The 115,343-nt window shown below is 59.8% G+C and carries 109 protein-coding genes and 1 tRNA gene (2 of these 110 cut by a window edge); 35 read left to right on the top strand and 75 right to left on the bottom strand.

Features of this window, described 5'->3' with window-relative positions; genetic code table 11:
- Positions 1-38 carry the 3' portion of a MerR family transcriptional regulator gene (locus ACUY2T_RS04420; protein ID WP_034967731.1) on the top strand. 475 nt of this gene lie to the left of the window's left edge, so 38 of the gene's 513 nt are visible here — the last part of the coding sequence; its start codon lies off the left edge, out of view; the stop codon is at positions 36-38.
- On the opposite strand, the gene ACUY2T_RS04415 is transcribed toward ACUY2T_RS04420, so the two are convergent.
- The 6 genes from ACUY2T_RS04415 to gndA are packed head-to-tail and all read right to left on the bottom strand — an operon-like array spanning position 35 to position 6,419.
- On the bottom strand, positions 35-538 hold the full coding sequence (locus ACUY2T_RS04415) for a hypothetical protein (RefSeq protein ID WP_448307713.1): 504 nt from the start codon (positions 536-538) through the stop codon (positions 35-37). The two genes, ACUY2T_RS04420 and ACUY2T_RS04415, sit on opposite strands and share 4 nt — an antisense overlap.
- Before the next feature lie 23 nt (positions 539-561).
- Entirely contained in the window at positions 562-1,401 is an 840-nt protein-coding gene (locus ACUY2T_RS04410; RefSeq protein ID WP_448307712.1) for a 3-methyladenine DNA glycosylase, read from the bottom strand.
- Positions 1,394-2,437 (bottom strand): hemolysin family protein, encoded by a 1,044-nt coding sequence (locus tag ACUY2T_RS04405; RefSeq protein ID WP_448307737.1) that lies wholly within the window; start codon positions 2,435-2,437, stop codon positions 1,394-1,396. Before ACUY2T_RS04405 ends, ACUY2T_RS04410 begins: the two co-directional genes overlap by 8 nt.
- A 3-nt stretch (positions 2,438-2,440) precedes the next feature.
- Complete coding sequence (locus ACUY2T_RS04400; RefSeq protein WP_448307711.1) at positions 2,441-3,808, bottom strand: hemolysin family protein; 1,368 nt, start codon at positions 3,806-3,808, stop codon at positions 2,441-2,443.
- 16 nt (positions 3,809-3,824) lie between these two features.
- Positions 3,825-4,973, bottom strand: coding sequence for a DEAD/DEAH box helicase (locus ACUY2T_RS04395; RefSeq protein ID WP_448307710.1), 1,149 nt, complete (start codon positions 4,971-4,973; stop codon positions 3,825-3,827).
- The gene (gndA, locus tag ACUY2T_RS04390; protein ID WP_448307709.1) at positions 4,974-6,419 is read right to left on the bottom strand and encodes an NADP-dependent phosphogluconate dehydrogenase; all 1,446 of its coding nucleotides are present in this window, start codon (positions 6,417-6,419) and stop codon (positions 4,974-4,976) included.
- A 44-nt stretch (positions 6,420-6,463) separates the two neighbouring features.
- On the opposite strand from gndA, the gene ACUY2T_RS04385 reads away from it, so the two are divergent.
- On the top strand, positions 6,464-6,943 hold the full coding sequence (locus tag ACUY2T_RS04385; protein WP_293791195.1) for a PaaI family thioesterase: 480 nt from the start codon (positions 6,464-6,466) through the stop codon (positions 6,941-6,943).
- Here the strand turns inward: ACUY2T_RS04385 and ACUY2T_RS04380 are convergent.
- Positions 6,940-8,355 (bottom strand): NAD(P)/FAD-dependent oxidoreductase, encoded by a 1,416-nt coding sequence (locus tag ACUY2T_RS04380; RefSeq protein WP_448307708.1) that lies wholly within the window; start codon positions 8,353-8,355, stop codon positions 6,940-6,942. The genes ACUY2T_RS04385 and ACUY2T_RS04380 overlap by 4 nt on opposite strands.
- A 181-nt stretch (positions 8,356-8,536) precedes the next feature.
- Between ACUY2T_RS04380 and ACUY2T_RS04375 the strand changes: the two genes are divergently transcribed.
- The 3 genes from ACUY2T_RS04375 to ACUY2T_RS04365 all read left to right on the top strand — a co-directional run bounded on the left by ACUY2T_RS04375 (position 8,537) and on the right by ACUY2T_RS04365 (position 12,640).
- On the top strand, positions 8,537-9,769 hold the full coding sequence (locus ACUY2T_RS04375) for a class I SAM-dependent methyltransferase (protein ID WP_448307707.1): 1,233 nt from the start codon (positions 8,537-8,539) through the stop codon (positions 9,767-9,769).
- 85 nt (positions 9,770-9,854) lie between these two features.
- On the top strand, positions 9,855-11,534 hold the full coding sequence (locus ACUY2T_RS04370; RefSeq protein WP_448307706.1) for an FAD-binding dehydrogenase: 1,680 nt from the start codon (positions 9,855-9,857) through the stop codon (positions 11,532-11,534).
- A 14-nt stretch (positions 11,535-11,548) separates the two neighbouring features.
- On the top strand, positions 11,549-12,640 hold the full coding sequence (locus tag ACUY2T_RS04365; RefSeq protein WP_448307736.1) for an amidase family protein: 1,092 nt from the start codon (positions 11,549-11,551) through the stop codon (positions 12,638-12,640).
- Here the strand turns inward: ACUY2T_RS04365 and ACUY2T_RS04360 are convergent.
- On the bottom strand, positions 12,609-13,409 hold the full coding sequence (locus ACUY2T_RS04360) for an SDR family NAD(P)-dependent oxidoreductase (protein ID WP_448307705.1): 801 nt from the start codon (positions 13,407-13,409) through the stop codon (positions 12,609-12,611). The genes ACUY2T_RS04365 and ACUY2T_RS04360 overlap by 32 nt on opposite strands.
- A gap of 162 nt (positions 13,410-13,571) precedes the next feature.
- Between ACUY2T_RS04360 and ACUY2T_RS04355 the strand changes: the two genes are divergently transcribed.
- On the top strand, positions 13,572-14,750 hold the full coding sequence (locus ACUY2T_RS04355) for an HNH endonuclease signature motif containing protein (protein WP_448307704.1): 1,179 nt from the start codon (positions 13,572-13,574) through the stop codon (positions 14,748-14,750).
- A 3-nt stretch (positions 14,751-14,753) separates the two neighbouring features.
- On the opposite strand, the gene ACUY2T_RS04350 is transcribed toward ACUY2T_RS04355, so the two are convergent.
- Together ACUY2T_RS04350 and ACUY2T_RS04345 are read right to left on the bottom strand one after the other, a co-directional pair.
- The gene (locus tag ACUY2T_RS04350) at positions 14,754-15,965 is read right to left on the bottom strand and encodes an MFS transporter (RefSeq protein WP_287863208.1); all 1,212 of its coding nucleotides are present in this window, start codon (positions 15,963-15,965) and stop codon (positions 14,754-14,756) included.
- Positions 15,965-17,191 carry a glycoside hydrolase family 1 protein gene (locus ACUY2T_RS04345; RefSeq protein ID WP_448307703.1) on the bottom strand — a complete coding sequence of 409 codons (1,227 nt, stop codon included), beginning with the start codon at positions 17,189-17,191 and terminating at the stop codon, positions 15,965-15,967. Before ACUY2T_RS04345 ends, ACUY2T_RS04350 begins: the two co-directional genes overlap by 1 nt.
- A gap of 89 nt (positions 17,192-17,280) precedes the next feature.
- On the opposite strand from ACUY2T_RS04345, the gene ACUY2T_RS04340 reads away from it, so the two are divergent.
- Positions 17,281-18,540: an alpha/beta fold hydrolase gene (locus ACUY2T_RS04340; protein ID WP_448307702.1), complete on the top strand. Its 1,260-nt coding sequence runs from the start codon at positions 17,281-17,283 to the stop codon at positions 18,538-18,540.
- A 16-nt stretch (positions 18,541-18,556) separates the two neighbouring features.
- Here the strand turns inward: ACUY2T_RS04340 and ACUY2T_RS04335 are convergent, their stop codons facing one another.
- From ACUY2T_RS04335 to ACUY2T_RS04325, 3 genes are read right to left on the bottom strand one after another with little or no spacing between them, the layout of a single operon-like run.
- Entirely contained in the window at positions 18,557-18,730 is a 174-nt protein-coding gene (locus tag ACUY2T_RS04335) for a hypothetical protein (protein ID WP_448307701.1), read from the bottom strand.
- Between the two features lie 11 nt (positions 18,731-18,741).
- On the bottom strand, positions 18,742-19,425 hold the full coding sequence (locus ACUY2T_RS04330; RefSeq protein WP_448307700.1) for a YceI family protein: 684 nt from the start codon (positions 19,423-19,425) through the stop codon (positions 18,742-18,744).
- Positions 19,426-19,442: 17 nt separating this feature from the next.
- Positions 19,443-19,775, bottom strand: coding sequence for a hypothetical protein (locus ACUY2T_RS04325; RefSeq protein ID WP_293791207.1), 333 nt, complete (start codon positions 19,773-19,775; stop codon positions 19,443-19,445).
- A gap of 69 nt (positions 19,776-19,844) precedes the next feature.
- Here ACUY2T_RS04325 and ACUY2T_RS04320 point away from each other — a divergent pair, with 69 nt between their 5' ends.
- Positions 19,845-20,219 carry an RNA polymerase-binding protein RbpA gene (locus ACUY2T_RS04320; RefSeq protein ID WP_293791209.1) on the top strand — a complete coding sequence of 125 codons (375 nt, stop codon included), beginning with the start codon at positions 19,845-19,847 and terminating at the stop codon, positions 20,217-20,219.
- Here the strand turns inward: ACUY2T_RS04320 and ACUY2T_RS04315 are convergent.
- Genes ACUY2T_RS04315 through ACUY2T_RS04305 form a run of 3 tightly spaced genes read right to left on the bottom strand, consistent with a single transcriptional unit; the run spans position 20,210 to position 22,855 of the window.
- Positions 20,210-21,001, bottom strand: a complete 792-nt coding sequence (locus ACUY2T_RS04315) for a polyprenol monophosphomannose synthase (protein WP_448307699.1) — start codon at positions 20,999-21,001, stop codon at positions 20,210-20,212. The two genes, ACUY2T_RS04320 and ACUY2T_RS04315, sit on opposite strands and share 10 nt — an antisense overlap.
- Positions 20,994-22,421, bottom strand: a complete 1,428-nt coding sequence (gene lnt, locus ACUY2T_RS04310) for an apolipoprotein N-acyltransferase (protein WP_448307698.1) — start codon at positions 22,419-22,421, stop codon at positions 20,994-20,996. Before lnt ends, ACUY2T_RS04315 begins: the two co-directional genes overlap by 8 nt.
- Positions 22,418-22,855, bottom strand: a complete 438-nt coding sequence (locus ACUY2T_RS04305) for an FxsA family protein (protein ID WP_448307697.1) — start codon at positions 22,853-22,855, stop codon at positions 22,418-22,420. The genes lnt and ACUY2T_RS04305 overlap by 4 nt, the downstream gene beginning before the upstream one ends.
- A gap of 152 nt (positions 22,856-23,007) precedes the next feature.
- Between ACUY2T_RS04305 and ACUY2T_RS04300 the strand changes: the two genes are divergently transcribed.
- Positions 23,008-23,271 carry a hypothetical protein gene (locus tag ACUY2T_RS04300; protein ID WP_448307696.1) on the top strand — a complete coding sequence of 88 codons (264 nt, stop codon included), beginning with the start codon at positions 23,008-23,010 and terminating at the stop codon, positions 23,269-23,271.
- 12 nt (positions 23,272-23,283) lie between these two features.
- Here the strand turns inward: ACUY2T_RS04300 and ACUY2T_RS04295 are convergent, their stop codons facing one another.
- From ACUY2T_RS04295 to ACUY2T_RS04245, 11 genes are read right to left on the bottom strand one after another with little or no spacing between them, the layout of a single operon-like run.
- A complete protein-coding gene (locus tag ACUY2T_RS04295) occupies positions 23,284-24,012 on the bottom strand; it encodes an SDR family NAD(P)-dependent oxidoreductase (protein ID WP_448307695.1) in 729 nt (242 codons plus the stop codon).
- Entirely contained in the window at positions 24,005-26,677 is a 2,673-nt protein-coding gene (locus tag ACUY2T_RS04290) for a DEAD/DEAH box helicase (RefSeq protein ID WP_293791215.1), read from the bottom strand. The genes ACUY2T_RS04295 and ACUY2T_RS04290 overlap by 8 nt, the downstream gene beginning before the upstream one ends.
- Positions 26,664-27,605: a twin-arginine translocase subunit TatC gene (gene tatC, locus ACUY2T_RS04285; protein ID WP_448307735.1), complete on the bottom strand. Its 942-nt coding sequence runs from the start codon at positions 27,603-27,605 to the stop codon at positions 26,664-26,666. The genes ACUY2T_RS04290 and tatC overlap by 14 nt, the downstream gene beginning before the upstream one ends.
- A 36-nt stretch (positions 27,606-27,641) precedes the next feature.
- A complete protein-coding gene (tatA, locus tag ACUY2T_RS04280; protein ID WP_293791216.1) occupies positions 27,642-27,911 on the bottom strand; it encodes a Sec-independent protein translocase subunit TatA in 270 nt (89 codons plus the stop codon).
- A 38-nt stretch (positions 27,912-27,949) separates the two neighbouring features.
- Positions 27,950-28,918 carry a helix-turn-helix transcriptional regulator gene (locus tag ACUY2T_RS04275; protein ID WP_448307694.1) on the bottom strand — a complete coding sequence of 323 codons (969 nt, stop codon included), beginning with the start codon at positions 28,916-28,918 and terminating at the stop codon, positions 27,950-27,952.
- Positions 28,915-29,850: a helix-turn-helix transcriptional regulator gene (locus tag ACUY2T_RS04270; protein WP_448307693.1), complete on the bottom strand. Its 936-nt coding sequence runs from the start codon at positions 29,848-29,850 to the stop codon at positions 28,915-28,917. The genes ACUY2T_RS04275 and ACUY2T_RS04270 overlap by 4 nt, the downstream gene beginning before the upstream one ends.
- On the bottom strand, positions 29,847-31,250 hold the full coding sequence (pafA, locus tag ACUY2T_RS04265) for a Pup--protein ligase (RefSeq protein ID WP_293791219.1): 1,404 nt from the start codon (positions 31,248-31,250) through the stop codon (positions 29,847-29,849). Before pafA ends, ACUY2T_RS04270 begins: the two co-directional genes overlap by 4 nt.
- Positions 31,247-31,441: a ubiquitin-like protein Pup gene (locus tag ACUY2T_RS04260; protein ID WP_296214563.1), complete on the bottom strand. Its 195-nt coding sequence runs from the start codon at positions 31,439-31,441 to the stop codon at positions 31,247-31,249. Before ACUY2T_RS04260 ends, pafA begins: the two co-directional genes overlap by 4 nt.
- 2 nt (positions 31,442-31,443) lie before the next feature.
- Positions 31,444-32,967 carry a depupylase/deamidase Dop gene (gene dop / locus ACUY2T_RS04255; protein WP_448307692.1) on the bottom strand — a complete coding sequence of 508 codons (1,524 nt, stop codon included), beginning with the start codon at positions 32,965-32,967 and terminating at the stop codon, positions 31,444-31,446.
- Positions 32,968-32,990: 23 nt separating this feature from the next.
- Positions 32,991-34,535 (bottom strand): proteasome ATPase, encoded by a 1,545-nt coding sequence (arc, locus tag ACUY2T_RS04250; RefSeq protein WP_448307691.1) that lies wholly within the window; start codon positions 34,533-34,535, stop codon positions 32,991-32,993.
- A gap of 13 nt (positions 34,536-34,548) precedes the next feature.
- The gene (locus tag ACUY2T_RS04245) at positions 34,549-35,382 is read right to left on the bottom strand and encodes a tRNA (adenine-N1)-methyltransferase (RefSeq protein ID WP_293791223.1); all 834 of its coding nucleotides are present in this window, start codon (positions 35,380-35,382) and stop codon (positions 34,549-34,551) included.
- A 56-nt stretch (positions 35,383-35,438) separates the two neighbouring features.
- Here ACUY2T_RS04245 and ACUY2T_RS04240 point away from each other — a divergent pair, with 56 nt between their 5' ends.
- Positions 35,439-36,239 carry a RecB family exonuclease gene (locus ACUY2T_RS04240; protein WP_448307690.1) on the top strand — a complete coding sequence of 267 codons (801 nt, stop codon included), beginning with the start codon at positions 35,439-35,441 and terminating at the stop codon, positions 36,237-36,239.
- On the opposite strand, the gene aspA is transcribed toward ACUY2T_RS04240, so the two are convergent.
- Genes aspA through ACUY2T_RS04225 form a run of 3 tightly spaced genes read right to left on the bottom strand, consistent with a single transcriptional unit; the run spans position 36,212 to position 39,707 of the window.
- Positions 36,212-37,771 (bottom strand): aspartate ammonia-lyase, encoded by a 1,560-nt coding sequence (gene aspA / locus ACUY2T_RS04235; protein WP_293791225.1) that lies wholly within the window; start codon positions 37,769-37,771, stop codon positions 36,212-36,214. The genes ACUY2T_RS04240 and aspA overlap by 28 nt on opposite strands.
- Before the next feature lie 58 nt (positions 37,772-37,829).
- Positions 37,830-38,675 (bottom strand): ATP phosphoribosyltransferase, encoded by an 846-nt coding sequence (gene hisG / locus ACUY2T_RS04230; protein WP_293791226.1) that lies wholly within the window; start codon positions 38,673-38,675, stop codon positions 37,830-37,832.
- 24 nt (positions 38,676-38,699) lie between these two features.
- Positions 38,700-39,707, bottom strand: a complete 1,008-nt coding sequence (locus ACUY2T_RS04225) for a phosphoribosyl-ATP diphosphatase (RefSeq protein ID WP_448307689.1) — start codon at positions 39,705-39,707, stop codon at positions 38,700-38,702.
- A gap of 89 nt (positions 39,708-39,796) precedes the next feature.
- On the opposite strand from ACUY2T_RS04225, the gene ACUY2T_RS04220 reads away from it, so the two are divergent.
- Complete coding sequence (locus ACUY2T_RS04220) at positions 39,797-40,642, top strand: thioesterase family protein (RefSeq protein ID WP_448307688.1); 846 nt, start codon at positions 39,797-39,799, stop codon at positions 40,640-40,642.
- Here ACUY2T_RS04220 and ACUY2T_RS04215 read toward each other — a convergent pair.
- Genes ACUY2T_RS04215 through ACUY2T_RS04205 form a run of 3 tightly spaced genes read right to left on the bottom strand, consistent with a single transcriptional unit; the run spans position 40,639 to position 43,271 of the window.
- The gene (locus ACUY2T_RS04215) at positions 40,639-41,115 is read right to left on the bottom strand and encodes a hypothetical protein (RefSeq protein ID WP_293791229.1); all 477 of its coding nucleotides are present in this window, start codon (positions 41,113-41,115) and stop codon (positions 40,639-40,641) included. The two genes, ACUY2T_RS04220 and ACUY2T_RS04215, sit on opposite strands and share 4 nt — an antisense overlap.
- A gap of 24 nt (positions 41,116-41,139) precedes the next feature.
- A complete protein-coding gene (gene mshC, locus ACUY2T_RS04210) occupies positions 41,140-42,387 on the bottom strand; it encodes a cysteine--1-D-myo-inosityl 2-amino-2-deoxy-alpha-D-glucopyranoside ligase (RefSeq protein WP_448307687.1) in 1,248 nt (415 codons plus the stop codon).
- A gap of 11 nt (positions 42,388-42,398) precedes the next feature.
- Entirely contained in the window at positions 42,399-43,271 is an 873-nt protein-coding gene (locus ACUY2T_RS04205) for an undecaprenyl-diphosphate phosphatase (RefSeq protein WP_448307686.1), read from the bottom strand.
- Between the two features lie 70 nt (positions 43,272-43,341).
- Here ACUY2T_RS04205 and ACUY2T_RS04200 point away from each other — a divergent pair, with 70 nt between their 5' ends.
- Positions 43,342-44,460, top strand: coding sequence for a hypothetical protein (locus ACUY2T_RS04200; RefSeq protein ID WP_293791232.1), 1,119 nt, complete (start codon positions 43,342-43,344; stop codon positions 44,458-44,460).
- Positions 44,461-44,487: 27 nt separating this feature from the next.
- Positions 44,488-45,591 carry a quinone-dependent dihydroorotate dehydrogenase gene (locus tag ACUY2T_RS04195; protein ID WP_448307685.1) on the top strand — a complete coding sequence of 368 codons (1,104 nt, stop codon included), beginning with the start codon at positions 44,488-44,490 and terminating at the stop codon, positions 45,589-45,591.
- On the opposite strand, the gene ACUY2T_RS04190 is transcribed toward ACUY2T_RS04195, so the two are convergent.
- On the bottom strand, positions 45,588-46,145 hold the full coding sequence (locus ACUY2T_RS04190; protein ID WP_293791234.1) for a YbhB/YbcL family Raf kinase inhibitor-like protein: 558 nt from the start codon (positions 46,143-46,145) through the stop codon (positions 45,588-45,590). The two genes, ACUY2T_RS04195 and ACUY2T_RS04190, sit on opposite strands and share 4 nt — an antisense overlap.
- A gap of 151 nt (positions 46,146-46,296) precedes the next feature.
- On the opposite strand from ACUY2T_RS04190, the gene ACUY2T_RS04185 reads away from it, so the two are divergent.
- The 3 genes from ACUY2T_RS04185 to ACUY2T_RS04175 all read left to right on the top strand — a co-directional run bounded on the left by ACUY2T_RS04185 (position 46,297) and on the right by ACUY2T_RS04175 (position 47,726).
- Positions 46,297-46,382, top strand: a tRNA-Leu gene (locus tag ACUY2T_RS04185).
- A 100-nt stretch (positions 46,383-46,482) separates the two neighbouring features.
- Complete coding sequence (locus ACUY2T_RS04180) at positions 46,483-47,100, top strand: TVP38/TMEM64 family protein (RefSeq protein WP_448307684.1); 618 nt, start codon at positions 46,483-46,485, stop codon at positions 47,098-47,100.
- A gap of 5 nt (positions 47,101-47,105) precedes the next feature.
- Positions 47,106-47,726 carry a DNA-binding protein gene (locus ACUY2T_RS04175; RefSeq protein ID WP_448307683.1) on the top strand — a complete coding sequence of 207 codons (621 nt, stop codon included), beginning with the start codon at positions 47,106-47,108 and terminating at the stop codon, positions 47,724-47,726.
- Here the strand turns inward: ACUY2T_RS04175 and ACUY2T_RS04170 are convergent.
- From ACUY2T_RS04170 to ACUY2T_RS04160, 3 genes are read right to left on the bottom strand one after another with little or no spacing between them, the layout of a single operon-like run.
- Positions 47,723-48,898 (bottom strand): SPFH domain-containing protein, encoded by a 1,176-nt coding sequence (locus tag ACUY2T_RS04170; protein WP_293791237.1) that lies wholly within the window; start codon positions 48,896-48,898, stop codon positions 47,723-47,725. The genes ACUY2T_RS04175 and ACUY2T_RS04170 overlap by 4 nt on opposite strands.
- A gap of 17 nt (positions 48,899-48,915) precedes the next feature.
- On the bottom strand, positions 48,916-49,356 hold the full coding sequence (locus ACUY2T_RS04165) for an NfeD family protein (RefSeq protein ID WP_448307682.1): 441 nt from the start codon (positions 49,354-49,356) through the stop codon (positions 48,916-48,918).
- Positions 49,357-49,378: 22 nt separating this feature from the next.
- Positions 49,379-50,209, bottom strand: a complete 831-nt coding sequence (locus tag ACUY2T_RS04160; protein WP_448307681.1) for a DUF3097 domain-containing protein — start codon at positions 50,207-50,209, stop codon at positions 49,379-49,381.
- Between the two features lie 25 nt (positions 50,210-50,234).
- On the opposite strand from ACUY2T_RS04160, the gene ACUY2T_RS04155 reads away from it, so the two are divergent.
- Positions 50,235-51,011, top strand: a complete 777-nt coding sequence (locus tag ACUY2T_RS04155) for a hypothetical protein (protein ID WP_448307680.1) — start codon at positions 50,235-50,237, stop codon at positions 51,009-51,011.
- 6 nt (positions 51,012-51,017) lie between these two features.
- Here the strand turns inward: ACUY2T_RS04155 and ACUY2T_RS04150 are convergent, their stop codons facing one another.
- Positions 51,018-52,919, bottom strand: a complete 1,902-nt coding sequence (locus ACUY2T_RS04150; RefSeq protein ID WP_448307679.1) for a DIP1281 family NlpC/P60 protein — start codon at positions 52,917-52,919, stop codon at positions 51,018-51,020.
- A gap of 401 nt (positions 52,920-53,320) precedes the next feature.
- Positions 53,321-53,848: an Rv1476 family membrane protein gene (locus ACUY2T_RS04145; RefSeq protein WP_448307678.1), complete on the bottom strand. Its 528-nt coding sequence runs from the start codon at positions 53,846-53,848 to the stop codon at positions 53,321-53,323.
- A 249-nt stretch (positions 53,849-54,097) separates the two neighbouring features.
- On the opposite strand from ACUY2T_RS04145, the gene acnA reads away from it, so the two are divergent.
- The 5 genes from acnA to ACUY2T_RS04120 all read left to right on the top strand — a co-directional run bounded on the left by acnA (position 54,098) and on the right by ACUY2T_RS04120 (position 60,121).
- Positions 54,098-56,908: an aconitate hydratase AcnA gene (gene acnA / locus ACUY2T_RS04140; RefSeq protein ID WP_448307677.1), complete on the top strand. Its 2,811-nt coding sequence runs from the start codon at positions 54,098-54,100 to the stop codon at positions 56,906-56,908.
- A 132-nt stretch (positions 56,909-57,040) separates the two neighbouring features.
- Positions 57,041-57,610 carry a TetR/AcrR family transcriptional regulator gene (locus tag ACUY2T_RS04135; RefSeq protein WP_448307676.1) on the top strand — a complete coding sequence of 190 codons (570 nt, stop codon included), beginning with the start codon at positions 57,041-57,043 and terminating at the stop codon, positions 57,608-57,610.
- Positions 57,611-57,641: 31 nt separating this feature from the next.
- Positions 57,642-57,911 carry an ACT domain-containing protein gene (locus tag ACUY2T_RS04130; RefSeq protein ID WP_293791245.1) on the top strand — a complete coding sequence of 90 codons (270 nt, stop codon included), beginning with the start codon at positions 57,642-57,644 and terminating at the stop codon, positions 57,909-57,911.
- Positions 57,912-57,929: 18 nt separating this feature from the next.
- The gene (locus tag ACUY2T_RS04125; protein ID WP_448307675.1) at positions 57,930-59,303 is read left to right on the top strand and encodes a PFL family protein; all 1,374 of its coding nucleotides are present in this window, start codon (positions 57,930-57,932) and stop codon (positions 59,301-59,303) included.
- 59 nt (positions 59,304-59,362) lie between these two features.
- Complete coding sequence (locus tag ACUY2T_RS04120) at positions 59,363-60,121, top strand: hypothetical protein (protein WP_448307674.1); 759 nt, start codon at positions 59,363-59,365, stop codon at positions 60,119-60,121.
- Here ACUY2T_RS04120 and ACUY2T_RS04115 read toward each other — a convergent pair.
- Complete coding sequence (locus ACUY2T_RS04115; RefSeq protein WP_448307673.1) at positions 60,098-60,577, bottom strand: Lrp/AsnC family transcriptional regulator; 480 nt, start codon at positions 60,575-60,577, stop codon at positions 60,098-60,100. The two genes, ACUY2T_RS04120 and ACUY2T_RS04115, sit on opposite strands and share 24 nt — an antisense overlap.
- 238 nt (positions 60,578-60,815) lie before the next feature.
- On the opposite strand from ACUY2T_RS04115, the gene ACUY2T_RS04110 reads away from it, so the two are divergent.
- Entirely contained in the window at positions 60,816-64,199 is a 3,384-nt protein-coding gene (locus ACUY2T_RS04110) for an indolepyruvate ferredoxin oxidoreductase family protein (protein WP_448307672.1), read from the top strand.
- A gap of 37 nt (positions 64,200-64,236) precedes the next feature.
- On the top strand, positions 64,237-64,980 hold the full coding sequence (locus ACUY2T_RS04105; protein WP_448307671.1) for a glutamine amidotransferase: 744 nt from the start codon (positions 64,237-64,239) through the stop codon (positions 64,978-64,980).
- Here ACUY2T_RS04105 and ACUY2T_RS04100 read toward each other — a convergent pair.
- Positions 64,977-66,608 carry an ABC-F family ATP-binding cassette domain-containing protein gene (locus ACUY2T_RS04100; protein WP_448307670.1) on the bottom strand — a complete coding sequence of 544 codons (1,632 nt, stop codon included), beginning with the start codon at positions 66,606-66,608 and terminating at the stop codon, positions 64,977-64,979. The genes ACUY2T_RS04105 and ACUY2T_RS04100 overlap by 4 nt on opposite strands.
- A 694-nt stretch (positions 66,609-67,302) precedes the next feature.
- On the opposite strand from ACUY2T_RS04100, the gene ACUY2T_RS04095 reads away from it, so the two are divergent.
- Positions 67,303-68,139: a lycopene cyclase family protein gene (locus ACUY2T_RS04095; protein WP_448307669.1), complete on the top strand. Its 837-nt coding sequence runs from the start codon at positions 67,303-67,305 to the stop codon at positions 68,137-68,139.
- On the opposite strand, the gene ACUY2T_RS04090 is transcribed toward ACUY2T_RS04095, so the two are convergent.
- From ACUY2T_RS04090 to ACUY2T_RS04060, 7 genes are all read right to left on the bottom strand, one after another.
- A complete protein-coding gene (locus tag ACUY2T_RS04090; RefSeq protein WP_448307668.1) occupies positions 68,129-68,545 on the bottom strand; it encodes a metal-sulfur cluster assembly factor in 417 nt (138 codons plus the stop codon). The genes ACUY2T_RS04095 and ACUY2T_RS04090 overlap by 11 nt on opposite strands.
- Before the next feature lie 10 nt (positions 68,546-68,555).
- Positions 68,556-69,020, bottom strand: a complete 465-nt coding sequence (gene sufU / locus ACUY2T_RS04085; protein ID WP_448307667.1) for a Fe-S cluster assembly sulfur transfer protein SufU — start codon at positions 69,018-69,020, stop codon at positions 68,556-68,558.
- Positions 69,021-69,036: 16 nt separating this feature from the next.
- Complete coding sequence (locus tag ACUY2T_RS04080; protein ID WP_448307666.1) at positions 69,037-70,290, bottom strand: cysteine desulfurase; 1,254 nt, start codon at positions 70,288-70,290, stop codon at positions 69,037-69,039.
- A gap of 92 nt (positions 70,291-70,382) precedes the next feature.
- Positions 70,383-71,138, bottom strand: a complete 756-nt coding sequence (gene sufC, locus ACUY2T_RS04075; RefSeq protein ID WP_448307665.1) for a Fe-S cluster assembly ATPase SufC — start codon at positions 71,136-71,138, stop codon at positions 70,383-70,385.
- 50 nt (positions 71,139-71,188) lie between these two features.
- Complete coding sequence (gene sufD, locus ACUY2T_RS04070) at positions 71,189-72,400, bottom strand: Fe-S cluster assembly protein SufD (protein ID WP_448307664.1); 1,212 nt, start codon at positions 72,398-72,400, stop codon at positions 71,189-71,191.
- Between the two features lie 5 nt (positions 72,401-72,405).
- Positions 72,406-73,848, bottom strand: coding sequence for a Fe-S cluster assembly protein SufB (sufB, locus tag ACUY2T_RS04065; protein WP_293791258.1), 1,443 nt, complete (start codon positions 73,846-73,848; stop codon positions 72,406-72,408).
- A 3-nt stretch (positions 73,849-73,851) separates the two neighbouring features.
- Positions 73,852-74,535 (bottom strand): helix-turn-helix transcriptional regulator, encoded by a 684-nt coding sequence (locus tag ACUY2T_RS04060; RefSeq protein WP_448307663.1) that lies wholly within the window; start codon positions 74,533-74,535, stop codon positions 73,852-73,854.
- A 256-nt stretch (positions 74,536-74,791) separates the two neighbouring features.
- On the opposite strand from ACUY2T_RS04060, the gene mptB reads away from it, so the two are divergent.
- The 5 genes from mptB to ACUY2T_RS04035 all read left to right on the top strand — a co-directional run bounded on the left by mptB (position 74,792) and on the right by ACUY2T_RS04035 (position 80,323).
- The gene (gene mptB / locus ACUY2T_RS04055) at positions 74,792-76,585 is read left to right on the top strand and encodes a polyprenol phosphomannose-dependent alpha 1,6 mannosyltransferase MptB (RefSeq protein WP_448307662.1); all 1,794 of its coding nucleotides are present in this window, start codon (positions 74,792-74,794) and stop codon (positions 76,583-76,585) included.
- Positions 76,569-77,549, top strand: coding sequence for an ABC transporter ATP-binding protein (locus ACUY2T_RS04050; RefSeq protein WP_448307661.1), 981 nt, complete (start codon positions 76,569-76,571; stop codon positions 77,547-77,549). Before mptB ends, ACUY2T_RS04050 begins: the two co-directional genes overlap by 17 nt.
- Positions 77,546-78,337, top strand: a complete 792-nt coding sequence (locus tag ACUY2T_RS04045) for an ABC transporter permease (protein ID WP_448307660.1) — start codon at positions 77,546-77,548, stop codon at positions 78,335-78,337. Before ACUY2T_RS04050 ends, ACUY2T_RS04045 begins: the two co-directional genes overlap by 4 nt.
- 69 nt (positions 78,338-78,406) lie before the next feature.
- Positions 78,407-79,477 carry a COX15/CtaA family protein gene (locus ACUY2T_RS04040; RefSeq protein ID WP_448307659.1) on the top strand — a complete coding sequence of 357 codons (1,071 nt, stop codon included), beginning with the start codon at positions 78,407-78,409 and terminating at the stop codon, positions 79,475-79,477.
- 51 nt (positions 79,478-79,528) lie between these two features.
- Positions 79,529-80,323, top strand: a complete 795-nt coding sequence (locus ACUY2T_RS04035) for a hypothetical protein (RefSeq protein WP_448307658.1) — start codon at positions 79,529-79,531, stop codon at positions 80,321-80,323.
- Between the two features lie 27 nt (positions 80,324-80,350).
- Here ACUY2T_RS04035 and ACUY2T_RS04030 read toward each other — a convergent pair whose 3' ends face one another.
- The gene (locus tag ACUY2T_RS04030) at positions 80,351-81,343 is read right to left on the bottom strand and encodes a heme o synthase (RefSeq protein WP_448307657.1); all 993 of its coding nucleotides are present in this window, start codon (positions 81,341-81,343) and stop codon (positions 80,351-80,353) included.
- 277 nt (positions 81,344-81,620) lie between these two features.
- Here ACUY2T_RS04030 and tkt point away from each other — a divergent pair, with 277 nt between their 5' ends.
- The 5 genes from tkt to pgl all read left to right on the top strand — a co-directional run bounded on the left by tkt (position 81,621) and on the right by pgl (position 88,453).
- Positions 81,621-83,711 carry a transketolase gene (gene tkt / locus ACUY2T_RS04025; RefSeq protein WP_448307656.1) on the top strand — a complete coding sequence of 697 codons (2,091 nt, stop codon included), beginning with the start codon at positions 81,621-81,623 and terminating at the stop codon, positions 83,709-83,711.
- A gap of 46 nt (positions 83,712-83,757) precedes the next feature.
- Positions 83,758-84,870, top strand: coding sequence for a transaldolase (gene tal, locus ACUY2T_RS04020; protein WP_448307655.1), 1,113 nt, complete (start codon positions 83,758-83,760; stop codon positions 84,868-84,870).
- A 40-nt stretch (positions 84,871-84,910) separates the two neighbouring features.
- The gene (gene zwf / locus ACUY2T_RS04015; RefSeq protein WP_293791477.1) at positions 84,911-86,473 is read left to right on the top strand and encodes a glucose-6-phosphate dehydrogenase; all 1,563 of its coding nucleotides are present in this window, start codon (positions 84,911-84,913) and stop codon (positions 86,471-86,473) included.
- Between the two features lie 73 nt (positions 86,474-86,546).
- Positions 86,547-87,623: a glucose-6-phosphate dehydrogenase assembly protein OpcA gene (locus ACUY2T_RS04010; RefSeq protein ID WP_293791478.1), complete on the top strand. Its 1,077-nt coding sequence runs from the start codon at positions 86,547-86,549 to the stop codon at positions 87,621-87,623.
- A complete protein-coding gene (pgl, locus tag ACUY2T_RS04005; protein ID WP_448307654.1) occupies positions 87,620-88,453 on the top strand; it encodes a 6-phosphogluconolactonase in 834 nt (277 codons plus the stop codon). The genes ACUY2T_RS04010 and pgl overlap by 4 nt, the downstream gene beginning before the upstream one ends.
- Before the next feature lie 34 nt (positions 88,454-88,487).
- On the opposite strand, the gene secG is transcribed toward pgl, so the two are convergent.
- The 26 genes from secG to carB all read right to left on the bottom strand — a co-directional run.
- On the bottom strand, positions 88,488-88,727 hold the full coding sequence (gene secG / locus ACUY2T_RS04000) for a preprotein translocase subunit SecG (protein ID WP_293791480.1): 240 nt from the start codon (positions 88,725-88,727) through the stop codon (positions 88,488-88,490).
- 108 nt (positions 88,728-88,835) lie between these two features.
- Positions 88,836-91,616, bottom strand: coding sequence for a phosphoenolpyruvate carboxylase (ppc, locus tag ACUY2T_RS03995; protein WP_448307734.1), 2,781 nt, complete (start codon positions 91,614-91,616; stop codon positions 88,836-88,838).
- A 70-nt stretch (positions 91,617-91,686) separates the two neighbouring features.
- A complete protein-coding gene (gene tpiA, locus ACUY2T_RS03990) occupies positions 91,687-92,472 on the bottom strand; it encodes a triose-phosphate isomerase (protein WP_293791481.1) in 786 nt (261 codons plus the stop codon).
- 60 nt (positions 92,473-92,532) lie between these two features.
- The gene (locus ACUY2T_RS03985; protein WP_448307653.1) at positions 92,533-93,744 is read right to left on the bottom strand and encodes a phosphoglycerate kinase; all 1,212 of its coding nucleotides are present in this window, start codon (positions 93,742-93,744) and stop codon (positions 92,533-92,535) included.
- A gap of 155 nt (positions 93,745-93,899) precedes the next feature.
- Positions 93,900-94,907 carry a type I glyceraldehyde-3-phosphate dehydrogenase gene (gene gap, locus ACUY2T_RS03980; RefSeq protein ID WP_293791483.1) on the bottom strand — a complete coding sequence of 336 codons (1,008 nt, stop codon included), beginning with the start codon at positions 94,905-94,907 and terminating at the stop codon, positions 93,900-93,902.
- 186 nt (positions 94,908-95,093) lie between these two features.
- Entirely contained in the window at positions 95,094-96,080 is a 987-nt protein-coding gene (gene whiA, locus ACUY2T_RS03975) for a DNA-binding protein WhiA (protein WP_293791484.1), read from the bottom strand.
- A gap of 55 nt (positions 96,081-96,135) precedes the next feature.
- Complete coding sequence (locus tag ACUY2T_RS03970) at positions 96,136-97,146, bottom strand: gluconeogenesis factor YvcK family protein (protein ID WP_448307652.1); 1,011 nt, start codon at positions 97,144-97,146, stop codon at positions 96,136-96,138.
- A gap of 14 nt (positions 97,147-97,160) precedes the next feature.
- On the bottom strand, positions 97,161-98,036 hold the full coding sequence (gene rapZ, locus ACUY2T_RS03965; protein WP_448307651.1) for an RNase adapter RapZ: 876 nt from the start codon (positions 98,034-98,036) through the stop codon (positions 97,161-97,163).
- Positions 98,037-98,047: 11 nt separating this feature from the next.
- Positions 98,048-100,099: an excinuclease ABC subunit UvrC gene (uvrC, locus tag ACUY2T_RS03960; RefSeq protein ID WP_448307650.1), complete on the bottom strand. Its 2,052-nt coding sequence runs from the start codon at positions 100,097-100,099 to the stop codon at positions 98,048-98,050.
- A 2-nt stretch (positions 100,100-100,101) separates the two neighbouring features.
- Positions 100,102-100,557, bottom strand: coding sequence for a PH domain-containing protein (locus ACUY2T_RS03955; RefSeq protein ID WP_293791488.1), 456 nt, complete (start codon positions 100,555-100,557; stop codon positions 100,102-100,104).
- Positions 100,558-100,592: 35 nt separating this feature from the next.
- Positions 100,593-101,075: a 6,7-dimethyl-8-ribityllumazine synthase gene (gene ribH / locus ACUY2T_RS03950; RefSeq protein WP_448307649.1), complete on the bottom strand. Its 483-nt coding sequence runs from the start codon at positions 101,073-101,075 to the stop codon at positions 100,593-100,595.
- Between the two features lie 37 nt (positions 101,076-101,112).
- Complete coding sequence (locus ACUY2T_RS03945) at positions 101,113-102,357, bottom strand: bifunctional 3,4-dihydroxy-2-butanone-4-phosphate synthase/GTP cyclohydrolase II (RefSeq protein WP_448307648.1); 1,245 nt, start codon at positions 102,355-102,357, stop codon at positions 101,113-101,115.
- Between the two features lie 19 nt (positions 102,358-102,376).
- The gene (locus ACUY2T_RS03940; protein ID WP_448307647.1) at positions 102,377-103,033 is read right to left on the bottom strand and encodes a riboflavin synthase; all 657 of its coding nucleotides are present in this window, start codon (positions 103,031-103,033) and stop codon (positions 102,377-102,379) included.
- A 66-nt stretch (positions 103,034-103,099) separates the two neighbouring features.
- A complete protein-coding gene (ribD, locus tag ACUY2T_RS03935; RefSeq protein WP_448307646.1) occupies positions 103,100-104,164 on the bottom strand; it encodes a bifunctional diaminohydroxyphosphoribosylaminopyrimidine deaminase/5-amino-6-(5-phosphoribosylamino)uracil reductase RibD in 1,065 nt (354 codons plus the stop codon).
- Between the two features lie 4 nt (positions 104,165-104,168).
- Entirely contained in the window at positions 104,169-104,846 is a 678-nt protein-coding gene (gene rpe / locus ACUY2T_RS03930) for a ribulose-phosphate 3-epimerase (protein WP_448307645.1), read from the bottom strand.
- 16 nt (positions 104,847-104,862) lie between these two features.
- Positions 104,863-106,377 (bottom strand): RsmB/NOP family class I SAM-dependent RNA methyltransferase, encoded by a 1,515-nt coding sequence (locus ACUY2T_RS03925; RefSeq protein WP_448307644.1) that lies wholly within the window; start codon positions 106,375-106,377, stop codon positions 104,863-104,865.
- Positions 106,378-106,384: 7 nt separating this feature from the next.
- Positions 106,385-107,389, bottom strand: a complete 1,005-nt coding sequence (fmt, locus tag ACUY2T_RS03920; RefSeq protein WP_448307643.1) for a methionyl-tRNA formyltransferase — start codon at positions 107,387-107,389, stop codon at positions 106,385-106,387.
- Positions 107,386-107,892 (bottom strand): peptide deformylase, encoded by a 507-nt coding sequence (gene def, locus ACUY2T_RS03915; protein WP_293791500.1) that lies wholly within the window; start codon positions 107,890-107,892, stop codon positions 107,386-107,388. The genes fmt and def overlap by 4 nt, the downstream gene beginning before the upstream one ends.
- 11 nt (positions 107,893-107,903) lie before the next feature.
- Positions 107,904-109,967, bottom strand: a complete 2,064-nt coding sequence (locus ACUY2T_RS03910) for a primosomal protein N' (protein ID WP_448307642.1) — start codon at positions 109,965-109,967, stop codon at positions 107,904-107,906.
- A 25-nt stretch (positions 109,968-109,992) separates the two neighbouring features.
- On the bottom strand, positions 109,993-111,219 hold the full coding sequence (metK, locus tag ACUY2T_RS03905; RefSeq protein WP_448307641.1) for a methionine adenosyltransferase: 1,227 nt from the start codon (positions 111,217-111,219) through the stop codon (positions 109,993-109,995).
- 83 nt (positions 111,220-111,302) lie between these two features.
- The gene (gene coaBC, locus ACUY2T_RS03900; protein WP_448307640.1) at positions 111,303-112,571 is read right to left on the bottom strand and encodes a bifunctional phosphopantothenoylcysteine decarboxylase/phosphopantothenate--cysteine ligase CoaBC; all 1,269 of its coding nucleotides are present in this window, start codon (positions 112,569-112,571) and stop codon (positions 111,303-111,305) included.
- 20 nt (positions 112,572-112,591) lie between these two features.
- The gene (rpoZ, locus tag ACUY2T_RS03895; protein ID WP_034988049.1) at positions 112,592-112,873 is read right to left on the bottom strand and encodes a DNA-directed RNA polymerase subunit omega; all 282 of its coding nucleotides are present in this window, start codon (positions 112,871-112,873) and stop codon (positions 112,592-112,594) included.
- An 87-nt stretch (positions 112,874-112,960) separates the two neighbouring features.
- Positions 112,961-113,527 (bottom strand): guanylate kinase, encoded by a 567-nt coding sequence (gene gmk, locus ACUY2T_RS03890; RefSeq protein WP_293791507.1) that lies wholly within the window; start codon positions 113,525-113,527, stop codon positions 112,961-112,963.
- Between the two features lie 2 nt (positions 113,528-113,529).
- The gene (mihF, locus tag ACUY2T_RS03885) at positions 113,530-113,850 is read right to left on the bottom strand and encodes an integration host factor, actinobacterial type (RefSeq protein ID WP_005294871.1); all 321 of its coding nucleotides are present in this window, start codon (positions 113,848-113,850) and stop codon (positions 113,530-113,532) included.
- A 294-nt stretch (positions 113,851-114,144) separates the two neighbouring features.
- On the bottom strand, positions 114,145-114,969 hold the full coding sequence (gene pyrF / locus ACUY2T_RS03880; protein ID WP_448307733.1) for an orotidine-5'-phosphate decarboxylase: 825 nt from the start codon (positions 114,967-114,969) through the stop codon (positions 114,145-114,147).
- A gap of 20 nt (positions 114,970-114,989) precedes the next feature.
- Positions 114,990-115,343 carry the 3' end of a carbamoyl-phosphate synthase large subunit gene (carB, locus tag ACUY2T_RS03875; protein ID WP_448307639.1) on the bottom strand. It continues 3,012 nt past the right edge of the window, so 354 of the gene's 3,366 nt are visible here — the last part of the coding sequence; the start codon falls outside the window, past its right edge — the gene reads right to left on this strand; the stop codon is at positions 114,990-114,992.

Raw genomic sequence — 115,343 nt, 5'->3', positions numbered from 1 at the left:
ACGAGCTGGCCGAGCGCCGCCGTCGCCGTATGGCCTAAAGAATCCTCAAGAAAGCTCCACGCGCCCGCTGATCCAACTCGGGCAGCGACTGGTCCCGCAGCTGCGGAGCCAGCACGTCATTCTTCTCTTCTCCGCTCTCCACCTTGGAGACCGCCAGCGCCTCCTCGGCCTTACTCCGATCAGCCGGCTTCCACAACGGAGCACCTGGCATACCACCCTCACCCCACGCCTTATACGCCGCAATGGCCTCCGCATCCGGCTTTTGCACAGCCTCCGCCTTCAGGCAGTGGTCCAGTTCCACTTCGTTCGCGTCATTGAATTGGCGCACCTTATCCTGCAGCTCCGCCGTATTCTCGGCCCAGATCTTCACCACAAAATCCCCCTGTGGGCACTCCGGTGCTGAGAGCTGATCCTGGTTGTTTCGCGCGAGCATGATCCAACCAGCAACCAGCGCCACAACCAGAATCACGGCCACCAGGGCACCCCAGACCCATCCAGCAACATGATAGTTCTGCTTTCCAGTTGCATGTCGTGCCACGATTGAGTCCTCCCAGTAGTTTTTTATCCAGTGTAGGCCAGCAGCTGCTTGCGGATCTCTTGCCCGCGATCCATTAGCCCCTTTTGTCGTTGGACATACTCGGCCCGCCCCGCCGGAGTCTCGATCCGCACCGGCTCAAAACCCCATTCCTGCAGGTCATAGGGTGAAGCCTCCATATCCAGCCGACGCACATCACAGGCCAGCTCGAAGCAGTCCAGCCACAACTCGCCGGGAACCAGCGGCCCCAATTTCGTAGCCCACTTATACAGATCCATCGTGGCGTGTAGGCAGCCCGGCTGTTCCAACTGAGGCTGTGAGTCGCGGGTGGGGGTGTGGGCGTTTCGCGGCGCGGCGGCGTCGGTAAAAAAGCGATAAGCGTCAAAGTGCGTGCACTTCAACTGCGACTTCTCGACAACCTCGTCCGTACCCCGGGCTCCCAAACGCAGCGGCTCGGGGTGGCGTGGCGCATCCTTGTACACCATCGCCCATTCGTGCAGTCCAAAGCACCCCAGCACTGGCGGGTGCCGGTACGTCGCATCCAACAGCCGCGCGATATAACGCACCGTCTTACCCCTGGCTGCCATGTACCGCTCCACATCCAGGATCCACACATCACCTTGGCGTACATAGTGGTCTTTGTACTGCGGCAAGTCGTCGCCACCATCCCACACCACGGCCTTATTGACGCCCGGATGCCAGTGGCTTAGCTTCCCAGGGGTAGTGGGGTAGTAGCTGAACATAAAGTCCCACACCGGGTGCCTATCACCCTCTGCGCGGCGCCGGCGGTGCCCCTCGGTGAGGCGCTGCACACGCTCCCTATGAGCCGCCTGCCTTTCGCGCCAGTCGTGTAGAACCTCAGTCATGGGTCCAGTCGCGAACGGTACCGACGAGTTCCTCGATGATGTCTTCCAGGGTGATCATGCCAATGATCTGCCCATTTGCATCCACTACCGCGGCAATGTGGCTCGACGTACGACGCATATTGCGCATCGCAACATCAAAGTTCGAACCAGCCTTGACCTCCAGTAGCGGGCGAATATCCGTCGTATCCAGCTGCCCGTCGGGCTCTACCAGGTTGTCCAGCACATCCTTGACGTGTACATAGCCAATCCACTTGCCTGTCGCATCAGTAACGGGGAAGCGAGAGTAGCCCGTCTCCTGCACTGCCTTCTCCACGGCGGCTACCTTCATGCGCGGGCCATCCTGGGGGATGCAGTGCACGTCGCCGAAGGGAATCAGCACTTCGTCTAGCGTACGGCGGGAAGAACCCAGCGCCTTGTTGAGGCGGTTCGCTTCCTCCGGTGCGATAAGCCCCTCAGAGCGGGAATCCTGGATCATACTTGCCAGTTCGGAAGGGGAGACCGTGGAGTCCAGCTCGTCCTTCTGCTCCACACCCACCAGCTTCAACGTTTTGCGCGCGATCCAGTTCAGCAGCTGCATGATGGGGTTCGTCACCTTCACGAACAGCAGGTGCAGCGGCACCACAAATGTTGCCACTGTTTCTGGCCCAGCCAGAGCAATATTCTTCGGCACCATTTCACCGAGAATGATGTGCAGCATCGTCACCAACAGCAGGGAGATGGTAAAGCCCACCGGGTGCAGCAGCTCTGCGGGCATTCCCAGTGCCTCGAATGGCGCTTCGATCAAGTGCGCGATCGCTGGCTCGCCGACCTTACCGAGCAGCAGCGAGGCGATGGTGATGCCAAACTGCGCACCCGCGAGCATGATCGACAGGTGTTCCGTGGCGTATTGCACGCGCTTGGCACGCTTGTTTCCGGCGGCGATCATCGATTCCAGGCGATCTTTTCGCGAGGAAATCAGAGAGAACTCCACCGCCACAAAGTAGCCGTTGAGTGCCAGCAGGAAGATTGCAAGGACGATAGCCCAGATATCACCCATCACTTAAACCTCCTCTTTCTTCAACGGGCGCAGCAAAACCTTGTCCACGCGGCGGTTGTCCATTTCCTTGACGGTCGCTCGCCAACGTCCGGTCATGCCAGTTTCAAATCCCTCCAGAAGTTCATGGTTGCCGACCGGCAGCAGAACCTCATCGCCCTCCTTCGGGATTCGACCCAGTGTGGCCATAATCAGGCCGCCCAGCGTGTCATAGTCGCCTTCTGGGGCGGTGTAGCCCACCGCGTCCGGTAGCTCATCCGTGCGCACCAGTCCGGAAACTTCCCAGCTGGTACCGCTCTTGCGGACTTCCTTGTCCTCTTCCACGTCGTCGTGCTCGTCCCACACTTCGCCGAGGATCTCCTCCACGACATCTTCAATCGTCACGATGCCGGCAGTGCCGCCGTACTCGTCGACAACCATCACCAACTGCGACCCCGCGGCTCGCACCCGGTTCAGCACGTCATCGCCGCTTAAGGAATCCGGCACGGAGGGCACGGACTTCATTAGCTGGTTCAGAGTGGTAGTCCGGCGGACAGCGTGGGGGATAGTTAGCGCGTCCTTCACATGGACAACGCCCGCCGTTTCATCTAGATCACCGCGCGTCACGGGGAAGCGCGAGTGTCCGGTCTCGAGCGCCAGCTCGATGAGATCCTGCGCAGTGTCTTCCACGGTCAGAGATTCGACGGTCGACCGAGGCGTCATAATATCCTCTGCGGTGGCGTCGCTAAATTTCAGCGAAAGATCCAGGATTCGCGCTTTCTGCTCGGTGAACCCGCCGTTGCCCGTCGAGTGCCGCACCAGCGCCGAGAGTTCTTCGGCCGATCGTGCCGACGCCAACTCGTCCGCCGGCTCAATTCCCAGCTTCCGCACAATGGCGTTGGCCAGCTTATTCATACCGTTGATAAACCACTTCAGCGCCACGTTGAACACCCAGACCGGGCGGACAGTCGCACGTGCCGCGTCGAGCGGGTTAGTAATGGCCAGGTTCTTCGGCACAAGTTCGCCGAACACCATGGACAGCACTGTCGCCACGATTAGCGACAGGACCAGTGCAATGGGCATGGCCGCTGCTTCGCTAAGCCCCACGAGCTCCAGCAACGGATTAAAGAACTTCGCCAAAATCGGCTCGGCCAGATAACCGGTGGCCAGGGTTGTGATTGTAATGCCGAGCTGCGCGCCCGACAGCAGGAAAGAGAGCTGCCCATGCGCTTTTTGCACCAACTTCGCGGTGCCATCGCCCTTGGTGCGGGCGTGCTCGTCAATGGTGGATCGCTCCAGACCCGTCATGGCGAACTCCACGGCAACAAACACGCCAGTAAGGCCTGTGAGCAGCACAAAGAGAACTAGCCCAACGACGGAAAGCAGAATTTCCACGGGTGTTCTTCGACTCCTAACTATTCTTCAAATTGGCAACCAACTTGGAACCCGACAGTACGGTCGGGTGCACACCGGCCTTGGCCATCATCTTCTCGGTTGCACGTTGATCCTCTGCGAACGTAAGCGTCACGACCGTGCCACTGGCTCCGGCGCGCGCGGTGCGTCCAGCGCGATGTACATATGCCTTGTGTTCGGCGGGCGGGTCGATATGGACGACCAGCTCCACGTCTTTGACATCGATACCCCGGGCAGCGATGTCTGTGGCGACCAGCACGGAATTTTCGCCTTGCGTGAACTGGTTCAACGCATTTTGACGTGTGTTCTGTCCCTTGTTGCCATGAATGCCCACGGCGGGGACACCTGCCCGCACTAGCTTCTTAACCTGTCGGTCTACCGCATACTTCGTGCGCGTGAACATTACTGTTCGCTTGCGCATTTTTCCAATTGCGATGACCAGCTCGTTTCGCTCTTCACGGCTATTCACCACCCCCAGCAGGTGTCGCATCGTGTCCACACTGGCGGTTGCTTCACCCGTGGAGTGGGTCACCGGATCCCGCATGTAGTTATCCACCAGCACCTGTACATCGCCATCCAACGTGGCGGAAAACAGCAGGTGCTGAGCGTTCTTCGGCATGTCATCCAGAAGCTTAGTCACCTGGGGGAGAAAGCCCATGTCGGCCATCTGGTCGGCTTCGTCGATAGCGACGACCTTCACGTCGCTAAAGTCCAGCATGCCCTGCCGCAGCAGATCCAGTGCGCGCCCCGGCGTCGCCACGAGGATGTCCACGGGTCTCGCCAGAGCAGTGATATTCCGCTGAATCTTCACCCCGCCGACGACTTCCAGCAGACGCTGTCCTGCTGCGTTCGCAATCGGATCCAGCCGCGAACGCACCTGTGTCGCCAACTCTCTGGTCGGCACGAGCACCACACCACGGGGCTTTTTGGGTCGCGACGCCCCCCGCCTCAGAAGCTGAATCATCGGCAGCCCGAACGTGAATGTTTTGCCGGAACCCGTCGGTCCGCGGCCTAGCACGTCCCGCCCCTCGACGGCCGCGGGGATGGCCGCAGCCTGGATAGGGAAGGGCTTAGTTATTCCCTCGGCGGAAAGCTCTTTGGTGATGCAATCATCGAGTCCGAGCTTTCCGAACTCTGATCGGGACAATTACGCTTCGACCTCGCTACGGTCGCCGGACCACAGGGTGTGGAAAGATCCCTCGCGGTCAGTACGGCGGTAGGTGTGCGCGCCGAAGAAATCACGCTGGCCCTGGATTAGCGCCGCCGGAAGACGCTCGGCACGCAGGGAATCGTAGTAAGACAGGGAGGATGCGAATACCGGTACCGGGAGGCCCAGCTGGGTAGCCAGGATGACTACGCGTCGCCAGGAATCAATCAAACCGCCCAGTTCGCCCTTGAAGTAAGGATCCAGCAGCAGGGAGGGTAGCTCCGGGTTGGCATCGTAGGCCTCGCGGATGCGGTTGAGGAACTTCGCGCGGATGATGCAGCCACCACGCCAGATGGTGGCGAGGTCGCGGGGATCCACGCCCCACTTGTGCTCTTCGGAGCCAGCCTTGATCTCGTCGAAGCCCTGCGCGTAGGCCACCAGCTTGGAGGCATAGAGTGCGCGGCGGACATCCTCAATGAACTCTTCCTTCGGAACATCCAGAGTGCTGAGCTCGCCAGCAGGCAGGTTGCCGATAGTGGCGTCGCGCTGCTCGCGAGCGCCGGACAGAGCACGGGCGAAAACGGCTTCGCCGATGCCGGTGGTGGGGATGCCCAGATCCAGAGCGGCCTTTACCGTCCAGCGGCCGGTGCCCTTCTGGCCTGCCGAATCGACAATGACATCGATCAGTGGCTTGCCGGTCTTCTCATCCACCTGGGAGAGCACCTCGGCGGTGATTTCGATCAGGTAGGAGTCGAGGTCGCCCTCGTTCCAATTCTTGAAAACCTCTGCGATCTCCGCCGGCTCCATACCCGCGCCGTAGCGCAGCAGCTGATAAGCCTCGCCAATGACCTGCATATCGGCGTACTCGATGCCATTGTGAACCATCTTCACGAAGTGGCCGGTGCCATCCGGACCAATGTGCGCAACACACGGGGTGCCATCGACCTTCGCAGCTACGGACTCCAGCAGAGGCCCCAGAGCCTCCCAGGATTCCGCCGGGCCACCGGGCATAATAGCCGGGCCATTCAGGGCGCCTTCCTCGCCACCGGAGATGCCTGCGCCAACAAAGTTCAGTCCACGCTCGGACATCTCCGCTTCACGGCGGATCGTGTCGGTGTACAGCGCATTACCACCATCGATGATGATGTCGCCTTCGTCCATTTCCTCGGCGAGCTGGGAAATGACGGCGTCAGTACCAGCACCCGCCTGCACCATAATCAGCGCGCGACGTGGGCGCTCCAGTGACTTAACGAAATCGGCGATCGTCTCGGACGGGACGAAGTTGCCGGTGTCGCCGAAGTCCTCCATGAACTTCTCGGTCTTCGCGGTAGTGCGGTTGTAGACGGCCACGGTGTGACCGTTATTGGCAAAGTTCCGGGCGATGTTGGACCCCATGACGGCCAGGCCAACAACGCCAATCTGGGCGGTTCCTTCAGCAGTAGTCATGGTTTTACATCTTACAGGGCGAAGAGTTGGTTAGGCTTAGGCGCATGTCCAATATTTTCATTGAACTAAGTCGCGAAGCCACCGAGCGGGAACTCACCGGCGAGGAGATTTCTACCCTCAACGAGCTGCTCCAGAAGCATCCGACGCTTGACCGCACCCTAGGTGTGCAATACCGCGCCATTGGTCCGAAGAAGCTGCAGCTGGCACTCGAAGTCACCGAGGATCACCTGCAGCCGTGGGGAGTGACGAACGGTGGTGTTTACGCGAGCCTGGGGGAGACCGCCGGCTCGATGGCCAGCTTCGTCGCCGCTGGTGCCGGACCGGCCGTGGTCGGAACTTCGAATCAGACGCACTTTCTGCGTCCGTCGGTAAAAGGCGACGTCATTGTCTCAACCGCGGAAGCAGAGCATATTGGGCGCACCACGCACCTTTTCCGCATCGAGCACATAAATGAAAAAACCGGCAAATGCTGCGCCTTGACTTTCCTCAAGACGCAGGTTGTGCCGGATATGCCGAAGGCTTAGTCAGAGACCGCGCGGGTATCGCGACCCTCGCCGAAGCGCAGGTTGTCGCGCACCTCGATGGAGCGCGTGCCTTCCTTGTCCTCCAATTCGCGCAGCTTGCGCAGTGCGTTGCGTGCGTGCAGCTGCTGGCGGGTAGCTACCAACTGCCAGCGGCGGCGGGACACGGAGTTAAGACCCCAGCTGAATGCAGCGACTGCACGGTTGCGGAAGCCAACCATGTACAGCAGGTGCAGAACCAGCCACATGACCCAGCCCATGAAGCCGGAAACCTCGGCCTTGTTCATCTTCACCACCGCGTTGAAGCGGGAAACGATGGCCATGGAGCCCTTGTCGAAGTAGTTGAACGGCACGCGACCCTCGTGGGAAGTACCGTTGTTGACCTCGTCCAGGATGGTGGTAGCAGCGTACTGGCCACCCTGCATAGCGACCTGAGCTACGCCCGGCAGGCGATCCTTGCTCATCATGTCGCCCACGATGAAGATGTTGTGGTAATCGCCCAGGGTCAGGTCATCGTTCACCGGCACGCGACCCGCACGGTCGACCTCGATACCTGCCTGCTCGGCAACGTGCTTGCCCAGTGGGGAAGCGGCCACGCCGGCGGACCAGATCTTGGCGTAGGAAGGGACGAAGTACTCCTCTTCGGTCTTCATGTCCTTGTAGCGCACGCCTTCCTTGGAGACGTCGGTCACCAGGGAGTTGAGGATGATCTCTACGCCCAGGTCTTCCAGGCGGCGGGCGGCCTTGCGACCCAGGCGCTTGCCAAACGGCGCCAGCACCTGCGAGCCACCGTCGATCAGCAGAATCCGGGTGTCCTCGGTGTCGATCTCGCGGAACTCGTCGCGCAGGGTGCGGTGGGACATCTCGGCCAGCTGACCGGCCAGCTCCACACCAGTTGGGCCAGCACCGACAACAACGAAGGTCAGCAGACGCTTGCGCGCCTCCGGGTCGGAGGTGATCTCGGCGCGCTCGAAGGCGCCGGTCACGCGGGCACGAATTTCCAGTGCGTCGTCCACGGACTTCATGCCCGGCGCGAACTCTGCAAACTGCTCATTGCCGAAGTAGGACTGGCCAGCGCCCGCGGCGAGGATCAGGGAATCGTACTTCAACACGGCATCCATGCCACCCAGATCGGCGGTAACGGTCTGCTCGTTGATGTCGACGTTGCGAACCTCGCCCTTGACCACACGGACATTGTCCTGGTCAGCCAGGATCTGACGAATGGAGGGCGCGATCTCGCCTTCGGAGAGGATGCCGGTCGCAACCTGGTAAAGCAGCGGCTGGAACAGGTGGTGATTCGTCCGGTCGACGATGGTGACCTTGACGTTTTCGTTCTTAAACTTCTTAGCCGCAAAGAGGCCGCCGAAGCCCGCGCCGATGATTACGACGTGGTGGCGGTTAGATGCGCTGGTCATGTAGTTGCTTCTCCTCAAATATGGTTGTTATCCGGCACCATCTTAATTGGTTCAGGCTTGGCCTTCACACCGAGAGCCCCCGGGTTAAGAAAAAGTTCAACCCATTTCGGTTGCGCCTCGAGAGCAAGAAGTTGTTTTCCTAGTAACTTCGGGGGGAGTTGCAGTGTTAAAGGAAGGCAGGATGACGTCTCCGTACATCGATGAGGAGCGCTGGCCGCACCTCGTGGCCACTCCACAGGCACGCTTTATGGGCCGCCGCGCCGAGGCTGTTACCTCGCGCTTGGAAGCGCTGCTTTCCTCTCATGGTATTTCTCTGGACGCCGGCACGGTGCCGCACATGGTCGTTCGAGACGGCCAGGTGATCGATCGAATGGTTGCGGAGGGGTGGCTCGGTCTAGCGGAGGGCTACATGGCCGGCGAATGGACGGCTGAGCCTCTCCCGGAGGTGCTGGGGGCGCTTCTGGATAGACCCTTCGAGGGCAAAATGGGAGAGTTCCTCGCTCGCCGCACGCCCAGGCGCCGCGGTCCCGTACCGGGCGAATTGCCCGAGGCGCTCGTTGAGCTTTATGCGGGCGCTACCCGGGCCACTGGTGCAGCGCAGTTCAGCAGCGCCTCGCGTACAAGCGCCCACGACCACGGGATCGATTTCACCTGGTTCGGCGACCCCGATGATGTAGATCGCCGGGATCTCGACGACGCCCAGCGGCGTCGTATCACGACCATGCTCGACGAGGCCGAGGTCGGCCCAGGCGACCGCGTATTGGAAATGCCGTCCTCCGGAGGCCAACTGGCAGTACAGGCCGCTCAGCGCGGCGCACGTGTGGATGTGCTGACCAGCGACGAAGACCACGCCGATGCTGTGCATGCCCGTGTGCGGGCCGCCGGGGTAGGGGGTGCGGTGAATGTGGAGGTTATCGCCGGTCCAGTACCTTCCCCCCGACAATGGTCGGGACGCTACGAGGCCATTTTCTCTGTTGAGCGCATGGAGACTTTGGGGCTGGGTGGCCTCAGCCACTACCTGAAGGCAGTGGATCGCATGCTGTCCGACGATGGTCTGGCAGTAATCCAGTCAATCGTCGCCACCGACGAGCTGCGCGAGACTGCCAAGGAATCCCTAGACGTCATGCGCGCATACGTATGGCCTGCACTGGAGTACCCCACAGCCCAGCAAGTGCGCGAAGTTACCGCAGAGCACACTCAACTTGCCGTTGTCGCAGAGAACAACCTGAGCGGCCACCTACGTGCGACCTTGCCACTGTGGCGCGCGAACTTCCTCTCCCGCGAACGCCAAGCCGCCGCAGCGGGCTTCGACCCAGTCTTCCGCAGGCTCTGGGATTACCAGCTGGCGCTGCATGAGGCTCTGGCAATCACGGGGGATATCGGCTGCGTCCAATTTGTTTTCGCGCCGAAGTAGTTTTCCGATTTTCCCTCCGGAGATCACCGGATAGTTTTAGCGTAGTAATAACTATTCGTGTTTGACCTTCGAGAGGATCCCTCCTGTGACTACTCCCACCAACCCCGATGTCATCATCGTCGGCGCCGGTCTAGCCGGCCTTGTCGCTGCCTATGAGGCGCAGAAGTCGGGGCTGAAGGTCCTGATCCTGGATCAGGAAAACCGTAACAACCTGGGCGGACAAGCTTTTTGGTCGCTGGGTGGCCTGTTCTACGTGGGCAGCCCGGAACAGAAGCTGATGGGCGTAAAGGACTCCGAGGAGCTGGCCTGGCGCGACTGGGAGAACTCAGCGCAGTACGACGATTCCAACAACGACTACTGGCCCCGCCGTTGGGGTAGGGAATATGTCCGCTTCGCCGCGACGGAAAAGCGCGACTACCTCAAGGCTCTCGGTCTCAACGTTCTTCCCACCGTCGGTTGGGCCGAGCGCGGCTCCGGCGACGCAAGCGGCCACGGTAACTCCGTACCGCGTTTCCACCTCACCTGGGGTACTGGCCCTGAGGTCGTTCGCGTTTTCCGCGAGCCCATTGAAGCCGCCGAGGCTGAGGGCAAAGTCGAGTTCCGCTTCCGCCACCAGGTCGACGAACTCATCCTAGAAAATGACGCCGTCGTCGGCGTGCGCGGCAGCGTGCTGGAACCGAGCGATTTGGACCGCGGCGTGGCGTCATCGAGAAACACCGTTGGCGAATTTGAGCTGCGCGCACGTGCGGTGGTCGTGACCTCCGGAGGAATCGGCGGCAACCTGGATCTCGTACGCCGCGCTTGGCCGACCGACCAGTGGGGGCCGGTGCCGAATGACATGGTTACCGGCGTGCCCGCCCACGTAGACGGCCGCATGATCCAAATCTCCAATAATGCCGGTGCGAACCTGGTGAACACCGACCGTATGTGGGCGTATACCGAGGGAATGAAGAACTGGAACTCCATCTGGCCTGGCCATGGCATTCGCATCATCCCTGGCCCGTCCTCGCTGTGGATTGATGCGACCGGCAAGCGATTCCCCTCTAACCTCATCCCAGGTGGCGACACAATCTCCACCATGAAGCACATCGGCACCACGGGCCACAGCTACTCTTGGTTCATCCTCAACAAGACGATCGCCGACAAGGAATTCATTTTCTCCGGCTCCGAGCAGAACCCAGATCTGACCATCAAGAAGGTCAAGAACCTGCTGTCCAAGGTAGGCCCCGGCACGCACCCCGCGGTCAAGGCCTTTATGGACCATGGCGAGGACTGGGTGGTCGCCGACGATCTCGGTTCCCTGGTTGAGGGTATGAACGCCATCGCCGATGACGATGCACCCGCCCTTGACGTACACGATCTGCGCCGCATCATCGAAGATCGTGACTCGCAGATCGACAATAACTTCAGCAAGGATGCGCAAATCAACTACATCCGCACTGCCCGCGGGTACCTCGGCGACAAGATTGTCCGCTGTGCCGCGCCGCACCGCCTACTCGACGAGTCGAAGGGGCCGCTTATCGCCGTCAAGCTGCACATCCTGACCCGCAAGACCCTCGGTGGCATCGAGACCGATCTTTCCGGACGGTGCTTGCGCTCTGATGGATCGGTGCTGCCTGGCCTCTATGCCGCAGGCGAGGTCGCCGGTTTCGGTGGCGGCGGTATGCATGGCAAGAATGCCCTTGAAGGCACCTTCCTCGGAGGCTGCATCCACTCCGGCAAGCGTGTTGGCGAGAACCTGAAGGCGACCATTGCTGAGCTCTAGTCAGTGGCGCACCGCTGCATGGCGTGCCGGTGCTCATCAAGGAAGAAGTTGATGTCCGCGGGGTGCCCACGACCTACGGCACCAATGCCAACCCCACGCCCGCGGCCTCCGACGACGAGATCGTCCGCCGACTCCGTGCCAGCGGTGCGATCATCCTGGGCAAAACCACTATGCCTGCCTTTGGCGCTTTCCCTTTCACCGAGTCGGAGGCTCGCGGTATCACCCGCAACCCGCACAACCCACGCTTCACCCCAGGCGGCTCTTCCGGAGGCTCCGCGGCGGCCGTTGCCGCTGGATTGGTGCCCTTCGCCGTTGGTGGCGACGGCGGCGGTTCTATCCGCATCCCCTCGGCCCATTGCGGTCTCTTTGGCCTCAAACCCGCCCGCGGTACTCTCCCCGGTGAACTGTGGTGCCGCCTCGGCACTGCTGGCCCCATCGCCCGTACTGCACGCGACTGCGCCCTTCTTTTTGACGCCCTATCTGGCTCCGAAGCCACCGAATCTGAGGTGGCGTCATTAAGGATTGGCGTAAACCTCCAACCGGCAACGCCACTGACCCCACCACACCGCGACCATGTCCGGGCAGTACGCCGTGTTGCCGATCAGCTGCGAGGGCTGGGACACACCGTGAGCGACTATGCGCTGCGGCACAAGGATCCGACGGCGGCTTTCGTCACGCAGTTTTTCGCGGGGATTCGGGAGGAGATCGCCGGGCTGGAGTATCCCGACCGCATCGAGGGGCGCCACAAGGTTACCCACCTGGCAGGTGCATGGGCACAGGGGCCGGTGCTGCGTTGGGCGGAGAAGTTCTCCGACGAGCTGGGGGAGGAACTGGACCGTGTGTTCGAGGACGTTGACGTGCTCCTTACACCAACGGTGGCCTCGCGCCCGGCGCGCGCTGGTGTGCTTTCCGGGAAGGGGATGTTGGCGGCACAGATCGCGAGTTTGCCCTCGGTTGCCTTCACAGCGCTGTGGAACGTTTCCGGGCATCCGGCGATGAACATCCCCGCAGGTAGAGGAAGAGATGGCCTGCCCGTTGGTGTACAGCTCGTAGCACGCGACGAGCGGCTACTTCTTAACCTTGCCGCTTCATTATCCGCGCCATAGCTTCCGTCATGACGCGCCGTGGCATGCGCTGCGAGATGCTTGTTAGCACCTTGTTGCGCGCGCCCGCGACTACCGACGGCGGCGGCGACTTGCGCAGCAGTGCTTCGATTCCCGCCGTCACGACATCGTGGCTGCTCATGCGCTTGAGCCCGCCGTCGGCTCTGTCACTGCCGGCGACTCGGAAAAACTCCGTCTCGGTTGGCCCCGGGCACAGCGCCATGATTCGTACGCCAGAGCCCTTTCGCTCAGCGTATAGGCCTTCGGTAAACGACAGCACAAACGCCTTCGTCGCACCATAGACCACCATGCCAGGGGAGGGCTGGAACCCTGCAATGGATGACACATTGAGGATGAACCCATTGCCTCGCTCTTCGAATCGTGGCAGAAACATGTGAGTCAGCTCCACTAGTGCGTGGACATTGACCGCGATTTCTGCGCGCAGGCTATCTGTCGGGATATCACTAAAAGACTCGTAGTTCGCGAAGCCTGCGTTGTTGATCAGCGAGGTTACCGTGATCCCGCGCGTGGACAGCTCCCATGAAATCTCGCCGGCCACGCCATGTTCGGATAGATCCTTCGCTATAACTTCGACCTTGACCTTGTGACGCCTCTTAATTTCGGCCGCAATCTTTTGCAGCCGATCCTGACGGCGTGCGACCAGCACGAGATTCGCGCCCTTTGCTGCCAGCTGGGAGGCGAATTCTTTGCCTAGGCCTGAGCTGGCGCCTGTGATGAGGACGGTTTCCTGTGAGAGGTCTAAAGTGCTCATACCTTCATTTGTACATGAATGTCGGCGGGCTGGAAGGTTGGCTTTCTAATTAGAAAACGCGTTCTACTTAAACTAAAGAGTTAGCATTTTTTTTGGTAAAGGTATTGACTAATGTAGAACAGGTGTTCTAAACTATTGTTAGTTCACCAAAAGGGGATGTGTATGACCACCACACTCACCACTGCCAATACAGTCACAAGACCTCCCGATACTGCCGAGCCTTACTACCGCCTTGCGTGTTCCGATGACCCGTTGACTGTCACATCGCGGTCATTGAACCTGACCCATTTGACTATGGTGGAGCAGTCTACTCCGACGCTCGACGACCTCGTTCCGGATCATGTTTCCAAGATTGCGGTGCGCTTCGGTATTAGCAAAGTGGTAGCTACCAACTATGCTGACGCAGGCCTGATGCTTCAGGCTTTCCCGCGTATTCACGAGCTATTCCGGTGCGGAGCATTTTCGATTCGGCACATACAGCAGGTCACCGAAGCGGTCGAGGCAGTCGCGCCCGGCGAAAGGGCTGAGGTGGAAGAAGAGATCCTCAAGGCGTTGAGCCCCACCCGCCCGAATCAGCAAGTGCCCACACCACGAGCGGTTTACAACAAGATCAAAGCAGCCATTGGCAGGCCGGATGACATTCCGCCCATGGATACAAACTCTCCTGAGCTTTTTATAGACCGCAGCAGATGCGAAACAACGGTCTTTACCCTGACCGTTCCGCGGCTGAAGGGCGTGGAGTTGCACAAGGCTGTTAAGGCGGCCTCTAAGAAGCACGGCTGCACAATGGGTGAGGCCTTTCTGGCGATGCTCGAACAGAACATCACCACCGAGGTCACTTTAAACCTATATAAGGCCGTCGACCCACAACCCGGCGGGGTATTCGCTGAAGACCATTGGTTGAGCGACGTTGCCAGCCGTAAGTGGCTCGCGAAGGTCACTCACCTGGCAGCCCCCGGCTATACCGCGACGAAGGGCTACCAGCCGACGGAGCTGCTGCGGGCGTCAGTAACCGGGCGTGATGGGCACTGTCGCTTTCCGGGGTGCGACGTTCCGGGATACGCCTGTGATGTCGATCATGTGCATCGCCACGCGAATGGAGGGGCGACGACCACTGCGAACATGCACCTGCTGTGTCGCACGCATCATCGCTTGAAAACAGCTGGCACTTGGGACGTTGAGCTGCATGCGGATGGCACGGAGGTGTGGACTTCTCATGGAGACGGACACGAGATCGTGACCGTGCCCGGCGGGCCGTTGGCTCGCGAGACTTTCGCCGAACGGGGTGTTCGGAAAGCGCGGGTGGCGCGCACATTCAGCGAAGAGGAACCACCATTCTAGTTTTTACTTTGAGGAGGTCACAGGCAGCACCATCACAGCACCGACGATGCAGATGATGCTGCACATAAGGAACATTCCCGGATAGTCGAAATGTCTTAGGGCAAGGGCGGCCAGACCGCCGCAGAACATGTTGCTCACTCCCTGGGTGAGCGACATGAGTGATACGTCGCGCGCGCGGTTCTTCTTACTGGGCAGCGACTCATTGACCATGGCCTGATCCACGCTGCTGAACACGCCCCAGCTAATCCCCAGCAGTGCCGCCGCGACATACACGAGACCCATGCCGCTGGCGACCGTCATCAAGCCCGTGGCCATGGCGACTCCGAAAGCGGAAGTGATAACCAGAATCTTGCGCCGTCCCAAGCGATCGGAAAGATTGCCGCTGACGATCGCCGTGATGATCGTGAACACCGCATACAAGACGGTGAGCGCCAGCACGCCCGCATCCGGATCCGGTACGCCGATGTGGTCGCGCAGATAATACAGCAGATAAAACAGGCTCGTGTAGTTGGCGAGGTGGATGACAAAGCGACTGCAAAAGACCAGCCAATAGTTGCGATACGACCCCTCATCGCCGACCGTCACGGACAGCGAATTATGCGGTCGGACGTGTACATCAACGCGGCCGCGCCCGACTGCGAATTGGAAGATGAAAAGAAGGGAAATGACGCCGACAGCCCAGTACGCCTGCTGAATCGGCAAAGCCGTCGCAACCGCGGTTCCGCCGACAATTCCAAATGTGTATGTTGCGCCCACGATTCCGGAAACCAAGCCGAACTTCTCCTGCGGCACGACATCAGCGGTGACCGTCATGAGGTTATTCGTTACGAAAGCAACGAACACCTGCACCAGGCACCACAGCCCAGTCAGAACCCAGAAGCTGGGAGTAAAAGACATCAGCAGCAACCCCAGGGTGGCCAGCGGTGCCGCCAATAACACCCATGGCAGGCGCTTACCCCAGCGATTCACCCAAAACCAGCTGCGGTCTGCAATATAGCCGGTCAGCAGGCTGGAAACGACAGCAGTGGCTCCGCCCAGCATCATCATCAGAGCCAGGGAATCTTCCTTGGTATCCGGGCGCAGCTGGATCATCTGCAACCCCAACAAAAGCTGCGTCGGTCCAGCCCAGGAAAACACTGAACCGAAAAAAGCAATGCCGAACTTCCAATAGAACAGCCGCGGCTCGCGTTCGGCGGCGGTGAGTGTTTGCAACATTAGTGGCCTTCCTCCCGGAACTTCGCATCAATTTCTGGGGTAATAGCACCCTCGCGGATCAGTTCCTGCAGCAGTCGCCCCGCGGGTTTGACCTGCCGTTCTATATCCACCACACCGAACTTCTGCGCCATGCCCTCCGACCACTCCCAGTTGTCGACGAAGCACCAGTGGTAGTAGCGCTCGACCTCGGGCATACGGGACAGCTCCGCCAGGTGGTCCAGAATGAAAGCGCAGCGGAAGCGCTCGTGGGCATCGGCAGTGCCGTTTTCCGTGATCCACACGGGCAGCTGGTAGCGGCGTGCCAATTCGCCGGAGACCTCGGCAATCCCCGGCGGGTAGATCTCCCAGCCGAGATCATTGGTTGGGGTGCCGGGGAACGTGGCGTCAGAAAAACCGCGAACCGCAGTGCGCGAGTAGTAGTTAATGGCGACAGCATCGGCGAAGACCCCGCCGCTGGGAACCTCGATGTCTGGGCGGCCGAGTAGGGGGTGGAAACGCCCCTCGAAGAACGCGGGTTCGATTGCGCCCTGGAAAAGCCACTCGACCAGGGGTGTAAGGGCGCGGTGGAGGAGGTTGCGCGGGTTCATGGGGGCGAAGACGCGCCGGTGGTGGGCGAAGGTCACGCGCGGAGACTCGAGGCGGGAGTGGATGCGCTGGTAGGCGAGTAGATGAGCGGCCGCCATATTGCGCAGGCACGGACGGACTTTAGCGAGGCCGCCGCGGCCGGGTGGGGTGGAGCCGAAGAGATAGGCCTCGGTAGCGAAGACATTAGGCTCATTAATGGTGATCCAGTCGCGCACGATGTCGCCGAGATGGTCTAAGACAACGTCGACATAGCGGAGGAAGATCTCCGCATTGGCCTCGCGGGTGAACGCTCCGCTAGCTTCGAACCACGCGGGATGGCCGAAGTGATGCAGCGTAACGAGTGGTTCGATGCCACGTTCCCGCAGGTCCAGGAACTCTTCGCGGTAGCGTTGCAGGGCTTCGTGGTTGTAGCGGCCGGGCTCGGGCTCGACGCGCGACCATTCCACGCCGACGCGCGCGATCTGTAGTCCGAGGTCGCTCATGAGCTGGTTGTCCTCGCGCCAGCGGCGCCAGTGGTCAGTGGTGGGGTGGGGAGTGGTGCCGTCTTTGGCGATCCAATCGCTCCAATTGTTGGGGCGGGGTGATCCTTCGATCTGTAGTCCCGCCGATGCTGTACCGATGCGGATGTGGCTTAGGTCCATGAACTTAACTTATTGACGCCCTTAGTTTCCTTTGGCTAAGTTTTCTGTTTTTACCCCAACGGGGGTAGTTGGTTTGTTAGAACTAAGCAATGATCAAAAAGACGACAGCGCTCGCATGCGCTACAGCTATTGCAATTGCCGGTTTCGCTACGCCTGCTCAGGCGGCGGAAGTGACGAAGAGGGAGAAGGTCGCATATTCCAATGTGTTCGGCGATCTGCATATGAGAATGCCGAAGACGGTGGATCGGATCGAGTACACGACGACCACCTCAGAGGGGGAGGAAGCGCAGGTCAGTGGATATATTGTGGAGCCGGTGGTGGAGTGGAAAGGTAAGGGGCCACGCCCAACGGTCGTCATTGGCCGCGGAACGGTTGGGCAAGGTGACCAATGTGCACCGAGCAAGAACTGGCCTCTGGATGGGCAGCCGGATCCGATCAAGTCGAAGCGTTTGGTGAACCTGGAGGGAATCTACGACTGGGTATTTGCCTCTAAAGGCGTGCGTGTGGTGGTGACCGACTATATCGGTATGGGCACCCCAGGTGTGCACACATATATGAATCGGGATGACCAGGCGCATGCGATGTTGGATGCAGCACGGGCTGCGGGTGTGGGCGATGGTCCGGTGGCGTTTTACGGGCACTCGCAAGGTGGTGGCGCATCTGCAGCGGCTGTGGAAGCAGCAGGTGACTATGCGCCGGAACTGAATGTGGTGGGTGCGTACGCGTCCGCGCCGCCTGCGGACTTGGGGGCCGTGCAGCGCAATATTGACGGTTCGGATCTTATGGGGGCGATCGGCTTTACGATCAATGGCCTGTTGGAGCGTTATCCGCATTTGCGGCCGCTGCTTGATGAACACCTCAACGAAGAGGGCAAGCAGGCGCTAAAGGATCTGTCTACGATGTGCACCGGGGAGATCACGGAGAAGTACGGACACAGGAAGACGAGCGAATGGACGAAGTCTGGTAAGGCGCTCGACGAGCTCTTGAAGGACATGCCGGAGGCGCGGGAGGCTATGGAGGATCAGCGCATTGGACTTAAGCGTCCGGTGGCGCCGGTGATGGTGATATCTGGGCGTCACGACAAGAACGTTGAATACAACCAGGCGAAGGAACTAGCTCGCACGTGGTGCGCGAAAGGTGCGCAGGTGGAATACCGCGACGACATCATGCCACCGGTGGGCGAATACAATCACTTCATTCAGGCGGTGACAGGTGGTGCCTTTGGTATCGACTTCATTCTGAAGCGTTTCCGCGGCGAACCGCTGGGGCGGACATGCGAGGCACCAGTGGGGCAGCTGCAGGGCTCTGTGGAAGGAAGCGCAGCAATGACGAACGTGATTGGAAGCTAAAGTGTCATAATGTATATTATCGGCTTTTGCTGGCTTGCCACAGCTGGAAGCAGGTGCCGGCCAGGAATAGCACGCAGAACGCGGCGAAGACATACGTCAGCGTCGTGCCCTTCCACAGCAGATAGCCGATAAAGAACAACAGCACGACGATGCGCATGATGCGCGAGTATTTCAGTAACTCTGGAGACATAGCTCCTAAGCCTACTTAACTTGTTCTAGTACCAGCAGTACATCCAGAGTGCCTTGGTCTGCAATCGTCGCGGCGACGAACTGTGGAGTCGCGATGTCAAAATCAGAACGCTTAAACGGAATGTTGCCCTGCAGAATTACATGCTCGCCAGTGCGCAGAACCTTCAACTCGGCGGTCATTTCTTTCTTCTTGCCGTGGAGTTCCAGATTGCCGGTGACGCTCACAGTATCGGTCGTGCCATCATCCGGCAGTTTGGAGACATCTGCGGGCTTAGTCAGCGTAAACGAGGCTTCCGGGAACTTATCGGTGTGCAAAATGCTCTTGCGTACGTTGATATCGCGCTTTTCAACGTCACTGCTGATGCTGGCAACATCGACGGTGACTTTACCTTCGGTGAGCTTCTTGTCCTTGACCTTGAAGTCTCCCTTGACGTCCTCCGTGCGACCCGAGGTGGTTTTGGCACCCGCCGGGAGCTTCTCGTCGAACGTGTAGCCAGCCTGCGAGACATTGTCGCCGGCTCCCCTCACCACATGCCAGGTGCCGTCCATGGCTACGGTAGCAGGCTCTCCACCTGCGGTAATGTCCGCGGTGCGGAGCCCGCGGTCGCTAAAGAAATTCACGACCAGTGGCCCGAAGGCCATCAGCACGCCAACGACCATGCCAATAACGGCGAGAGTGATGATTCCCTTACGCATGCTCTATAGCATAACCCTTAGTGTCTGCGACCTCGAAGTTGCTCGACGCGGTGAGCCAGGGCCTCTAGTTCTGACGCCAACTCCTCCACTGTCTCGGCCGGCTCCCCTTCCCGCACCGCGGTGCACAGGTCTTCGGCTGCGCAGCGGAGTTCGAATAGCTGATCGTGAAACTGCTCGACTGCGCTAGCCGGCAGAATGATGGAATCCTTGGGAATCGACGTGCCCGCAAGCTGGGCACGCTGCTCATAAGCGCGCTGGCGACAAGACTGGCCGCAATACTTACGCGGTCGATTCGTCGGACCAGGTGCAACTTCCCTGCCGCACCAGAGGCAGTGCTTTGGTCGAGGCATGGAACAATTCTTCCCGGTTCTTCGTTGTTATGATGGATTAGTTCGAACTAATTGAGGAGTGATGAAAAGATGGCCGATCGCGTACTGCGCGGAAGTCGCATGGGTGCCGTTTCTTATGAGACGGATCGCGACCACGATCTGGCTCCCCGCCAGATGGTGAAGTACCGCACCGAGGCTGGAGAAATCTACGAGGTTCCCTTCGCCGATGACGCGGAAATCCCGCAGGAATGGATGTGCAAGAACGGCCAGCTAGGCACGCTGGTAGAGGGCGAAGGGCAGGAATCCAAGCCCGTCAAGCCCCCACGCACTCACTGGGACATGCTGCGTGAGCGTCGCAGCCTCGAGGAACTCGACGAACTGCTTGACGAGCGCATCGAACTCCTCCGCAAGCGCCGCCGCACCGCGGTGAAGCTCATGAAGGAGCAGGAAGCGGCTCAGAAGTAGCGACGTACGGTGCCAGCGCCGATGCGCCAGGACTCCTGCGCCAGGTTCTTCACCTGGTTGTAACGGTGCGTGGCACCCCACTTCGTCACCTGGACCAAAGCCTCGGAAACGATATTGCCGCTCATCTTGGAATCACCGATTTCACGCTCGGTGAAAGTGATCGGAACCTCGCGGACGTCGAAGCCGGCTTCGACGGCACGCCATGCCAGGTCCACCTGGAAGACATAGCCGGCAGAATCAACGGCATCGAGATCGATGCCCTCCAGCACCTCGCGACGATATGCGCGGTAGCCACCTGTGATATCGGACAGACCCGCGCCCAGAGCCATGGAAGCGTAGACATTGCCACCGCGGGACAAAACCTGTCGGCTGACCGGCCAGTTTACGGTCTTTCCGCCCTTGATATAACGGGAACCCAGAACCATTTCCGCTCCCGCATCGATGCGATCCAGCAGCAGGTACAGCTGCTCGGGAGCGTGAGAACCATCCGCGTCCATTTCACACAGGATCTCGTAGTCACGCTCCAAGCCCCAGTGGAAGCCAGCGATATAAGCGCCACCCAGGCCGCCCTTGCCACCGCGGTGCATCACGTGAATCTTCGGGTTTTCAGCGGCCATCTCGTCGGCCAGCTCACCGGTGCCGTCCGGGCTGGAATCGTCGACGACAAGCACGTCCACACGCTCGGGCTCGGCCTTCAGCAGCCGACCAATAATGAGCGGAAGGTTTTCCTTCTCGTTGTAGGTCGGGATGATGACCAGGGTTTTATCGCTGAGCTTATTCATGAAAAGCTTTCTTACCTCTCCTATATGTAAATGCCACGGACAGCAGCCCCAGGATAGCTAGAATCCGCTCTACCCATGGGCCGACGCGAGCCGACAGTGTCATTGTATCGCTTAGAGGCAACTCGGCCTCGAGGGCGTCAGAGGTGAAGATACCCGTCCGCTGCTCGACGCGCCCGTCGGGAGCGACAATAGCCGAAACGCCCGAGGTCGCGGCAACGACTACGGAACGATCGTATTCCTTTGCTCGCATACGCGACATGGCCAGCTGCTGGTAGGTCATGTCCGTGAAACCAAAAGTGGCGTTGTTCGTGGGGCTTGTCAGAATCTGCGCGCCACCGCGCACTGCCGAGCGGAACGCACCATCGAAGCTAACCTCATAGCATGTGGCCACACCCACCGGAATTCCTGCCATGTGCACCACACCGTTATCGTTTCCAGGCTGGAAGTTACCGGCGCGATCGACATACTCGCTGAACTTCCGCAGGAAATCCCGGAAAGGCATGTACTCGCCGAAGGGCTGCAGATAGTGCTTTACATGCTTCTCCCCCGGCCCGTTTTTGTCCCACACCACCATCGTGTTGTGCTCCGGGCTAACGGTACCTACGAGGATTGGTGCGTCGATGGAGCGTTGCGCTTTCTCGACCTGCTGGCGGGCGGTGGCATCGGTAAACGGATTGACGTCCGCTGAATTCTCCGGCCAGATAACGATGTCCGGGTGGGACTCCACCTTTTCGGTACGACGCACGTGGTTATCCAGTACAGCGCGACGCTGCGCATTGAAATCCAGTCCCAGGCGTGGCACATTGCCCTGCACTGCCACGACATTCACGGTGTGGTCGGCGGAGGGCGCGGGGATCAGCAGCGCATAGGTGCCGACCAGTGCAACAACACCGGCCAGCGCATAGGCGGGAACCACGTGTTTGCGGATGCTGAGTGCGAGGAGCAGACCAACCAGCACAACGGCGAAGGTGACAACCGAGGGACCGCCGAGGCGTATCAGCCAACTCAGCGGGCCACTCGCCTGCCCCCATGCGATGCGTCCCCAGGGAAAACCGCCGAAGGGGAAAGAAGATCGCAGCCACTCCACAGCGACGAACCAGGTCGGAATGCCGACGATGTGGGCCGTGAGGGGGCGTCGAAGCAAATACTTGAGGCCTACGCCGAAGAGCAGGCTATAGAGGGACTGAACAACAGCCAGGGCGATCCACGCGGCAGCGCCGACGAACTCTCCCACCCACGGCAGCAAAAGACCGTAAATGGCTAGACCCTGCACCCAGGCCATCAGCATGGCATGGCGGGAATCAGCAAAGTAGAACAGCAACGCGAACCCGAGCGGCGCGGCCCACCACAGGCCGGTCGGCTCGAAGGAAGCGAAGACCATCACGCCGCTGAAGACAGCGACGAGGATCTTAAGAATCATTCGTTTTCGCCCGCGCGGTGGTCAATAACTTCTCCCCAACCGCCTGAGTTCTGGATGCGATTGACGCGAGTGTAGGTTGTGACGCCGAAGCGCTCCAGAGAACGGCGGGCTGCTTGACCCAACATTTTGCGGATCAGCGTGCGCGTCGGAGGAATAAGGAAGAAGATTCCCAGGAAACTAGAGACAATACCCGGTACTGCAACGCCCACCGCACCTACCATGGACAGCGCCATATCGGCAGTTAGAGCGCCCGGGCGATCATTCTGGCTCAGCGCGCGGACGGTCAGCTCGCGCATCTGCCACGTAGCGAGGGCGAGACCCAGCACAAACAAGCCCAAAAGTATCAGAAGCGCCCAGCCCCAGCCGATCCAGACTCCCAACAGAATGAAGGCGATGAGTTCCACAACCAGATACACGGCAGGTAGAAATTGCATGATGGTTTGGAGGCTCCTATAGTATCCGTCTGAAAAATTGTTATGAAAACGCGATCTTTGTAACAAAAGCGTGCTTACATAACGATAACGAAGGTGTGGAACAAAAGGTTCCTACACGCCAAAGCATTAACTAGGTTTAAGGGAGTACCTCGATGCGTATTCGTCGCACTATTATCGCCGCTGCACTGGCACCCACGATGGCTCTGGCCACCGTTACCCCGGCCGTGGCAGAAACTAATCCCCAGAGTTCCAGCTCTGGTACCACTACCGAGGGCTCCAGCACCAAGGACTCCGACGAGTGGTGGGAGAACCTGAACCCGTTCGCGAAGGTAGCAATCGGCATCGCCGCTGCAACCGGCATTTCCGTGGCATTCGGTGTGTTGCGGACGATCTTCTACAACATCTTCCACGTTTAGATCTTCCACGTATTAGCGAGGAGCACGCCGCCACAGCCAACGCGGAACCACCTGCATAGCAGCGGCCAGCAATTTCAGGGAGCGCGGGATCCACACGGATTCCGCGCTTTCGTCGGTGATAGCGCGAACCGTGGCGGCCGCGACCACATCCGGAGTTGTGGACAAGGGCGCCGGATCCATGCCACGGGTCATACGGCCAATGACGAAGCCCGGGCGGACAATGACCAAGCGCACTCCGGTGCCCTGGAGCGCATCTTGCATGCCCTGGCAGAAACCATCGAGACCCGCTTTCGCTGAGCCATAGACATAGTTCGGCCGGCGCACGCGCGCACCGGCGATGGAGGAATAGGCCACCAGTACTCCCCTGCCACGGGACTTCATCACCTGTGCCAGCTCAGTGAGTAGCACCGCCTGGGCTGTGAAGTCCGTGTGCAACACGCGGTACACCTCAGCGGAATCGCGCTCGGCAAGCTCTTGGTCGCCCAGCACCCCGAACATCGCCAGGGCGACGTCCAAAGGGCCGGTGGCCTCGATCTCCGCTATGAGGCTGGCGTGGGAATCCACGTCGGTGGCGTCGAAAAAGAAGGAGTCAACCTGGGTGGCGCCGAGGTTATACAGCTCTTCGGCGAGATCCGTGGTGCGGCGGCCAGCGAGCACCAGATGGTTGCCGGGAGCCAGCATGCGGGCGATCTCGCCACCGATTTCGCTGGTCGCTCCGAAAATTGCGATCTTCTTAGCCATCGAGGGCCACAACTCCTCGTCTCATCGCGGCGACTGCCTTGCGGGAGGCCGCCTTTACTTCATTGGAATAACCGGTCAACTTGATCTGATCCAACAGGTCGATCACCCGGCGGCACCAGCGTACAAAATCACCCGGGGTGAGGGTGGCGCCGCTAGCCTCCGCCGCGCGCAGGCAGTATTCCAGCGGTGCACCGGCAGTCCACTGGTGCACGGCGGTGGCGAAGCCCAGCTCTGGCGCACGGGTCACGGTGAGGTTGTGGCGCTGTTCATCGGTGGAAAGTTCCTGGTAGATGCGCCAGGTCTGGCTAATTGCGGTGGCCAGGGGTTCCGTCGGCACACCGTCGTCTTTGGAACCGGAATCGCGCCGATTTTCGAACACACACGTGCTTGCCACTGCGGCAAGCTCCGCCGGATCCAGCTCGTCCCACACGCCACGGCGCAGGCACTGGGCAACCAGTAGGTCAGATTCGTGGTGGATCTTAGAAAGCCGCTCGCCCTCCATGGTGATGCGGGCAGTGTTTCCCTCGAGTTCCACGTAGTCCAGCTCCGACAGCAACGCGAGGATGCGGTTGAACTGCGCAGACAAAGAGTCGGACTCCTGTGGCTGCTCCTTTTGCTCGAACTCCAGGCGGCGGGCGGCCTTCAGGTACTGCTCTGCGGCGCGGCAAAGCTCTTCGCGGCCCTCCCAAGCGTGCACCGGGTGTGCGTGTACTTGCTCGCGCAGCTCGAGTGCTCGAAGGGAACGGCGGCGTGCCCGCGGCTTAAGCTTTTTGGGCTTATCCAGCTGCAAACGCCGCAGGTTGGCCGCTACTGCCCTAGCCTGACGCTTCGGGTTGCGTGCCACACCCTTGTGCAAATGCATATGGCCAATATGCACCGGCGTGTTGCCGAACATATCGGGATTCACACGCTCCGCCCAGCCGTCCTCGGTGATAATGGTGGGCCGGCCACGGTGATCCGTCCGGGCGATCACGGCGGTCATCGGGTTCTTACCGGTAGGCAGTGCGATTACATCGCCAGTCTGCAGAGATTGCAGCAGTGATGTCGTTTCCGTTGCGGCCTCGTCGACCACCATGCGCTTGGCACGTCGCTCCTCTTGAGAAAGCTCGCGGCGCAGCTGTCCGTACTCGGTGACCATTTGGAAGTCGGCATTGAGGCTATTGGACGGGCGACGTACCTCGCGGATCGTAGCTTTCAGCTGCTTTTCCTGTTGCGCCAGCTCGCGGCGGCGCTTCTCAATCTGCTCGGCGCTTTCCACCACCGCGCCGTTGGTCTGGTACTGCGCAAAGGAACGCAGCAGCAGCCGATGCGCCTCGTCCAGTCCCATGGTGCCGATGAGGTTCACGGCCATGTTGTAGCCGGGGCGGAAGGTGGAATCCAACGGATAGGTTCTTGTTGACGCCAAGTCTGCGACCCCATAAGGATCCAGCCCCTGGCTCCACAGCACCACTGCGTTGCCCTTCGTGTCGATGCCACGGCGGCCAGCGCGCCCTGTGAGCTGAGTGTATTGGCCGGGGGTGAGGTCGGCGTGCGTCTCACCATTAAACTTCACCAACTTCTCCAGCACCACCGAGCGGGCAGGCATATTGATGCCCAGGGCCAGAGTTTCGGTGGCAAAGCAGACTTTTAGCAGCCCGCGGGAGAATAGATCCTCCACGATGTGGCGGAAGGCCGGCAACATGCCGGCGTGATGGGCGGCGAAGCCGCGGGAAAGTGCGCGCCGCCACTGGCGGAAGCCCAGGACATTTAGGTCTTCTTCCGTCAGGTCGGCCACACCCGCGTCGATCGTGCGCAGGATTTCTTCTCTTTCCGCTGGAGACGAATAGTCCACGCGATCGACCAGCAGGGCGCGAACGGCGGCGTCACAACCAACACGCGAAAAGATAAAGTAAATCGCCGGCAACATCCCGGCGGTGGCCATGTGCTGGATGACGTCGCCGCGCTTAGGACCACGGCGTTTGCCAGTTTCCTCAGCCTTGGCGGCGGCTGCAACAACCTTGCGATTGATGGCACCGAGATGCTGCTCCGAGCCCTCGAAAAGCGGCAGGATCTGGCGGCCCACCATCATGAACTGTGTCAGTGGAACGGGACGCTTTTCAGTGACGATGATTTCGGTATCGCCGCGCACTGCGGAGAGCCAACCGCCGAATTCCTCAACATTGGATACAGTCGCCGACAGCGATACCAGGATCACGCGCGGATCGAGATTGAGGATCGCCTCCTCCCACACCGGCCCGCGGGAACGATCAGCCAAAAAGTGCACCTCGTCCATGACGACGTGCGTGAGCGTTTCCAGGCGCTCGGAATCGGCATAGATCATGTTGCGCAAGACCTCGGTGGTCATCACAACGATGGGTGCATCACCGTTGATGGTGACGTCACCGGTGAGCAAGCCGACGTTCGCCTCGCCGTAGCGAGCGACGAGATCGTGGAACTTTTGGTTACTCAACGCCTTGATAGGCGTGGTGTAGAAACACGTGCCGTCACCGTGGAAGGCAGCGAACACGGCGAACTCGCCGACGATGGTTTTGCCCGCGCCCGTCGGGGCGGCCACGAGAACGCCCCGCCCCCGGTCGATAGCTTCGGCCGCTTGTACCTGAAAGTCGTCCAGAGGGAAATCGTACTGGGCGCAGAAGCGCTCTACCTGGGGGCTAGAGAATGTCATCGAAATCGGTAGTCGAGAAATTCTGCGCCTTGGGATCCTGGCGCTTGGGAGTAGTGATCGGGCGGGCTGCGCTGGTGGACTGCGGAGGTGCGGTGGCGGTCACGGGGCGGATCGGCTCCGGGGCATCGATGTCGGTGGTCGCATCGTCATCGACCTCCAGCCATTCCTCCTGGTTATCCTTCCTGCGCTTGTCGTTGATCCGAGCAATCTGCGTGGCGATTTCCATCATTGCACACAGCGAGATCGCCAGGATCACCATGGAGATCGGATCCTGACCAGGAGTGACGAAGGCAGCGAAGAGGAAAAGGAAAGCCCAGATGAAGCGACGCTTGTCCTTGAGCTGCTGATAGCTCACTACGTGTGCCAGATTTAGCAGCACGGTGATGAGCGGAACCTCAAAGCTCACACCGAAAATCAACAGCAGCGCCATGGCGAAGCTGAAATAGCGCTCGCCGTTAAGCGCGGCGATCTGAGCCTCATCACCAATGGTGAGCAGGAACTCCAAGCCATAAGACAGTACGAAGTAGGCCAACACCGCACCGACGGCAAACAGCAGTCCGGCGGAAATGCCCACGCCGAGAGTCCAACGCTTCTCGTTCTTGTGCAGACCTGGGGTGATATATGCCCAGATCTGTCCCAGCCATATGGGCGAGGAAAACACCATTCCGGCCAGTGCGCCGACCTTCAAGCGCAGCATAAACATCTCAAAAGGCCCGGTGGCCAGCAGTCGGCACTCCCCTGCTTCGGAACCGAAGCGGGCTTCCTCCGGCAGGTTACAGTACGGTCCGCGCAGCACCTCACCCAGTGAAGGGATCGGGCCGACCTCGACGTTGTACCAGATATATCCGATAACGGTGCCGACGGCGATCGCGATCAGGGCAATGAAGACGCGCTTGCGCAGCTCATTGATGTGCTCGACGATGGTCATCGAACCATCGGCGGGTTTCTTTAGCTTCTTAGCCACTTACTCGTTTGGTTGCTGTTCGGTCTTGGGCTGGGACTGCGGCTGAGCCAGATCCTGAGCCTGCTGCTGCTCGGCGGTCGGAGCCTGCTTCTCGGTCAGCTCCTTGCTCTCCTTGCCATCCTTGTCGGTCTTCATCTCGTCCATCTCGGACTTGAAGATGCGCATCGAACGACCCAGGGAGCGCGCAGCATTGGGCAGGCGGGTCGCTCCGAACAGCAGGAAGATGACCAGAGCGATGATAATTAGTTCAGGAACGCCAAGGTTCGGCATTGGTTTCTACAAGCTTTCTGTAGTTGGGATTGGTCTTTCTATCCTAGCCCTCGAGCCTCGTATGCATCGAGGCCACGCCGGGCTAGGACTTTTAAGTTCTCGGCCAATGGTAGCGGTTCCAGCACTCGAATTCCGGGCGAAAAGCCGAGCAGGAAACGCATAAACCACTCGCCCGTGTTGGGCACGTCGACGACCAAGCGGGATTCATCCTCCACCACCCACATAGGGAAGTATTCCAACATCCAACGCAGCGACTCATCCAGCTCTACCCGCGCCCATGCATCGGTCTCCTCAAAGCCGAAGGGATCCTGCGGGTCGATGTCGGGTTGTACTTGAGGGGAGGCGGAACCCTCCTCGCCCAGGTCGAGCGCGTCGATGCGGGATAGCGCAAAGGTTTTTGTGGTGACGCCACCTTCCCGTGCCCAGAGGTAGTACTCACCGTCGACGAGAGCGACATGGTCCGGGTCTGCGATCCGGGACGTGAAGGTATCGCTAGAAAGCGATTGGTAGTTGAAACTCACTTGACGGCGAGTTTGGATGGCTTCGGCAAGGCGACGTCGCAGTGGCAGAAAAGCCGGCGCAGAGGGGGTTGTCTCGGGGGTGAAAGCCTCCGTGTACTCGCGCCGGGCGCGCAGCAGAGTCTGAATCTTATCGCTGGCGGAGTCGATATTCTGCTGCATCTCCGGCGGTGCAGTAGAGCGCAGAGCCTGCAGGTTCAACAACAGCACGCCAGCCTCCAGGCTGTTCAAGGCGACCGGGTGGTCCAAACCGGCGGAGAACTTTACCGATGCACGCATTCGATCCACCGTCACTTCCACCGGCATATCCAAAATGCTCTCGGGCATGCGGCACATGCTGACCTGTCCCAGTTCATGGGTGATCTGCGGGGTGGAAAGGCCCAGGGTGCGCGACGCTTCCATCAGGCTGCCGTCCGGATGATTACGGAACCAGGCCAAGACGGAAAGGGTGCGTAGGAATTGTTCGGCGTTGGAACGTGGTGGCGTCATGAAGCAGCCTCCTTGAGTACCGCGACGATAGCGGCGACAATATCCGGTGGCGAAGTGACCACGACCTGCGGGGCGTAAGCAGCCGCGGTCCGGATCAGCCAGTCGCGATCCACAGGCCCAATGGTGCCCGAGTCGTTAGTGAGGCGGCGGAGCTCCCAGGCTCCTTCGCCAGGAAAATCGACCGTGGCGGTGACCATCTGATGGCTGCTTTCCAGGCCCTGCTCGATCAGCTGCTGCGGGGTACCCTGCGGACGCGGGTGCTGGGCGAACTCCGGCAAAGCGGAAACGGAGTCGATGCGCGCTAACCGGAAAGTGCGCTGTGCGCCACGGTCCGGGTCGAAACCCGTGACGTAAATAAGGCCATCCCGGGCGCCATAGGCCCAGGGCTCGAGGCGACGCTGCTGGGGATTGTCGACCAGCGAGGGATAGTAGTTGAAGGTCAGGACGAGACCGTTATCGAGGGCGCGGAAAATCGCGTCGATGGAGTCCCCATCCAAGGCTGTGTGATCCGGCACGCTTGGAATGGTTACCTCGCCGGAGGCGACACGGCGCTGCAGACCAGCGGCAGCCAATTTGGTGTAAGCGGACTGGGCAGCAGAAAGCATCTCCCCCGACTGTGCCCAACGGCTCGCCGCGGTGATGACAGTGGCTTCCCCATCGGTGAATTCAATGTCCGGTAGGAAGGACTGGGAGGAGTCGAGGGAAAGCAGATCCGTACCTCCGATGTGCACCCCGAGTGCCTCTAGATCCTTCCGGTCGCGCTCTAGCTGCTTTCGCGCGGAGTCCATGTTCACCTGCTGATAGCCTTCAACATTGGCCAAAATCCACTCGGGCGTGCGCGGCTTTTCGGAATTAATAAGTGCGATGACCAGATTAAATAGGCGCGTAGCGCCTGGTATCCAGTGAGTTTCAACGGGGCGGTTGCGATTCATCGGGCTTCCATAGAGGCAATAATACGATCGACATCCTCATCGGTTGTGGCAAAAGGATCGGCCAGCAGGGACTCCGCCCCGTTCTCGCCGTTGACCTTCACCCGCATCCAATCCACCGTATAAGACAACTCCGGGTGGGCACGAACAGCAGAAATGAAGCGTCCACGCACCGCGGCACGGGTGGTTTGTGGTGCCTGGCGTACCGCTTGCTCGATCTCCTCTGTCTCCAGCAATGTGCGAGCCAGGCCGCGGCGGGCCAACACGTGGAATAGGCCACGCGTCGGGTGGATGTCGTGGTACATCAAATCGATCTGTGCCAGGCGCGGGTCAATTGGATCCAGGCCGCGGGCAGCGGCCATGCGATCCAGCAGGGACTTCTTGATAACCCAGTCGATCTCAGTGGAGACCGGGGCGAAGTCGCCCGTGTCGAAGCAGTCCAGCACTCGGCCCCACAGATCCACCACGGGGGCTAGCTCAGCATTGGGGGTGCCCAGCTCCACGTCCTCACGATGAGCGAGATAGGCGCAGGCGGCGTCATAAAAAGCGCGCTGTACCTCCAACGGTGTGGCAGTCGAACCGCTGCGCAAGGCAATGTCCACCTGGCCGGTGAAGTCGCGGGCGATTTCGCGAATCGAGCGGATCTCATTGGCCATCTCGAAATCGGGCAGTGCGACGCCGGCTTCGATCATCTCCAACACCAGCAAGGTCGAGCCGACCTTCAGCGCTGTGGTGACTTCCGACATGTTTGAATCGCCAACGATAACGTGCAGGCGACGGTACTTGGCGGAATCGGCGTGCGGCTCGTCGCGGGTGTTGATGATTGGCCGCGAACGGGTGGTAGCGCTAGAGACGCCCTCCCAGACGTGGTCGGCGCGCTGGCTCATGGTGTAGCCGGGTCCGAAATTCTCGTTCGGCGCGCCGGGGTACGGGATGGCAAGTTTGCCCGCACCGCAGATGAGCTGGCGGGTAACCAAGAAAGGCAATAGCTGCTTACTGAGGCCTTTCAAGGGAATATCGCGGCTGACGAGGTAATTCTCGTGGCAGCCATAGGAGTTTCCCAGCGAGTCCGTGTTGTTCTTGAGCAAATAGACCTTGCCACCGACGGCCTGCTCGGCGCGGTCGGCCAGCTCGTGCATCATGAGATCACCGGAGCGATCATAGGCGATCAGCTGGTGCAGGCTATCGCACTCCGCCGTGGCGAACTCCGGGTGTGCGCCAACGTCTAGATAAAGTCGCGAGGCATTCTCGGTGTAGATGTTCGAGCTGCGGTGCTTTTCCACCACAGGGGCGAAGAGTTTGCGGGCGATCTCGTCTGGGCCGAGGCGACGGGAAGAATCCTGCATGTTGGCGATCCCGTACTCGGTCTCCAGACCCATGATGCGGCGGCGAATAGCTGTCACTGTCCGCCCTTTTGCACGTAGGAGCGAACAAACTCCTCAGCGTTATTCTCTAGCAGTCCGTCGATTTCATCCAGAAGGTCATCGGTGCCGGTGACGTTGACCTGCTGGGTGCCGGCGCCGGTGGTTTGTTCGATCGGTTGGTCGTCGTCACGCCGACCGCCGCCGGCGCTGACCTGTCCGCCCTGTGCCATGTTTAAACTTCCTTTCTGCCAACCCCGGAAACCTTCTCCGGGTTGATTTCCTTCAAGCCTGCCACGAGTTCGGAAATGCCGGGCCTAGTCCCGGATTCCAGCAGCGTTCGCAGCAACAGCTGATTGAACCCGCGCGGATCGTCCATCGTGATCTGCACGGCGCCGTCCGGGGTATCCACGATGACGTTATCCCAGTTCGCGGAGAGGATATCCGCGGAGTAATTCGCCACCAGGTGGCCCCGCAGCCATGCGCGAGTGGCAGCCGGCGGGGTGTCCACCGCGGAGGCGACTTCCGCAGGGTCGATAAAGGTACGCATTCGCCCCTTCTTAACCAGAGCGTGATAGAGCCCGCGGCGCGGGTCGATATCCGAATATTGCAGGTCAACTAGTGCTAGGCGGGGTTCGGTCCACTCTAATCCGCGGTTGCGGTAGGCGTTAATCAGCTGTAGCTTCGCCGTCCAATCCAGGCGGTCGGCGGTAGAGAGCGGATCGGCCTGAAGATCGTCGAGGATCTGGCCCCACAGCTCATAGACCGAAAGATCGTCGCCACGCAGGTCCATGATCTCCCCCACGCGCTTGCGAATCTCCCGCTGCGTCTCGATGGCCGTGCGCTCAGCCTGGCCATAGAAGCGCAGGCGCGTAGTGCAATCCAGGTCGCGAGAAACGCGCTGGACGTCGGACACAGGCTCGAGCAAACGCAGATCACCGAAATAAGCACCCTGCGCCACGGCCGCGAGTACTAACGCAGTGGTTCCGAACTTCAGGTAGTTGGAGAACTCGCTGAGGTTCGCGTCTCCGATAATGACATGCAGGCGACGCCACTTGTCCGCGTCCGCGTGGGGTTCATCGCGGGTGTTGACGATGCCACGGTTGAGCGTGGTCTCTAGTGAAATATCGGTTTCGATATAGTCGGCGCGCTGGCTGATCTGAAAGCCAGGCTGCTCGCCCTGCTGCCCCAGCCCAATGCGCCCGGCCCCACAGAATACTTGGCGGGTGACGAAGTGCGGGATCAGTGCAGCCTGTACATCTTCCACATCCAGATCGCGCGGGTAGAGGTAGTTCTCGTGCGAGCCATAACTGGCGCCCTTGCCATCGACGTTGTTCTTGTAGATCTTCAGTTCCGGCTCTGCGGCCTCGGCCGCGCGGTGCATGATGATGTCGCCGGCTTTGTCCCACACCACGGCGTCGTAAGCGGTCGTGGATTCCGGAGAGGAATACTCGGGGTGTGCATGGTCTACGTAGAAACGCGCGCCATTGGCAGTAATGACGTTCGCTGCCCCCAGCGCATTGGGATCTAAAACCGGTGCGCTCCCCCTGCGGTAGCGGCGCAGGTCAAAGCCGCGAATATCGCGCAAGGGTGATTCGTTTTCATAGTCCCAACGGGTGCGACGGTTCACCCCCTGTCCGCTGTGCTCCGCATAGGCCACGACGGCCTGGGTGGAGGTATGGATCGGGCTGGCTGTCGGATCGTCCACCGCGACAATGCCATACTCCGTTTCGGAGCCAATAATATGCGGTCCAAACAAAGTGCGAGCCTCCTAAACCCTCATTAAACCCTGTGTACGTCGATGTCTACGACGCGCTTCGTCCCATGGCCGTAGATTCGCGCCCACTCCGCCGGGTTCGTGGTGTCCGGCAGGTCCTCGGAATCGGCTACCTCTGCACGCACGGCCTCGGTCACGTGCTCTGGGCGCATGCCGTCGGAACCCTTATGCAGCGCGTCCTTGATAGCCAGCGTCTTCGCCCGATCCACGATGTTTGCCAACATTGCGCCGGAGACGAAATCTGCCCAGTACAGATCATCGCTCGTACCGTCGGCGTAGTGCAGCGTGACATAACGGTGCGTCTCATCCCGGGCGAATAGCTCCTCGACAATGCTGCGTCGCAGGGAGGCGACGGCGGCTTCGTCGGAACCGGCTGCAGCGGAGAAGTCGGCGTCAATAGGAAGAGAAGCGTCGAGATGCTTGGATAGGATCGCTTCCGCGCCTTCCGCATCGGGGCGGGCAATACGGATTTTTACGTCGAGTCGGCCAGGGCGCAGGATGGCCGGGTCGATAAGCTCCTCGCGGTTCGATGCGCCGATGATGATGACATTGCCCGCGGCCTCCACACCGTCGAGCTCGGCGAGGAGCTGCGGAACGACTGTGGACTCCATATCAGAGCTCACACCGGTGCCGCGCGTGCGGAACAGCGCCTCCATCTCGTCGAAAAAGACGATCACCGGACGGCCGGAGCTAGCCACGCGGCGAGCCTGCTCGAAGATCAACCGGATCTGGCGCTCGGTCTCGCCGACGAATTTGTTCAGCAGCTCGGGTCCCTTGATGTTGAGGAAATAAGGGGAATCTGATTGCGCCAGAGAGTTCGCCACGGCCTTGGCAATGAGTGTCTTGCCATTACCGGGCGGGCCATAGAGCAGCACTCCCTTCGGCGGTCGAAGCCCGTAACGAGTGTAGATCTCGGGATGCAGGAACGGCAGTTCGACCGCGTCGCGGATCTGGGTGATCTGCTGGCCCAGGCCACCAATGTCGTCATAGGTGACATCCGGAACTTCCTCCAGGATGAGGTTGTTCGTCTCGGCTCGGGGCACTGCCTCGAAAGCCCAGCCGGATTTGCGATCCACAATGACGGAATCGCCGGTGGCCACGGTGCCAGCCAGTTCTGTGGTGGCCTTGACCACGAACTCCTCGCCCACCTTGTCGGCGATAATTAGGCGGTTACCCGTGACCTCCACTACCTGCGCGATATCGCCGAAGTCCGGTTGCCCCGTGACCTCCACGACCTGCTGGCCCTCCCCGAGGCGCACCATCGCGCCGGGAACTAGCTCGTGCTGTGGCACATGCGGCGAGACCATGAGCCGCATCCGGCGACCAGCCGTAAAGACCTCCGCACTGAGATCGCGGTTGGTTTCCAGCAGGGTGCCGTAGGTACTGGGAGGTTCGGCCAGGGCTTCCAACCGGCCGTTCATTTCCTCCAGCTTCGCACGGCTGGCCTGCAGCAGCTCCACGAGTTTCGCGTTGCGCGCGCCGAGTTGCCGATTGGCGACCTGCAGCTCGCGCAGAGTTTGAGGTCCTTCCGCTGATGTGTGCTCGGTCATACTGACCAGTCTACTAACGGCGGGCGCGGCGTTGCGGTCGAGGTGCGGTGACGCCATCAGCCAGCCTGCGAGCCAGGATCAGAAATGCCGTGTGCGCGTTCATCCGGTGTTCGGGGCGGGTGGCCAGGCCGTCGACCTTCCACTCTCGTACCAGGGATTCCCACGCTTTGGGCTCGGTAAAGCAGCCGGTTTCGCGGATGCCCTCCATGACCTTCATGAGCTGCGGGACGGTGGCGACATAAGTCATAAATACGCCACCGGGAATAAGCACGTCCTTGACGGTATCCAGCATCTCCCAGGGCTCCAGCATGTCCAGCAGCACGCGGTCGACGTCGCCGACATCCTCCTTAGTGACGGTCTTTAAGTCACCCAGACGTAGATCCCAATTATCGGGGTGGCCACCGAAGTAGTCCTCCACATTGTCCTTGGCATAGGCCAGGTGATCTTCGCGGATTTCATAGCTAATGACCTTGCCTTTCGGTCCGACGGCGCGCAGCAGCCACGTACTCATGGCACCGGAGCCCGCGCCGGCCTCCAGTACGGTCGCGCCGGGGAAGATATCGCCTTCCACGAGGATCTGAGCGGCATCCTTTGGATAGATCACCGCTGCGCCACGAGGCATGGAAAGCACGTGGTCAACCAGCAGGTGACGGAAGCACAGGTACTCGCCTGCACCGGAGGACTTCACTACGGTTCCTTCATGCTGACCGATAATGTCGTCATGGCGGATCTCGCCCTTGTGGGTGAAGAAGCTTTCGCCTTGTGCGAGGGTAATTGTGAAGTGCCGGCGCTTGGCGTCGGTGAGCTGCACGCGGTCGCCTTCGGTGAAACGTCCGGAATAAGCCATATGGGATCTTCCTTCCTGCTTTAAGGGATCTGGTTCATTTTACTAGGCTGGTCAGGGTGATTAAGAAACTAGCCCTCTCCCCCTCCCGCGCCAACGACTACAAGCAGTGCCCGCTGCTGTATCGCTTCCGGGCGATTGACAAGTTGGAGGAGCCAAGCACCGTCGCACAGGTAAAGGGAACTCTGGTACATGCGGTGCTGGAGAATCTGCACCAGCTGCCACGGGAGCAGCGGACCTATCCGGCAGCGGTGAAGATGATCCGACCGGAGTGGGAGAAGATGCTGGCCAAAGACGACGAACTGGCCGAGCTGGTGCCGGAGCAATCCACTCTGGAATTTTGGGAGGAATGTCGCGAGCTGGTTAAGGGCTATTTTCAGATGGAAAACCCGGAGGGTTTTGACGCCCACGAGTGCGAACAATACGTGAATCTGACGCTGCCAAACGATGTCCCGGTGCGCGGTTTCATCGACCGGGTTGATATTGCCGAAACCGGTCAGGTGCGCGTGGTGGACTATAAGACCGGTAAGAAACCCGCGCCGCGTTTCGCCGATACTGCCCGATTCCAGATGCTGTTTTACGCCTTAGTGTGGTGGCGCATGACTGGCGAACTACCCACTCAGCTGCGATTGATGTATCTGAAAGTCAGCGACGATATGGTGCTGAGCCCCACTGCTGCGGAACTGGTTGCGTTTGAGCGTGAATTAGGCGAGCTGTGGCAGCGGATTATGTCTGATGTACGCAGCGGAGATTTCCAGCCGCGTACGACCAAGCTATGCGGTTGGTGCCATTTTCAAGACCTCTGCCCGGCCTTTGGTGGCACCCCGCCGGACTATCCCTCGGAGTTTTCCTCGCTGTAGTCCGTGTACAGCTTGCCCTGGAATGTCGGGTTCAGCAGGTTCTCCGGGCTCAAGACCTCGTCGAGGGTCTTTTCGTCAAGCAGGTCCATTTCCAGCACCAGGTCGCGCACGGACTTGCCAGTGCGGGCGGCCTCCTTACCGATCTTGTCACCGTTGTGGTGGCCGATCAGCGGGTTCAAGTAGGTAACGATGCCGATGGAGTTTTCCACGTACTTGCGGCAGACATCGGCGTTGGCGGTGATGTCCACGACGCAAAGGGCACGCAGAGTGGTGCAGGCCCGGGCCAGGAAACGCACAGACTCGAAGACGCACTGTGCGATGACGGGCTCCATGACATTCAGCTGCAACTGACCGGACTCCGCGGCCATGGACACGGTCTGGTCGTTGCCGAAGACCTTGAAGCAGATCTGATTGACGACCTCGGGGATCACTGGGTTGACCTTGGCGGGCATGATGGACGAGCCCGCCTGTCGCTCCGGCAGGTTGATCTCATTGAGGCCAGCGCGTGGGCCAGAGGACAGCAGGCGCAGGTCGTTACAGATCTTGGACAGCTTCATGGCCACGCGCTTCACTGCGGCGTGAGCGTTGACATAGGCGCCGGTGTCGCTGGTTGCCTCGATGAGGTCGCGGGCGGGCTCGATCTTCAGTCCACTGACTTCGCTCAGCGCGCGGATGACAGCGCTCTGGTAACCGGGTGGGGTGTTGACGCCGGTACCGATGGCGGTGGCGCCGAGGTTCATCTCACGGAGCTGAGCCTGCGCGCGTTCCAGCTGTAGGCGCTCCTCGGCGATGTTGTAGCCAAAAGCGCGGAACTCCTGACCGAGGGACATCGGCACCGCATCCTGTAGCTGGGTGCGCCCCATTTTGAGGATGTTGCGGAATTCGTGACCCTTCGCCAGGAAGGCGCGCTCCAGGGCATCGAGGTGCATGATGAGCTGGTCGATGGCGAAGTGCAGACCCAGGCGGAAGCCGGTCGGATACGCATCGTTGGTGGACTGGGACATGTTGACGTCATCGTTGGGGTTGATGATGTCGTAGGAGCCCTTCGGATGGCCGAGGTATTCCAATGCCAGGTTGGCGATGACTTCATTGGTGTTCATGTTCACACTGGTGCCGGCGCCACCCTGGAATACGTCGATCGGGAACTGATCCATGCAACGGTGCTCTTCCAACACCTGATCGCAAGCCCAGATAATGGCCTTCGCCTTCTCATCTGGCAGGGCGAAGACCTCATTGTTGGCAATCGCGGTGGCCTTCTTCACCATCACCATGCCGCGGATAAACTCCGGAATCTGGTTGATAGTGGTGCGGGAAACCTGGAAGTTATCGACCGCGCGGAGGGTGTGCACGCCGTAATAAGCGTGATCCGGAACCTCCATGGTTCCCAGGAGATCTTCCTCGGTGCGGAAGCTCTTTGCAGCTCGCGCCAGCTGGGAGTGTGTTTCAGCCGACGTGATGATATCGGTGGAGCTGACGACATTGTCGCCGTGAACCTTTGCCGCTGCTGCAGAGGGGATTGGTTGATCAGTCACGATTCGTCCTCATGGGTGTTGGGGATAAAGATCTTTCCCCTACCCTAACGAATTGTGACTAGATGCGAGCAATCCGTATGTCGGTGGCCAAAATAGCCTCTGCGCCGAGGGCAGAAAGTTCGTCCATTAGGGAGTTTGCCTGCGTTTTCGGCACCATTGCACGGACGGCTACCCAGCTGTCGTTGGCCAGAGGGGATACGGTTGGAGCGGACAAGCCCGGGGTGATGGCAGCAACCTTCTCAAGGTTCTTGCGATCCACGTTGTAGTCCAGCATTACGTAGTTGTGTGCGTGCAGAATGCCCTGGATACGGTTGATCAACACTTGCTGCTCAGCGGTGACCTCCGCTCCCTTTCGCCCTACAATTACGGCCTCGGAGACACACAGCGCGTCGCCGAAGGGCTTGAGTCCCTGCTGGCGCAAGGTACGACCGGTGGAGACCACATCGGCGATGACATCCGCTACGCCCAGGCGGATAGAAATCTCAACAGCTCCGTCCAGACGGATCACCTGCGCATCTAGACCGCGTGCGGCGAGATCCTTGCGCACCAAGTTTGGGTAACTCGTGGCAATGCGCTTCCCATCAAGCTGCTCCACCGTCCACTCTTCATCCTTCGGGGCGGCGTAGCGGAACGTCGAGGCGCCAAAACCCAGAGCCAGCAGCTCGTCGACCTCTTCTCGGGTATCGGCGGCCAAGTCACGACCGGTAATACCGATGTCCAGGTGTCCGGAGGCAATGTAAATGGCAATGTCCTTAGGGCGCAGGAAGTAAAACTCCACGCCATTGGCCTCGTCGGTGATCGTCAGAGACTTGGAATCACCTCGGGTGGCATAGCCAGCTTCCTTCAGGATGGATGTTGCCTTCTCGGACAGGGAGCCCTTGTTGGGCACTGCGACGCGCAGCATGATCGTCGTGACTGCCTTTCTTGCTTAGAGGAACTTGTAGACGTCAGCGGGAGTCAGGCCCCGGCCAACCATGACTACCTGTAGCCAGTACAGAAGCTGGGAAATCTCCTCGGCCAGCTCCTCATCGGACTCGTACTCCGCGGCTAGCCATACCTCACCAGCCTCCTCAACGATCTTCTTGCCCTGGAAATGCACTCCGGCGTCCAGAGCCTTGACCGTGCCAGACCCTTCCGGGCGCTCCTGGGCGCGGGAAGAAAGCTCAGCGAAAAGGGAATCGAAGGTTTTGAGTTCTTGTTCGTTTACGTCGTCCACGTCATCTATTGTGGCAGATCGCACACCAGCCGGTGCAGTGTGCCCTAGGTCTGCGTAGATCTGGCGCAGATCATGTAGCGTGAAGCCTTCCAGATCCTGCACTCCCCCGCGCAGCTCAGCCAAGGTGTGCACATTATCGGGAATTGCGGTGCCTGCGTCCGTTGGGGCTCCAAGCACTCGGCAGCCAGCATCCCGCGCGGCAGTCATACCGGTTGTGGAATCCTCCACTACCAGGCATTCATCCGGCGAAAAGCCAAAGCGCTCGGCAGCGGTGGCATAGATATCAGGGGCGGGCTTGCCATGTGGAACCTCGTCGCCGCACAGGGTGAAGTCGAAAAATTCCCGTCCGATGGATTCCAGGGAGAGCTCCGTCAACGCGCGGTTGGTATTGGTTACCAACGCCATGGGGAAACCGGTGGCTTTGGCCTCGGTGAGAATGTCCCGGATCCCAGGGCGGAACTCTAATTGCCGCGATAGGAGCTCGCCGACGCGCGTGTACATAAAGTTCAACCACTCCGCCTTGGCGGCGTCATCGAGTACTAACCCCGCATGCTCGGCGCAAATTTCGACGGTTGTGGGGGTTGTCGCGCCCACCGTCCGCTCGCGGACCTCGGGCGTTAGCGGACGCCCCATTTTCTCGCCCATTTCGAAAGTTGCGATGCCCCATAGCGGTTCGGAATCGACCAGGGTGCCGTCCATGTCCCAAAGTATTGCTTTCATGATGAGCCTCAGTTTAGGACAAACCCGTCGCCCGCCCTCGACCATATGCGATAGTAAGTGACGTAGGACACACCTATGAAAGGAACAGCATGAGCGAGCAGTCGGCTTACTTCATACCTGGCGAGGCTAAGGAAGAAGGTGGCCAGATATACCGCAACTATCACCCCACCCGTCACACCGAAAGTCCATGGGGGCCGGGCTTTCAACACGGCTCCCCTCCTGCGGCACTCATCGCCACTGTATTGGAGGACGGTGCGCGCGATGCTGGACTGTCTTTGCAGGAAGGCCGCTTCAGCCGCATGACCGTGGAAATCCTCGGCGCCGTGCCACTGGGCGAGTTGCAAACCACTGCCCGGGTGGTGCGTCCGGGAAAGCGCATCAGCTTCCTCGAGGCAGTCGTCACAGACGTCACGGGCCGTGAGTACATCCGCGGCTCCGGATGGTGGATTCGCCGCGGGGACACCACGGAAATTGAGCGCACCGTCGGTGAGTCCATGCCCGGCCCACACGCTGCCGAGGACGGAACCGAGTTCCTCGAACGCTGGGCAAGCGGCTATATCGATTCGATCGATGTACGCAAGGCAGACCTGGAAGACAGCCAGCTGGAGGTTGCCACAAAGCGCAACCCCGCAATCTACTGGTCGCGTACGCAGCTGCCTGCTGTGGCTGGCAAGGAAGATTCCACCTGGGTACGGCTCATGAAGACCGTGGACATTGCCAATGGCCTGAACAACCTATTGGATACCGACAAGTGGACGTACATGAACGTCGATACCACCGTCTACCTGCACCACGAGATGCGCGGTGACTGGCTGGGGCTAAGCGCCGAGGCGAACTATGGTACCGACGGCATTGGTACGACGGTCACCCGCATCTATGACCAACAGGGGCTCATCGGCACCTGCAACCAGGCAATTATGCTGGCGCCGCGTTAGCTTTCGCAGACGGCCTCGGCCTGGTTGGCCACGAAGATCTCATCGGCATCGAGATCCACGGCCAACTTCTCGACCAGGGCGAGCAGATCCTTGATCTCCTCGTCCTCTAACAGCGCGTCCTCGTGACGGGCGGAAAGCTCCTTGAGCTTCGAAATGTGCTGCGTGATGACAGTGGTGATCGCCAAAGTGGTGGCGTTGGGCTGCTCCTCCGCACTGTCCTCAGTGTTTTGCAGCTGCAAGGTAGCGGCGATCTTGTTCAACTCTGCCTCGTCGCTAGCTGCCACGGACTGTGCAGCCTGCAGCATACCGTCGATGATTCCCTCGGCTTCGTCCACCGCAGACTCCGGGTACGGAGCCTCCCAGAATTCGCGATCCTCGTCACGGAGGTAACTTCCCGTAGCCATTTGGCGCAGGTTGTCGATGAACTCTTCACGGGCATCGGTGGTGGCTGTGCTCAGCTGTGTGGTGCTCATAAGAGATAGTGTGCCCTCTAAACGCTAGAGGCGCACGCCCAACAGCGCATCGATAGCGGTTTTTATTTCTGACGCCGCAGCCTCATCCCCTGCCGCGCCCGGCTTAACTGCCACTGCCCAGTCGTCGAGAGCCTCCAATGCGCCTGCGGTATCGAGGTCATTAGCCAGACAGCGACGCACGGTGGCGACGAGCTCACGAGCCTCATCCAGGCTGGTGGAGCCCGTGGCTAGGGCTTGCCGCCAGAGGGCAATCCGATGTTCGGCTTGTGCCAGCACATCGCCGGTCCAGTCGCGGTCTTGACGATAGTGGCCCGCGTACACCCCGAGGCGAATCGCAGCCGGTTCGTGTCCGGCGGCAGTGAGCTTGGAAACAAAAACGAGGTTGCCCAGGGACTTGCTCATCTTCGTCCCGTTTAGACCGATCATGCCGGTGTGTACATAGTGGTGCGCCATGCGCTCTACCTCGTGGGCTGCTTCTGCATGGGTGGCGGAAAACTCATGGTGTGGAAAGCGTAGGTCGCTGCCACCGCCCTGGATGGCAAATGGTGCGCCCAGACGATTCACCGCAATGGCTGAGCATTCGATGTGCCAGCCGGGGCGTCCAGGGCCAAAGTGCGAATCCCACTTCGGCTCCCCTTCCCGGTGCGCGCGCCACAGGAGCGCGTCCATCGGGTGGCGCTTGCCGGGGCGTTCCGGGTCTCCCCCGCGTTCGGCAAAGAACTCGGCCATCTGCTCCTCGTTATAGCGTGACTCGTAACCAAACTGCGGCAAGAAGGTGTAGTCAGCGTAGATGTCCGGGTACTCGTCATCTTCCAGCTGGTAAGCAGCGCCGACCTCCAGGAGCTTGGCCACCATCTCGATAACCTCGTCGATGGATTCCATCGCGCCAATATAGTCGCGGGGCGGAATGACGGCTAGATCCTTCATATCGGAGCGGAACAGGTCAATTTGGCTGCTTCCCAGATCCTGCCAATCAACCCCGTCACGTTCAGCGCGTTCGAACAACGGATCGTCCACGTCGGTGATGTTTTGTACGAAGTGCACGCTGTGCCCCGCAGTGCGCAGATAGCGGTGAATCAGATCGAAGGTGAGATAAGTCGCGGCATGCCCCAGATGAGTTGAATCGTATGGGGTGATGCCGCAGACATACATACCTACCTCGTCTCCGGAGAGGTCGACGGGCTTGAGAGCATCGTCGGCAGTGTCATACAGGCGAAGCTGTGGGGCTTCGCCCGGCAGCTGTGGGACTTCCGGTTCCGGCCAAGAGTGCATGGGAATCGATTCTAAGCTTGCAGCACGCCGAATGCGAGTAGACCCATTACGGCCAGGCCTAGCGGGATACGCCACAGTGCAAACCAGGCAAAGGAGTGGTGGGCCACGAACTTCAGCAGCCACGCAATAGACGCATAGCCCACTGCAAAGGCAATCGCCGTGCCCACGAACAGCTGGGCGCCCGAGGCGGCCTGACCGGCATCGGGGCTAAAGGCGTCGGGAAGAGAAAAAAGCCCCGAGGCCAGAACGGCAGGGATGGCGAGCAAGAAAGAGTAACGGGTGGCGACCTCACGGTCGAGGTTGAGGAAGAGTCCCGCCGAGACGGTGCCGCCGGAGCGGGAAACACCCGGGATTAGTGCCAGGCACTGAGCGAAACCCATGATGATGGAATCACGCATGGTGAGCTCGCCAAAGCTGCGTTCCCGGCGCCCCATACGCTCGGCGAGGATGAACACGAAGGAGAAAACCACGAGCATGGTCGCGGTGATCCACAGGTTGCGTAGGTTATCCCGGATGAGGTCCTTGCCTAGGTAACCCAGAATGGCTACGGGCAGGGTGCCAACGATGACCATCCAGCCCATGCGATAGTCGAATTGGCTGCGGAACTCACGACGGCCGTGCTTACCGGTAAGGTCGGTGATCCATTCCCACATGCCTCGGCACCACGCGCTGGCGATATTCCAGATGTCCTTGGCGAAGAACACCAACACCGCCAGTTCAGTTCCCAGCTGTATGACGGCGGTAAACGATGCTCCGGCATCCTCGCCCCACAGCAAGGTAGAGAAAATGCGTAGGTGTCCAGACGAAGAAACCGGCAGGAACTCCGTTAGGCCCTGGATGAGCGACAGAATGATTGTCTGCGCCCAAGTCATGTCTGTAGTCATGGGGACAAAGCCTAGTCCTTTCGGCCCGCCTTGACGGTGTGACGTGGCCGGGCTGGTAGCGTTGGTGTTTGTGAATGTGCACGTCAATCGCTTTACCCGTACCTTTTGTATGACCGCCGTGGCTGCTCTGGCCATGGGAACCCTTTCCGCCTGTGGATCCGATGACACTGTCGAGGACGCGCCGGTTGCCGGTGAACCTGCAGAGCCACAGGATGGACCTGATTCCGCGCCCGGATCTGGTGATTCTGTAGACGTGAAGAGCCCGGTACTAGGTGCCGCGCGCGTTGGCCTTTCTGCCGACGAGAACGCACCGGGTGCAAATGCGGTGGCGGTGCTCACGAAGGGCAAAGTGCACTTTATTGACGCCGCGAATCCTAGTGCAGAACCGCGACAGGTAGACGTTGACGATTCCTGTGACAACATCTCCTCCTCCGCCACTGGCGTGGCTGTGGCTTGTCAGGATAAGGCCATTGAGCTGGGCGCAGATGGGAAGGAAAAACGCCACCTGGACGTAGAAGGCAAGGTGACGACCGTGACCTTCCTGGACAATGGCAAGGCCGTGCTGGGCAAAGCGGGAGAAGACAAGGCTCGTTTCTTTGATGACAAGGGTGGAGAGACCGGCAACGCCATTGTGAGCCGCAGCCTGGACCAGGTTGTATTGGTCAAACCGCATGACCGTGGCCAGCGCGCAGCACTGATTGACCGCGGGCAAACCAGCATCAACGATGTGGACGTGGACGATGGTTCGTTGAACGCTTCTCTCCGTATCGGACAGGGTGTGGGGCAGGTTGCCTCTGGGCGTGGCGACGACGGTGTGGTTGTGGCCAGCGATGCTCGTCAAGGACAACTGCTGATCTACACCATGAATGATGTGGTGCGTCTACACCAGGCCACTCCGATCAAGACACCCTGGGGTGTCACATGGGATGCACAGCGGAAGCTGGCGTGGGTGTCCTCCACCAGTAGTAACGACGTCAAGGCCTATCGCATCGACAGTGGCGTGCCAGTAAAGGCTGCCCAGGTAAAGACTCAGAGCAAGGTTCGCGGGGTTTTCGACGCTGCTAATGGGGCGCTGGTGACTGTGGCGGAAAACGGCAAGGTGAACATCCTCAGTGCGAAGGAGATTGAGGAGAACCTCAAGTCGATGAAGAGCCAGGCCAAGGATGACTATCCGGTGAAGCGGGACTAGAAACGGGACGAAAAAGAGGAGCACACAATGTTGAAGAAGATCCGCCACAGCGCTTACCAAGCTGCGCTGAAGGGAATGTTTACGCTGCGCCCCGAGCGCATTCATGGGCTGATGTCCCGAGGCCTGCAGCAGGTGGCCGGCTCCAGGACGGCGCTGTCGGCACTCGATGGGACGCTAGTCGTGCACGATGAATCGCTGAGTCAGAAGATTGCCGGGTTGAATTTCCCCCGGCCGCTTGGCCTAGCCGCGGGCTTCGACAAGAACGCCAAGGAAGTCAACGCGTGGGGGCCGCTGGGCTTCGGCTTCGCAGAGATCGGCACCGTTACCGCATTGGCGCAGCCGGGTAATCCTACCCCACGCCTGTTCCGACTTCCGGCGGACAAGGCAATCCTCAACCGAATGGGGTTCAACAATGAGGGGTCTCGTGCCGCGGCCATGCGCCTACAGAAGCGCAACACTGACATTCCGGTGGGCGCGAACCTGGGTAAGTCCAAGATCGTGGCCGCCGAACTTGCGGATCGCGACTACCGTGAGTCCGCTAAAGCTATCGGTGGGGTGGCCGACTACTTGGTCATCAACGTCTCCTCCCCCAACACCCCGGGTTTGCGGGATCTACAGGCCGTGGAATCACTGCGGCCCATCATCCGCGCTGTACAGGAGGAAAGCTCCAAACCTTTGTTCGTAAAGATCGCCCCAGACCTCAGCGACGAGGATATCGACAAGGTCTGCGACCTGGCGATCGAAATGGGAGTGACCGGGTTGATCGCGACGAACACCACCATTAGCCGCGAGGGGCTGCAAACCCCAGCGCATGAGGTGCAGGCCATGGGAGCTGGCGGTATCTCCGGTGCGCCAGTGGCGGCCCGCGCACTAGAGGTCTTGCGCCGCTTAGCAGCGCGAGCCGACGGAAAACTAGTGCTAATCGGCGTGGGCGGAATCGACTCTCCGCGTGCAGCATGGGAGCGGATCTGCGCCGGCGCGAGCCTGATCCAGGGGTATACGCCGTTCATCTATGGTGGGCCGGATTGGATCCGCGAGATTCACCTGGGCCTTGCCGCGCAGCTTAAAGCCCACGGCCTGCAGAACATTGCAGAGGCCGTGGGCAGCGAGTTGCCGTGGAAGGAAGCCTAGTTTTCGGCCCAGCCCCACAGAATGCCACGAGCGGTGGCCTTAAAGTTCAGGTTAAAACCGAGGACGGTACAGGTCTGACGGTCGTCGATGTCCAGTTCCTCGCCCACTGCGTGGACCGCGAATAGGTAGCGGTGCGGACCATGACCCGCCGGCGGGTTAGCACCGTAGTAACCCCAGGATCGGGAATCGCCGCGTAGCGCCACTGCTCCTTCTGGTAGGCCACTGAGGTCTGCGTCCCCTGCGCCGAGAGGCAGGGAGGTGACATCCGCTGGAATATTAAAGACTGCCCAGTGCCAGAAGCCACTGGCCGTAGGGGCGTCGGGATCAAAACAGGTCACCGCGTACGTCTTGGTGCCCTCTGGCCCCTTAGACCAGCTCAGCTGGGGCGAAACATCGTTGCCGCCCAGTTGATCCTCCGGCAGGCGATCGCCGTCAGCAAAGGTTTCGCTGGTCACCTGCAACGGCGGCAGATCCGTCAGAGGCGCGTAGGGATCGGGGCCGGGGAAGCGATCATCGATGTAGGTGGGCTGGTGTTGTGCATTGTTATCGGACATAGCACCACGCTAGTCAAAGCTTCTCGCGGGTGCACTAAAGTGCTTATTCCAACACAACTATCTCGTTCTGACCTGCGTATTTGTGTAAATCCCGCCCTTGGCATTAAAGTGACGGGAGTTGCTACCACACATGTGGTGAGCGCCTAACCTTGTCCGGGTGGCGGAATGGCAGACGCGCTAGCTTGAGGTGCTAGTGTCCTATTAACGGACGTGGGGGTTCAAGTCCCCCTCCGGACACAACATGAAAATCCCACGCTTTGTAGCCAGCGCCTTCAGCGCGTGGTGGGGGTTGAAGCTACGGTATCGCTTTCTAAGCGTTCTCGTACCCATTCTTCTGGTGGCCTTCGTTTATTTCGTTCCAAAGCCTGCCGTCAGCGATATCCGTGCTTGGGTGGCGTCTACCGGCCCTTGGGCTCCGTTGACCTACCTGCTGCTTATGGTCGGCTTTACACAGCTGCCACTACCCCGCACGATGTGGACTATCGCTGCCGGTGTGATGTTCGGCCCCCTCTGGGGTTCCATTCTGGCTTTAACGGGCGTAGGCATCTCTGGTGCGCTGTCGCTATTTCTGGTGCGTGCAGTGGGAGGCACCTGGGTGGAGAAGAAAACCCGCAGTGATAAGCGCATTCAGCTGCTGCAGGAGCGTATCGCCGAGCGCGGTTGGATTGCTGTTTTGGGCCTGCGTATGGTCCCTCCGATCCCCTTTTCGCTTCTTAACTACGCCTGCGGACTTAGCCTTATACCTTTTGTCCCGTACCTCGCTGCGACGGTTGTGGGATCGGCTCCGAATACGATCGCCACGGCTATGGCCTCTGATGCTCTGGCAACGGGTGGCCGACCCTGGATTCTGCTCGTGAGTTTTGTTGTGGTCTGTGTAGGTTTTGCCCTGGCAGCCAACGAGATTCGGCTCTGGCGACGCCTCAGCAAAGTCAGCAAAGCTAATGAAGTAAATTAATAGTTATGTTTGCCGTGTATGCCGCGTATAGGGGCCGCTCTCAGCGTCGTGGGGAATATGTACGCGATGTCGCGGCGGCGCTGGAGCAGTCCTCGATGGTTGATTCCGTGGAGATGAAGGGCATTGACGACTTCGTCTGTATTGCGCCCGGCCCCGATGAGGCTGGTGGATTGGTGCTCTCTTTACTGCAGGCGGGTGACTTCGCGCTCGGCATTGGCACGGTGGTGTCGGATGTAGATGGTGACGCCCCGTCCTCCGCTGCCGAAGCTATAGGCGCCGCGACGCGCGCGGTTCAGCGCTCTCAGCGCGCAGGCGCAGTCTCGGTACGGATTGAAAAACCTGGGCCGGGAGGAGTTATAGCACCAGGATTGGCTGCGGAAGTGGCCCAGGATATCGCGGCGGCTTTCACCCTTTTGGCGCACGTATTGGCGCGACGTACCAAGGAAGGCCGGGAGGCCACTGCCCTGCTGCGCGCTGGTCATTTGCAGGCCGAGGCCGCGGAGATTGTGGGAATTAGCAAGCAGGCCATGAGCCAGCGGCTGGCCGCCGCCGGGTGGCATGCGGAACAGGCCGGCTGGACTTTGGCGGTGCACATGCTGGCCAGGGCCGATGAGCTAAGAAATTAGCCCTGGTTGTAGGGATTATTGGGGTAATCGCCGGTAGGGTGCTGCTGCTCGGGGGTAGAAGCCGGTGGCTCATCGACCGGATCCACAGGCTTATTTGCCACGGCGTTGGCAGCGGCCACGGCCTCGGCAATCTCCGGCGAAGAAGCAGTGTTGAACCAATCCGAGGAGCTCGACTCGTTGGCCTGCTCGCGAGTGGCGTCATCCACAGGCTTCGGTTCGTAGCGGAACACGCCCTCGTCGTCCTTCTTAGCCAGCGCCTTGGCGAATTGCTCGAGGGAGTCGCCGAATTGCATTGGGATCATCCAGGTCTTGTTGGCCGAGCCCTTCGCCATTTCCGGTAGCTTTTCCAGGTACTGGTAGGCCAGCACCTCCGGAGTTACTTGAGCGGACTTGATGGCAGCATTGACCTTCTGAATTGCCTTGGCTTCGCCCTGTGCCTCGAGGTACCGGGCTGCACGGTTACCTTCGGCACGCAGGATTGCGGCTTGGCGCTCAGCCTCGGCTGCCAGGATGTGTGCGTGCTTCTCGCCTTCGGCGGAAAGAATGCGTGCCTGCTTTTCACCCTCGGCCGTCTTAATGTCCGATTCGCGGCGACCCTCGGCCGTGAGGATCATGGCGCGCTTTTCGCGGTCAGCCTTCATCTGCATCTCCATCGACTGCTGGATGGATGCCGGCGGATCGATGGCTTTTAGTTCAACGCGGGAAATGCGCAGACCCCATTTCGTGGTGGCTGCGTCGAGCTCGCCGCGCAGGCGGCGATTGATGACCTCGCGGGAGGTCAGGGTTTCCTCCAGGGTCATGCCGCCAACCACATCACGCAGGGTAGCCACGGAAATCTGTTCCACGCCCACGATGTAGTTGTTCACGCCGTAAATGGCGCGAGCCGGATCGTTGATCTGGAAGGTCACCACCGTGTCGATGGCGACGGTCAGGTTATCTTGGGTAATTACAGCCTGCGGTGGAAAGCTTACGACCTGCTCACGAGTGTCGACCTTGGCGCGAATACGATCGATAAAGGGGACTAGGAGCGTCAAACCACCAGACACAGTGCGGGTATAAGTACCCAAGCGCTCAATAACGGCCGCCTCGCCCTGCGGGATAAGGGCAACCATTTTGACTACCAGCGTCACGATGATGATCAATAAGACCACCAGGAAAATCGTAAAGTTCATAAGCCTTCAAGCACTCTCTAGTTGTTTTTCCACACGACTGCCGTCGTGCCGTCAATTTCTAACACTTGCACCGTTTCCCCCTGGGTATAGCGATCCCCTGGGTTCGCCGATCGCGCCGACCATAGCTCGCCGGCAACGCGCACCATACCGCCGTGCTGCACTTCGTCCGAGACTGGTTCGATGACTTCGGCCCTTTGGCCCTGCAACTCGTTGACGTCGAAAGTTTGAGCCGAACGAGCGCGGAGGAGGCGCTTGCGCAGAATGGGTCGGATCGCCAGGACAGTTGTCAGAGAGGCGATGCCGAAAACGACAATCTCCAGCCATATGGGAATGCCCGCCAAAGACACGCCGGCTGTGATCAGCGCAGCCGCACTGAGCATCAGCAAAGACATATCAGCTACCAGAAGCTCCCCTAGGGCGAGGAATCCAGCTGCGATTAACCAAATGATCGGACCCATGCTTCCGATCCTAATGGTTGGGTCAGTACTCTGGTGGAACCGTCACGAAATCGATCAGTCGTTCCACTGCCCCGATCAGTGTCGAATCGAGGTCGCGAAACGTCTTAGCTGCACGGGCTACACGACGCCAGCCATCCTGTGGGGTGCCCCACCTCAGTTCCTGGCATACCCCGGTCTTCCAATCTATTCCGCGGGGAATCTGTGGCCACGCGCGGATGCCCACACTGGCGGGCTTCACGGCTTCCCAGATATCGATATATGGGTGGCCGGTTACCATCACATGCGGTCCCAGGGACTCGGTCAGGCGAGCCTCCTTCGTCCCCTCCACGAGGTGATCGGCCAACACGCCGACGCGGCGGGTGGCTGACGGCTGGAACTCGGCCAGGCGTTCAGGAAGGTTATCGAGGCCCTCCAAGTACTCCACAACCACACCTTCCACGCGCAGATCATGCCCCCAGACTTGTTCGACGATGGCGGCGTCGTGGATACCCTCCACCCAGATGCGGGAGGGTGCCGCCACCTTCGCTTGCAAGCCTTCCACGCGCCGTGAACCAGAGTTGGAGGTTCGCTTCTTCGGAGGGAGCGACCTGGGATCTACAAATCGAGTCAAGGTAATTGGCTTGCCTTCAAGCAGAAAAGCGCCCTCGCGGAGCTTGAAAAGGCGGGTCTTTCCATAGCGGTCCTCCAAGCGAATGAAGTCACCGTCGGCAGTCTTCTCCCCGCCCACTACCGCACCGACGAAATCATCGGCAATCACTTCCACCACCATGCCCAACTCCGGAGTTACACGCGGGAAGCTGGGTTTTTGGTTGCGGGCGTGACCCTGCAAGATATCACCGTAATTGAAGCTCATGGGCAACCAGCTTAGGCTAGGAAAAATGACTGATCCGGTACCGACGTGGCTTGGGGCGCAACTGTGGTCGCCCGTCCAGAACACCTCCCTGTGGTTGGCGTGGTGGTTGCACGGGATTATCAGTGCAGACGAGGTGATCGACGCCTTCCATGCCACCCAGGGCAAGCATCATCGTTTGGAGCCGGACGGCGGCGGGCTCGTGGAGTTGTTAGCGCAAGTTCGTGCAGTGACGAACGACGCGCCCATCGGGTTGGACGAGCGTCCACTGATTCAACTGATGCTCTCCGGCCCCGGCGACGCGGCGCTCCTACCGGTGGGGGTCGAGGGGGCGTCACTTATCGTCGCTGATCGCGACCCCTTAGTGAGCCACGTACTGAGCCCTGAAGTTATCGACGCCCACTTGGTCAGTTGGTCGTGGCATCAGGTGGAAGGCCCTACCCCACCCTTGCCGGTCTATTCTCCTGGTGAGGCTGATCAGTTGCTGCGTGAGGCTGCCGACAAGGCGACAGCAATGGTGAGAGCTGTAGGGCATGTGCCGATGGGCGCAGCGGCTTTTCAACGAGCAGAGTTAGCGGTTGGAGCGCTCGATGATGCGTTTGGATTACCGGGGATGCCGCCGGGAGTGCCGAATCGGGCGGCCAAATTGATGGCCAGGGCTGACCATGTGGCGGCGATTGTGGAAGTTACGAAGTGTTCGGCTGTGGGCGCGAGCCTGGACCCCCATATAATGCCAATGCTCCGGGCAGTAAGGACTGCCCGGATGGTGGCTGTGGACTACGCGCAGCGCGAATTGCTGCGGTAGGTTTTCTTACTCGATCATGCGGACGGCCATGGGCTGCATGCCGCCCCAGCGCACGTCCGAGACCTTGACGACATCACCGGACTGCGGTGCCTCAATCATCTTGCCATCACCCAGGTACAGGGCGACGTGGCCGGGCCAGAACAGCATGTCTCCGCGCTTTGCCTGCGAAGACGGTACCTGCCTACCGGCAGTGTACTGGTAGCCGGAGTAGTGCTGAAGCTCGACGCCTACGCTGTAGAAGGCGTACATCATCAAACCAGAGCAGTCGAAGCCGATCTTGTTGTAGTCGCCGTGGGCGTCAGCCACGCCACCGTCACGAATGCCCTTGGTTGGCCCGTAGAAGTTACCGCCACCCCAGGCATAGGGCTGCCCCAGCTGGCTTTCGGCACGCTTGATGACGCGCTCGATCTTTTCCTCTGCACTACCGGAGGTGTCCGGGGCGTTCGGATCCAGAGCGTCGGCAATAGCCTCGGCGGGGTTAGCTGGAGTTTCCGGAGCAGCTGGGGCTTCCGGAGTTTCCGGGGTTGCAGCCTCTTCAGTGCCTGCTTCGGCTTCTTCAGCGTTGGGATCTGCCGGAGTTCCTGCGGCAGCAGGTGCCTGAGGAGCTGCGGGATCCTCAGGAGCAGAAGGAGCTGCGGGGGCTGCTGCGTTGTTCACGGTACCCATAGCGCGGTCGTACTCTTGACCTGCGGTAGTGCGACCCGCTTCAGCAGCGGCGGACAATGCTCCATCCGGGTTTCCGGCGAGTGCGGTGGAGAACCCGGCCATCAGAGCGGATTCACCAGCCTTGCGCAGGCCGTCGATTGCAGCCTGACGCTGCTTATCGCCGCCAGCGTTCAGGTCGTAGGAACCTTGCAGCTCGGCTGGAAGCTCGGGCAAGCCTGCTGGGTTGCCCAGCGAGGAGCTGGCGGGCTTCGATTCAGGTTCGTTGGTCTTGCTGGCTTCACCAGTTTCTTCCGAAGCTGGAGTAGCTTCGGTGCTCTCGGTGGTCTCGGTAGCCGCAGTAGTCTCAGTAGCCTCAGAAGGCTGAGTGGTCTCAGTAGTCTCAGTAGGCTGAGTGGTCTCAGTAGTTCCAGCGGACTCAGGAGCCTTCTCAGAGCTCTTTTCAACCTTCGCACCGGACTTCTCGGCCGCCTTTTCGGCAACCTTGCGCTTGTCCCAGCTGGAAGCATCCGGGTGGAGGTTAGTGAAAGTCTCTACAGCAGCGCGAGCATCGCGCAGCGCCTTCTCTGCCTTCTTCTTCTCCTTGAGCAGTCGCTTGTACTCAGCTTGCTTATCGGAGAGCTTCTTCTGGCTATCGCTCAGCGTGGTGCGGGCAGTGTTGTACTTTTCAACTGCGTCGTCAACTGCGCTGTTTGCTTTGTTGCGGGAGTCGCGCAGGGACGATTCTTCGTTGGCATTCTGCGTGCGAGCGAGATCGAGACGATCTACCTCGCTCTTTTGCTTCTTCGCCGCAGCCTCAATGTAGGAGGATCGATCAAGGGTGTCACCCACAGCATCGCTGCCGCTAGCGGCCAGATTAACAGCGGAAGCGTCGCCACCTTGAGCATAGGCGGAACGTGCAATGTCATTCAGCTTCACCTGAGCCTTCGAGACAGCAGAATCGGAGGACTTCAGACGGTCACGCGCGGAGACAACCTTGTCCTGTGCCTTCTGCGCCGCTCCTTGGCTATTGGTGAGGTCCACGCGAGCCTTGTTGGCATTTTCGCGAAGAGTGCCCATCTCGGTTTCCATATCGGATACCTGAGACTTTGCGCGTGAGACCTGACCGACGAGGTCGGCCAGGAAGCTTTCTACGGTGCGCTTGTCATCGGCGTGGGCAACCATAGTCGTGGATTGCAGCGTCACGCCGGCAGTAACTGCTACTGCCAACGCTGTGCGCTTACGGCTTTGAGGTCGTGGTGTCACGATCGATTCTCCTGATGTTTTTACAACTGGGATTGAAGCGAGCGAAACCCTCGGTCCAGCTGTTCGCACTTCCCCATGCGATCAGTACAGGTCCCGTCGGGCTATTCTCAAAAGTCACTTCGAGTTCAACTCGTTTCAAAAGTTGACACTCGGAACCCTAGGGCACTTGAGTCAAGGCCGTAAACTTTTACAACATATTTCGCACTAACCGCACCAGTCACATAAGTAACGGCAATTGCCTTGACCTGCGAATAGTAACGAAAAAGTTACAAGTGTGAGATGTGTCACATTTTGAAAAACATAGGCGTGTCACATTGCATTACATGGGTCAACCCCGCGATTTTCTGAATCCGCACTTAAAGATAGTCAATCCCCCAGACTTGACTATTTCAAACTGTTATTTAGTTCCGCGGTGAGCGGAGTTTGCATAACGAGGTGATTACGGCCGCAATAATGAGCGAAAGTAAAACCCCAACGTTTGCCATCCCTGTGGGAGCCTCAAAGCCGGTGGCCTGATTGAGGAAGTCCTGCGTTACCTCAGGGTGACTATTAGCCTCGCGGAGAATCTTCGTATTTGACTCGATCGCGTAGCGCGAGAGGTTCTCGGATACGACTGCCGCCTGCCCGGGAGACTTCAGGATGACGGTATCCGCGTCCGTGCCATCGAGAACCTTCTGTGCCTTGTCGCGCAAACTATTATGAAGCGGATCGTCCTGTGTGATGTACCCGATCTTTAGCTTTCCTATTTTTGACGCCGATTCTCCCCCACTGGCGCCCTCGACAATCGAATTGAGACTTTTGGTTAGGCCGGCTGATCCAGACTCCACCTCCGTTGGGAAGTCTTCGGCGACGAACACTGAGGCGTCATCAAGAGAGGCGATGAGCTGTGCGACGTCGTCCGAAGGAGAGGGGGCGTGCGAATCGGTCATGGGGCAGTTTTAGCACCGAAATAGGGGTGAGGGTGCTGACGACACGCTTAAAATCGCAGGATTCGCAGCAGAACGAACGTACTGTTAAAATTCTGAGTGACGTCGCGGGAACAATGCTGCCACAATGGTAAGCAGAGCCTCTTGCGTAGTAGTCGAAGGCATTAGCTGATTAGTGCAGCTGACTAGTGCGCGGCGGCGACCACATCGACGACACATATCGACTAAAAGAAGAGATTAAAGGAGCTCACTGTGGCTGAAAGCATCAACTCCTTCGATTCCAAGAGCACCCTGCAGGTCGGCGAGAAGTCCTATGACTACTTCGCGCTGAGCGCAGTGCCGGGAATGGAGAAGCTTCCCTACTCCCTGAAGGTTCTCGGCGAGAACCTGCTGCGTAACGAGGATGGCCAGAACATCACTCGCGAGCACATCGAGGCAATCGCCAACTGGGATCCCTCCGCAGAGCCCAACTTCGAGATCCAGTTCACCCCGGCCCGCGTCATCATGCAGGACTTCACCGGCGTGGCCTGCATCGTTGACCTGGCAACCATCCGCGACGCTGTCGTGGCTCTGGGCGGCGAGGCTGACGACGTTAACCCGCTGAACCCGGCCGAGATGGTCATCGACCACTCCGTGATTATCGAGGCATTCGGCAATGCAGACGCTCTGGAGAAGAACGTCGAGATCGAGTACCAGCGCAACGACGAGCGTTACAAGTTCCTGCGTTGGGGCACCGGCGCCTTCGAGAACTTCCGCGTTGTTCCTCCGGGAACCGGCATCGTCCACCAGGTGAACATCGAGTACCTGGCTCGCTCTGTCTTCGACAACAACGGCCTGGCTTACCCTGACACCTGTGTCGGTACCGACTCCCACACCACCATGGAAAACGGCCTGGGCATCCTGGGCTGGGGCGTTGGCGGCATCGAGGCTGAGGCTGCAATGCTCGGCCAGCCGATCTCCATGCTGATCCCGCGCGTCGTCGGCTTCAAGCTGACCGGCGAGATCCAGGCAGGCGTCACCTCCACCGACGTCGTTCTGACCATCACCGATATGCTGCGCCAGCATGGCGTAGTTGGTAAGTTCGTCGAGTTCTACGGCAAGGGCGTTGCTGAGCTGCCGCTGGCTAACCGCGCAACCATCGGCAACATGTCTCCGGAGTTTGGCTCCACCGCCGCTATTTTCCCGATCGACGAAGAGACCGTGAAGTACCTGGAGCTGACCGGTCGCGACCAGGAGACCCTGGATCGTGTCGAGGCATACGCCAAGGCACAGGGCATGTGGCTGGATCCGGAGAACGAGGCAGAGTACTCCGAGTACCTCGAGCTGGATCTGTCCACCGTTGTTCCGTCCATCGCTGGCCCGAAGCGTCCGCAGGATCGCATCGAGCTGACTGACGCCAAGTCCCAGTTCCGCAAGGATCTGCACAACTACGTCGACGCTGATGCTTCCGCTGCTACCCCGGACTTCGATGCAGAAGGCCCGGCTACCGAGAACACCTCCTCTCAGACCACCGATGCACCGGCTTCTGCCGCCGATGCGAAGGGCAATGTTGTTTCCGCAGCCGCTGGCGCAGAGGGGCGTCCGTCCAACCCGGTCACCGTCAACTACAACGGTCAGGACGTGGAGCTGGATCACGGTATGGTCGCAATCGCCTCCATTACCTCCTGCACCAACACCTCCAACCCGTCCGTCATGGTCGGCGCTGGTCTGCTGGCTCGCAACGCCGCTGCTAAGGGTCTGAAGGCTGCTCCGTGGGTTAAGACCTCTATGGCTCCGGGCTCCCAGGTTGTTAACGGCTACTACGAGAAGGCTGGCCTGTGGAAGGACCTGGAGGCTATGGGCTTCTACCTGGTCGGCTACGGCTGCACTACCTGTATCGGTAACTCTGGCCCGCTGCCGGAGGAAATCTCCGCAGGCATCAATGAGGGCGACCTGGCCGCTACCGCCGTGCTCTCCGGTAACCGTAACTTCGAGGGTCGTATCAACCCGGACGTCAAGATGAACTACTTGGCTTCCCCGATCCTGGTTATCGCATACGCCATCGCCGGTACGATGGACTTCGATTTCGAGACCCAGCCGCTCGGCCAGGATCAGGATGGCAACGATGTCTTCCTGAAGGACATCTGGCCGTCCACCCAGGACATCGAGGATGTCATCGCTTCCTCCATCACCAAGGACCTGTACACCGAGGACTACGCAAATGTCTTCGAGGGTGACGAGCGCTGGCGCTCCCTGGAGGCTCCGTCCGGCAAGACCTTCGCTTGGGATCCGAACTCCACCTACATCCGCAAGGCTCCGTACTTCGACGGCATGAGCAAGGAGCCGGAGGCTGTCAACGACGTCAAGGGTGCACGCGTTCTGGCTCTGCTGGGCGACTCCGTGACCACCGACCACATCTCCCCCGCATCCACCATTAAGCCCGGCACGCCGGCCGCGCAGTACCTGGATGCCAATGGTGTGGAGCGCAAGGACTACAACTCCCTGGGCGCACGTCGTGGTAACCACGAGGTCATGGTTCGCGGTACCTTCGCCAACATCCGCCTGCAGAACCAGCTGCTGGACGGCGTAAGCGGCGGTTACACCCGCGACTTCACCCAGGAGGGTGGCCCGCAGTCCTTCATCTACGACGCTGCAATGAACTACCAGAAGGAAAACACCCCGCTGGTTGTTCTGGGTGGTAAGGAATACGGCACCGGCTCCTCCCGTGACTGGGCTGCTAAGGGCACCCTGCTGCTGGGCGTTAAGGCCGTCATCGCCGAGTCCTTCGAGCGTATCCACCGCTCCAACCTGATCGGCATGGGTGTTGTTCCGCTGCAGTTCCCGGAGGGCGAGTCCTGGAAGTCCCTGGGTATCGAGGGCACCGAGACCTTCGACATCGAGGGCATCGAGGAGCTCAACAACGGCTCCACCCCGAAGACCGTCAAGGTAACTGCCACCAAGGAAAACGGCGAGAAGATTGAGTTCGATGCCGTCACCCGCATCGATACCCCCGGTGAGGCAGACTACTACCGAAACGGCGGCATCCTGCAGTTCGTTCTGCGCAACATGATGTCCGACAAGTAAGGACTTAAAAACCCTTACGCGCCGTGGCGATAGTCATGACAGGGCGGTGACCATAGCGCCTCTTCCCTAGCGGGAAGACCAGCGTTGGTCACCGCCACTTTTGCTTTTACTCCCACAGAAGGTTAAACCCAGATGCCCAAAGTAAGCGACAGAGATTTGGCAGAGCGAAAGGTCGAGATTCTCGCCGGCGCCCGCCACTGCTTCGCGACCTTCGGCTACGACGGAGCCACCGTCGCCCGCCTAGAGGAAGCCACTGGCAAGTCCCGCGGTGCGATCTTCCACCACTACCAAAACAAGGATCACCTGTTTTTAGAGGTGGCTCATGAGGATATGCGCAAAATGGCCGAGCTCGCTGCAGATGAAGGCCTAATCGGCGCAATCCGCACGCTTGTCAAGTCAAAAGACTTGACAGACTGGTGGGGAATGCGAGTTGAAATCACTCGCCGCGTCAACATTGACCCCTGCTTTGCAGCGAAGTGGGAGTTGGATCAGCTGGCGCTAAAGGAAACCGTGCGCACCCGACTACGGGAGCAGCGCGCCAGCGGCAGGATTCGTGCTGACGTAGAGATCGAGACCATTGCTCAAACCCTGGAGTTGGTGTTGGAGGGCGTTTTGGGCAGACTCGCGCAGCTCCAGGGGACGGAAGGGTTATCTGATGCCCTGGATTTCGTGGAAGGGTCCCTGCGTTCCCCCGGCCAATAAGTCGTCCGGCCCGGTGAGTAGCATGTAGTACATGATCGCAATCATGACCGTGACCGGGCTGGATCACACCGGAATTATCGCTGCCGTGTCCACTGCCCTGGCAGAACTAGACGTCAACATTCTCAACGTCTCCCAGACCATCATGGACGACTACTTCACCATGATTCTGCATGTGCGCATTGACGACACGAAGTTTGGCATCGCCGATGTGCAGGATCGCATGGCGGAGGTCGAGAAGCAGGAAAAGCTGGTTATTAGGGTGCAGTCGGAGTCGATCTTCTCCGCCATGCACGACGTTTAAGGGTTCGGGGGTTAGAACATGAATCCACGTCGTGGCGTCACAAACCAGAGCAACAACATCCTCGAAACCATCGAAATGATCGAGAAGTACCGTCTCGATATTCGAACGGTGACGATGGGCATCAACCTTATGCCGTGTATTCGCGAGACGATGCAGGCGACCGCGGAGGCAGTGTACGAGCGCGTGGTGGACTATGCCCGCAGCCTCGTGCCGGTGTGCCAAGGAATCGAGCGCGAGCTGGGTATTCCGATCGTTAACAAGCGCATCTCTGTCACTCCTGTGGGAATTCTCGCATCCGCAGTGGAAGGCAATCCAGTGCGCATCGCCGAGGCTCTAAACCGGGCTGCAAATGAAGTGGGTGTGAACTTCATCGGTGGCTATTCCGCACTGGTTGATAAGGGCGCAACACGAGGTGAGTTGGATCTGATTCGCTCTCTGCCGGAGGCGCTGAATGAGACCGATGTCGTGTGTGCCTCCGTTAATGTGGGTAGCTCTAAAGCAGGCATCAATATGAATGCTGTTCGCGAGATGGGGCAAGTGATTAAGGACTGCTCTACCTACGGTTCCAGTGGCACACTGGCCTGCGCAAAGCTCGTGGTGTTCGCCAACTCCGTGTCCGATAATCCTTTCATGGCGGGTGCTTACCACGGTGTGGAGGAGCCAGATTGCGTAATCAACGTGGGCGTATCTGGCCCTGGTGTGGTGGATCGCGCAGTAGCCGGGATGACCGGTGCGACGTTGAACGAGGTGTCTGAGGAGATCAAGCGCGCTGCATTTAAGATCACCCGCACGGGTCAGCTGGTGGGTGTCATGGCCGCACAGCGCCTGGGAGTTCCCTTCGGCATTGTCGACCTCTCGTTGGCCCCGACGGCAGAACTTGGCGATTCGGTGGCGCATATCCTGGAGCATATGGGGCTCGGCCAGGTTGGTACGCATGGAACCACTGCTGCCCTGGCGCTGCTCAACGACGCAGTGAAGAAGGGTGGCATGATGGCCTGTTCACGCGTCGGTGGATTGTCCGGATCCTTCATCCCGGTTTCGGAGGACAAGGGAATGATTGACGCAGTGCGCAGCGGTGCGATAAGCATCGACAAGCTGGAAGCGATGACGGCAATCTGCTCTGTGGGGCTGGACATGATCGCTATTCCTGGCGATACGCCCGCGGAATCGATTGCAGGCATGATCGCAGACGAGGCTGCCATTGGCGTGATGAACCACAAGACGACCGCTGTGCGTGTTATCCCCGCGGTGGGAACCAAGGTGGGCGATAACGTGGACTTTGGTGGTCTGCTGGGCTATGCGCCGGTAATCGGCGTCAATCAGGTCAGCAGCGCGGAGTTTATCAACCGCGGTGGCTTTATTCCGGCGCCGTTGCACGGTTATCGGAATTAGGAACTTGCGGAACCTAAAAACTAGCTGAAACATAAAACAAGCAAGGAGTGGTTCGGCACATGGTGGAGATCTTTCAGTACGGTCGCTCGTCGGTCGTAATCGACGACCCAGCGGATGGTCTGGTGCGGGGCGCCCAGGCCGGTACCTTCGACGAGCGTTGCTCTCTGCCTGCGGGTTCGGCGGCAATTAACGCCGCCTTGTCGAATAACGGGCGCATGCCGGTGGCGGGCAACGCCGCGGGTTTTAGCGCGGTGCAAACGGCAGTGCTGTGCGTAGGAGCCTGCCTGGTGCTCTTCAGCGGCTTTTTGGGGCTCCGTGGTGGAACGCAATCCACGGTGATTGGCATTGTGCTTTCAGCTATTGGTCTGTTGATGGCAGGTATTGCCTTTTATAGTGCAAGAAAACGCCGTGGTCGCCTGCAGATTCTAGGTAAGGCTTGGGGAAATGGCTGGCTGCGCTTTGCCCCCGTACGGGTCGGAGGGGTGTGGATCTCGCGAGTGTCGACCCACAACGACAATGGCGATACCACTAACACTGACCGTCGGTTTTATTACAAGGCTATGGCTCAGGCTTATCCAACGGATGGCCTTCAACCCTTCACCTTCCGCACCGGAGAGTTCAATGCTCCTGCCGACTGGAACGGCCACGCCTACAACCTGCGAATGGCAGAAGGGCCGATGGATGTGCTGGAGCCGGAGTACACAAATGGCTGGACCATCTGCCGTTATATCGCTGGCCAGCCAGAGACTGCGACGATTGCCACGGATCTTTCCGCAAAGCAGGTCAAGGCAGCTCTAGAGGTCGCGCAAATCCGATAGGGCCTGCAAGAGCTGGCTGTGCCGGGCGGGGATCCGGTCCCGCAGGATGATCTCCGTCCGGGTTCGTTGAACCCCTTTAACCTCTTGTAGCTTCAGAGTGATTTGTTCGAGGTGGCCATGATCACGTGCCACCACCTTGCAGGTGAGGTCATAAGGACCGGCGAGTGAATGAGCCTCGGTAATCCACGGTATCTTCGCAAACTCGGCCGTGACGCGGTCGAGGGTGCGCTGGTCCAACGTGACATGGACAAAGGCACCTAAAGGAAAACCCAAGGCTCCGGGGTGGAAGTGTGGCGCAAAGCTACTGATCACTCCCCTGTCTATCAACTTTTCCATGCGGCTACTGACGGTCGCACGCGCGACGCCGAGCACACGCGCATACTCTCGCACCCCAGCTTTTGGGCGTTCGCTCAGCAGTACACAGAGTTTGATGTCTGTTTCGTCAAGGTCTCGCATTAGCGCTCTCGTTCCTTGTGACGCCCATTAAGGCCTGTTGTTAAAAAGTATCTACTTTTGTCAGCAAATATGGTTTATGTTGAATGAGATTCTAGGCCATTGGCCTAGTTCTCAAGGCGGGTTAGCTAAAAATATTTGCTAAGTGAAATATCTTGGCGGGGGTACTTAAGTTTGGTCCGCTCATCAACCTAGTGTGATTCGAAACACATTTTCCGCACACATGAAAGGGTGAACAGCGATGACCTCGACCTTCATCCCCACGACTCAGCAACTCCCCGACTACACCCAGTCGCGATACCGCGAGAAAACGGGAAATATCCATCTGACCGGTATCCAGGCTTTGGTACGGACAGTGCTGGATCGTGCAGAGTCAGACCGCGATATGGGGTTAAAGACTTCCAGCTTCATTTCCGGCTACGAGGGATCCCCGCTGGGTGGATACGATCTAGAGCTGGGGCGCCGCGGCTCGTTGCTCAAGGATTTTGACGTGCAGCACTTCCCCGCCGTCAATGAAGAGCTGGGTGTCACCGCTGTCGCGGGATCGCAAATGACTGCACGGGCAACCGTAAGGCCTGGGGTCGATGGCGTGGTCGGTTATTGGTACGGAAAGGCGCCGGGACTCGATCGCGCTGCTGATGCCTTTCGACATGCAAACATGACCGGTACCAGCGGAACGGGTGGAGCGGTGGCCTTCGTAGGCGACGACCCGACTGCGAAGTCCTCCACCATCCCCTCGGCTTCCGGGCGTATCTTGGCCGATCTGGGCATACCCACGTTGGTGCCCGTCGATGCGGGCGACATTCTGCGCCTTGGCGCGCACGCCGCGTGGATGTCTCGCTATAGCGGACTGTGGACGGCGTTGCGGATTACTACACCCGTTGCGGATGGATCAGCCAGTGTGGATCTGGAAGCAATCAAGGAAGCCACGTCTCCCCGTGGGGTAGAACGCGGCGGCGAGCACGAGCCGGAGGCCCGCCTACTCGGCAAGCGGCTTTTGGCCTTGGAAGACACCCGCGTAGGTGAACGTCTGCATCGCGCATTGGACTATGCGCGCGAGCATCGCCTAAATCGCTGGTGGAATGCCAATGACGGCGACCGGGTCGGCGTGATCTGCGCCGGAAATACGTCGCTTGAGGTTGCGGAAGTTGTGGATGAGGCGCAGGTTCGCGTACTACAGCTGGCCATGACTTTTCCATTGGATCCGCAGGAGCTAGAACGATTCTGTGACGGACTGGATACGCTGATTGTCGCAGAGGAACTGGGCACTCACCTGCTGGAATCCGTGCGCGCCTGCCTCTACGATCTGCCGGTGCGCCCCCGGATCGAGCATGTGCAAGACCCACTCAAGCAACTCCCCCGCGTGCTGCGCGCTGACGGTATCGAGGTAGCCGGGCCGACGACGGGGCCAACTCGGATCTCCCTGCCATTGGCCGTACCCAATCGCGTACCGCACTTCTGCTCCGGATGTCCGCACAATCTGTCCACCCGCGCGGACGAGGACACACTGGTGGGGGCTGGAATTGGCTGCCACGCAATGGTGATGCTGATGGACGACAAGCGCGTGGGCAATGTCATGGGCACGGCTCAGATGGGTGGCGAGGGTGCACACTGGATCGGTATGCACAGCTTCGTCACAGAAGAGCACTTTGTGCAAAACATGGGCGACGGAACCTTCCTGCATTCTGGATCACTGGCGCTGCGGGCGCTAGTGGCGTCAAAGGTGAACGTAACCCTTAAGTTGCTGCACAACGGCACCGTGGCAATGACTGGTGGCCAGGATCCTGTGGGGCAGCCGAGCTTGGCTGGGCTGGTGGATATGGTGCGTGCCGAGAATCCAGGCAGAATTATTGTGACCAGTGACGATGTGCAACGCACCCGGAAGATACTGCGCGGTTCCGGGGTACAGGTTCGCCCACGCGAGGAACTGACATCGGTGCAAAAGGAACTCACGGCGCAAAAGGGCGTATCGGTGCTGATCCACGATCAGGAATGTGCCGCGGAAAAGCGCCGTGCCAGAAATCGCAATAAGCGCCGCCGACCAACTGAGAAGATTGTGATCAATGAACGCATCTGCGAGGGCTGTGGTGACTGTGGAGAGAAGTCTGGCTGCCTTTCCCTCCAGCCTGTGGACACACAGTTTGGCCGCAAGACCCGCGTTGACCAGACAAGCTGCAACGTCGACCGCTCGTGCCTGACCGGCGATTGCCCAGCATTTACCACTGTCGTGTCGGAAGAGCGGCCACGTGACGTGCCGCGTGTTGACGCCACCGATCTCGAACCGGCCCCGGCCTGTGACCTCGATGCGAAGCATCCGTGGAATGTACGCATCTCGGGTGTCGGTGGCACAGGAGTTATGACGGCATCTGCGGTGATCGCCACTGCGGCTCACCTCGATGGTCTCGCAGTACGTGGTACGGACATGACCGGACTGGCACAAAAGGGCGGGTCGGTAGTCTCCGATTTGCGTATCTCTAGGACCATCGGCCAGCACACCGGAACGGTGTCGCGCGGTAGTGCAGATCTGTTGATCGCCCTCGATGGAGTGACAGGTGCGGAGGATCCGAGCACCTCGGTGCTCAATGCGGCGCGGACAATCGCGGTGCTTTCGGATTCGACGACTCCGACTGGTCAGATGTGCACGGACGTCACCGCTTCTCGTCCCAACGGGGTGCAGATTGCGGGTGCGTTGGGTCACGCGGCAAGGCGGGCGATTATCACCGACGCAATCCGTGTTTCTACGAAGCTTTTCGGTGAGTCCACATTCCAAATCATGCTGCTAGTCGGTGCCGCAGTGCAGGCGGGTGCTCTGCCGGTGACGCCGGAGTCGATAGAGCAAGCACTGCGAATCAATGGCAAAAAAGCGGAGATGAATATCCAGGCGTTTCGCCGGGGCCGCCAGCTGGTGAGCCGTCCCGAAGCGCTGATCGAGCTGTTGAGCAAAGAACCAGACTACGCCCAGCACATGGAGGTTACTCCCCTGGCGCGTACTCGCGCGAAGATGGAGCGCCTACTGGAGGCCAGCTTGGTGGAACAAGTCGGCGTATACGTCGACGAAATGGGTCGCTGGGGTACGCCGGAGGATGCCGAAAGCTACCTGGCTGACGTACGTGCCGTGTATGCCCATGAGCGACGGGTGAATCCAGATGGCCCGGCCGAGCTCACCCGTAACTTCGCCGCGGGGCTGCACAAGCTCTCGGCTTATAAGGATGAATACGAGGTCGCTCGTCTTGCACTGGATCCCGGCTTCGCCGCTGCACAGGGAAATGCGGAGGTCACTGTCCAATTCCAGCCGCCTCTGCTGCGGGCACTGGGGTTGAATCGGAAGATTGGCCTAGGTCCACGCATGCGTCCGGTTCTACGGGCCCTAGCCAAGGCCAAGCGTCTCCGTGGTACTCGCCTGGATATCTTCGGCTATGCGGAGGTGCGCAAGCTTGAACGCGAGCTGGTGCAGGTATACCGCGATGAAATCCTGCGACGTGCACGTGAACTGCAGACTGCAGAGCAGGTAGCTCCACTGGCTGAACTGGCAGCAGCGGCCGATGGAGTGCGGGGATTCGAGCAGAAGAAGATCGACAGTGCCAACGAGTTGCTGGATAAGTTGGCACGAAATGGCGTCAAATAATAGTAAATAGACTAAGCGGTCTGTAATAGTCGCGTTTGTGACTTTTGTACTGCTTTGCCCCCGCAGCGGCGCCGAGGTGCTCGCGGCGGAATACGCCGACTTCCTGAGCTACAGTGGCCTCACTCCAGCTGAGCTGGAACAAAGGCCGCTGGACAATCCCGGAGCCGATCTGGGCAGCTTCGACGGCGTGGAGGGAGTATTCATCGGCGGCTCGCCTTTTACGATCACCCGCCCAGTCGACGTGGACTGGCAGGAGACCATTTCCCAGAAGCTCGTCGACTTCATCACTATCGAGTCGGAACGGCAGCGCTTCGGAATCTTCTCCACGTGCTACGGCACCTCGATGTTGGCGCATTATCTCGATGGTGAGGTCAATAGTGCGTACTCCGAATCGGCCGGCACTAGCGAGGTTTCACTTACCGACGCCGGACGCATCGACCCGATCACTGGTGGCCTCCCCCAGCGTTTCACCGCGCTGACGGGGCACAAAGATTCCGTGGCCGAGGTGCCAAGTGAAGCTACTTTGCTAGCCACCGGCGAGACCTGCCCCGTGCAGATCTATCGCTATCGTGACAACGTGTGGACTAGCCAATTCCACCCCGAAATGGATGCTGCGGGCATCACACGTCGCCTGAGTTTTTATGAGGACGAGGGCTACTGCGACCCAGCCGAGATCGCAGAAACCTACGCCCACTTTGAAGGGCAGGACACAGCCGCGGCGAACTCGCTACTGCGGCGCTTTGTGGAGTATTCCCGCAGCTCACTGGGTATGGTGGGTTAAGCCAGTTCGACGATCTCCATGTAATCATCGTTCCATAGATCTTCCACACCATCTGGCAAAACGATGACTCGCTCCGGCTCCAGAGCCTTTACCGCGCCTGGGTCATGTGTCACCAGCACGACAGCGCCGGTGTAGGTGCGCAACGCATCGAGAACCTGCTCACGGGACTGCGGATCCAAGTTATTCGTCGGCTCGTCCAGCAGCAGCACATTGGCTCGAGAGCTCACGAGGGTGGCCAGTGCTAGGCGCGTCTTTTCGCCACCTGACAGAGTGCCAGCAGGCTGATCAAGCTGTTCGCCAGAGAACATAAAGGCGCCCAGCAGGCCGCGAAGATCTTGCTCGCCGGCATCGGGACAGGCTTCGATGGCATTGGCCCACACTGACTTATCCGGATCGATCGTGTCGTGTTCCTGGGCAAAGTAGCCGACCTTTAGGCCATGACCGGAGACAATGCCACCCTCGCCGTCGGTGCGTTCGACCCCGGCCAGAAGCTTGAGCAGTGTGGTCTTACCGGCGCCATTGAAGCCCAGCACGACCACGCGCGAGCCCTTGTCAATTGCCAAATCCACTCCGGCAAAGACCTCCAGCGAGCCATACATCTTGGTCAGCCCCTTGGCGAACATGGGGGTTTTGCCACAGGGGGCCGGCTCCGGGAAGCTGATATTGGCTACGCGGTCCTCCACGCGCACCTCATCGAGGCTGCCCAGCATTTTCTCCGCGCGGGCGGCCATCTGCTTGGCAGCCTTCGCCTTGGTAGCCTTTGCGCCAAGCTTGTCGGCCTGCTGCTTCAGTGCGCTGGCCTTCTTCTCGGCATTGACCTTCTCGCGGCGGCGACGCGCCTCATCGGTGGCGCGGGCATCTTTGTACTTCGACCAGCCCATGTTGTACACATCGGCTTCACCCCGTACCGCGTCAAGGAACCAGATCTTGTTGCAAACATCCTCCAACAGTTCCACATCGTGGCTGATCATGATCAGACCACCTTCGTGTTTGGAAAGGAAGCTGCGCAGCCAGGTAATGGAATCGGCATCCAGGTGGTTAGTCGGCTCGTCAAGCAGCAATGTTGTCTGAGAGCGTCCGGATCCGGCGGTGGCTGCAAAGAGGATCTGTGCGAGCTCCACGCGGCGGCGCTGGCCGCCCGAAAGGGTCTTGAGCTGCTGGTCAAGAATGCGACTTGGCAGGCCAAGAGAGTCGCAAATCTGTGCGGCCTCGCTGTCGGCCTCATAGCCACCGAGGGAGTGATATTTCTCCTCCAAACGGCTGTACTTTAGAATCGCCGCATCCCGCTGACTAGCCGATTCGCTCGTCTCCATGATCTCCTGCTGACGCTCCATGGATTGGCGAATACGGTCGAGGCCGCGGGCGGAAAGCACGCGATCGCGCGCGGTCTGCTCAATATCTCCCTCTTTTGAATCCTGTGGAAGATAGCCCATCTCGCCGCTGCGAGTGACAGAGCCGCCGTAGGGTTCGCCTTCGCCAGCTAGGATGCGCATCGTAGTAGTCTTGCCCGCGCCGTTGCGTCCGACCAGGCCGATGCGGTCGCCAGGCTGTACGCGTAGGTGCTGCCCGGGGGCGTTCAGCAGAGTTCGGGCCCCCACCCGAACCTCGAGGTCATTAGTAACAATCACAAGGAAGAAGCCTATCAGTCATCCCCGCCGACGACCCTCCCCACCCCATTAACACTGGCGCTGCGTTACTCGGGATCCCCACAGCCCCCGAGTCGCTGGCCTGTCTGTCGTCGACGGGGCCTGTATTTCATTCCCCCATTCTTCATTGCCCCACTTTAACGGTATGTTCGTACCGAGTAGGACAATGTTTATGTTAGAAACTGTGTTCAGGTTGCGCAGGCTAAGCGTTACATATCCTGCGGTACCTGTCCCCCAAACACTCAACCTAAACCTGAACTACGGCCACTTTAGTTTCTATTAGGTAGTTCTTATAGTTGTAGCTCTCTCGATAACCTAGCGGTGTGTCTTAGAACAATATAAGTAAACCACGGTGCTGTAAGTTCGGGGGTAAACCCAGTAATCTCCGCCACATTTCCACTTCCAGAAAGGAGTTTCTGTGGGTCGGCAGCTAGTGCTTAAAGGGTTCGGCCCCGCTGCGGCTTTGCTTGCTATACGAGCAGTTCAACGTGGGTTCTCAGTTGTTGCATACGATCCCTCTTTTACAGTGGGCAGCCCTACCCCATTTCCGGGTACCTACGGAGTGTTCACCCCACAAATCCCTTCTTGGGCAGACCCCCTATTTGGCCCGCCGACGCCATTAGGAATCGCTGCGGGATCGCCGCCGAGACAACGTGTGCTTGGCTTCACAAACCGCATGCTCGATCAAGAAGCTGTCGTCGAGGCGCTAGACAGGTATGGTGTGCAGATCATTCCAGAGGCACTCCCCGACGGCATGTCAGCCATTGATTGCACCGGTGCTCCGCGCACAGACGCTGCTCTGTGGCAGCTTGCGGTGGGGTGGTTTTTCCCCTTCGATAACTTTGACTTCGCTCCCACACACCCGAAAGCAAACGGAGTTCTCATGGATTGGGGCGTTCCCGATCTGAAAGATCCCTCAGCCCCGCCCAGCTTCTTCTATGCCCAACGCACAAGCGAGGGCTGGCTGTTTGAGGAAACGATCCTGGCGACGCACTGTAATGCAGATCCGGCCAGCCAGCAGGAATTATTCACGCTTCTGAGGGAACGGCTGGCTCAGCGGTGCTCATGGAAACGCCTCACCGAGGAACAGGTGATACGCGAAGAACAGGTGTCGATTCCAATGGGGACGCGGCGGCGTCACAAAGGAAAGAAATTCGGTGCCGCTGCAGGGTTCATTAACCCGGCAACGGGCTATTCGCTAGGCCATGCGTTAGAGGCAGTAGATGAATTCCTGGACGATCGACCGCTCGGCGGTTGGGCCGCCTACACATTGCGACAAATCGGTGGGGAGCTGACTGCGCGAGCTGATGGGGAAACCTTGAAGGACTTCTTCGGGCACTTCTTTGCTCTCGATACACGTCGGCAACTGGCGTACCTCACCGGACGGGATGGCCTAGCGGTGGCACGCACAATGTGGGCGCTGCGGAAGGGAGCGGGGCTGCGGCACAGATTCCTGCGACCGCTGTTTTGCCAACCGTGGTCGGTGGCACAAGCGGTGTGGGCTAGACGGTGAAACCGAGGAAGCGCAGCTGTTCGCGACCCTCTTCGTTAATCATGTGCGGGCCCCAAGCCGGGCTCCACACCCAATTGATCTGCAGGTCGGTAACCTCTTCGACGTTGCTCAGTACAGCATCGCGTGCCTGATCTTCCAGCACATCCTGCAGCGGGCAGGCCGGGGAGGTCAAGGTCATGTTCATCACAGCCTTCTTGTCCTCGATCCAGAGGTCGTAGACCAACCCCAGGTCAATAACGTTGATACCCAGCTCGGGATCGATAACGTCCAGCAGATGCTCTTCCACCTTCCCAGCAATGGCCATGTCTTCCGGGCTGCGCTCGGAGGGACCCTGCGGGGCCTTGTCCAACGGCGAGGGATCCATCTCCGGTGCGGTGGGCTCTGCAGCGTTTGCATTGTCAGTCATGGTAGGTTCCTTACTCTGCGTCGTGGGTTTCGGGGGCTACGCCGGCCTCAGTAGCGGCGGCCTCAAAGGCTTTCCAGCCGAGAAGAGCGCACTTCACTCGTGCCGGGTATTTTGATACGCCCGCGAAGGCGACACCGTCGCCGATGATGTCATCGTCGCCTTCGATCTTGCCGCGAGAAGTCACCATGCGCTCAAACTCGGCGAGCTTGGCGAAGGCCTCTTCGACCGGGCGGCCAACCAATTCCTCCGCCATAACGGACGTGGATGCCTGGCTGATGGAACAACCCACCGCATCATAGGAGATATCCTCCACGGTTTGGTTGTCCTCACTAAGATGCAGGCGCAGTGTCAACTCATCACCACACGACGTGTTGACATGGTGCACCTCAGATTCGAAAGGTTCGCGCAGGCCAGCGTGCTGCGGGTGCTTGTAGTGGTCCAGGATCACTTCCTGGTACATCTGTTCTAGTTTCATGTGACCGTGGATCCCCTTATGCGGTTCCGAAAAATTCCTGTGCCTTTGCGATGGCCGCAACTAGCGCGTCGACCTCCGAGAGGTCATTGTAAATGTAGAAGCTAGCGCGGGCAGTTGCCTGTACTCCCATGCACGTGTGCACCGGCCATGCGCAGTGGTGACCTACGCGAATACATACACCCTGGTCATCGACAACCTGGCCTAGGTCGTGCGGGTGAATGCCCTCGACGACAAAGCTCAGCGCACTACCACGATTCTGAGTGTCAGTGGGGCCGATAATGCGGAGGCCATCGATGGTCTGCAGCTGCTTGAGCGCGTAGGCGGTGATCTCAGCTTCGTGCTCTGTAACCTTGTCCATGCCAAGTTCATTGAGGTAGGCCACCGCTGCACCGAGTCCGACGACCTGTGAAGTCATTTGCGTTCCAGCTTCGAAACGCTGTGGAGCTTCGGTGAACGTGGTGCCTTCCATCGTCACCTTCTCCACCATCGAACCGCCGGTCAAGAAAGGCGGTAGCTGATCCATGTGCTGAGACTTGCCGTAGAGCACGCCGACGCCATTAGGTCCCAGCATCTTGTGGCCTGAGAATGCAGCGAAATCTACATCTAGCTCATGGAAATCCACGGGCATGTGCGGCACGGACTGGCATGCGTCCAATACAAAGATGGCATCCACAGCGCGGGCGCGTCGCACGGCCTCGGCCACGTCCAAAACAGCACCTGTGACATTGGACTGGTGCGTTAGCGCCACGACCTTGGTGCGTTCGCTGAGTTCAAGGCTATCCAGGTCAATTCGACCGTCTGAGGTGGCCGAGTACCACTTCAACGTAGCCCCGGTACGCTGGGCGAGTTCCTGCCACGGCACCAGGTTGGCATGGTGCTCCAGCTCAGAGACGACGATCTCATCGCCAGCGCTGACCTGCAGCTCTCCCGACCTTGGGTCGCCCAACATATACGCGACCTCATTCAATGCCTCTGTAGCATTCTTGGTAAACGCGATCTCGCGATCCTCTGCTCCAACGAAGGCCGCTATAGCCTCTCGCGCGGACTCGTATGCTTCTGTGGCCTCCTCCGCGATTTCGTAGGCACCACGGTGCACAGGGGCGTTGTGGGTGGTCAGGAATTCCCGTTCCGCATCGAGCACCTGCACAGGTCGCTGCGCGGTGGCGCCGGAATCCAGATAGACCAACTTCTTGCCATCGCGCACAGTGCGCGACAGGATCGGGAAGTCGCTGCGGATCTTCGCGGTGTCCAGGGAACCGTTTGAACTCACAAGTTCACACTTTCTGCCAGGTCAAGCTTGGCCGAGCAAGGTTGTAGGGAAAGAATAGGCGGGCGTGGCGAGGAGCGCGGAGGTGGAAGTCGTTATACGAACTTCTCGTAGCCCTCGGACTCCAGCTGCTGAGCCAGCTCCGGGCCACCGCTTTCCACGATGCGGCCCTTGGCAAACACGTGGACATACTCGGGCTTTACGTAGTTAAGGATGCGCTGGTAGTGGGTGATCATCAGCACGCCACCGTTCTCGCGCTCCTTGTAGCGGTTAATACCCTCGGAGACGACGCGCAGGGCGTCGACATCCAGGCCGGAGTCGGTCTCATCCAAGATGGCGAACTTCGGTTTCAGCAGACCCAGCTGGAGGATTTCGTGACGCTTCTTCTCACCACCGGAGAAGCCCTCGTTCACGGAGCGCTCAGAGAACGAAGGATCGATGGACAGCTCCTCCATTGCTGCGCGGGCTTCCTTCACCCACTCGCGGATCTTCGGAGCCTCACCGCGGACGGCTGTGGCGGAGGAACGTAGGAAGTTCGCCATGGATACGCCCGGTACCTCGGTCGGGTACTGCATCGCCAGGAACAGGCCAGCACGAGCGCGCTCGTCAACCTCCATGTCCAGCAGGTTCTCGCCATCGAGCAGCACCTCACCCTCGGTGATCTCGTAACGCGGGTGGCCGGCAATGGCATAGGACAAGGTGGACTTGCCGGAACCGTTCGGGCCCATGATGGCGTGGGTTTCACCGGAGTTGATGGTCAGGTTGACGCCGTGCAGGATCGGCTTCGGATCCTCGTTCTCGTCGGCCGGGACAACCTGCGCGTGCAGGTTCTTAATTTCCAAAGTGCTCATGGTGTGTAAAAGCTTTCTATGGGTTTTGGGAAGTAACTTCTTCGGTGGGGTTAAAGAACGGTGTGCTGGAGCTCTGCCTCGACCTTGTCCTCGAGCAGCTCCCGGATCTGTTCCTCCGGGATGCGCTTGATGACGTCGGTGAAGAAACCACGGACAATCAGCATTTTGGCGCTGGCCGGGTCAATACCGCGGGACTGTAGGTAGAACATGTGCTCGTCGTCGAAGCGACCCACCGTAGCAGCGTGGCCGGCGCCAACGATTTCACCCGTCTGGATCTCCAGGTTTGGCACTGCGTCGGCGCGGGCGCCGGAGGTCAGCAGCAGGTTGTTGTTCTTTTCGTAGGTGTCGGTACCGGTTGCATCCGGGCGGATCAATACGTCGCCGATCCATGCCGTGCGAGCCTCGCGGGCGTCCTTGCCCTTTTCCGGTTCGCCCTGCAAAGCACCCTTGTACAACACATTGGAGCGGCAGTTGCGGATAGAGTGATCCACCAACAGACGCTGCTCGAAATACTGGTTGGCATCGGCGAAGTACAGTCCCAGCAGTTCTGCGTCACCGCCGGTGTCCGTGTAACGCACGTGTGGAACAGAACGCACTACGTGACCACCGAAGGCTGCGTAGTAGTGGCGCACAACCGCATCGCGACCGACCTGAATATGGGAGTTCGACAGGTGTACAGCGTCGTCGTTCCAATCCTCGAAGACCACGGTGGTCAACTTCGCACCATCGCCAACAACAAACTCCACGTTGTCGGAGTGAGCACCGGAACCCTCATAACGGACGAACACCACTGCCTCGGCGTGCGACTCAAGCTCGACGACGAGGGTGCCGTAGGAGACCTCGTCCTCGCCGGGACCGTCGATGGTGACGGTTACCGGAGACTGCAATGCAGCATCCTTGGTAATGCGCAGGTAGTCGGCCTCCTGGGTGTTTTCCCAAGCCTGTGCCGCTGCACGATCCACGGGTGCGCCCGCGCGACCGAGACGCTCATCGCCTTGCTGGAGCTGTTCGATAGCCACGCTGGGGGCGTCGTTATCAGCCACATCGACCGCGACAGCGGCGCGCTTGCCAGCCTTAGCCTTCCCATCGTGTAGGCCGCGCAGTTCACGCAGCGGGGTGAAGCGCCAGTCCTCGTCCTTACCGTGCGGAACGGCGAAGTCCGCAGCCGAGAAAGAGGTGAAACGGTCGCCTTTGGTCTGGTGGCTCGTACCAGCCTTGACGGGCGTGATTGTCGCTTCGGTTTCGTTTAGTGGGGTGGTCATTTGGTTTAACCCACCGATCCTTCCATCTGCAGTTCGATAAGACGGTTGAGCTCCAGGGCATACTCCATGGGCAGCTCCTTGGCAATGGGCTCGACGAAGCCACGGACAATCATCGCCATAGCCTCCTCTTCCTCGATGCCGCGGGACATCAGGTAGAACAGCTGATCCTCGGAGACCTGGGAGACCGTGGCTTCGTGGCCGAGCGTGACATGGTCGTTGCGAATGTCGTTGTACGGATATGTATCCGAACGCGAAATGGAATCGACCAGCAACGCATCACACTCAACGTTCGACGCCGAGTGGTGGGCATCCTTGTTCACCTGCACCAGACCGCGGTAAGCGGCGCGGCCGCCAGCGCGGGCGACGGACTTCGACACGATGTTCGAGCTCGTGTGCGGAGCCATGTGCACCATCTTTGCACCCGTGTCCTGGAACTGTCCCTCGCCAGCGAAGGCCACGGAAAGAACCTCGCCCTTTGCATGCGGGCCGGTCATCCAAACCGCTGGGTACTTCATTGTGACCTTGGAGCCGATGTTGCCGTCGACCCACTCCATGGTGCCGCCCTCTTCGCACTTCGTGCGCTTAGTGACGAGATTGTAGACGTTGTTAGACCAGTTCTGGATCGTGGTGTAGCGGCAGCGGCCACCCTTCTTCACAATGATCTCCACGACGGCAGAGTGCAGCGAGTCGGTCTTGTAAATCGGAGCGGTACAACCCTCGACGTAGTGGACATAAGCGTCCTCGTCGACGATGATCAGGGTGCGCTCGAACTGGCCCATGTTCTCGGTGTTAATACGGAAATAAGCCTGCAGCGGAATATCTACGTGTACGCCCTTCGGCACGTAGATAAAGGAACCACCGGACCACACTGCGGTGTTCAAAGCGGAGAACTTGTTGTCGCCGGCGGGGATGACGCTGCCGAAGTATTCCTCAAACAATTCCGGGTAGTCCCGCAGACCGGTATCCGTGTCAACGAAGATCACACCCTGGCTCTCGAGGTCCTCGCGAATCTGGTGGTAAACAACCTCCGATTCGTACTGCGCGGCCACGCCAGCCACGAGACGCTGCTTCTCAGCCTCCGGGATGCCCAGCTTGTCGTAGGTGTTCTTAATGTCCTCCGGCAGGTCATCCCAGGTCTGAGCTTGCTTCTCGGTGGAGCGAACAAAGTACTTAATGTTGTCGAAGTCGATATCGCTAAGATCCGCACCCCACGTCGGCAGCGGCTTCTTGTCGAAGATCTCCAGAGCCTTCAGGCGACGCTTCAGCATCCACTCCGGCTCATTCTTCTTTGCGGAAATATCGCGGACGACATCCTCATTAAGACCACGGCGGGCAGAGGCGCCGGCAGCATCGGAATCGTGCCAGCCATAGCCATACGCGCCGATGGAATCAATGATCTCTTCGTCTGTCTGGGGTTTGGTTTCAGGTGTTTGTGCAGCTTGAGTCATGGTTTAACTTTCCTTCTTGGGGGAAGGGGCAATGGTTCTAAGCGGAATATGAGTGGTGCAGACACCGTTTCCGTCGGCAATTGTTGCCAACGGTTGAGTGTGCTGACCCAGAAGCTCTGCGACCACTCGGTGCTCCGCCGCGCACAGTTCTGGGAACTCGTGAGCGACATCTTGGATCGGGCAGTGGTGACGGCAAATCTGGACGCCACCGCCTGCACTATCGACAGTGGCTGCATAGCCTCTCTCGGTGAGCACATCGGCAATGGCCTTAGCCCTTGCAGCCACATCTGCGTCGGCGTCCGGCACGTCCTTCAGTAGGTCATGCACACGCTGGGCGGCGAAATCCTCCACCGCCTCTTCCCCACCCGCAGAGCGGAGGGCACGCAGTGCCAGCAAGGCAAGAGTGTCGTAATCATGTCCAAACTCCGCCCGGCCTTCGTCGGTAAGCCGGAAAAGCTTGGCAGGCCGTCCACGTTGCCCGGAGCGAGGCGCTTCGACGACCTCGGCGAGGCCGTCTGACACGATGTTGTCTAAGTGACGCCTAACGCCGGCGGCGCTTAAGCCAAACGCCTCGCTAATGTCCGATGCGCTCACCGGACCGTGACGCAGCACGTGCAACAAAATGCGGTGCCGCGTGTCACGCTCTGTGGTTGGCTGCGATGAGCGTTCCTCAGATGTCCGTGCCACGCTATACCTCCTTCTGTCGCGAATAGTGTGCGTCGGTGCGATTAGTCTGTGCGATCAGTCAGTGCGACTAAACGACTAAAAATGTGCCTACATGATTAGACAACAAAAGTGTGTCGTAAATATTCCGTCTTGTCTACTAAGGTAACCCTGCCTTAGTTGCCACACATCGCTGTGACGTAGCTCAATTAGCTCTGTGGTGCTGGTCACGGCCATGGCTAAGGAGAATTTCCCACGACCTTCGGTAGAATTCCCACCTATGACTACCCCCACTTCGGACGCACCGGACACCCTGGCTAACTCCAGCGGTACCCGCTTCTTGCGACCGTGGCGGAGGTTCAGGGAACAATTGCCTCAACTTGGCCTCGCGGGATCGCGCTCGGCTCAGCTGCACTCTGAATCCGAGGGCGACAACGCTCCGGAAAGCTCTGTACAGCTCCAACCACTCAACCGTGCCCTGTCCATGAGGCTTTACGTCGCCGTCTTCTTGGGCGCCCTGGGCACGATGCTGATCACCGTCGGAGGGCTTGGCGCCGGCGCGTTTCCCGTGGTTCACAATCCCTATTGGGATTTCCCAGGTGTGAACACTTTGGCGAGAATGCTGCACTCCACCACCGTCATGGTTTTCGTAGGCATCGGGTTCCTGGTCTACGGCTGGCTCTTACTGCTGCGTTTCGCTGTCTCCACCCCCGGTAGGCCGAACCACCCGATTCCCGTCCGCACGTATTGGCGCACGTTCTTCGTGTGGGTCACCCCGTTGATGTTCACCCCGCCACTGTTTACTCAGGACATCTACTCCTACCTCGCACAAGGAGCCATCGCCGCCAAAGGCTGGGATCCTTACGGCGGAGGCCCGGTTGACTTGCTGGGAATTGACGATCCCCTGGCTCGCTCCGTGCCTTTGATGTGGGCACACTCCCCTGCGCCCTATGGGCCGGTCGCCCTGGGCTATGGAGAAGTGATCTCCATGCTCACAGGTAACTCGATCATTCTCGGCATCGTACTGCACCGCCTCGTGGCCATCTTGGGTCTTGCTCTGAGTGGTTGGGCACTCGTGCGTTTGGCGCGCCGCTGTGGCGTGTCCAGTGGTGCGGCGCTGTGGCTGGGCGTACTTAACCCACTGGCGATCCTCCACCTTATTGGCGGCATCCATAACGAGGCCGCGTTGATCGGCCTGCTCCTCGCTGGCATGGAATTGGTCTTGCGCGGGGTGGACAAGGAAGATCGCCCCCTTACTAGTCGTTGGATCCTCATCATCGGCGGATTCGTACTGATCACAATGGCTGGCATGGTGAAGGTCACCGCGCTGATCGGTTTGGGATTTGCCGGTGCAGCGCTGGCGCGTTGGTTTGGCGGTCGCCTTGTCGATCTGTGCACCGCCGCCGCGGTTGCTGTGGCGGTCTCCGCGACGGCCGCAGTGGTGATGTCTCTGCTCACTGGTGTGGGCTTTGGCTGGATCACCTCCCAAGGCGGAGCTGCAGAGATCATCTCCTGGATGTCCATCACCACCTCCCTCGGCCTAGCCTCAGGTGCGCTGGGCGGAGTCCTGGGGCTCGGAGATCACATTGACTCCTCCCTAGTTGTCTTCCGTACTTTGGGATTGCTAGTGGGCGGCTTTTGGGTGGTGCGTATGCTCTGGGCCTCATTCCGCGGGCGTATTCACCCCGTGGGCGGTTTGGGAGTGGCCACCCTCATCTTGGTGCTCTTCTTCCCCGTCGTACACCCCTGGTACCTCCTATGGGCGATTCTCCCGCTTGCGGCCTGGGCAAATCGCCGGGCGTTCCACCTCACCGCCATTATCTACTCAGTGGTCTTTAGCTTCTTTATCCTGCCCCGGGGTTTATCGCTTCCGACCTCAACCGTCATTTACATCTACCTGATGAGCCTGGTGTTCTTCTTGGTAGTGGTGTCAATTATGAAGTGGCTGGCGGGTGGAAACGCAGACCTGGCGGAAGCCATGTCGATTCGCGACGGCACTTCTGACGAACAGTGGCGACGCTACGTAATACACCGCCAGCGGACTAGACTCTCTCTACATGACAACAGGACCTGATTCACAGGCACCCGGTAGCGAGCCCATACTGCAACTCCGCGATGTCGTCAAAACTTTTGGCGATCGCCACGCGGTCAACGGCCTCAGCTTCAATCTCGCTGCCGGCCAGGTGCTCGCACTACTCGGCCCCAACGGCGCCGGCAAGACCACGACCGTCGAGATGTGCGAGGGTTTTATTCAACCCACTGAAGGAAGTATTCGAGTCTTCGGTCTGGATCCGGCGCTTCACTCGGACGAGGTTCGCAGCCGCATCGGCGTGATGCTGCAAGGTGGCGGCGCTTATCCCGGTATCCGCGTGGGAGAGATGCTGCGTTTGGTGGCGTCATATTCAAAGAATCCCTTGGATCCGGAATGGTTGCTCCAGACCGTCGGCCTGAAGGGCCACGAGAAGACACCCTATAGGCGCCTTTCGGGTGGCCAACAACAACGACTCAGTCTCGCCTGTGCGCTGGTCGGTCGTCCGGAGCTGGTGTTCCTCGACGAACCCACGGCGGGGCTCGATGCACAGTCCCGACTGGCGGTGTGGGATCTCGTAGCTTCCCTGAAGCGTGACGGTGTGGCTGTCATCTTGACCACGCACCTGATGGATGAAGCCGAAGCACTGGCCGACCAGGTGGTCATTATCGACTCCGGACGGGTAGTTGCAGCAGGCACACCGGAGGAAATGACTTCACACAACGACCCGAATTCTACGGCTGCGTGGCTTTCCGTTCAGGTTGATTCCGACGCCCCACTCCCCGACGTCACCGCGGCCATTGCCAAGCACACACAAGCACAGTTGACAGTGGACGAAATCCGGCCCCGACATTTCAAGCTAGAGGCCCCGGAGTTTTCTCCGCAGACGATTGCCGACGTTGCCGCAGCATTCGCTGAGCTGGGAGTGATGATTAGCCAGCTGGTAGTTAACCGACAGTCGCTGGAGGACGTGTTCCTCTCTATCACCGGAAAGGACATTCGCTCATGAAAAGCACCAGCCGCTTCGAACCCGGTTTCTTCGCTCCGGCGCCGCAACAGGCCAAATCCTTTGACATTGTAAAGGCACAGGCCAAGATCGAATCCTTGCTATTCTTGCGCCACGGCGAGCAGCAACTGCTCTCTATGGTCATTCCGTTGGGACTGCTTATTGGTTTGACGCTGGTTCCCGGCGATGATGCATCCCACGCTGTGACCCGTATCTTCCCCATGGCGCTGGCGATTGCCCTCATGGGCGCCGGTTTCACCGGACAGGCCATCGCCGTAGCCTTCGACCGCCGCTATGGTGCCCTGAAGCGCATCGGCGCTGCAGGTGTGCCGACGTGGGCGCTGATCGCCGGGAAGGTAGTGGCCGTATGCATTGTGGTACTGCTGCAGGTTCTGGTTCTGTCTATCGCAGCTTTTGCCTTGGGCTGGCGCCCGGACATCGTTGGATTTCCAGCGGCGTTGCTGACCGCGGTGGTGGGCGTGGCAGCCTTCACAAGCCTGGGGCTGCTTCTGGGCGGCACTCTCAGCTCTGAACTGGTGCTGGCGCTGGGCAATACGATTTGGTTCGTATTATTGGGCGCAGCGGTGTACGCCACGATGACGACACCCGCCGGCGAGAGCGTCAACGGATTCCTTATGGCCGTCCCCTCGGTAGCTTTGATGGAGGGTTTTCACACGGCAGTCGAAACCGGGGGCTGCAACCTTGTTGCGCTGGCGAGCCTGCTGGCATGGGCGGTTGTAGGCACCGGCCTTGCTCTAAAATTCTTCCGCTTCACCATGGAGAGCGACTAGTACCTTTCTGGTTTAGGCAATTAGCCCCGCGACATGGGGTTACGTTAGTCTTAAGGCGTGCTAGAGACTATGAAACGACGCGCCACGGAGGAGAGTAATCCCTTCGTCAAGGCGCTGCTGAAGCTGTACGCATTCGTTTATGCAGCAGACCGCAAATTCGGTTTCCCCCGCCCCGTCACCGCGCCGACTATCCGCCGTCAGCGTCTATTTGCCATCATCCTGCTGGCTTGCCAGACGGGAATCACCTTCACTGGATCACTGGTGCGCGTGACAGGTTCCGGCCTGGGATGTGACACCTGGCCTCAGTGCCACCCAGGATCGCTGCTTCCCGTGCCGGGTTCGGCTCCGTGGATTCACCAACTGATTGAGTTCGGCAACCGAACGCTGACGTTCGTCCTGATCATCGCCTGCCTCATATGCTTCATTGCGGTAGTGCGAGCCGCGCGCCGCTCCTCAATCCTCCACCTGGCTTTCGTCCAGGGAATCGGCATTATCGCCCAGGCAGTAATTGGTGGAATCACCGTCCACATGGATCTCATGTGGTGGATGGTTGCGCTGCACTTCCTGCCGAGCATGCTGCTGGTATTCCTGGCCGCCAAACTAGTTGTGCGAATCGGCGAACCCGATGACGGCGAAATGCAGCCGCTGATGCCCCGACCGTTGCGCATCCTCACTGATGGCTCTGCGATTAGCTTGGCAGTGGTGCTTATGACCGGCACTTTGGTTACCAGCGCGGGTCCCCATGCTGGCGATGAGGCTATTTTGCCGGAGCACCGACTGCAGGTGCCTCTGATCGACATGGCACACATCCACGCTGGCTTTATGTACCTATACTTGGGGCTCACGATCGGCCTGTTGGCGGGCGTCTTTGCTCTGAATCTTGAGCGCCGCATCAAGACTGCTTCCTACTGGGTTATTGCCGCGATTATCGTACAGGCTGCCATTGGCATCATGCAGTACTGGTTGGGTGTGCCCCGCTGGTCCGTTCCGTTGCACGTCATCGGCTCCGGCCTCACTACCGCCGCCACCGGATTCCTGTGGGCACTGAAGTCCCGCTACAGCGGTGGCAACGCCAGCCACACGGGCACCACCACCGGGGATAGCCAGCGCCACGAGGCTGTCAACGCCAAAGACGGCTAATATACAGAGTCCAGGGTTATTGTCTAGCTGACAGCGACGAGGGGTCGAACCATGACTCAGCCGACGCGCATGCCGCGCACCACACTGAAGTTCAACTCGGGGGTCGATACTCCACTGGTGCCTGAACGGGGCGAACGCTACTACTCCACCCCCAACCCGATGCGGGATAACAGTGGGGCCTTTGAAGCAATAAAGGCAGCGGGTCCGCAGCCTTACGCTCGGGACCTGCCGGGTCGCATGATTATCTTCCTGGTCGTTGGGTTCTTCGGTGCCGTCTTCGCTGCTATTGGTCTCGTGCTGATTCTCAGCAAACTTCGCCGAGGGGTTGCAACGGCCGATAGTCTCCGTCTCACGGATACGGTCTTTTTCATCGTTGGAATAATCTTCGTCGTTGTCGCGGTCTACTCGATCTCCAGCGCCCTAGCACGACGCAGGCGAATCGTCACCGCCTGGAAGAATGGCTGGATCGACTACTACCCAGCGCTGGTTGGGCAGGTCTATCATTGCCGCACCGAAAGGCGAGAAAGCGAATCTTCAGGCTCAACGTTCTATTACTATTATCGGGCGCCTCTCCACGTGCTTTACCCTGATGGCTCGTTCCGGCAGATGCACTCCTTCGAGTTTGAGATGAAGCGCAAGCCCGACTGGTATCGCACCCGTTTTAATATGGCCTCATCGGCGGAAACCGCTGTCGTGGATGGTTTGAACAATAACGGCTGGGCGATCGTCGGTATCAGTCGTCGACCCGGGCAAACCCACGCGGAGCTCGATTCCGGGCTCACGAAGAAACAGTGCGAAGCCGTATTCAACCTCGCCGAACGCGATTGGCTCAGAACGGCTTGGTGATCCTAGCCGTGATCCTAGGTCGTGATCCTAACCGAGCACAGCCTCGGCGAGAGTCTGCCAGCCCAGCACGGCATCAACAGACAGAGCCACGAACAGTAGCGACAGGTAGTTGTTCGACAGGAAGAACAGCTGCATCGGCTTGACCGGGGTGCCGTTTTTCACGCCACGGTGCAGCAGATGCGCCTTGATAATGAACCAGGCGCCGGACAGCACAGCCGCTGCCAGGTAGATCCAGCTAGCGGCGGGAACCAGTAGCAGCGAAGTGACCACGGTCGCCCACGTGTAGGCAAGAATCTGGCGCGTAACCTCCAGCGGAGGTTTAACGACAGGCATCATGGGCACGCCCGCGGCTTCATAGTCCTCGCGGTAACGCATGCCAAGAGCCCAGGTATGCGGTGGCGTCCAAAAGAAAATAACCATGAACAAAATGAGCGCCTGGGCCCATGACAACCAGCCTGCGTGGAACGCCCCGCCGTTGTTATCGGTGATTACGGCCCAGCCAACTACGACGGGCATACAGCCGGCCGCGCCACCCCAGATGACGTTTTGCCAGGTACGGCGCTTCAACCACTTGGTGTAGACATAGACGTAAAACCAGTTCGTCAGCACGATGAACCCGGCGGCCAGCCACGAATGGCAGAGGAAGCCGAGCCACAGCACCGAGATAATGAGCAACACCCAGGCGAAGATGCGCGCTTCGCTGACGGAAACGGTCTGACGAGCCGTCGGACGGCGCCGGGTGCGACGCATCAGCTGATCTATGTCGTGATCGACGACGTTATTGAAGGTGTTAGCAGCCCCGGCTCCCATCCAGCCGCCGATAAGGGTCAGCAGGATAAGACCGAAGTTCACTTCGCCGCGTTGTGCCTGCAACATTGCAGGAATCGTGGCTACCAGCAATAGCTCAATGACCCTAGGTTTGGTCAGTGCTATGTATGCCTTGGCCGTCTCAGCGAATGTCTTCACCGGCTGCCTCGCCTCCAAGTTCAGGTCATGCAGTTCCACCTGCAGTCTATCCATTCCGCGTCTAACGCTACCCGAGCGTTTCATGCTGGCCGAACCGCGCCCTCGGAACAAGTGTCCGTGGCACTGAAAGCCTTGCTAATGCACGGGATTCAGGCGTGCATCTCTATATGGTCGGCTGGAGCGCCGATAAAGTTCCAACTTTCAGTAAAAAGGTTATGGCACACCCTGATACAAAATTGGCGCCCACCATCTGTGCCCACTAGCCACGGCGGTCGGCCGCGACCATTAGTATGTATGGGGTATTCAGCTTGATGAAGAAAGGCAACTGACAGTGACTCTCTCCCCAGAACAGCAGGCACTCACCGTGCGGAATTACCCAGCCGACTGGACGGAGACCGACACGCGCGCGGTCGACCTCGCCCGTGTGCTGGCTGCTGATGCCGTTGAAAAGTGCGGATCCGGTCACCCCGGTACGGCAATGAGCCTGGCACCGCTGGCTTACACCCTGTACCAGCGTGTGTTGCGACACGATCCGAAGGATGTTCACTGGGTAGGTAGGGATCGCTTTGTGCTGTCGGCGGGTCACTCGTCCCTGACGCAGTACATTCAGCTGTTTTTGGGTGGTTTCGGCCTGGAGCTAGAGGATCTGCAGGCGCTACGCACCTGGGGGTCCAAGACCCCAGGCCACCCGGAGGTTCATCACACCGACGGTGTGGAGATCACTACCGGCCCTCTTGGCCAGGGTCTGGCTTCCGCGGTGGGTATGGCTATGGCTTCCCGCCGTGAGCGCGCGCTATTCGACCCGGAGGCACCGGCGGGCGAGTCGCCTTTTGACCACTTCATCTACGTCATTGCTTCCGACGGCGACGTGCAGGAGGGCGTAACCTCTGAGGCTTCGTCGCTGGCCGGTACCCAGCAGCTGGGTAACCTCATTGTCTTCTGGGACGACAACGGCATTTCCATCGAAGACCAGACCCAGATCGCCTTCACCGAGGACGTCGTGGCCCGCTACGCCTCGTACGGCTGGCAGACCCTTGAGGTCACCGGTGAGGACGTCGAGGGCATTCTGGACGCTGTTGAGCGTGCGAAAGCGGACACAACTCGCCCGACCTTCGTCCGACTGAGCAGCGTTATTGCCTACCCGGCACCTACGAAGATGGACACCGGTGCATCCCACGGCGCAGCCCTGGGCGCAGAGGAAATCACCGGCATCAAGCAGGCGCTGGACTTCCCCGACGAGCCGTTCCCGGTAGAGGACAACGTAATCGCCCACACCCGCGGTCTGGTCGAGCGCGGCGCGGAGGCGCACAAGCAGTGGCAGGGTCTTTTCGACGCCTGGGCGGAGAAGAACCCGGAGAACAAGGCTCTGTTTGACCGTCTCTACTCCCGTGAACTTCCGACGGATTTCGATGCCGAGATTCCCAGCTGGGAGGCCGGCGAGTCCCTGGCCACACGTAAAGCCTCGGAGGCTACGCTACAGGCACTGGGCAAGACTCTGCCTGAGCTGTGGGGTGGCTCGGCCGACCTCGCTGGCTCCACAAACACCATCATCAAGGGCTCCCCGAGCTTCGGTCCGGAGGCCATCACCACCCGCAGCTTTACTACGGAACCCGGCGGACGGAACCTGCACTTCGGCATCCGCGAGCACGGCATGGTAGCCATCTTGAACGGCATTGCACTGCACGGGCCGACCCGTCCCTATGGCGCTACCTTCCTGCAGTTTTCTGACTACGCCCGTGGTGCCATTCGCCTGGGCGCGCTGATGAAGTCGGACGTCTATCACGTATGGACCCACGATTCCATCGGCTTGGGCGAGGATGGTCCGACCCACCAGCCGGTCGAGCACCTGGCCTCTCTGCGTGCTATCCCCCACCTGGCAGTAATTCGCCCAGCGGATGCTAACGAGGCCGCCGCTGGGTGGGTTGCCGCCTTGCGCGCCGAGGAATCGCCGAAGGCATTGATTCTGACGCGCCAGAACGTGCCTGTGCTGGAAGGCACGCAGGAAAAAGCTGCCGAAGGTGTGGCCCGCGGAGCCTATGTGCTGGTCGAGGAGTCCACTGACACCCCAGAAGTTATCTTGCTGGCTACGGGCTCTGAGGTACAGCTCGCCGTCGAAGCCGCCAAGGAGCTGGAGAACCAGGGCGTGGGCACTCGTGTTGTATCCATGCCAGTTATGGAGTGGTTCTTGGAGCAGGATGCTGAGTACCAGGAGCAGGTGCTTCCGAGCTCCGTCACCGCCCGTGTTTCCGTCGAGGCTGGCATTGCGATGCCGTGGCACCGTTTCGTAGGCCTCAACGGTCGTACGGTTTCCCTGGAACACTACGGTGCTTCCGCGGACTACCAGACTCTATACCGCGAGTTCGGCATTACCGCAGAGGCTGTCGTCGCAGCGGCTCACGATTCCATTGCCGCCAACAAGTAATTTCTGACCCCGTTTACCCCCGTTTACAAGGACTGATCCTTCACCTATGAGCACTCCCGCCAACATCGAAGCCCTTGCCGCCGCCGGTACCTCCGTGTGGTTGGATGACCTGTCCCGCGACCGCCTGCGCTCCGGTAACCTCGCCGAGGTAATCGAGAACAAGGGCGTAGTTGGTGTAACCACCAACCCGGCGATTTTTGCCAAAGCTATGTCCCAGGGAACCGCCTACGACGAACAGCTACGCGAGCTCGCTGCCGCGGGTACCCCAGCAGATAGCGCCGTGTTCGAAATGGCTGCGGACGATGTTGCGGATGCTTGCGATGTGTTCTTCCCCCTCTACGAACGCACGGAGGGATTCGATGGCCGCGTTTCTTTGGAGGTCGACCCGCGCCTAGCCAATGAGCGCGAGGCCACGGTTACCCAGGCCAAGGAACTGGCTGCCAAGGTCGGACGCGACAATCTTATGATTAAGATTCCCGCCACGGAGGAATGCCTTCCTGCGATCACTGAAGTCTTGGCTGAGGGAATCAGCGTCAACGTCACTTTGATTTTCTCTGTCTCCCGCTACATTCAGGTGATGGAAGCTTTCATTGAGGGCATTAACCGTGCTGCCGAAGAGGGCAAAGATCTCTCCAAGATTCACTCCGTGGCTAGCTTCTTTGTCTCCCGCGTGGATACCGAGATCGACAAGCGCTTAGATAGCATCGGCTCCGAAGCAGCCAAGCAGCTGAAGGGCAAGGCGGGCGTGGCCAATGCCCAACTGGCCTATGCTGCCTTCGAGGAGCAGCTGCTAAACAACCCCGAATGGCAGAAGCTGGCCGACAAGGGAGCTCGAGTACAGCGCCCACTGTGGGCGTCAACCTCAGTAAAGAACCCGGAGTACCCAGATACCTTGTACGTCACCGAGCTGGCCGGCCCGCACACCGTCAACACGATGCCAGAGAACACGCTGGACGCGACGATCGGCCATGGAGAAATCCGTGGCGATTCGCTGTCCGGAACTGCATCCCAGGCACATGTGGTTTTCGCCAGCCTGGACGAGGTCGGAGTGAATCTGGCCGAGGTGTGGGCCGTGCTAGAAGATGAAGGTGTGGAAAAGTTCGTAGCCTCGTGGAACGAACTTTTGGGCACCCTCGCAGAGCAGCTGAACGCAAAATAGCAACCCCCGACTACCCCACGTAACAGAGGACTTTAAACAAGTGCAACTACCTTTTTCCGCCGAGGAATGGCGCAATCCGCTGCGCGATGAATTGGACAAGCGCCTTCCCCGCATCGCCGGGCCCTGTGGCTTGGTGATTTTCGGCGTGACCGGTGACCTAGCACGCAAGAAGCTGCTGCCTGCTGTGTACGACCTTGCCAACCGTGGCCTGCTGCCGCCGGGTTTTAGTCTGATCGGTTACGGTCGTCGTGACTGGTCCAAGGAAGAGTTCGAAGAGCAGGTTCTGCAATCAGTCAAGGAGCGGGCGCGCACCCCGTGGCGCCAGAATGTCTGGGAGCGGCTGGCCGAAGGCATCTTCTTTGTCACTGGTGACTTCACCACGGACGCTGCTTTTGACGCCCTCGCGGAGAAAACCCGTGAGATCGATAACGAACGCGGCACTGCTGGCAACTGGGCTTATTATCTTTCGGTACCCCCGGACCACTTCCCCAGCGTATGCCACCAGCTAGAACGGTCGGGCTTGGCGAAGCCAGATCCGGAACTGGGCGAGCTGCACAATGGCTGGCGACGCGTGGTTATTGAGAAGCCATTCGGCCATGATGAGCAGTCCGCCCACGAGCTCAATGAGATCGTAAACAGCGTGTTCCCGGAATCCAGCGTGTTCCGTATCGACCACTACCTGGGCAAGGAGACAGTGCAGAACATCCTGGCGCTGCGCTTCGCCAACCAGCTTTTCGACCCGATGTTCAATGCGCATTACGTGGATCATGTGCAGATCACCATGGCTGAGGACATCGGTCTGGGAGGCCGTGCGGGTTACTACGACGGCATTGGTGCGGCCCGCGACGTGATCCAAAACCACCTGCTGCAGTTGTTGGCGCTGATTGCTATGGAAGAGCCGGTGACGTTCAACCCGTCCGAGTTGCAGGCAGAGAAGGTTAAGGTTCTCCGCGCCACGAGCCCAGTGGGTCCATTTGCGCAGACCACGGCCCGTGGACAATACACCTCCGGCTGGCAGGGTTCGATTCCGGTGAAGGGGCTGCGCCAGGAGGACGGCTTCGACCCGGAATCCACTACCGAAACGTATGCCGCCGCTACTTTCGAAATCGCTTCGCGCCGTTGGGCGGGTGTTCCCTTCTACCTGCGCACCGGCAAACGCCTGGGGCGCCGCGTGACGGAGATCGCCATTGTTTTCAAGGAAGCCCCTCACCTGCCATTTGGCCCCGGACAAACCACTGCCCAGGGTAACAACATGCTGGTCATCCGCGTGCAGCCCGAAGAGGGCGTGCTGGTGCGTTTCGGCTCCAAGGTCCCGGGATCGGCTATGGAGGTGCGCGATGTCAACATGGACTTCAGCTACTCCGAGGCCTTTACCGAAGAGTCGCCCGAAGCCTATGAACGTTTGATTTTGGATGCCCTATTGGACGAAGCCAGCCTCTTTCCCACCAACGAGGAAGTTGAGCTGTCCTGGAGAATCCTCGATCCGATCCTGGATTACTGGGCGCTGCATGGGCGCCCGGAGGACTACCCCGCCGGCACGTGGGGGCCAAAGGGCGCCGAAGAGATTCTGTCCCGGTCGGGACGGCAGTGGCGTCGTCCGTAGAAGCACCCTAGAAACCGCCAGACCCCTACTCGCACCGTCCCCACCCGCGTGAGGAGCGCGCACTTCAACGCCCATGATTATCGACTTACCGAACACCAAGACCAAAGACATTGAACACCGCATCCGTGCGCTGCGTGAGGAGCGCGGCGACGTTACAAGCGGCCGCGTCCTTACCCTGATCGTGGTAGCTAACGAGGAGGATGATCTCGATCGAATCATTAGCTCCACACATGACGCGTCCCGCGAGCACCCTGCACGTGTCATCGTGTTGGTGATGCACCGCAGCGAAGAGCCATTGCTGGATGCCCAGCTGCGCATCGGCGGAGATGCGGGTGCGTCAGAGATCATCATTATGCACCTGCACGGAGAGCTGTCGGCCAACCGCGCCTCGGTCGTGACTCCGTTGTTGCTGCCCGATACTCCGATTGTGGCCTGGTGGCCTGCGACCGGTCCGCGTAACCCGGCGGCCGATCCCATCGGCGCGCTGGCTACCCGCCGTATCACGGACTCTCTCACGGACGAGGACGAGGATGCCCTCTACCGCCGTCGCATGACGTATACCCGCGGCGATTCCGACATGGTGTGGAGCCGTATCACCCTATGGCGCGGACTATTGGCCTCTGCACTGGATCAGCCTCCGCACCATGCCATTGTTTCCGCAGAGGTCTGGGGGCCGAAGCACGATCCTTCCGTAGACATTGCCGCCGGATGGCTCGCCGAGCGTTTGGACGTTCCGGTGACCAGGCACGTCACGGTCGAAGGTCGGTTCAGTGAGGATGCGGACGGCGATCGACTGATTTCGATCGAAAAGGCGGTGCTGCATCGCCAGGTGGGTGCCATTGAGGTGGAGGTTATTGACGCCAACACGGTCTCGCTGACCGTCGGTGACCAGAATTCCATGGTCACCCTCGGCAGGCGTGCCCTTGCCGATTGCCTGGCCGAAGAGCTGCGCCACCTCGACCCGGATTATGCCTTTGGCCATGCGTTGCGTGGCCTGGTGCGGGTAAACAGGCCCGACCGAGGTCCACGGAATTCCCAGTTCCGCGGTGTTAAGACAACGGATGCACAGGAGGACAAGCTAGATCGCTGGACCTCCCGCGACGCCCGCGATACCTACAACAACTTCGACGGTCAGGAGTCTCTACGATGAAGCCCACACACGATCACAGCCACGACGCAGTTGTCAGTGAGAAGACCGGTATCGAGTTGCGACCCCGTGACAACAAGCAGGATCTCGCTACTGCCGCGGCCCGTGAGTTCATCAACACCGTAGCTGAACTGCAGCGTACCGGGGAAACAGTCACCGGTGATGGCATTGTCCGGGTGGTATTGACCGGCGGTGGCGCGGGCATTGCTACTCTTTCAGAGATTGCTGCACTGGATCACGCGGCAAAGCAGACGGCGGAGGACTTTCCTGTCACCCGGATCGACTGGTCACAGGTGTATGTCTTCTTCGGCGACGAGCGTTTCTTGCCCGCCGGCGACCCGGAGCGCAATGATAAACAAGCTTTTGACGCGTTGCTTCGACACGTGGACATTCCCTCTCTAAATGTGTTCCGCTTCCCCGCCCTGGCGGCAGGCGAGCAGGCGGATGGGCCAGCGCTGGATGCGGCGGCTGAGTTTTATGGGAAGACAGTAGATCAGGTCGCGCCGGAGGGCTTTGACATTCACCTGTTGGGCATGGGGCCAGAAGGGCATATCAACTCGCTATTCCCTCACACTGACGCGCTACTACATGCCGAAGGTTCTGTAGTGTCTGTCCGCGAATGCCCGAAGCCTCCGGCGGAGCGTATTAGCCTGACTATGCGGGCGGTGAACCGTTCCCGAGCAGTGTGGTTGCTGGTCTGTGGTGCGGAAAAGAAAGAGGCTGCGAGCCAGGTGTTTGACGGCGGTAATGGCGCCGAGTGGCCCGCAGCCTTGGCCTCGGGTACCGAGGCAACGCTGCTGTGGGTAGACAAGGAAGCTAACCCACTGCTTTAGATTGTTGCTTCTAGGGGGTTTAGGGGGCTGTGGGTTATCCCAGGCCGTAGTGCAGAACTAGGTTCAGTGCAATCAAAGAGATCAGCCAGATAACGGCGGTACCCACAGTCAGACGATCCAGGTTCTTCTCCGCCACGGTGGAACCGGACAGGTTGGACTGCATGCCGCCACCGAACAGGCTGGACAGGCCTCCACCCTTACCTTTGTGCAGCAAAACGGACAGGCCCATCAGCAAGCTGGTGACAACCAGGATGATCTGTAGCGTTAGGATCAATGCCCTACCCTCAACTCTTCTTCGTAATCGACTTACTAAACCTTTTGTTTAACACCACGAATTTACCCGCTGTGGCCCTGAAGTGACAACCCGCCACGCGGCAGAAGCCTAGCCGGAGTTGCGTAGCGCAGTGGCGAGGCCATTCATGGTCAGCTGAATCCCAGAACGTACGCTATCGGAATCATCACCGGCTCGGTAGCGACGCAGCAGCTCCACCTGCAACAGGTTCAAAGGCACCAGGTATGGGAAGCGGTTGCGCACCGAGCTCACCAGCTCCGGGTTATCTGCCAGCAGGGTGTCCCGTTCAGTGATCTGCAGGAACATCTCCACTGTCAGCTTGTACTCCTCCACGATCACACGGAAGATTCGCTCCGCTGCGTCCTTGTTCGCCACGAGCTCGGAGTAAAGCCGTGCAATCGACAGGTCGGCCTTTGACATCACCTGCGCCATATTGGATAACACCGAGGCGAAGAAAGGCCAACGCTTGTGCAGATCCCGCAGGTAGTTGAGGCGCGAGGTGGCGTCACCAGAGACAGAGGTACCGCCGTCGATCCAGCGCTTTAAGGCACTGCCGACGCCGAACCAACCAGGCAACATTACGCGGGACTGCGACCAGCTGAGTACCCAGGGGATGGCGCGCAGATCCGATACGGCGGTGGTTTGTTTGCGCGACGATGGGCGGGAACCGATGTTCAAACTGCCGATCTCTGTCAATGGCGTGGAGGTGGTGAAGTATTCGATAAAGCCCGGGTCTTCGTGCATAAGCGCGGAGTATGCCTTGCGCGATTCTTCGGCGACCTGGCGCATGGTGGCGAAGGCCTCCTCCGGATTGCCGAGATCGTCGACGGGCAGCAGGCTGGCCTCCAGTGTGGCGGCGACGAGAGCCTCCAGGTTTCGGGCGGCGTTCGCGGGATCGCCGTATTTAGCGGAGATAATCTCGCCCTGTTCAGTGATGCGTACGGCACCTTGCACAGCACCCTGCGGCTGCGCCAGGATCGCGTCGTAGGATGGACCGCCACCGCGACCGACGGTTCCACCGCGTCCGTGGAAGAGACGCAGGAATAGTCCTGCTTCGCGGGAGGCGGCCACAAGCTCCAGTTCGGCGTCGTACAGCGCCCAATTGGCAGCGAAGTAACCACCGTCCTTGTTGGAATCAGAGTAACCCAGCATGATCTCCTGGGTATCTCCGCGTTCCGCGACGTAGTTGCGGTAGAGCGGGAGCTTCCACAGCTCGCGCATGATGTCCGCACCCCCAGCGAGGTCGTCGATGGTCTCAAACAGCGGGATGATATCCACCGAACCCCGGGGGTGATCACCGTTTGCCTGGATAAGTCCCACTTCTTTCAGAAGGATCATCGGCTCGATAACGTCGGAAACAGACGATGCCATAGAGATGATGCAGTGCGGAACCACATCAGTTCCGAACTTCTTTGCTGCTTGTGCCGCTGCGCGGAAAATACCTAGCTCACGTTCAGTTTCCTCGGACCATTCGGCGCCCGGATCCGCTAGTGGACGTGGGCTGGCCAGCTCGCGCAGAAGCAATTTGATCTTGTTGTCTTCATCCAGCTCCGCGTAGTTCTCAGCGACACCGGCGCGGGCAAAGACCTCGGTCAGGACGTTCTCGAAGCTTTCCGAGTTCTGTCGCAGATCCAGTGCGTAGAGGTTAAAGCCGAAAGTTTCAACGGCCTCGCGCAGGTCAGCCAAGGTGTGGTCGGCCAGAAGATCGTCCATCGAGTGGCGTAGCGCAGCATCCACCGTATCGATGTCGGCCAGAAGCTCCTCTGGCCCCGCGTAGGGCTCGTGTCCCTTGTGAATGCCGCCGGAGACCACCGGCTCCCCGAGGGTTTGCTTGGCCGTCGCTGCCACGCGTCCGCGCATGCCGTGTAAGGCACGGCGGAAAGGCTCATCCACGCGGGAAGGAACGTCATTGTGGCCACGATCGGCTAGTTGCTCAAGCGCCTCGGTGGTGTCGATAAACCGCGACGACAGACTGAGCTCGTGCTCGAGCGCGTAAATGGTTTTCTGGTAGTGGTCGAAGACAGTGCGGGCGGCCGCGGTCGTGGCGATACTGACCGTTTCTGCAGTGACATAGGGGTTACCGTCGTGGTCGCCACCGATCCACGAACCGGGGCGCACGATGGCAGTATGGGGCACGGTATCTCCGTACTGCTCTTTCATATGCTCATTGACGCGACGGTTGATCGCCGGAATCTCGTTCAGCAGGCTGATGCCGTAGTAGCGCAATCCCACCTTGATCTCGTCCTCGATACGCGGACGCACGCTACGGATCAAGGAGGTCTGCCACAGTAGCGTCATGCGGCGGCGAATTACCAGCTCAATCTGCGTCAGTTGGCGAGCCGCGCGGACGGAGTCGGGGTTAAGTTTGAGTTCTTTGAGCACGCGTGCGCGCCGACGCATCATCTTCATGATGTCGGTTTGCACATCGAACACGGTCCGGCGGCGGGTCTCTGTTGGGTGCGCCGTGAGGACAGGCGCTACAAGGGCATTCGCCATAGTTTCGGCGACCTTCTCCCCCGGCACCTCCCGGTTGTGAAGTTCTTGCCACGTATACGCCAGGGTGGAGCGCGGGGCGGTATTGCCCCGATCCTCCTCAAGGTCACGAACCCGTTCGACATAGAGATCTTCCGCCAGATTCGCCATCAAAGCAAAGTGCGAAAATGCACGAATCACTGGCAGCGCCTTCTCCGTCGGCAGTGAGTTGAACTGCTCGGCCAGCTGATCAATCTGCATCTCTCCGTAGCGCAGGTCAAAAGCTGCACGCCGGGAGTTTTCGATGAGGTTGAAAGTGTACTCGCCCTCCTGCTCACGGATTACCTCTCCCAGGATCCGTCCCAGGTAACGGGTATCGTCTCGCACCGTGGGGCTGATCTCTGGGTGGGCGATTTCATCAGGAGCGACGGGAATGGCGGTGCCGCGGATCGTGTCGTTGCTCATTGTGTTAGGCTGTCGCCTTTGCTGCGGCCGCTGCCAGGCGTGCAAAGTCTTCGCCGTTTAGCGACGCCCCGCCGACGAGTCCGCCATCCACGTCTGGCTGGCTGACTAGCTCTCCGACGGAATCGGTTTTCACCGAACCACCGTAGAGAATGCGAATACCACCAGCGACCTCCTCGCCAGCTAGCTCGGCGACGAGCTCACGGATCGCGTGGCAGACTTCCTGTGCATCCTCGGCAGAGGCAACCTTGCCAGTGCCAATTGCCCAGACGGGTTCATATGCGATGACGGTCTTGGAAAGGTCCTCAGCGGACAGTCCCGCCAGGGAGGCCTTGGTTTGGTTCTTAACGAACTCGACATGCTCGCCCTTTTCACGGACATCCAGCTGTTCGCCCACGCAGACAATCGGCTGCAGTTCATTATCCAGTGCTGCGCGAGCCTTGGCTGCTACGGTTTCGTCGGTCTCTCCGTGGTACTGGCGACGCTCGGAGTGGCCAATGATGGCCCACGTGCAGCCCAGCTTCTTCAACATTGCGCCGGATACCTCACCGGTGTAAGCACCCGAAGTGTGCTGGGATACGTCTTGGCCACCGTAAGTAATCTCCAGCTTGTCTCCATCCACCAGAGTCTGAACGGAACGGATATCCGTGAACGGCGGGATAAAGGCCACATCCACGGACTCGTAGTACTCCTTCGGCAGTGCGAAGACGAACTTCTGCACGACCTGAATAGCCTCATAGTGGTTCAGGTTCATCTTCCAGTTGCCGGCGATAAGTGGCTTGCGTGCGGTCATTGTGTCAATGCCTCTCTACTGTGCTTACTGCTTAGTACTTCTGGAACGTACGGGGTGCGTTTAGCTTTCCAGGACGGAAACGCCGGGAAGTTCCTTGCCCTCCAGGAACTCCAGGGAGGCACCGCCGCCAGTGGAGATGTGGGAGAAACCTTCCTCTCCCAGGCCCAGGGTGCGAACAGCCGCGGCCGAGTCGCCACCGCCGACGACCGAGAATGCACCGCCGCCGGTGGCGTCGATAATTGCCTCGGCAACACCCCGCGTACCCGCCGCAAAGGCTGGGAACTCGAATACGCCCATCGGGCCGTTCCAGAACACGGTCTTGGACTTCGCCAGGATTTCGGAGAACAGCTGAACGGAGTCCGGGCCGATGTCCAGACCCATCCAACCTTCCGGGATGGAGTTCAGGTCGACGGTGCGGTGGTCGGCGTCTTTGTCGAAACGCTCGGCGACCTCTACATCGGTGGGCAGAACAATGACGTCACCGAAGCGTTCCAGCAGATCCTTGCAGGTGTCGATCATGTCGTCCTGCAGCAAAGAGCCGCCAACCGAGTAGCCCTGTGCCGCGAGGAAGGTGAAGCACATGCCACCGCCGATCAGGAGGTTATCCACGCGCGGTGCAAGTGCCTCGATGACGCCCAACTTGTCAGACACCTTGGAACCACCCAGTACAACGGCGTAGGGCTTTTCCGGGGTCTCCGACACGCGGCGGAGCACGTTCAGCTCGGCCTCGACAAGACCACCTGCGTAGTGCGGCAGCTTCTTGGCCACATCGTAGACGGAGGCCTGCTTGCGGTGAACCACGCCGAAGCCATCGGAGACAAAGGCACCATTGTCACCGGTGAGGGCAGCCAACTCGGCCGCGAATTCAGCGCGTTCTGCCTCGTCCTTAGAGGTCTCGCGGGCATCGAAGCGAACGTTCTCCAGCAGCAGGATGTCACCGTCGTCAAGGCCGTTGGCGCGCTCGTGAGCATCTTCGCCGGTGACGTCAGTGGCTAGCGGTACCCACTGGTCTAGGCGCTCAGCGAGAGCTTCCGCGACGGGAGCCAGGGAGAACTCCTCTTTGAACTCACCCTTGGGGCGACCCAAGTGGGCGGAGACAACGACGCGAGCTCCGGCTTCCAACAGAGCCTTCAACGTAGGTACGGAAGCATCGATACGACCCGGGTCGGTGATATTGCCGTCAGACAGCGGGACATTCAGGTCCGCACGAACCAGAACATGGCGTCCCTGGACGCCCTCGTTGATCAGGTCTTTAACGGTCTTGATGGCCATGGGAAGCTCCTTAAAAAGTTTCTATTTGGGTGGTTAATGAAGGTAGAGAGTGGGGGCTACATGAGAAAACGGGCCGGCTCGACCCCGCGACGCGCGACACGTGCGGCGATCGGAGCCGAACCCGTAATCCTTATAGCTTTGCGGACAAGGCCTAATTAGAGGCGCTCGCCGACGTAGGTTGCCAGGTCGACCAGACGGCAGGAGTAGCCCCACTCGTTGTCGTACCAGGAGACAACCTTGACCTGGTTGTCGATGACCTTGGTCAGGCCAGAGTCGAAAATAGAGGAGTGAGAATCACCCACGATGTCGGTGGAGACTAGCGGAGCGTCATCGGAGTACTTTGCAATCCCCTTCAGCTCATTCTCGGCTGCCTTCTTGAGTGCAGCGTTGACAGCCTCGACGGTGACCGGCTTCTCAGCTTCGAAAGTCAGGTCGGTCAGGGAGCCGGTGATAACCGGAACGCGCACTGCGTAGCCATCCAGCTTGCCCTTCAGCTGCGGCAGAACCAGGGAAACGGCCTTTGCAGCACCAGTGGAGGTCGGAACCAGGTTAACGGCTGCGGCGCGGGCGCGGCGCAGGTCCTTGTGCGGAGCGTCGTGCAGGCGCTGGTCGCCGGTGTAAGCGTGAACGGTGGTCATCAGGCCCTTGACGATGCCGAACTCCTCGTCGAGAGTCTTGGCCAGCGGAGCCAGGCAGTTGGTGGTGCAGGAGGCGTTGGAGATGATGTGGTGGTTCTCCGGGTCGTAGTCGGTGTGGTTTACACCAACGACGAAGGTAGCGTCCTCGTTCTTCGCCGGAGCGGAGATAATGACCTTCTTAGCGCCCGCGTCGATGTGTGCCTTGGCAGCCTCAGCATCGGTGAAGAAACCGGTGGACTCGATAACGATGTCCGCACCCAGCTCGCCCCAGTTCAGGTTCTTCGGGTCGCGCTCAGCAGAAACGGCGATGCGCTTGCCGTCGACGGTGATGGACTCGTCGTCGTACTCGATCTCAGCATCCAGGCGACCCATAACGGAGTCGTTCTTCAGCAGGACAGACAGCGTCTTGTTATCAGTCAGGTCGTTGATGCCCACAACCTCCAGGTCAGCGCCCTGGGAACGGATTGCGCGGAAGAAGTTACGGCCGATTCGGCCGAAACCGTTGATGCCAACACGGATAGTCATAAGTTGAACTCCTAAAAACTGCGTCTATTTTTCTTCGAGCTAGACGCCAAGGCCTACGGCTCAAAACTCCAAGCCCTCGACCCTCACGCCGACACCTCCGAGAGTACCTGCGCCTCCTAGGGTTCGCAGCGATTCTTATCCCATATGCGATGGGGGTATCCGTGCTGACTTCTACGGGGTTAGAAATCAATCAACGTCGTTGAACAACTCCGAGGTGACAGCGGAATGTGTGTCCGGTAATCCCAGTTCCTCGGCGCGTTTATCAGCCATTGAAAGCAGGCGTCGAATGCGACCTGCCACGGCATCCTTGGTCATCGGTGGCTCTGCAAGGCGACCGAGCTCCTCCAGTGAGGCTTCCTTATGTTCCACCCGCAACTGTCCGGCTTCGGCCAGGTGCTGGGGCACATCGTTTTCCAGGATCTCCAAGGCACGCTCCACGCGGGCGGCAGCGGCCACTGCGGCGCGGGCACTGCGGCGCAGATTCGCATCATCGAAGTTCGCCAGGCGGTTCGCTTTTGCCCGATTTTCGCGGTTCCGGCGCTGCTTCTCCCATATTTCGCGGGTCTCTTGAGCACCCATCAGCATGAGGAGCCGTCCGATGGAATCGCCGTCGCGAATCACGACGCGGTTGACTCCCCTGGCTTCCTTCGTCTTTGCAGTCACGTCAATACGGCGTGCGGCGCCGACCAGTGCCAGAGCGGCCTCATTCGACGGCGTCTGCACCTCCAGCGCGGACGAACGTCCCGGGTCCGTAATGTAGCCATGCGCCAGGAAAGCACCTCGCCAGGCGGCTACACATTGATCCTTGGTGCCGCCAATAATGAATCGCGGCAAGCCTCGTACTGGACGCCCTACGCGGTCGATCAACTCGGTGCGACGTGCCAGCTCCATGCCACCTTCAGTCCACCGCAGCACATGCCGAGGGCTGCGACGAAGATTGCCTGCACCGATAATCTGGTGCTCCGGTTCGATCTTGTAGAGCTGCTCCACCATGTCTGTGAGGCGACGAGCCGTATCTGCGGAGTCCACCTCGGACTCCACGACGATCTTCTTGCCCACCAGGTGCAAGGCAGCCGTGTACCGCAGCAGGCTGGCAACCTCCGCGGTCATCACATCATGGCGAGTCACCAGAACTCGATTTAGTTCTGCCTTCACATCGGCCGTCAGTGCCACGGACTGTCCTTCCTTCCCAACTTGCACACAGGGCACCCAATTATAGCCGAGCTAGCTATTCTCGCTCGGGCAGGTCGTGCACGCCGCCTGAAACCTCATGCAGAACCGCAGCGAGTTTGGTCGGATTGTGACGGTCGGTCCATCGCCCGCGGTTGTCGTCCTCCCGCACGTCGCGGTAGATCACTTTCGCGCCCAGTGCTGCCGCTGCCCTTTCGATATGACGCCGAGCGCTGGCCACGGGCATCGTCGACAGATCGACGATGACAACGTCAATCTTCAAGCTGGGGCAATGCTGTCGCACCATATGGATATGGTGTTCCAAGGACATCCCGGCGGTCTCCCCAGGTTCCGGAACCAAGTTCAAGACCAGCGCCTTTACCGCCTTAGTTTGGTTGAGAGCATCCACGATTCCGGGGACGAGAAGGTGCGGGATCACACTGGAAAACCAGGATCCCGGGCCCATGGAGACCAAATCGGCATTAAGAATCGCCTCGACGGCCTCCGGAGACGCTGGCGGATCCACGGGGTAGAGCTTCACTCGGCGCACCTCCCCCAGCGTGGATGCAACGGCAACCTGCCCGCGCACGGCGACAACCTCCCGTGGGTCTTCTTCCAGCCCGAGCACTTCGGCCTCCAGATCCAGCGGCTCGTTGCTCATCGGGATGACTCGCCCTTCGATGCCGAGGAGTCGACCAATCTCGTCCAGCGCCTTTAGCTCACTTCCCATAACCTGCGCCAGACCAGTGATAAGGAAATTGCCGAGTGCGTGGCCTTTGAGCGCGCCAGAACCGCCGAAGCGGTGTTGAATCACGTCTTCCCACATGCGTCCGCGCTCGTTATCGCGAGTGAGCGCCGCCAGCGCCATGCGCAGATCCCCTGGCGGTAGAGAACCCAACTCACGACGAATGCGTCCTGACGATCCTCCGTCGTCGGCCACCGTCACAATGGCGGCAACATAATCCGCGATGGTGCGCGCCGAACGCAGAGTATTGAAAAGGCCATGTCCGCCGCCCAGGCAAGCCATCCGCGCGATTGGTTTCGGGGAAGAGTTTTCGTTATGCGTCATGTTGCTTTTCACCCCTAACGTTCCAAGTCTCGGTGGGAAAGGTTTACGAGTACACCGTCTTTTGCCAGCCGGCGGGTTAGTTCCTCAGCGATCGCCACGCTGCGGTGGTGGCCACCAGTGCAGCCGATGGCTACGGATACGAAGAACTTGCCCTCTTTGCGGTATCCCGGCAGTACGGAGTGGATGAGTCCCACGGTGTGGTCGAGGAAATCTTCGGCCCCGGATTGAGACAGGACAAAGTCGGAGACGGGGGCGTCAATACCTCTAAAAGGGCGCAGCTGCGGATCCCAGTACGGGTTCGGCAGGAAACGAGCGTCCAGCAGTATGTCAATATCCTTGGGCGGTCCGTGCTTAAAGCCGAAACTCTGCAGATTAATGCGGACACTCGAGTGATCCGCAGCTGCGAAGAACTTCTCCAATTCACGGCGCAGATCGTGGATGCTCCGGTCGGTGGTATCCAAAACGATGTCAGCGCGTTCGCGGATGCTGGCGAGCATTTCGCGTTCACGGTCAATACCGTCCTGCAACGTGCCCTTTTGTTGCAGCGGGTGGGTGCGGCGCACAGCGTCAAAGCGCGCAATCAGTGCCTCATCCGTGGCATCCAAATACAGCACTGTAGGGCGACGGCCTCCGGTATGGAGATCGTGCAGGACACTGGTGAGGCTGCCGGCGAAATCGCGGGAGCGGACGTCGGTGACGATGGCCAACTTCTCGATGGGCGAATCCGGGGAGAAACTAAGCTCAACCATTCGCACGATGAGCTCGGGCGGAAGGTTGTCCGCGACGTACCACCCGAGCTCCTCCAGGGCTGCGGCGGTAGCTCGACGCCCTGCCCCAGACATGCCCGTGATCAATATCAAACTGGGCTCTTGCTGCGTTGATGCGCTCATACTTCCCGATCCTACCCAGCATTGAGGGCGTCGTGAATAAGTTGTGCCAACTTCGGCCCAAAGCCCGGAAGCGCGGCGATGTCCTCCACACTGGCCTGTTTCACCTTCGCCACGGAGCCGAACTCCTTAACCAGTTGCTTACGGCGCTTCGGCCCGAGTCCCGGGATGTCGTCCAATTTGCTGCGCCGCATGCGGGCACTGCGTTGTTGGCGGTGGAAATTGATGGCGAAACGGTGGGCTTCGTCGCGGAGATTCTGTACTAGGTATAGAGCTTGCGAGTTGCGGGGAACGATAATGGGATACTCCTCGCCAGGAACCCAGATTTCCTCCAGACGTTTAGCGATGCCTACGAGAGTTACGTCGTTGACTCCAAGCTCATCCAAGACCTTTTGGGCCGCATTCACCTGTGGAAGGCCACCATCCACAATGAATAGCTGGGGCGGGTAAGCGAACTTCTGCTTTGCCGTGTCCGTGTGTTCGAGGTCCGCCTCGCCGTCGAGCAGGTCTCCCCCGTCGTCGCCAGCGGGAACAGCGGATTTGTCCTGGTGATAGCGCTTGAAACGACGACGCACCACCTCCGCAATGGAAGCTACATCGTCGGAATGTCCATCACCGGCGGCCTCGCGGATCTTATAGCGGCGGTAATCGGCCTTCTTAGGCAGACCGTCTTCGAAAACCACCAAGCTGGCCACGACATCAGTGCCCTGGATATGCGAAATATCGGTGCATTCGATACGCAGCGGAGATTCGTCCATCCACAGTGCCTCCTGCAGCTCCTTCAAAGCTGCCGAACGTGCCGTAATGTCGCCCGCCCTCTTCAGCTTGTGCTGCGCCAACGCCTGGGTGGCGTTAGTTTCTGCAGTGGTCATCAGCGCCTTTTTGTCACCGCGCTGTGGCACCCTGATTTCCACATTGGAACCGCGCAGGCTTGTTAGCCATTCAGCCAAATCCGGGGCTTCTTCCGGCAAGACATGTACAAGAATTTCTCGTGGCACAGGCGTGACCTGCACATCACCCACCAGGTCGCCAAGATCCTGTGTGGACGCAGGGTTGATCGCACGGGCAAGTTCCCTATCCACCTCCGGTCCGGATGCGCCACCGACCTGAGTCTCTGTGGCCTTAGCCAGTTCTGCGGTCTCCCCGTAGAACTGGGTAATGAAGTCCGCAACGAGCCGCTCCTCGCTCAGATCCTCGCGCTCGACGACCCACCCCCGCTGGCCATGGATACGTCCCCCTCGGACGTGGAAAATCTGCACCGCCGCCTCCAACTCATCGGCGACGAAAGCGATGAGGTCGGCGTCGGTCTTATCGGAAAATACCACCGCTTGCCGCTCCATGGATTTTTGCATGGCCTGCAGTTGGTCGCGCAGCGCGGCTGCTCGCTCAAAGTCTAGGTTTTCGGCAGCCTCGTCCATCTCCTTGCGCACCCTACGCAGCACTGGTTCGGTGTTGCCAGCCAAGAAGCTGGAGAACTGGTCGACGAGCGCCCGGTGACCTTCGGGAGTGATCTTGTCCACGCACGGGGCACTGCATCGATCGATATAGCCGAGTAGACACGGCCTTCCCAAAGCTTCGTGACGCCTATACACCCCAGCTGAACACGTTCTAATAGGAAAGACACGCGTCAAAGACTCAAGTGTCTCACGGATCGCCCAGGCCTTGGGATAGGGACCAAAGTAACGCACGCCCTTGCGCCGGGGACCGCGGTACATAAATGCCCGCGGAATCTCTTCCTTAACGCTGATCGCCAGCATGGGATAGGTCTTATCGTCCCGGTACATGACGTTAAACCGGGGGTTAAAGCGCTTAATCCAGGTGTATTCGAGGTTCAGTGCCTCCAATTCACTGGAAACAACAGTCCATTGAACATGGCTCGCCGATTGCACCATGGCGCGGGTACGCGGGTGTAGCTGGCTGAGATCCTGGAAATAATTAGACAGACGGGCGCGTAGGTTCTTGGCCTTACCGACGTAGATGACGCGTTCGTCGGCGTCGCGAAAAGTGTAGACGCCAGGATCGGTGGGGATGCTCCCGGGCTCGGGGCGGTAAGAAACGCTGCTCAAAGTTACTCGTCAAATGGCATGTAGCGGTCTTCCAGCTGGCGAAAGTTCTCTACACGCTGCGCGATGAGCTGCTTATCGTAGATGTTAAGTGCCATCATGGGGACGAACTCAAAGTCCGGAAGTTCCAGGCGAGCCCACTTGGCCTCTTGGGGGAAGGACAATCCGTGGATGATTTCCCACGGATAGAACTGTCCGTTGACGATATTGCGAACTTCCACGCCTTGGCTATTTACCTTGACGTGCGGACGCAAGAGGGAGAGGGCAACGAAAGAGAAGACCAGTCCAATGCCGATGAATCCCCACTGATCGGCACGCGTTACCGTCACGCCAGTGTCTCCCACCGCCACGACGATGGCCATGAAAATATGCACAGCCATGACCACAACGACCAGGATCCACGCCAGCTTCTTCAAGAACGGCGAGGAAACCTCCAGCTCCCATTCATCCTTATCGCTCACGGAATTCCACCCTACTCTGTTGACACGGGGCAGCCCTAAACGCCCCGCTCGATCTGTCGCAGTACGAGAGCGGTATGAATCGCCGCAACCGCTGCGTCGCGCCCCTTGTTTTCCTTTGCATCCATGCCACCGGCACGGTCGATCGCCTGCTCATGGGTATCTACAGTAAGCACACCATTGCCAACGGGAGTGCCCGAGTCCAAGCCGGCGCGCGTAAGCCCGTAGGTCACTGCATCACAGACCACGCGGAAATGTTCGGTCTCACCCCGAATCACGCAACCGTTCGCCACCACGGCGTCAAAACGCTTACATGCCGCGGCGACCGCGACAGGCAGCTCGAGTGCCCCGGCGACCCGCCATTCGGTAACCTGCGCACCTGCTTCTTTTGCAGTAGAAATCGAGTGTTCGTGCAGCTGATCGGTAATGTCCGCATTCCACGATGCGCTGATCACTGCGACAGTCATGCCATAAGCAGAACCGGCCTTGATGTGGATATCGGCGACTCCGTTATGCGCCATGGTAGGGGCTCCTCCTTGGTACTTCGATATGAGCTTTTCAGTCCAGCGTATCGAGTTGGTGACCCATCCGGTCCCGTTTCGTGCGAAGGTAGACCACATTGTCTTCATTGGGGTGCAACTCCACCGGAATGCGGGTGGCGACGTTAACACCGTGGCTGGCGAGGTCGTGGATCTTGTCCGGGTTGTTGGAAATCAGAGCAACCGTGTCTACCTTCAGATCCTTGAGAATCTGAGCTGCCGCGCTGTACTCGCGGGCGTCTATTGGAAGCCCCTGCTCGAGATTAGCGTCCACGGTGTCCAGCCCCTCATCCTGCAGCACATACGCGCGGAGCTTCGGCAGTAGACCGATACCCCTACCCTCGTGACCGCGCAGGTAAATCAATACGCCACGCCCCTTCGACTCGATGTAGTCGAGCGCGGCAGAAAGCTGGTCACCGCAGTCGCAGCGGCGCGAACCGAAGATATCGCCGGTAAGGCACTCAGAATGCACCCGAACCGGGACGGGCTGCTCCCCTGCGGTAGAAAGATCGCCCTTGACTAGCGCGATATGCTCTGTGCCATCGATGATGTTGACATAGCCGATCGCCCGGAAGTCTCCGTGCTTGGTCGGCAGCCGCGTTTCCACTGCTCGCTCCAAGGTTTGGGTGTGGTGGCGGCGCCAGTGCTGCAGCTGCTCGATGCTGATGAGAGCCAGTCCGTGTGCGTCGGCGAAGCGTCGCAGCTCGGGCAGGCGGGCCATGGTGGTGGGATCTTCCTCTGAGACGATCTCACACAGCGCCCCTGCGGGAGCCAGGTTCGCCGCCCGTGCCAGATCCACCGCGGCCTCGGTGTGGCCCTGGCGTACCAGCACGCCTCCGCGCTTGGCGCGCAGCGGAACCACGTGGCCTGGGCGGTTGAAGGTCTCTGCGGTGGATGTAGGATCCGCCAACAGCCGCACTGTACGGGCTCGGTCGGTGGCGCTGATGCCGGTGTCCACGCCTTCGGCGGCGTCAACCGTTACCGTATAGGCGGTGCCACGGACGTCCTCGTTCCGGGCAACCATCGGCGGCAGACCTAGGCGGTCGCATTCGGCGCTATCCATGCCTACGCACACATAGCCGGAGCTATGGCGCACCATGAAGGCCATCAGTTCGGGAGTCGCTAGCTCGGCGGCGAAGATGAGGTCGCCCTCGTTTTCCCGGTTCTCGTCGTCGACGACCACTACGGCTTTACCCGAAGCGATGTCGGCGATGGCACGCTCCACGGAGTCCAGCTGAATATCCTGGTTTTCGCTTGTGCTCATCGTGATCTTGCCTCTCGCGTTAGTTTTGCTGGCCGTTGGTGTTCGCGCAATGCTGAGATAGTCGTTCGACGTACTTCGCAAGCACATCGCACTCCACGTTGACGCGGGATCCCGGCTGCAGATCACCCAACATAGTGTCGGCCAGTGTGGTGGGAATCAGGGAGACTTCGAACCAGTCTTCTTCATTTTTCCCTACTGTCGGCACCTCTGAGACCTCAGCAATGGTCAACGACGTGCCATTGATCGCTACCGAGCCCTTCTTGGCGAGGTAACGGGACAGCTCCGGCTGATCCAAACGGAAGCGGAAAACTTCCCAGTGCTCTGAGGGACGCCGCTCGATCAGCTGGGCAGTGCCGTCCACGTGTCCTTGCACGATATGCCCGCCAAAGCGCTGGCCGCTGGCCATCGCACTTTCGACATTCACCCGGTCGCCCACTGAGATGCTTCCCAGGGCACTGTAGTCCAGCGTCACCTGCATCACATCAGCTGTGAACTCTGCGGCCTTTTCGCCCGCGCCGAGCTCCGCGATAGTCAGGCACACGCCATTAATCGCGATGGAATCGCCTCGCTTGGCATCCTCCAGCACGCCGGGGACAGTGAAACGCATCCGCAGCGAGTCTCCCGCTGCGTCAATAGCGGCGACCCGTCCGACCTCCTCGATGATCCCGGTGAACATGCGCGCTCCTAACGTTTTATGTATGTGATTACATACACACTAGCCCACTGTGGGTTATTCCCAGTGTCAGGGGGTACGTCCGGGCGCCGTCATCGTCCAGCGAATATCCCCACCCAATACCTCCAGCTCACGTGGCACAAAGCGCAGGATATCTGCGATTGTCTGGCCGAGGTCGCCTCGCTGCGTGCTTAGCGACGCCACCCCTGCCCCCAACACTGCCGGTGCTGCGTAGTACTGCACTTCGTCCACTACCCCAGCGCCTATAAAAGCCGCAGCTACCTCTGCACCACCCTCCACCAGCAGCGTGCGCACATCGCGCTCCCAGAGGTCTGCAAGGGCAGCGTGTACATCACGAGTGCGCAAGTGGACAGCCTGTCCCGGAGCGTCAAAAATCCGTGTGTCGGTGGGAACGTCACGGGTTCCTAGTACCACTCGCAGGGGCTGGAGGTCCTCTGCAAAGGGCTTTCCTTGTGCATCACGTGCAGATAGGCGAGGGTTATCGGCGGCGACGGTACCAGTTCCGACAAGGATTGCATCACAACGGGTTCTGTCTTCGTGAGCAGCGACACGCGCAGCATCCCCGGTGATCCACTGGCTCGTTTTATCTATCGCAGCTACCCGTCCGTCCACCGTTGAGGCGATCTTGAGACAAACATGCGGACGCTGCTCAGCCATCGCGATAAGCCAGGGTTCCACGCTGTACATCTGGGTCCACGGAACCAGCGTCGCACCACCTGGGGCAGTTGGCTGTGGCAGATAAGGACCAAAAACCTCCACACCGGCCGCGCGCAGAGTCTCGGCGCCCCCAGTCGCAGTGGGGTTCGGGTCGGCGAAGAGAAAGTCAACGCGGCGAATACCCGCCTCAATCAGTGCCTGCGCACACGGACCCGTGCGGCCTGTGTGGTTACAGGGCTCCAAAGTCACAATCGCCCGGCCGCCGCGGGCGCGGTCGCCGGCCTCCTGCAGTGCCATCACTTCAGCGTGTGCTGCGCCAGGGCGTTGTGTATGGCCACGGCCTACCACTACCCCGGCAGAGTCTTCGATCACCGCACCGACCGGCGGGTTCGGGCTAGCTTTCTGGGCCGCCTGCCAACCGAGGCGGTGGGCGTCGGAAAACAGAGAAAGATCCATGTAGCTACTGGGCGCGAGCGCGGATCTCATCAACCGCCGCGGCGGGGTCTTCCTTGCCGAAGACACTGGAGCCGGCAACGTACACGTCCACGCCCGCGGCGGCGGACTCGGCAGCGGTCTCCGGCCCAATGCCTCCATCGATCTCGATGAGAGTATCTAGGCCCAATTCGTCGATACGGCTGCGCAGCGCGCGAACCTTGTCCAGTACCTCGGGCATAAACTTCTGGCCGCCGAAGCCCGGCTCCACACTCATCACCAGAACGAGGTCAAACTTGTCCAGATGATCCAAAAGTGGCTCCACCGGAGTATTCGGCTTGATCGAAATGCCCGCCGCCGTGCCGTGTCCGCGCAACTTGTCGGCCAAGGCAATAGCTGCGTCGACATCCGCCACGGCTTCCAGGTGGAAGGTGACGGACTGGAAGTCATCGGCATAGTCTTCCGCCCACTTCTCCGGGTTCTCAATCATCAGGTGCACATCCAAGTGCTTGTCCGTGTGGGGAAGCAGCGACTTGGCCACTGGAAGACCGAAAGAAAGGTTAGGAACGAAGTGGTTATCCATCACGTCGATGTGCAACCAGTCTGCATTCGGTACTCGGCCGATCTCGCTGGCCAAGGCAGAGAAATCGGCGGCGAGGATCGAAGGGGCGATGAGCGGGGTGCGGGAAGTGCGGGGGTTCGGCATAGGAGCAAAAGCCTTTCTACTTGTCGGCGGGGCGGCTTGCCGGACGCAGCGCGGCGAAGAACATTGCGTCGGTGCCGTGGATATGGGGCCAGAGCTGAACAAAGGGCTTAGTCTGGGCGACGTTCGTGGCGGCCAGCTCAGGCAGGTACTCAGTAACGTCCAGAATCTCCGCACCGGTACGTGCCGCGACCGAGCGAACCACGTCCGTAGTCTCCTTAGGGTGCGGGGAGCACGTGGAGTAGATCAGCACCCCGCCCGGAGCCGTCGCAGCCAGGCCACTGGTCAGCAACTCGCGCTGGAGCGTGACAAGCGGCGGAATATCCTCTGGGGACTTCGTCCACCGAGCCTCAGGGCGGCGACGCAACGCACCGAGACCGGAACACGGGGCGTCGATCAGTACACGAGTAAAACCACCCTCCGGAATATTCAGGCTCTTGATCTCTTCCAACTTCCGCCCGTCGCCCACGTGCACCCGCACTGGCAACTCGCGGACAGTCTGCTCGATCAACGTGGCGCGGTGCTGGGCAATCTCCACCGCATCCACACTCGCCTGCTCGGACAGTGCAGCCGAGGCAATAAACGCAGTCTTACCGCCCGGCCCCGCGCAGAGATCCAGCCACCGGCCAGGCAATTCGGCAGCGACAGGTACGCGGGTAGTAGCCAGGGCAATTAACTGCGAACCTTCATCCTGTACGCTAGCCAGCCCCTCGCGCACCGGGGCGATGTCGCCGGGGGCGCCTTCATCCAAATAGACCGCGTAGGGAGAGAACCTGCCCTCGGTACCACCGGTGATCAGTGCCAACTCCTCGCCGCTAATCTGGCCGGGGCGGGCGGCCAGGTGCACAATCGGGCGCGCGTCATCGGCAGCCAGCGCATATTCGAGTTCGCTGCGCCCTTCTTCGGTAGTGGGATCCACTCCCAGGGACTCAGCGAATACCTGGGCAATCCATTCCGGGTGTGCATTGCGCAAGCTTATATCGGCCAGTTCATTACCTGGCGCCACTCGCTCGATCCATGTTTCGGGCTTCTTCCGGGTCAGCCCTCGCAGCACCCCGTTGACGAACCCGGATGCTTGGTCTGCGCCATGGGCTTTCACCAACTCCACCGATGTGTTGACGGCAGCGTGGTTCTCCACCCGTGTGCGCAGGATCTGGTAGGCGCCCAAGCGGAGGGCATCAAGGGCTACTGAGTCGATCTTTTCAATCGGGCGCCCAGCCGCGTCAGCGATGATTGCGTCCAATAGTCCGCGTGCGCGCAGGGTGCCATAGGTTAGCTCTGTGGCAAATGCGGCGTCGCGTCCCTTTAAACCTGCTTCCCGCAGCGCCTTGGGCAGCACCAAGTTGCCGAAAGCGTCGTCGACTGTGACAGCCCGTAATACGCCAAAGACGACGTCGCGTACCTTGTCCCCGGAGCCCTTTGCACGGCTTTTCCGCTGCCTATGTTCGGGACGGCGTTGCTGGTAGCCCGTAGCCTTTGCGGGTTTATGTTCGCCGCTGCGCGCCGATTCAGAACGCGCCCTGAAGCCTCCCATGTGCCTATTACTCCCCTGTTTCCGCTTCTGTGTTCCGGGCGCTGAAGGTCGGATGCTTCGCCAGCAACTCCTGCTGACCGCGCGCCCAGGCGGCCGCGTCCATCATCTTCTTCCCCGGCGGTTGGATCAGCGTGATCTCTAGCGCGCTGGTGCCCGTGCCTACGAAAACTTTTTTGTTCGACGCCGCAACATCACCTGCACCGAGTTCAGCAAGTTCTGACGCGTCCGTGGGTGAGGTAGGTAGCAGCATGCCGATCTTGAACCGTTGGTCGTCCAACAAAGTCCATGCACCAGGCGCCGGAGTGTGAGCACGGGCAGTGCGCTGAATGACTTCGGCGGGCTGCTTCCAATCGATTTGCGCATCAGCCGGGTGAATCTTCGGCGCGTGTGTAGCCGCCTCATCGTCCTGTGCGGACAGCTCAGCAGAGCCATCATCCATCTCGATGAGGGCATCGGCCAGTAGCTCGCGTCCGGCATAGGTCAGACTTGCCAGCAGGTCGTCTGCCGTATCTTCAATGGCGATCTTCTGGGTCAGTTGGGCGGCGACTGGGCCGGTGTCCAGCCCCTGTTCGATGCGGAAGATGGATGCTCCCGTGTACTCGTCGCCAGCGGCCAGCGCTGCTTGAACGGGCGCTGCACCGCGCCAGCGTGGCAGGAGTGAGTAGTGCAGGTTTACCCATCCATGCTCAAACACGTCGAGGAGGTCGGTAGGAATCAGGTTGCCATAGGCCACTACTGCTGTGGCAGACACACCGCGTTCGGCGAGGTTGGAAAGCACCGCGCGGGCCTCGTCACCGGATTCCGTACCGGCTTTGAGGCTGGGCCATTTGTAGGTGGGGATGGCGGCCTTTTCCGCAACTTCCGCGACCTTCGATGGGCGCAGGCTGCGGCCACGTCCCCGCTTGGCGTCGGGCTGGGTAACCACCGCAACGACCTCGATACGCTCATCGGCGATGAGGTGTTCTAGCGCCACGGCGGCGGGTTCCGGAGTGCCGGCAAAGACGATTTTCACTGTTTAAACCACTCCGATTCGCGAATTTGGCGCATGGCCTCACGGCGCTGGTCTGCCTCTAGGTGTTCGATGAAAAGCACGCCATCAAGATGGTCGGTTTCGTGTTGCACACAACGCGCCAGCAAGTCCGTAACCTCGCGGTCAATCTCCTCGCCATCGACGGTCGTACCACGCAAGCGCACTCGCTGGGCACGGGTGACGTCACCGCCGACGTCCGGGATGGAAAGGCAACCCTCGCCCCCGGTTTGCGTCTCCTCCCCCACGGCCTCCCAAGTCGGGTTGATCACATGTCCGCGATCCCCATCGCAGTCGAAGACGAAAATGCGGCGAGTGATACCCACCTGGTTGGCGGCCAGTCCCACGCCACCGAAGTGATCCATGGTCTCCAGCATGTCCTCGACCAGGCGACGCGTTCCCGCATCCTGAATAAGTTCTGATTTCACTGGGTCCGCCACGGTCTTAAGGACCGGGTCCCCAAAGTAGCGCATGTTCAGCACGGTCATGGTTATCAACACTAACCGATCCGCACAGGATCCATGACAACCCTCAGGGCGTCGGGTTGGGTTGAACGACTGCCCCGCTGGATTGTGCGTACCGATTGGGCGCTGCGCAACGCTTGCCCCAGCGCAATGTGCTGGTCGGCGGGAACCCGCACCAGCATGCGCCTGGCGGCCTGCCGAGCTTGCGGGTCGTGGCTATCAATTCCGGCGGGCAAACGCACTCCGGGTGGAAGCTCCACGGGGCCTAAGGTCTCCGCACCCGGGGGTAACTCCCAGTTGGATTCAAGTCCTTCAATCGCCGTACTGGTGCCGTCGACAGCAGCCACGGCAAAAGCTGGAGGGAAGGCAGCCTCGGCGCGGTGGGCAAGTTCAGCACGAGCTGCCCCAACCGGATCCCAGCGAATAAGCTGTTGAGCCGTGGGGAGGCTGGCCGCGCCGGCGAAGACAACCTTGCCGCCATTCGTTCGGGGCGCCACAAGTGATGCTGCTTCCATCCAATGCCGAAGCGCTGTCTCAGCCGCTCTTAGGTCTTGTCTGCCCAACAGAATCCACGGATCCACCAAAACTGCTGCGCCATAGAGGCCGTCTTCCACAGTGGGCTCGGCCCCCGGGGTGGCTACTACTATGCTCCCGCGACGCTTCACGCTGTCCACTACGTGCTTGCCACCGCTAGCGATGATTGGCACACCAGGAAAGGCCCGCCCCAACTCTTCCACGGTCCGGTCATGCCCTATGACAGACAAGCGCACGCTGTGGTTACCGCAACTTGGACAGGTGAATAGCCCCGCGGTTTGCCCACACCACCGGCAGCGCGGTGGAGCTGCATCCGCACTTGTCGGCAGTTCCAATGGCCCATTACAGTGTCTGCAGCGCGCGGGGGTACGACACTGTGCACAGGCCAACGCGGGTGCGTACCCGCGGCGCGGTACCTGCACCAGAGCGGGCAGGTCATTATCCAGGCATTCTCGTATAGCGGTAAAAGCCATGGAGGGGATTCTTGCCCCGGGCGCATGCAGCTCCCGTTCCGTCGCTCCGTCCGTCTCCCCTAATCCCCGGATCCATGGCATGGCCTCATGTAAGGAATCTCGGGTGGGCAACAGGGGATACACCAGTTTCCGATCCACCCACTGCTGTACTTCCGCCGACCTATGAACCCCAGCGATCAGCAGTCCCGCCCCGGTGTGCTGTGCATGCAGCGCCAGTGCTTCGCGCGCATGGATATACGGTGCACGCGGATCCACCAGATTATCGTCGGACTCACCTATCAGCACCATTAACCGGGGCTTGGGCATTGGCAGCAACGCCGCTGAGCGGGTACCGACCACCACCCGCGCTTGACCTGCCAGAACGGATAAGTAGCGGCGGTATCGTGCATTGGGGCCGACCTGGGCCGTCAGCTCCATTACCTGCGCCGGGTTCATATGCTCTTTTAAACCGGCTACCAGGCGATCGACCAAGCGTTGGTTGGGTGCCACCACCAAGACCCCACCGTCGGTGTTCCAGGCCACGGCAGCTGCAACGGCCGCGATGAGGGTGGGGATGTCGCGGCCTGGGGGCGTCAATAAACAAGCCCTGGCAGGTTTGCCCTCGACGAGCGCAGAAAGGAACGCCCCACCGTGAGGGTAAGGCGTAAGGGCCTCCTCCGCGGCCTGATAGGAGTCGGCGGAAGCCTGCTCGACGGACTGCAACTTCGCACCAAGGTTTTCCCATGCCGCGCCATCGGCGAACAAGCCCGCCTCTTCCGCTGAGGCATGCCGGGAGGGCACAACCGAACGCAGGATATCCGAACGCACCCCGGCATAGCGGTCCGCTAGAACGTTCACCAGCTCCCATAGGTGCTTCGGCAACACACGCAGGGGGCTAATCACTCGTTCCAGTGGTCGCAGCTCGCCGGGATGGTCACTCCGTCGGCGCCGTTCAATAACGAAGGCATCGACGAGTCGCCCGGAAAAGCGAACGCGAACGCGCACACCCGGTTGGGCGTGTGCATCCATGCTTTCCGGCACCGTGTAGTCGAAAAGCCGATCTAGGTGTGGCACGCCGAGTAACGGCAGGACTCGCGCGACGGGCTGTTCCACAGTGCTAATTGCTACCTGCTACGTGCTACTGAGCGGCCTCGACAGCCTTCTTCAGCGCAGCCACTCGGTCGGTGCGCTCCCACGGCAGGTCCAGGTCGGTCCGGCCAAAGTGGCCGTAAGCGCTGGTCTGGGCGTAAATCGGGCGCTTGAGGTCAAGCTCCTGAAGAATCGCAGCGGGGCGCAGATCGAATACCTGGCGGACGGCATCCTGAATGACCTCCACTGGAACGGTCTCGGTGCCGAAGGTCTCCACGTACAGGCCAACAGGCGTTGCGCGGCCGATAGCATAGGCCACCTGAACCTCCGCACGGTCAGCCAGCCCGGCAGCCACAATGTTCTTAGCCACCCAACGCATGGCATAAGCACCGGAGCGGTCGACCTTGCTTGGATCCTTTCCGGAAAACGCACCACCGCCGTGGCGAGCCATGCCGCCGTAGGTGTCGACGATGATCTTGCGGCCGGTCAGGCCTGCATCACCCATGGGGCCGCCCAGAACGAAGGACCCAGAGGGATTCACCAGCAGCGTGTAGTCTGTGTCGGCCAGGTTGCCGCTCAATCCTGCCTCGTCCAGCACATACTGAACAACGTGGGTGCGGATCTGCTCATGCAGCCACTCCTGTTCGATGCCGTCGTCGTGCTGAGTGGAAACCACGACCGTATCCAGGCGAACCGGGGTGCCTTCTGCGTCATAAGCGAAGGTCACCTGGGTCTTGCCATCGGGACGCAGATGCGGGACGATGCCCTTCTTGCGCACCTCGGTCAGGCGCCGCGATAGGCGGTGCGCCAGCGCGATCGGCAGTGGCATAAACTCCGGGGTTTCGTTGGTGGCATAGCCGAACATGAGGCCCTGGTCACCGGCGCCCAGGCGGTCGATTTCGTCCAGCTCTGCGCCGTCATCGTCGTTCTGGGAGCGGTGCTCCAAGGCGGTATCCACACCTTGCGCAATCTCCTGGGACTGTTCGCCGATTGCGATGCTTACGCCGCAGGTAGAGCCGTCAAAGCCCATATCGGAGCTGTTGAAGCCAATCTCCAGCAGAGTTTTGCGTACGAGTGCGGGAATCTCTACATAGGTGGTAGTGCGGATTTCGCCGACAACGTGAACCAGTCCAGTGGTCACGACGGTTTCGACGGCCACGCGTGCCTCTGGGTCCTTGGCAAGCAATGCGTCGAGGATCTTGTCGGAGATCGCGTCGCAGATCTTGTCAGGGTGCCCTTCGGTGACGGACTCGCTGCTAAATAGGCGCAAAGACACGTGGAATTTTTCCTTTTTTAGGTATCAGTTATTAAGGACTCTTAAGTCGATGGACACATACTAGACCAAGCTGTCTGTATTTGTCACGTAGTGGTTGCTTTAGTCTCGCATACAGCCTTCCAGATCGCGGCAGCGACCCTGGTCTTCGGACCAGGCGGCACCTCGATGACCTCTCCATTGGGGCGGAGGATCCAGCCCGCGCTATCCGGCTGGCCAAAAACCTTGCCCTCGCCCACGGCATTGCACATCAAAAGATCGCAGCCCTTCTTCTGTAGCTTTTTGCGAGCGAAGTCCAGCGGGCTACTGTTCTGGTCGCCGGTTTCTGCCGCGAAACCCACTATCTTTGTGGTGGACGCCACGTCTCCGCGCGCCCGTGCCTCAACCACACCAGCGAGGATGTCCGGGTTCTCGGTGAGCTGAATCGTCGACAGATCAGCGTCAGAGCCCTTCTTCATCTTCGATCCGGCCACCTCTGCTGGGCGGTAGTCAGCTACAGCTGCAGCCATGATGACCACGTCTGCGGTGGTGGCATGTTCCATTACCGCTTCTTGCATCTCACGAGCGGTCTTCACCCTAACAACCTCGGCTCCACTGGGCGTGGGCAAGTTCTCCGTCACCCCAGCCACGAGGGTAACTTTGGCTCCCCGCTGAGCCGCAACCTCTGCCAGCGCGTAGCCCTGTCGCCCAGACGAGGCATTACCCAGATAGCGCACGGGATCCAACGGCTCATGCGTACCACCGGCGCTAATGAGTACCCGCTTGCCTTCGAGATCACGGGTAAATGCATCTCGATCCGCCTGCACAGTAAGAGCCAACTGGCCAATCTGTTCCGGTTCCGGCAGCCGACCGGCGCCAGTGTCTGTGCCAGTAAGTCGCCCGTGGGCGGGATCCAGGACGGTAATCCCGTGCCGACGCAGCGTCGCCACATTATCTACAGTCGCCGGGTTCTCCCACATCTCCGTGTGCATTGCAGGAGCCAGCACCACGGGGCACGTCGCTACCAAACAACTTGCAGTCAGCAGATCATCGGCACGTCCATGAGCAATCCGAGCCATCAAATCCGCCGTTGCCGGAGCCACGACAATAAGATCAGCTTCTTGCCCGAGACGAACGTGCTGCACCTCATCCACCGCATCGAATACTTCAGTCGCCACCGGATGGCCCGACAGCGCTTCAAATGTGGAAGCGCCGACGAAGTTCAATGCCGATCGGGTCGGAATCACCCGCACATCATGGCCGCGTTCAGTGAAATAGCGCACCAAGTGAGCGGCCTTATACGCAGCAATGCCGCCCCCTACGCCGATAACGACGCGGAGCGGCTTGGTGTTGGTTAAAGCTGATGCAACGTTCACAACGAATCAGCCTAGCTGGTTTAACCCTCGGTGTGTTCCAACAGATCCCGGTTAATCTCGCGCAGAGCGATGGAAAGGGGCTTCTCGTGGACATCCGGGGTAACCAGAGGTCCGACGAACTCAAAGACGCCCTCGTCGACCGTCTGGAAGTAGTCGTTGATCTGACGTGCGCGCTTAGCTGCGAAGATGACCAAGGCGTACTTGGAAGACACCTTCGTGAGAAGCTCGTCGATGGGTGGGTTGGTGATGCCTACAGGAGGATCGAACACGCTGTCGTTCGCATTCACGTCCTGATTTTCCACGGTATGCACCTTCTTTGGTGGGTTGTAAACTGTATATTCTTTTAGTTCTTTATTGAGCACAGTGCTCGCAGCGTGCCGCTGCGGCTTCTATCGGAGAAAGCCGCTGATCGTCGCGACTGCTTGTTCCACGTCATCGTTGACCACCACATGGTCGAACTCCGACTGCGAGGCCATTTCGACTTTCGCAGTCTCCAAGCGACGTTCAATGACGTCCTGGGTTTCCGTACCGCGACCGGTCAGACGCTCTACGAGCACTTCCCAGGACGGCGGCGCAAGGAAAACCGTTTGTACCTCGGGTAGCATCTTCTTGACGTTACGAGCGCCTTCGAGGTCAACCTCGACGAGAACGGGGCGGGCTTGAGCCAACGCGTTCTCAATCGGCTCACGCGGCGTGCCGGATAGCTGCAGACCACCGTGGATCTCCGCCCACTCGAGCATCTTACCCGCCGCGATATTGTCCTCGAACTGCTCGCGGGTGACGTAGATGTAGTCCTCGCCATCGACTTCGCCCGGACGTGGGGCGCGGGTGGTCATGGACACACTGAAGAACAGATCCGGAACGTCCGAGCGCAGGCGACGAACGACTGTGGACTTCCCCACTGCCGAAGGTCCTGCGAGTACGACGATCCGGCCGCTATTCAGGTCCTGGCTCAAGATTATTCCTCGAAACCGAAGTGCTCCAGCAGGGCGCGACGCTGACGGTCGCCCAGGCCACGGATACGGCGGGTTTCGGCGATCTCCAGCTGCTCCATGATTTCCTTGGCCTTCACCTTGCCAACCTTCGGCAGGGAGACCAGCAGAGCGGAAACCTTCATCTTGCCCAGGGTCTCATCGGTTTCGGCGTCCTTCAGGACCTGCTTCAGGTCGGTGCCGCCACGCTTCAGCTTCTCGCGCAGTTCTGCGCGTGCCTTGCGTGCCTCGGCTGCCTTCTTCAGCGCCGCTGCGCGCTGCTCATCGGTCAACTGGGGAAGTGCCACGGGTGCCTCCGTTTAATATTCTCGTCTTTTGAATGGAAAGTTTTTCTGGTTGATAACCAGCATGCTATAGAGACCGAACGGTATTCCAAGCAACGCTGGATATTAAGTTGTCTCGGATAATTTTGCCAAGCTGACACACCGAGAATATGTTCTCGACTACTGTACACGGTTCAGGAAAGACACCTAAAAGTGCAACTGCGGTACCGCGACACTAGGTTTCAAACAATGCATGTCAGTGTAGCACCCGGAATCCTAGAAAGCAGCAAAAGCCCCTGCTAAAAGCCGGTTAAAGTCTCAAAGTGTGAGCTGTGTCGCCTGCTCTTTCACCGCTGCGCGGAGGTCGGCCACGTCGGGTCCGGCACGGAGCACACCGCGAGAGACATTTGGTGAGACTAATGACGCCGTCTCGTCTCCCCCGGCAATACGCTTCACATCGTCCATAGTTCCGCCCTGTGCACCTACCCCAGGCATCAGAACCATGCCGCCGACACGGTCCAAGCGGGGTGGATCAGCCAGGGTTGCGCCTACCACCACGCCCACGTTGCCAGCACCGGAATGCTGGGCATTTTCCTCGGCCACTCGATCCACAATGTGTTGCGCCAGGTTCACCTGCGTTCCATCAAACAGGGAACGCTGAACGCCACGGGCCTCCGGGTTAGAGGTTGCAGCCAGCACGATCACTCCCCTGCCATGTCGCTCGCCCAGGTAGAGAACAGGCCGCAGGGATTCAAACCCCAACCAGGGGGAAACGGTCACGGCGTCACTACACAAGGGCGACTCCGGGTCCAGCCATGCTCGGGCATAACCTGCCATAGTGGATCCAATGTCGCCACGCTTGGCGTCGGCAATCACCAAAACACCTGCGCGTCGTAACTGTGCAATTGACTCTTCCAGGACAGCTAGACCCGCAGAACCGAACTGTTCATAGAAGGCAACTTGAGGTTTTACGACACACGCAACATCCGCAAAAGCCTCGACGCACGTCTTACTGAAGGCCTCAAGCCCTTCGACAGTCGCTTTGAGTCCCCAAGCTTCCAAGATGCCGACGTGGGGATCCATGCCCACGCAAAGCTGCCCATAGGTCTTAGAGCGCTCAAGGAACCGCTGCCCAAAGGTCAGGCTTGGGCCTTCGCTCGCGCTCACGAGTGATCGACCTCCTGAATGGCGCGGACGGTCGGCTCAGCACCCTGTAGTGCTTCAATGCCCTGTACTGCGGCCACGGCGCCTTGGACGGTGGTGACGCACGGTACGCCCATGTTCACCGCGGCGGAACGGATATCGTAACCGTCGTGACGCGCCCCGGCGGAACCTGCAGGCGTGTTCAGGATGAGGTCGACATCGCCATCCTTGATCCAGTCCCCCACGGTGCGCATCGGCTTGCCGTCCGTGTCTACAAGCGGTGTGTTGTCCGCTGCCGCGCGGCGCTCATCCGAAATCTTGGCCACAACTTCGCACTCCACACCGTTGCGACGGAGCATAGCGGCAGTGCCCTG

Source organism: Corynebacterium sp. 22-2729 (genome assembly GCF_053479475.1).
This window is presented reverse-complemented; position numbering and strand designations above follow the sequence as displayed.

Coding starts and splice junctions, on each gene's coding strand:
- ACUY2T_RS04380 (WP_448307708.1), bottom strand. CDS start 8,355: ATGACCAGCGCATCTAACCGCCACCACGTCGTAATCATCGGCGCGGGC.
- ACUY2T_RS04170 (WP_293791237.1), bottom strand. CDS start 48,898: ATGAACTTTACGATTTTCCTGGTGGTCTTATTGATCATCATCGTGACG.
- sufB (WP_293791258.1), bottom strand. CDS start 73,848: ATGACTCAAGCTGCACAAACACCTGAAACCAAACCCCAGACAGACGAA.
- def (WP_293791500.1), bottom strand. CDS start 107,892: ATGACCGTGCTGAACATGCGCTACTTTGGGGACCCGGTCCTTAAGACC.
- pgl (WP_448307654.1), top strand. CDS start 87,620: ATGAAGCCCACACACGATCACAGCCACGACGCAGTTGTCAGTGAGAAG.
- ACUY2T_RS04155 (WP_448307680.1), top strand. CDS start 50,235: ATGACTGATCCGGTACCGACGTGGCTTGGGGCGCAACTGTGGTCGCCC.
- ACUY2T_RS04130 (WP_293791245.1), top strand. CDS start 57,642: ATGATCGCAATCATGACCGTGACCGGGCTGGATCACACCGGAATTATC.
- sufU (WP_448307667.1), bottom strand. CDS start 69,020: ATGAAACTAGAACAGATGTACCAGGAAGTGATCCTGGACCACTACAAG.
- ACUY2T_RS04045 (WP_448307660.1), top strand. CDS start 77,546: ATGAAAAGCACCAGCCGCTTCGAACCCGGTTTCTTCGCTCCGGCGCCG.
- ACUY2T_RS04315 (WP_448307699.1), bottom strand. CDS start 21,001: ATGAATAAGCTCAGCGATAAAACCCTGGTCATCATCCCGACCTACAAC.
- ACUY2T_RS04145 (WP_448307678.1), bottom strand. CDS start 53,848: ATGACCGATTCGCACGCCCCCTCTCCTTCGGACGACGTCGCACAGCTC.
- gap (WP_293791483.1), bottom strand. CDS start 94,907: ATGACTATCCGTGTTGGCATCAACGGTTTCGGCCGAATCGGCCGTAAC.
- rpe (WP_448307645.1), bottom strand. CDS start 104,846: ATGCCGAACCCCCGCACTTCCCGCACCCCGCTCATCGCCCCTTCGATC.
- ACUY2T_RS04195 (WP_448307685.1), top strand. CDS start 44,488: ATGTTGAAGAAGATCCGCCACAGCGCTTACCAAGCTGCGCTGAAGGGA.
- ACUY2T_RS03945 (WP_448307648.1), bottom strand. CDS start 102,357: ATGAGCACAAGCGAAAACCAGGATATTCAGCTGGACTCCGTGGAGCGT.
- ACUY2T_RS03940 (WP_448307647.1), bottom strand. CDS start 103,033: ATGTTCACCGGGATCATCGAGGAGGTCGGACGGGTCGCCGCTATTGAC.
- ACUY2T_RS04175 (WP_448307683.1), top strand. CDS start 47,106: ATGTTTGCCGTGTATGCCGCGTATAGGGGCCGCTCTCAGCGTCGTGGG.
- ACUY2T_RS04260 (WP_296214563.1), bottom strand. CDS start 31,441: ATGGCACAGGGCGGACAGGTCAGCGCCGGCGGCGGTCGGCGTGACGAC.
- ACUY2T_RS04125 (WP_448307675.1), top strand. CDS start 57,930: ATGAATCCACGTCGTGGCGTCACAAACCAGAGCAACAACATCCTCGAA.
- gndA (WP_448307709.1), bottom strand. CDS start 6,419: ATGACTACTGCTGAAGGAACCGCCCAGATTGGCGTTGTTGGCCTGGCC.
- ACUY2T_RS04295 (WP_448307695.1), bottom strand. CDS start 24,012: ATGGCTAAGAAGATCGCAATTTTCGGAGCGACCAGCGAAATCGGTGGC.
- ACUY2T_RS04350 (WP_287863208.1), bottom strand. CDS start 15,965: ATGTTGCAAACACTCACCGCCGCCGAACGCGAGCCGCGGCTGTTCTAT.
- ACUY2T_RS03985 (WP_448307653.1), bottom strand. CDS start 93,744: ATGGCCATCAAGACCGTTAAAGACCTGATCAACGAGGGCGTCCAGGGA.
- ACUY2T_RS04225 (WP_448307689.1), bottom strand. CDS start 39,707: ATGAAAGCAATACTTTGGGACATGGACGGCACCCTGGTCGATTCCGAA.
- ACUY2T_RS04340 (WP_448307702.1), top strand. CDS start 17,281: ATGATCAAAAAGACGACAGCGCTCGCATGCGCTACAGCTATTGCAATT.
- ribD (WP_448307646.1), bottom strand. CDS start 104,164: ATGGATCTTTCTCTGTTTTCCGACGCCCACCGCCTCGGTTGGCAGGCG.
- ACUY2T_RS04290 (WP_293791215.1), bottom strand. CDS start 26,677: ATGACATTCTCTAGCCCCCAGGTAGAGCGCTTCTGCGCCCAGTACGAT.
- ACUY2T_RS04035 (WP_448307658.1), top strand. CDS start 79,529: ATGACTCAGCCGACGCGCATGCCGCGCACCACACTGAAGTTCAACTCG.
- ACUY2T_RS04405 (WP_448307737.1), bottom strand. CDS start 2,437: ATGGGTGATATCTGGGCTATCGTCCTTGCAATCTTCCTGCTGGCACTC.
- ACUY2T_RS04190 (WP_293791234.1), bottom strand. CDS start 46,145: ATGTCCGATAACAATGCACAACACCAGCCCACCTACATCGATGATCGC.
- ACUY2T_RS04215 (WP_293791229.1), bottom strand. CDS start 41,115: ATGAGCACCACACAGCTGAGCACAGCCACCACCGATGCCCGTGAAGAG.
- ACUY2T_RS04300 (WP_448307696.1), top strand. CDS start 23,008: ATGCGTATTCGTCGCACTATTATCGCCGCTGCACTGGCACCCACGATG.
- ACUY2T_RS04110 (WP_448307672.1), top strand. CDS start 60,816: ATGACCTCGACCTTCATCCCCACGACTCAGCAACTCCCCGACTACACC.
- hisG (WP_293791226.1), bottom strand. CDS start 38,675: ATGCTGCGCGTCGCAGTGCCCAACAAGGGCTCCCTGTCCGAGAAGGCA.
- ACUY2T_RS04040 (WP_448307659.1), top strand. CDS start 78,407: ATGAAACGACGCGCCACGGAGGAGAGTAATCCCTTCGTCAAGGCGCTG.
- tatA (WP_293791216.1), bottom strand. CDS start 27,911: ATGCCGAACCTTGGCGTTCCTGAACTAATTATCATCGCTCTGGTCATC.
- ACUY2T_RS04030 (WP_448307657.1), bottom strand. CDS start 81,343: ATGGATAGACTGCAGGTGGAACTGCATGACCTGAACTTGGAGGCGAGG.
- ACUY2T_RS04270 (WP_448307693.1), bottom strand. CDS start 29,850: ATGAATCGCAACCGCCCCGTTGAAACTCACTGGATACCAGGCGCTACG.
- ACUY2T_RS04325 (WP_293791207.1), bottom strand. CDS start 19,775: ATGCCTCGACCAAAGCACTGCCTCTGGTGCGGCAGGGAAGTTGCACCT.
- ACUY2T_RS04305 (WP_448307697.1), bottom strand. CDS start 22,855: ATGCAATTTCTACCTGCCGTGTATCTGGTTGTGGAACTCATCGCCTTC.
- ACUY2T_RS04320 (WP_293791209.1), top strand. CDS start 19,845: ATGGCCGATCGCGTACTGCGCGGAAGTCGCATGGGTGCCGTTTCTTAT.
- lnt (WP_448307698.1), bottom strand. CDS start 22,421: ATGATTCTTAAGATCCTCGTCGCTGTCTTCAGCGGCGTGATGGTCTTC.
- ACUY2T_RS04345 (WP_448307703.1), bottom strand. CDS start 17,191: ATGGACCTAAGCCACATCCGCATCGGTACAGCATCGGCGGGACTACAG.
- sufC (WP_448307665.1), bottom strand. CDS start 71,138: ATGAGCACTTTGGAAATTAAGAACCTGCACGCGCAGGTTGTCCCGGCC.
- ACUY2T_RS04010 (WP_293791478.1), top strand. CDS start 86,547: ATGATTATCGACTTACCGAACACCAAGACCAAAGACATTGAACACCGC.
- ACUY2T_RS04375 (WP_448307707.1), top strand. CDS start 8,537: ATGACGTCTCCGTACATCGATGAGGAGCGCTGGCCGCACCTCGTGGCC.
- ACUY2T_RS04160 (WP_448307681.1), bottom strand. CDS start 50,209: ATGAGCTTCAATTACGGTGATATCTTGCAGGGTCACGCCCGCAACCAA.
- ACUY2T_RS04360 (WP_448307705.1), bottom strand. CDS start 13,409: ATGAGCACTTTAGACCTCTCACAGGAAACCGTCCTCATCACAGGCGCC.
- ACUY2T_RS04410 (WP_448307712.1), bottom strand. CDS start 1,401: ATGACTGAGGTTCTACACGACTGGCGCGAAAGGCAGGCGGCTCATAGG.
- sufD (WP_448307664.1), bottom strand. CDS start 72,400: ATGACCACCCCACTAAACGAAACCGAAGCGACAATCACGCCCGTCAAG.
- ACUY2T_RS04355 (WP_448307704.1), top strand. CDS start 13,572: ATGACCACCACACTCACCACTGCCAATACAGTCACAAGACCTCCCGAT.
- ACUY2T_RS04335 (WP_448307701.1), bottom strand. CDS start 18,730: ATGTCTCCAGAGTTACTGAAATACTCGCGCATCATGCGCATCGTCGTG.
- tpiA (WP_293791481.1), bottom strand. CDS start 92,472: ATGACCGCACGCAAGCCACTTATCGCCGGCAACTGGAAGATGAACCTG.
- ACUY2T_RS04330 (WP_448307700.1), bottom strand. CDS start 19,425: ATGCGTAAGGGAATCATCACTCTCGCCGTTATTGGCATGGTCGTTGGC.
- ACUY2T_RS04385 (WP_293791195.1), top strand. CDS start 6,464: ATGTCCAATATTTTCATTGAACTAAGTCGCGAAGCCACCGAGCGGGAA.
- ACUY2T_RS04245 (WP_293791223.1), bottom strand. CDS start 35,382: ATGGCTTATTCCGGACGTTTCACCGAAGGCGACCGCGTGCAGCTCACC.
- ribH (WP_448307649.1), bottom strand. CDS start 101,075: ATGGCGCATAACGGAGTCGCCGATATCCACATCAAGGCCGGTTCTGCT.
- ACUY2T_RS04275 (WP_448307694.1), bottom strand. CDS start 28,918: ATGACGCCACCACGTTCCAACGCCGAACAATTCCTACGCACCCTTTCC.
- ACUY2T_RS04050 (WP_448307661.1), top strand. CDS start 76,569: ATGACAACAGGACCTGATTCACAGGCACCCGGTAGCGAGCCCATACTG.
- ACUY2T_RS04205 (WP_448307686.1), bottom strand. CDS start 43,271: ATGACTACAGACATGACTTGGGCGCAGACAATCATTCTGTCGCTCATC.
- ACUY2T_RS04165 (WP_448307682.1), bottom strand. CDS start 49,356: ATGGGTCCGATCATTTGGTTAATCGCAGCTGGATTCCTCGCCCTAGGG.
- ACUY2T_RS03970 (WP_448307652.1), bottom strand. CDS start 97,146: ATGACGCATAACGAAAACTCTTCCCCGAAACCAATCGCGCGGATGGCT.
- mptB (WP_448307662.1), top strand. CDS start 74,792: ATGACTACCCCCACTTCGGACGCACCGGACACCCTGGCTAACTCCAGC.
- ACUY2T_RS04120 (WP_448307674.1), top strand. CDS start 59,363: ATGGTGGAGATCTTTCAGTACGGTCGCTCGTCGGTCGTAATCGACGAC.
- arc (WP_448307691.1), bottom strand. CDS start 34,535: ATGACCGAGCACACATCAGCGGAAGGACCTCAAACTCTGCGCGAGCTG.
- ACUY2T_RS04095 (WP_448307669.1), top strand. CDS start 67,303: ATGCTCGATCAAGAAGCTGTCGTCGAGGCGCTAGACAGGTATGGTGTG.
- tatC (WP_448307735.1), bottom strand. CDS start 27,605: ATGACCATCGTCGAGCACATCAATGAGCTGCGCAAGCGCGTCTTCATT.
- ACUY2T_RS04135 (WP_448307676.1), top strand. CDS start 57,041: ATGCCCAAAGTAAGCGACAGAGATTTGGCAGAGCGAAAGGTCGAGATT.
- rapZ (WP_448307651.1), bottom strand. CDS start 98,036: ATGAGCGCATCAACGCAGCAAGAGCCCAGTTTGATATTGATCACGGGC.
- mshC (WP_448307687.1), bottom strand. CDS start 42,387: ATGCACTCTTGGCCGGAACCGGAAGTCCCACAGCTGCCGGGCGAAGCC.
- tal (WP_448307655.1), top strand. CDS start 83,758: ATGAGCACTCCCGCCAACATCGAAGCCCTTGCCGCCGCCGGTACCTCC.
- ACUY2T_RS04090 (WP_448307668.1), bottom strand. CDS start 68,545: ATGACTGACAATGCAAACGCTGCAGAGCCCACCGCACCGGAGATGGAT.
- ACUY2T_RS03925 (WP_448307644.1), bottom strand. CDS start 106,377: ATGGGAGGCTTCAGGGCGCGTTCTGAATCGGCGCGCAGCGGCGAACAT.
- ACUY2T_RS04220 (WP_448307688.1), top strand. CDS start 39,797: ATGAGCGAGCAGTCGGCTTACTTCATACCTGGCGAGGCTAAGGAAGAA.
- ACUY2T_RS04115 (WP_448307673.1), bottom strand. CDS start 60,577: ATGCGAGACCTTGACGAAACAGACATCAAACTCTGTGTACTGCTGAGC.